This is a genomic window from Mesorhizobium sp. M1D.F.Ca.ET.231.01.1.1 (assembly GCF_003999155.2).
In the GTDB taxonomy this organism is placed as follows: domain Bacteria; phylum Pseudomonadota; class Alphaproteobacteria; order Rhizobiales; family Rhizobiaceae; genus Mesorhizobium.
Genome location: NZ_RZOZ02000011.1, coordinates 113,619 through 220,087, shown reverse-complemented (window position 1 = coordinate 220,087; position 106,469 = coordinate 113,619). Strand labels below are relative to the sequence as shown.

Below are 106,469 nucleotides of genomic sequence, written 5' to 3'. Positions count from 1 at the left end.
TTCAGGTTGATGGTTCACCGGTGGGAAGGGACCGGGCCATGCCACGGCCTGTCTGCAAGGACGACCAGGATCCACTCGGTCTCCTTCCCACTTCAAACCATACACGGGAATCAACACACAGGATCCTAGGGTCTCCGCGACGTCGCTCCGCGACTGCTACGCCCTAGGATGACGAAGTCCGTTTGTGCGACCCGATGATCGCAAACGCTGGAGATTGTCCGAGGCCGTCCTTCCGTCGTCATCCTGGGGCGGAGCAAGGAGCGAAGCGACGCGGCGCAGACCCTGGGATCCATGCCGTTACGTCTGCCGAAGAACGAAATGGTGCAGAAAAAGGGTTCGCAAACAAACACTTCCCGCCCGCGAACCTCAAACAGTCTTAATCCACTTCGCCAGGCGATGCGCCGCTTCCTCGAGCTGATCGAGGCGGCGGTGGAAGCATAGTCTGAGGAAGGCCTCGCCGCCGGGGCCGAAGGCCGTTCCGGGTGCCAGGCCGACATTGGCGTTGTCGACGATGTCGAAGACAGCGGTGCGGGAATCGGTGATGCCGTCGACGGTGAAGAACAGGTAGAACGCGCCCTGCGGCACGGTGAAGCGCGCCTTGCCGGTGGCGCCCAATATATCGCAGACGAGGTCGCGCGCCGCGTGTGCCCGTTCGACCTGCTCGACGATGAAGCCGTCGCCCTCGTCAAGCGCTGCGACCGCGCCGCGCTGCATGAACTGGGCGACGCCCGAGGTCGAATACTGGATCAGGTTCTCGAACACCTGCTGCAAGGCGGGATGGGTCTTGATCCAGCCGACGCGCCAGCCGGTCATCGCCCAGTTCTTGGAGAAGCTGTTGACGAAGAGGATCTGGTCTTCCGCCGTCGCGACGTCGAGAAAGGACGGCGCGCGGCCGCGGCCGTAGTGGAACAGCGAATAGATCTCGTCGGCGATGATCCAGAGATTGCGAGCACGGGCCAAATCGAGGATCGCTTGAAGCGTTTCCATGTCGGCGGTCCAGCCGGTCGGATTCGACGGCGTGTTGATGAACAGCGCCTTCGTCCGCGGCGTGATCGCCGACGCTATTCTGTCGACGTCGCAGGACCAGCCATTGCCGGACTGGTCGAGCGTGACCGCGACCGGAACGGCGCCGGCGACGCCGGCAGCGGCGGCGAAATTCGGCCAGGCCGGCGACAGATAGATAACCTCGTCGCCGCTGCCGGCGATCGCGTCGATGGCCAATTGGATGGCATGCATGCCGGAGGCCGTGACGATGAATTCCTCTTCGGCGAAATGCTTGCCGAAATGCCTGGCGTAGTAGCGCGCGAGGGCCTGCCTGAGCTCGGGAATGCCTTTCTGCCAGGTATAGAAGGTTTCGCCATTGGCGAGCCCGCGGGCGGCGGCGTCACTGATGAAGGCAGGCGTCGGCAGGTCGCCCTCACCGGCCCAGAGCGGGATCAAGCCTTCGCGCAAGCGGCCATGGTTGACGACGGCGACAATGCCGCTTTCAGGCGCGGCACGGGCCTCGGTGCGCAAGGTCTGGATCAGGGTCATGCAGGAATCCGTCCGGTTTTCCACGACTGCTAACGTCTTTTACGACAGCCGCAAACAGAAAACCCGGCCGCGAACGGCCGGGGTTTTGGTCCAGCGTGTCGGTCGGCGGATTACTTCTTGGCGAGCAGGTCGCGGATCTCGGTCAGAAGCGCGATGTCGGCCGGCGGCGGCGCCGCAGGTGCCGCGGGCTTTTCGCGCTCGAGCCGCTTGCGCATGCCATTCACGGCCTTGACCATCAGGAAGATGATGAAGGCAAGGATCAGGAAGTTCAGTACAGCGGTGATGAAGCTGCCGTACGCAAAAACGGCGCCCTCCTTCTTGGCGTCGGCCAGCGCGGGCGAATGGACGTTCGAGGACAGCCCGAAGAAATAGTTGTTGAAGTCCAGCCCGCCGAAGATCGCACCGACGATCGGCATGATGACGTCCTCGACCAGCGAAGTGACGATCTTGCCGAAGGCGGCGCCGATGATGACACCGACGGCCAAGTCCATGACATTGCCCTTGGAAATGAATTCCTGGAATTCTTTCAGCATTCGACCCTCCTTGCCGTGGCCACGCTGCCGTCCCCAGCTTCCACTCGGCGCCAGCCCGCGCTTAGCATAACAAAAACCCCCGGTTGCAAAACCGGAAATAGGGCGAAGCCACCGCTTTGTGTCACAGGTCGCGTCACCAGTTGAATATGCGCCGAAAGCCGCGGTGGACTTGGGCTTTAAGCTGTGGTTGCGTCTAAAGCGATCCAGCGTTTGATGGAAACGCCGGATCGTTCTAAGTATTTGTTCTTACGCAATTCCGCACGGAAAAAAGGCGACACACTTTTCGTGGAATTGCTTGAACGGACCGGATGGGAGACCGATCAGGGAGGAAGTTCGAACCGTGCAGGGCTGGTTCGTCGTCATCATCGCGATCGCCTATGTGACGCTGCTTTTTGCCATTGCCAGCGTCGGCGACCGGCGCTCGGTGGCTGCCGGGCTCGGCCGGGCGCGGCCCTTCATCTATGCGCTCAGCCTCGCCATCTACTGCACCTCCTGGACCTTCTTCGGCTCGGTCGGGCTTTCCTCCGAGCGGGGCCTCGAATTCCTCGGCATCTACACCGGCCCGGTGCTGGTCTTCGTGTTCGGCTTCCCGCTGCTCAACCGCATCGTGCGGCTGGCCAAAAGCGAGAAGATCACCTCGATCGCCGACTTCCTCGGCGCCCGCTACGGCAAGAGTTTTACCGTCGCGGCGATCGCGACGCTGATCGCCACCATCGGCGCCGTGCCCTATATCGCGCTGCAGCTGAAGGCGATCTCCGGCTCGGTCAGCCTGATGATCGAGCACTATACCGGCTCGCCGCCCTCCTTCGACCCGTTTGTCAGCGACATCTCGCTGGTGGTGGCGATGCTGCTGGCGCTGTTTGCCGTGCTGTTCGGCACCCGCCACGCCGACGCCACCGAGCACCAGGACGGGCTGGTGCTGGCGGTCGCGGTGGAGACGGTGGTCAAGCTCGCGGCTTTCCTCGCCATCGGCCTGATGGTGACCTTTTTGATTTTCGGCGGCCCGGCCGACATGTTCAGCAGGCTGGCCGACAGTGCGCAGGCGCGGCAGGCGATGGGCTACAGCACCTCTCTGGCCACCTGGCTGGTGCTGACCTGTCTTAGCGGCTTTGCCATCTTGATGCTGCCGCGCCAGTTCTATGTGACCGTTGTCGAGAACCGCAGCGAGGCGGAACTGCGCACCGCGACCTGGGTGTTCCCGCTCTATCTCATGGCGATCAACCTGTTCGTGCTGCCGATCGCCTTTGCCGGCCTGTCGCTTGTCGGCACACGCACCAGCAGCGATCTTTACGTGCTGTCGCTGCCGCTGTTCAGCGGCCACGACGTGCTGGCCATGGCCGCCTTCATCGGCGGACTGTCGGCGGCGACCGCCATGGTCATCGTCGAGAGCGTGGCGCTGTCGATCATGATCTCCAACGACCTCGTCATCCCGCTGTTCGTGCGCCGGCTGCTCAAGACCGCCTCTTCGCAGAATGAGGACTGGTCGACGCTGATCCTGAACGTCAGGCGGGCGTCGATCTTCATCATGCTGTTCATCGCCTTCCTCTATTACCGCGAGAGCACCAACAGCGCGCGGCTGTCCTCGATCGGCCTGATGTCGTTTGCCGCGATCGCTCAATTCGCGCCAGCGCTGATCGGCGGCCTGATCTGGCGCCGCGCCAATGGCCGGGGCGCAGCGCTCGGCATGGTCGCCGGCATCGCGGTCTGGGGTTATACGCTGCTGCTTCCCTCGCTCGTCGGTCCCGGCTCCGACTTTGTCGTCCACGGCCTGTTCGGCTTCGAGGCGCTGCGGCCGCAGGCGCTGTTCGGCACCGTCGGCGAGCCGCTGAACCACGGCGTGCTGTGGAGCCTGTCGGTCAACACGCTGTTCTTCGTGCTTGGATCGCTGTCCCGAGCGTCAGTGCCGCTGGAGCGCATCCAGGCGGCGATCTTCGTGCCGCGCGAGGCCGGCCCGATGCCAAGCCTGCGCCGCTTCCGCACCGCCGTCACCGTCAACGACCTCAAGGACACGATTTCCCGCTATCTCGGCGTCGAGCGCACCGAGCGTTCCTTCCAGTCCTTCGAGAAGAACGCGAATGTCTCCCTGCACGGCAAGGAACAGGCCAGCATGGACGTCATCCGCTTCTCGGAGCAATTGCTGGCGAGCGCCGTCGGCTCTTCGTCGGCCCGGCTGATCCTGTCGCTGCTCTTCCGCCGCAACGACCGCGATTCCAAGGATGCCTTCCGGCTGCTCGACGACGCCACCGAGGCGCTGCAGCACAATCGCGACCTGCTGCAGATCGCGCTCGACCAGATGGAACAGGGCATTACCGTCTTCGACCGCGATTTCCGGCTGATTTGCTGGAACCGGCAATACCGGGCGCTGTTCGATCTGCCGGACGATATGGGCCAGGTCGGCGTCTCGCTCGACCAGATTCTGCGCCACCTGGCCGAGCGCGGCGATATCCCAACCGACCAGCGGGTGACGATGCTCAACCGGCTGACCAGCTTCGCGGGTCCCTGGCAGATGGAGCTCAGGACCAGCGGCCGTATCCTGGAGCTGCGCTCCAACCCGATGCCGGACGGCGGCATCGTCGCCACCTACGCCGACATTTCCGGCCGCGTCGAGCAGGACCTGGCGCTGAAGCGGGCCAATGAATCGCTGGAGCAGCGGGTCCGGAGCCGCACCGCCGAGCTCACCCGCGTCAACGAGGAGCTGGCGCAGGCACAGATGCTGGCCGAGGAAGCCAACCTCAGCAAGACGCGCTTCCTCGCCGCCGCCGGCCATGACATCCTGCAGCCGCTCAACGCCGCACGGCTCTATTGCTCGTCGCTGATCGAAAAGGCCGGCAAGGGTCGAGCCGGCAAGGCCGCCGTCAACATCGAATCCTCGCTGGAGTCGGTCGAGACCATCCTCGGCGCAGTGCTCGACATCTCACGGCTCGACGCCGGCGCGCTGAAGCCCGAGGACACCACCTTCAGCCTCGGCGGGCTGCTTGGCCAGATCGGCAACGATTTTCGTCCGCTCGCCGCCGAAAAGAAGCTCGGCCTGAAAATCATGCCGTCGTCGCTCGGCGTCATGACCGACCGCAACCTGCTTCGCCGGCTGATCCAGAACCTCGTCTCCAACGCGATCAAATACACGCGCGAGGGCCGCATACTGGTGGGTGTCAGGCGGCGTGGCGAATTGGCCGAGATCCAGGTGATCGACACCGGCATCGGCATTGCCGGCGACAAATTGAACACGGTCTTCCACGAATTCACCCGGCTGGACGAAGGCGCGCGCGAAGCCGAAGGGCTTGGCCTCGGCCTCTCAATCGTCGACCGCATCGCCAGGGTTCTCAGGCTCGAGATCCGCATCTACTCCGATCCGGGCAAGGGAACGCGCTTTTCGGTCATCCTGCCGGTCGCGGCGGTCGCGCCGCAGCCGCGCGAAGTCGGCAAGGCGCCCGCGCGCGCGGCATCCTCACTTGCCGGACTCAACGTGCTGTGCATCGACAACGACGCGCGCATCCTGGACGGCATGCGGCTGCTGCTCGAAGGCTGGGGCTGTAGCGTCGAGACCGCCTCGGGATCGGGCGATTTGTTGCGGCCGGGCGCGGTGAGGCCGGATGTGGTGCTTGCCGACTACCATATCGACGGCAGCACCGGGCTCGACGCGATCCACAGGCTGCGCGCCGCTTACGGCCAGGACCTGCCATGCGTATTGGTCACCGCCGACCGTTCCAGCGAAGTACGAGCCGCGGCAAGCCAGCTCGACGTTCCAGTGGTCAACAAGCCGCTGAAGCCGGCCGTGCTGCGTTCGATGATGGCGCGCGTCAGGGCGCTGGCGCAGGCGGCGGAGTGATCCTCTTTCTGCCTACCCCTGGTGTCCCAGGCTTCCGAGATAGGCGCAAAACATGCCGGCGAGGGCGTCGGAATAGGTTTCGATCTCGGCCGACGTGCGCGGGTTTGTCGAAAAATCCGCTCCGACCGCGCTGAGCGTCTTCATGATCAGCTTTCCGGCGAGGGCGCGGACAGGATCGGAAGCTTCTGGCAGCGTCTCCCGCATGAAAACCTCGACGGTGCGGTTTGCCATGGCCCTTGCCTCCTGGGCCTCCGGCGCGTCCCGATAAAGAGGGGGCGTCGTCGTTCAGCGCGCCACGCACCGCCGCCTCCTCGCATTCGGAGCGGATGAAGGCATGCACCAGCGTGCGCAGCCGTTCGAGCGGCGGTTTTCCGACGTCCTCGAGAATGCCGCATAAGAGGTCGGTCGTCTGGCGCCATTCATCACTCTGCAGCCGGAACAGAAGCGCCGCCTTGTTCGGGAAATATTGATAGAGCGAGCCGACGCTGACACCCGCCTTCTCGGCGACGCGCGTTGTGGTGAAACGCCGCGCCCCTTCGCTCGCCAAAACCTGAGCAGCCGCCTGCAAAATCGCCGCCACGAGCTCCGTCGCGCGCGCCTGTTTGGGCTGTTTTCGGGTGGAAATTGAAGGGCTTGGGCGTTGGATCATGGCAGCGCTCGGGAATGCGAATTGGAAACCTGAAGGATTATTCGTATTTTTCGAGGCGACACAAGAAGACACCCTACCGGAGCCAATCATGACCACCCTGACCGGAACCCCGCTCGCGCCCCTGCTCACCCGCTTGTTCGAGGAAGCCGCCACGGCGACCAGCCCGGCGATAGCCCGGTACTCGGGCGAGGAACGGGCACGCCTGCTCGGCAGCAAGACCGAGTATCTCGATTTCTACGGCAACCTGAAGGATCTCTGGCTGGCAATCTCGCCCGAGACCGGCACGCTGCTCTACATGCTGGCGCGCAGCACGGGCGCGCGCATCATCGTCGAGTTCGGCACCTCGTTCGGCATCTCTACGCTCTATCTTGCCGCGGCGCTCAGGGACAATGGCGGCGGCCGCCTGATCACGACCGAGTTCGAGCCCTCCAAGGTGGTGCGCGCCAAGGCCAATCTCGCCGAAGGCGGCCTTCTCGACCTGGTCGATATCCGCGAGGGCGATGCGCTGGAGACGCTGGGCAAGGACCTGCCCGACCGCATAGACCTCCTGCTGCTCGACGGCGCCAAGGCGCTCTATCCGGAGATCCTCAGCCTGGTCGAGAGCCGGCTCAGGCCCGGCGCGCTGGTCATCGCCGACAATGCCGACTTCTCTCCGGAATATCTGGGGCGGGTGCGCTCGCCGGCATCAGGCTACATGTCGACGCCGTTCGGCGACGACGTGGAACTGTCGATGCGGCTCGGCTGAACCGCACAAAGCAAGCAGATCAACAACTCACGCCGCTCTTCGAACGGCCGTAGGCGTTCACGTCAGCCAACGCGCGATCCCGGCCCTTGGGCCCCGAGCCCCGGGCCTCTGACGCGTAGGTGACATCATGACCACAATTTCATCCTCCTGGCTCGGACTGCCGCGCCCGGCGCTGCTCGGCCTCTTCCTGTTCTTCTGCGCAGGCTTTGCCGACGGCGCGCTGGTGCCGTTCTTTCCGCTCTGGGCAAGCAGCGAAGCGGACATTCCCATCGGCGCGATCGGGCTGCTGTTCGGCTGCTATGCCGGCGGCGAACTGATCGCAGCGCCGCTGATCGGCGGCATTGCCGATCGGGTTGGCCGGCGGCCGGTGCTGATCCTGTCGTCGCTCGGTGTGGGGTGCGGCTTCCTCGCCCTGTTCTTCCTCCACGGCGTTGCGGCCACCGCGATCGTGCTCATTGTGACCGGCATGTGCGAGTCGGTGCTCCATCCGACCATCCTCACCGCGATCGCCGATGTGACCGAGCCGTCAGCGCATCCGCGCTGGTTCGGCATGGCGCGCGTCAGCTCGAGCGCGGGGCAGATCCTCGGACCGGCCTGCGGCGCGCTGCTTGCGCTGCTGTCGCTCAGCACCGTGTTTCTCGCCGCCGGCGGCATGCTGATTCTGGGCGGTGTCGTGATGCTGGCGGCGCTTGGCGAGACGATCGGCAGCGGACGCGCCGGCGACCGGCAGGAGGAGGAGGAAGAGGAGGAAGGCCTGTCGGCGCTGCTGCCGGCCTTGTGCGACGGCCGCCTGGCGAAGCTGCTCCTCTGGGTCGTGCTGTTCGAGATTTCCGGCAACTGGATCGAGGCCGTCATCCCACTCTACGCGCGGGACGCCGGCACGCTTTCCCCATCCGGCGTCGGCGCGCTGTTTGCCTATGCGGCTGCTTTGACCGTGGGCTTGCAGATGCTGGTGAGCCGTTTTGCCGAGGCGCGATCGGCGCTTTGGCTGACGGCCGGCGCAGGCCTCTCGACCATCGCCGCCTTTGTCCTGCTCATGGCCTCGCCGGCAACCCTCTCGCTGATTGCCGCGGTCAGCCTGTGCTCGATGGCGCAGATGCTGGTCGGCCGCTGGTGCCGACCGCCGCCAACGCACTCGCGCCCGCGGCGCGGCGCGCCTCCTATATGGCGGCTTCGTCGGTGGCGGTGGATCTCAAGGATTCGCTCGGACCTTCGATCGGCACCGCGCTCTATGCGCTCGCGCCCCGGCTGCCCTGGGCCGCCGGCATTCCGCTGGTGGCCATCGCGTCTGTCGGACTGGGCGTGGCGATCGGCAGGGCGCGTCAGGTTTCCGGCCCGGCCACAGCGGAGGCGTGCTTCGATGCAGAGGTCGCCAGGCCGGAGACACCCGCGGCCTGGTCGACAGGCCCGGCGATGGAGGAATACTCTTGAAACAGCAGGGCGGCGATCAGGCGACCGGCTGCAGCGGGTCGCCGCCGATCTTGGAAAGCTGGATGACCGCCTGCGTGCGGCTGTCAACGCCGAGCTTTTGCAATATGGCCGAGACATGCGCCTTGATGGTGGCCTCGGAGACGCCGAGCTCATAGGCGATCTGCTTGTTGAGCAACCCTTCGGCCAGCATGCCGAGCACCCGCGTCTGCTGCGGGGTCAGCGCCTGCAGCCGCTTGATCAGGTCCGAGATTTCCGGATCGCGCTCGACGCCGAGCTCGATGCCGGCAGGTGCTGCGATATCGCCGGCAAGCACGGCCTGCACGGCGGCGCGAATTTCCTCCATGCTTGCCGATTTGGAGATGAAGCCGGAAGCGCCGAGATCGAGCGCGCGGCGGATGGTGACGAGATCATCATGCGCCGACACCACCACCAGCGGCACCGATTGGTGGATGCCGCGCAGCGAGATCAGGCCCGACAGGCCACTGGCGCCGGGCATCGACAGGTCGAGCAGCACCATGTCGATATCCTCATTGGCCATGACCAGCGCCTTGGCGCCTTCGAAATCGCCGGCCTCATAGATGGCGGCGACGTCGCCGATGCCGGCAAGCGCCTCCTTCAGCGCACCGCGAAAAAGCGGATGGTCGTCGGCAATGACGAAGGTGTGGCCCGACGGCAAATATTCCTCCCCGATCCCATCGCTGATTTGTCTGCTTCTTGCGGGATCGGGACGATTATGCGGCGGCGCGGCGCGTTTTCAAGCGGCAAAGACCGCTCTTGCTCCCTGTTTTAACCAATTTCGGAGGGAAAACCGCTTCGCGCTTTGCTGCAATGCTCGTGGCTCACGTCTTTTGCGGGTCAGGCTTCACGCCGCCGCCGCCGTTTTCCTTGTCCATATCCTTGACGATGTCCATGAAGCTGCGGAAGAAGCGCTCCATGTAGCTCATCGTCTTGTTGAAATCCTCCTCGCTGGGCAGTTGGGATTCCAGCCGGGCGGAGAGCGAATCCTCAAGCTTGGCGACGCGCTCATCCAGCGCCTTCACCGAACCCTGCAGCCGGTCGATCTCGTCCTGGAAGGCCGCACGCTCGTCGGCCGCCATCTTGCAGACGAGCTGGCCGGAGCGCTCCTCGCAGATCGACATCGCGCCGGTCTGGGTGTCCATGCGCACATAGCCGTTGGCCGATTTTTCGAGCCGATAGCGATCGGTCTCCTCGGAATAGGCCGATGCGGCGACCAGCGAGCAGAGCGCCGCCGGGATCAGGATGTGCTGCAGACGCATGTTGTTTATCCTCCATGAGCCGTTGAGCCAAGAATATCACAGGTTTGCGCCTGAAATGGGGAAGAGTTCGCGGGCACCCTTTCCCCCATGGTTCGTTCAGACTATAGCGCGACAATGTCTCAGATTATCTACAAGATCGCGCCTGAAGCCATGTGGCGCGAAGCGGAGCGGAGCGGCCGTTTCACCGGAGCGCCGGTCGACATCGCCGACGGCTTCATCCACTTCTCCACCGCTGCGCAAGTGCGCGAGACGGCGGCCAGGCATTTCGCCGGGCAGACGGACCTCATTCTGATCGCGATCGACGAAGCAAAGCTGGGCGATGCGCTGAGATACGAAGTCTCGCGCGGCGGCGCCTTGTTCCCGCATCTCTACGCCGCGCTCGACCTCGATGCGGTCGTCTCTGTGTGGCCACTGCCGCTCGGCGCGGATGGCTCGCATCGATTTCCGAAACTGGAGGGCGAATGAGCGTGCTCGACCGGATCGGCCAGAAACTGCTTTTCTCCCTCGATCCGGAAACCGCGCACGGCCTTTCCATAGCGGCGCTGCGCTGCGGCCTGCCGGTCGCCTCGCCCGCCCCCCGCGACGCGCGGCTCAAGGTCAGCCTTTGCGGCCTCGATTTCCCGAACCCGCTCGGCATGGCGGCCGGTTACGACAAGAATGCCGAAGTGCCGGATGCGCTGCTCAAGCTCGGCTTCGGCTTCGCCGAGGTCGGCACGATCACGCCGCTGCCGCAGGCGGGCAATCCAAAACCGCGTATCTTTCGCTTGACCGCGGACAATGCGGTGATCAACCGCCTCGGTTTCAACAATGAAGGACACGCAGCCGCCGAAAGGCGCCTCGCCGCGCGCAAGGGACGTGACGGCATTGTCGGCGTCAACATCGGCGCCAACAAGGACAGCGCCGACCGCGTCGGCGACTATGAGCGCGGCGTCGCCCGCTTCGCGCCTCACGCCAGCTATCTCACCGTCAACATCTCATCGCCCAACACGCCGGGCCTGCGCAACATGCAGGCGCGCGAGCATCTCGCCGAGCTTCTGTCGCGCGTGATGGCGGCGCGCGCGAAGGCGTCGGCGCAACCGCCCGTCTTCCTCAAGATCGCGCCGGACCTCGTCGAGGCGGAACTGGAAGACATTGCCGCCGAAGTTGCCGAGAAGAAGATCGACGGGATCATCGTTTCCAACACCACGCTGTCGCGGGCCGGGTTGCGCAGCGCAAGCTTGGCGGGCGAAGCCGGCGGGCTGTCGGGCAAGCCGCTTTTCGAGCGCTCGACGGCGGTGCTCGCCCGCATGCGCAAGCTGCTCGGCCCCAAAATGGCGATCATCGGGGTCGGGGGAGTGGACTCGGCGGAAACCGCGCTGGAAAAGATCCGCGCCGGCGCCGATCTCGTCCAGCTCTACACCGGCATGATCTATACGGGACCGGCGCTGCCTGGACGCATCGTTGCCGGGATGGCGCGGTTCGCGGATCGGGAACGACTCAAATCCATCGGAGACCTGCGCGACACCACCTGCGCAGAATGGTACAAACGACTCTGACGGGCCCACACGAAACCAGCCCCACGAAACCGGGGAGACAGACAATGGCCGAGGTTCTGAACTCCGTCGTGGATTCGATCGGCGGAACTCCATTGGTCCGGCTCGACAGGCTGACGGCGCGGGCGGGCATCAAGGGCGAAATCCTCGCCAAGCTGGAGTATCTCAACCCGGGCTTTTCGAAGAAGGATCGCGCGGCGCTTGGAATAATCGAGGAAGCCGAAAGATCCGGAGCCATCAAACCGGGACAAACGGTGGTCGAGCTTACCTCCGGAAACATGGGCACGGGCCTCGCGATCGTCTGTGCGGTCAGGGGCTACCCATTCGTCGCGGTGATGTCGAAGGGCAACTCTGAAGAGCGCGCGCGAATGATGACGGCGCTCGGCGCGGAAGTGATTCTCGTGGACCAACTGCCGGGGTCGGTGCCGGGGCAGGTGTCGGGTGGCGATCTGGCGCTCGTCGAGCAGACCGCCAGGGCGGTGACGACGGAACGAGGCGCATTTCGCGGCGATCAGTTCCACCGCGACGGGAACTGGCTTGCGCATTATCACGGGACCGGACCGGAAATCTGGGACGCCAGCCATGGCACCGTCGACGCATTCGTCGACTTCGTCGGCTCGGGCGGAACCTATGCGGGGATAGCGAGGGCGCTCAAGGAACGCAATTTCCTGATCAAGTGCTTCATCGTCGAGCCCAGGGGCGCCGCCGCCATCGCGGGAGAACCCATCACCCAATCCGAACATCCCATTCAAGGCGGCGGCTATGCCATGCCGGATCTGGCGTTCCTGCGCAACGTGCCGGTCGATGGCTATCTTCAGGTTTCCGGCGGTGAGCACGTGAGGCCACGCGCCTGCTCGCGCGCAGCGAAGGCATCTTCGGCGGCTTCTCCTCCGGAGCGAATGTGGCCGCAGCATTGCGCCTTCTAGACGGCGATCAATCAGGCAAGACGATAGCCGTCGTCATTTGCGACTCCGGACTGAAGTACCTGTCGACCGACCTCTGGAACTGAGAGGCAACGCCGGCCCCCTGTCCGCGACGAAAGCGCTAAAAAGCCGTCCGCACCCGAGCCTCAGCACCGCGAGCAGGCTCAAACCCCGCACCAGCAGGAAGACGTGAAGTGCTGCCCACAGGCCGCTGTTGCCGAAGGCCGGCGCCAGCGTGATCAAAGCGGCGCTGAAGGCGAGGAACGACAGCAGCATCATGTTGCGCATATCGCGCGACCAAGTGGCGCCGATGAAGACGCCGTCCATCTGGAAGGCGAGCACGCCGCTCAGCGCCGTGAAGGCGGCCCAGGGCAGATAGGTGTCGGCGGCATGGCGCACATCCGCCGAGGTCGTCACCAGCGCCACCAGATTGGCGCCGGCCGTGAGCAGCACCAGGGTCGCAATGCCGGCAAGGCCGAAGCCCCAGATCAGCGTCAGCCGCACGGCCTGGCGGAAGGGGGTGGCCGCCTGCGCGCCAATCGCGCGGCCGGTGAGTTGCTCGGCGGCGGTGGCGAAGCCGTCGAGGAAATAGCCGGCGACGAGAAAGAAATTCATCAGCACGGCGTTGGCGGCGAGCGTCACCGTGCCGAACTGCGCGCCCTGCCTGGTGAACAGCGCGAAAGCGGCAAGCAGCGAGAAGGACCGGATCATGATGTCGCGGTTGAGCGACAGCATGTGCCGATAGGCCGGCAGGTCGAGGATACGCCGGCGCGACGGCCGCTCCAGCTTGCGGAAGCGGCTGAGCACGACGGCAAGGCCGAGCAGCATCGCCAGGAATTCGCCGGTGACGGTCGCCCAGGCGACGCCGGCCACGCCCCAGCCGAGCTCGAGGCCGAGCAGGAAACAGAGCAGAATGTTGATGCCGTTGAGGACGGCTTGCAGCATCAGCCCGAGCCCGCCCTCGCCGCGGCCCAGCACGTAGCCCAGAATGGCGTAGTTGATGAGCGAGAAGGGCGCCGCCAGCAGCCGGATGCGGATATAAGTGCCCATCGCCTCACTAACGCGCGGCTCGGCGCCCATGAACCATTGTCCGGCTAGGGCAACCAATGGCGCCAATGCCGCAAACACGACGCCGGCGACGAGCGCGATCAGCACGGCACGCCAGAGGACGGCCTGTTCCTCCAGCGGATCGCCGCGCCCGAAAGCCTGGGCGACGAGGCCGGTGGTGCCGGAGCGCAGGAAGTTGAAGGTGGTGAAGACGACGTCGAACACCAGCGCTCCGGCGGCCAGGCCGCCGAGCAGGGCAGCATCGCCGAACTGCCCGACCACCGCGGTGTCGACGATGCCGAGCAGCGGCGTCGTCAGATAGGCAAGCGTCATCGGCACGGCAATCGCCAGCACCGAGCGGTTGGTGACGATGAAGGACCTGGCGTTGATGTGGGTCGCACCCTTGTCCAAGGATTGCTGCCTTGTTCATTGCGGCTTGATCGAAGAGCCGATGTGCCCCAGTTTGCCGGTGCCGCGCAATCGCCAACCCGTGGCGGCCAACCGAATTCCAGCTCTGGCGCAGGCCGCCCCATCATGGCTTTGCAGATCGTCCACCACCCCGACTACGACGCCGGCTTCGCCGTCAACCACCGCTTTCCGATGAGCAAATATCCATTGCTTATGGAGGCCTTGCGCAGCCGTGGCCTGACCGTTTCGGAAGCGCTTTCGATGCCGGAACCGGCTCCGGCTGTGTGGCTCAAACTTGCGCATGCGGCCGACTATGTCGACCAGGTGCTGGCCTGCGAGGTGCCTGAAAAAATCGAGCGTGAGATCGGTTTCCCGGTCGGCCGGCGCGTGTCGCTGAGGGCCCAGCTTGCCACCGCGGGCTCGGTGCTGGCGGCGCGGCTGGCGCTGAGGCACGGCATTGCCTGCAACGCCGCCGGCGGCAGCCATCATGCCCGGCGCGCGCAAGGCGCCGGCTTCTGCACCTTCAACGACGTGGCCGTCGCCTCGCTGGCGCTGCTTGACGAGCGCGCAGTCGAAAACGTCCTGGTCGTCGATCTCGACGTGCACCAGGGCGACGGCACGGCGGACATACTGAAGGATGAGCCCCGCGCCTTCACCTTCTCCATGCATGGCGAGCGCAACTATCCGCTGCGCAAGATCGCTTCCGACCTCGACATCGCGCTGCCCGACGGCACCGGCGACGCCGCCTATCTCGATCGCCTCCGCGCCATTCTTCCGGAGCTTTGCGCAATACGGCGCTGGGACATCGTCTTCTACAATGCCGGCGTGGATGTCCACGCCGGCGACAGGCTTGGTCGGCTGGCGCTCTCCGACGACGGCCTGCGCAGCCGCGAGACGATGGTCATCAGCCATTTCCGCATGGCCGGCATTCCGCTGTGCGGCGTCATCGGCGGCGGCTATTCGACCGACGTGCCGGCATTGGCCGCACGCCACGCCATTCTGTTCGAGGTCGCAGCCGCCTATGCCTGACGCTCGCCAGGCTACTTCCTGTAGCTGGCGATCCTGAGCAGGATGAAGGCCGGCACGACGATCGCGGCACCAAGCAGGATATAGCCCAGGAAGCGGTCGATGGCATGGAAGCCGAGGTTCCACAGATCGACGAAGAACTGGCGGATGCCATAGAGCACATCCATCGGGCTCCAGCCGAAGGCGTGCATGACGAGGCCGACGAGGAAGGAAACCACCAGCAGCTTCACGAGCACCCTGAGTGGCGTATCGCCGAGGAAGCGTGTCAGTGCGGACAAGGCCGTTCTCCGGTTCAAGCTGCCCGATTCGGCAGCGCGACTTCAGAAATACGCACTCGATTGTTCAGCATCAAGCAGCGCGGCGCCGATGCAGCTTTGCCGATTGCTAGAGGCCCGGCCATCATGGTAACGAGGCTGCTGCGCGGGTATGATGTAATGGTAGCCTGTCAGCTTCCCAAGCTGAACGCGCGGGTTCGATTCCCGCTACCCGCTCCAAGCATTCGTCTGTTCCCGCGATCCCTCGCGCTCGGGCTTCTCGCGAAGGGCCTCGACTTCCTTCCAGGCGTTGCCCACATGGATCGCGGCATCCTTGCCGCGATAGAGGAACGAGACCTCGTGCCGCTGGAAATCACTGTTGCGATCGCGACGAGCAGACAGCCAGTTGAAGGAACCCTCGACGATCCAGCTTTCATCGACCGTCAAGGTCTTGTTGTGGGCGCCGTTCAGGGCCCACACATCGGCTCCGCTCGCGCGCAGGATGTCGATTGCCATGACGGTCCTGGGCAACAGACGGCGATCATCGCCGCAGTTGAGATAGTGATCATAGGCGACGACGATGCGGGGGCCGCCTCGACGCGATAGCAGCAGGGATGCCAGGTCGTCCGCCTCGATAGCCTTGTCCGACAGGTAGGGCGACACGACAAGGACGCGTTCGTTGGCTTCGCCGATGGCCCGGCGCAGCACATCGCGATGGGCTTCGAGGTCGTTGAGACGTTCCAGCTCCGAGCGCCCTTCCTTCTGCACGATCGGGCTGACGGGCTCGATATCGGTGATCTCGTTCTCCGGGGCGGCGAAGAGGTAGGCCCCAAGCAGGCCGGACGGCAGCGCCCGCTGTTCCGGCCGAAACAGCCTGATGTCGCCGAAGACCAGGAAGCTTTCTTTCGCGCGGGATACGGCGACGTTGAGCATCGAAACGCCGCGGTCGAAGAACATGCCGGCGGAATGGCCGGCGCTGTAGACCGGCGAGAACAGGATCACGTCTTTTTCCGCGCCTTGCAACGCGTGGACAGTGCCCACGGTGATGTTCTCGTCGCCAAGGCCTGCATTCTTCAGCTCTCGGCGTAACATCGCGATCTGGGCGCGGAAGGGCGTCACGATGGCGACTATGTCGCCCAGCTTCTTGGCTCGGTGATGGCTGAGGAGTTCTGCCCTCCGGTGGCCCAGCCAGTCGGCGATGACGCCCGCCTCGTCGGCGTTGGTCCAGCTCAGGCCTGCGCGCGCGGCGCTGCCGGGCACATGGGCGTAGCCCAGCGGAGGCAAGGGGTAGTCGCCGTCGGGACGCATCGGCTTGAGGGCGCCGCGATAGGCAAGCTCGTTGCAGTAGGCGATGACGGCGGCGCGACACCGCCAATGTTCCTCGAGGAAGAGTCCCCGGTGCGGCGGTGCGGCGAAGGCTGTTGCCGCTTGCGCCATCGCCATCACGGAACCTTCCGAGGCCAGCATGCCGCCGTGCTCCAGCAGGGGCTTCTCCTTGTCCAAGCCCCACTTGGCCAGATTGCCGAAATCGGTATCCGTATCGATGCTCCAGACGGGTTCGAGCTGCTGCGTGTCCCCCACTACCAACGCCCTGCGGGCAAAGGCGAACAACGCGCCGCCGACCTGCGGCGACACTTGCCCCGCCTCGTCGACGATCAGCAGGTCGATGAAGCCGATCAGCGGCTGGTTGGCGCCATCGAAGTAGTCTAACAGACGCGGCGCGGTGTAAGCGGTCGACACCAGGCAGGGCGTCAGCTTGGCGAACCGCCGCCAGCGCCGCTCGCACATGTCCCGGCTGCGGCCGGTGAAGGTCTTGTCGTTGCGGGCGAGCGCCTCCGCCGTTTCGATCAGCCAGCGGCCCTCCCAGTAGCGGGCGGCGAGATGGAACAGTTCGGGACGGACAATCGTATCGAGCCCGGCCTCGGCGCGCTCCGGCACCTCGGCGATCTCGTCGAGGGCGGTGGCCGGCAGAAGGGACTTCAACGAGGCCATCCATCCCTCCCAGCCGGCGACAATGTCCTCCCTGGCGGCGATGGCAGCTTCACGCGCCCTGGCCGCGTCATCCAGCCAACGGCGCAAGGCCGGTGCGTTCAGAACCGTCTCCCACTTCCAGGCCGGATCGGCCAATCCCTTGAAGTCCAGGAAGGAGTGCGCGCGCGCCCATAGCCGCCTCTTCACCGGCGGCAGCCAGGACAGGAGCGACTCGATGAGAGAACCCTGAATCAGCCGCAGGGCCTCATGGCTGTGACGCTTGAAATCCTGCAGCCCTTCCCGCTCCCTGGCGGCTTCTGCCTGCAGCCGCTCGATGTCGTGCCGGGTCGGCAGCGCGCCGCCGGACGAAAGGGCGAGAAGGTCGCGATGCCGGCCGCATGCGGCCCTCAGAGCTTCGACCTTGGCCGACAGGGCTGCTCGCAGGGTTTCGACCGCCTGCGCCATGTCGGCAGGCTGGCGCCCCGACCAGAGGGCGAACCGGGATTGCCAATAAGACATCGCGCGATTGACATAGGCTGCATTCTCCATGCGCCCCGGCAGCCCCTTCCAAGGCTGCCCATGCGTCTTGCACCACGCGAAGGCAAGCTCGTCCTTGATGCCTTTCTCGGCCTCCGAGATCGAGGGCAGGTAGAGTCCGTACTGGCCGAAGTCCGGCAACCAACGCTCGGCCAGCGGCAATCCGGCCAGCGGATGCGTCTTCGGCAGCGTCGCGCGCGCGAATGTGTCGAGAATGTTGGTGATGGCCCTGTTGTTGGTGGAGCTGGCCAGGATGACGGGCGGCTCGCCGTTGCGTTCCAGCGCGCGCTCCACCCACAAGGACGCGACGAGGCTCTGGATGAAGGTGGTCTTTCCGGTGCCGGGCGGACCGTTGACCGCCACGATCTCGCCGTCGACGGCCGCCAGCGCGGCGCCAAGCGACTGGCGCTGGCTGCGATTGAGGGGGAAGCAGCCGCCCATCTGTCCGAGATGCCGGCGCGCCGCCGCATCGTCGCCCCCGACGGTGGCGGTGACGTCGCGTGCTGGCTGCGGTGCCGCGAGGCGGGCAAGCAATGGCGGAGCGTCATCGTCCCTGCGGTTGATCAGAAACTCGTAAACGTTTCGGATTGGCCCGCTCGTATCGGGAGGCGCGGAACCATGGGCGACGAACGCGCCCAGGTCCACATGCCGCGCCGGCACCCAATTGCCGGGATCGCCGCCGAAAAGGCTGGAGAACATCTCGGCGACATAGGTCCAGAACTCCGGCCAGCCGGCATCTTTCGGCGGGAGAGGATTGCGGCTGCGGTATTCGTCTTCCGCCGCAACCGAGGAGAATGTCTGCGTTCCGGACGCCAGCGGCGCGAGCACGGCCCGGTCCGCGATGATCGGATCCGTCTGCTCGCCGGGAAGAGACAGCACGCCATCCCGGTCGACATTGACGCACAGCCACAATGGCACCCGAGTCCGCTTCGCGGCCATGAAGGCGGCCGAATGCTCGCGCTCCGGCTCAAGCACCAGCAAGGCCACGAGCACTTCGATGGAAGTCAGTTCCTCCCGTTCCCTGGTGGAAAGGCCGGCCTCCGCGTCCCGCCACACTGCCTCAAGCGTTTCCGGTCCAAGCCGACCTGCAGCCAGTTCGGCGCGCGGGCACGGATGGAGTGCCAGGGACTCGGGATCGACATGCCGGATGCCGTCAAGAAGAGCGGCGCGCCAGTATCGCAGCAGGGCACGCAAGGATATGGTGATGGTGAATCCCCCGGATGACTGGAAGCGAACAACTGGCGCTCATGATAGCCCGTGCCTGGCAGCAATGACGTGATGGGCCGAGCAAAAAGGGATAATGCCACACGACTTGTTGCCGGGCTATGCCGGCACAAGTCTACGCTGCAGTCCCGTCCTCTACCTCCAATCCTTCAACAACCAGAGGACAAAGGGCCTTGCATATCTGTGCAAGACCCAAATCCGGCATCCGCCCGGTGAGCGCAGGTTGTCGACGGATATCGCCTCAGAGCCAGAAGCCGATCCAGACGCGGCGGCGCCAGCAGCGGACATGACGCCGACCATAGCGCCAGTAGCGGCGGCAGACCCTTCTCCAAACCCGCCGGCGGCGGCGACGGCGGTAATAGCGATCGCGGTAGTAACGATCGCGGTAGTAACGACGGCGGCGATAATAGTACTGAACCGGCTGCAGCAGATCTTCCTGGTCATCCTCATCGTAGATGGCCGGATCCGGCTTGTCCAACTCATCGAGAATTCCGTTGCCCTTGGGGGCGCCGGCAACCGCCTTGCCCGGTCCGGCCAGGCTTGCAAGCGCCGCTGCCCCCGCAACGCCAAGCATCCCAGTCAGAAACAACCGACGTTCCATCGAGACCTCCCGAGCTATTTGAGCATCGGCGGCCGTTCCCTCACCCGCAACAGGCTCCGGCGAGCCGCCGATCCGGTTGAACGCACAGGTAGCATTCTCGTTCCATTACCCCACTTCGCGCAGTATGAAGTCGTGCAGCATCTTGGCGGCGGGCGAAAGCACGCGGTTCTTGACCGTGATCAGGCTGTAAGGCCTGACCTCGATGTCGAATTCGGTCTGCACCACGTCAATCGCTCCCGCCAGCCCGTCGGCGCTCTGGATGAACTTGGCGACCTGGACAGAAACGGGGGCGATGGCGTCGGATTGCGCCACCATCACCAGCGTCAAGAGCAGCGAAGAGGTGTTGAGGATACGGTCGGGAAGCGGGATGTCGCGGTTCAGGAAATTGCTTTCCATCGCCTGGCGCAGCGGCGAGCCCCCGGACTGGAAGACCCAGTCATAGGCCGCCGTCTCCTCCAAGCCGACCATCCTGCCGCTGGCAAGCGGATGGCCGCGGCGCACGATCAGGCAGGCCTTCTCGATGCCGATGACGCGCGATTCGAACAGCCGCGGATTGAGGTCGTCGGGAATGCGGGCGATGATGAAGTCGTGGCGGGAGGCTATCAGCTCGCGGGCGAGCACGTTCGAGGTCTCGACCTGCATGGTGATCTCGATGCGCGGGTAGATGCGGCGGATCTCGCGAATCGCCGGCACGGCTAGCTCGATCGCCGGCGCGGTCACGGCGCCGAGGAACACCGAGCCGCCCTTGCCCGCCTTGAGTTCGGAAATCTCGCGGTCGGCTTCGCGCATCTCGAGCAGGATCGAGCGGGCGCGCCTGGCGAGCGCCTGTCCGTAAGGGGTGAGCGTGATGCCGCGCGGCAGCCGCTCGCACAATTTCACGTCGAGCACCGCCTCCATCTCGGCGATCATGCGCGAGGCGGCCGGCTGGGAGATGTTCATGACCTGGGCGGCGGCGCTCACCCGTCCGTGATCGTCGAGGGCGGCGATCATGCGCATATGGCGCAAGCTCAAACCGCTGCGCAGGAGTGTTTCCCCGTCGCCGGGGAGTTTTTCGTAACTTACTGGAATCGCACCAGGATCGCGCAACGCCGCCATGATTTCCCAGCCTCTCCGCCAGTTCTCTGCCGCATGCTAAACCATACCAGTTTCGGTATAGCAACCAACAAAGATCGCATTTGACAGTTATGTCAAAGGAACCCACCCTTCGCGCGTTCCGAGGCGCAACGATCGGCAACGAGCAAGATCGTATCGATTGAAACTGCGTCGCGGAGCCGATTGGGAGGATACCGGAGATCGATAAAGCCGACAGAGGCGCGCTTGCGCTCCTGCTCGACTGCGCGGCCCGCGAAGCCCCGAGGTGTCGCGTCCATCAACCAGGGAGAGTAATGTGAAGATCATCAAGACGCTGGCCGCCATCGCGGCCCTTGGCATTGCCGCCACGACCTATTCGGCGCACGCAGCCGACAAGGGTCTCGTCGGCGTGCTGATGCCGACCAAGACCTCGCAGCGCTGGATCAATGACGGCGACGCCGTCAAGTCCCAGCTCGAGGCGCTCGGCTACACCGTCGACCTGCAGTACGCGCAGGACGACATCCCGAACCAGCTCAGCCAGTTGGAAAACGAAATCACCAAGGGCCCGAAGGCGCTGATCATCGCCTCGATCGACGGCACCACGATGGCCGACGCGCTGCAGAAGGCCAACGATGCCGGCGTCGTCACCGTCGCCTATGACCGTCTGATCAAGAAGACCCCGAATGTCGACTACTACACCACCTTCGACAATTTCGGCGTCGGCGTGATCCAGGCGAATTCCCTGGTCAAGGGCCTCAAGGAGCGCTTCCCGAACACCAAGCCGTGGAACGTCGAACTGTTCGGCGGCTCGCCCGACGACAACAACGCCTTCTTCTTCTACAACGGCGCGATGTCGGTCCTGCAGCCGCTGATCGACGACGGCTCGATCAAGATCAAGTCCGGCCAGACCGGCATGGACAAGGTCGGCACGCTGCGCTGGCTGGCCGCCACGGCGCAGGCTCGCATGGACAACCTGCTCTCGGCCAACTACTCGGACGGCAGCCGCGTCGATGGCGTTCTGTCGCCTTATGACGGCCTGTCGCGCGGCATCACCGCCTCGCTGCGCGCCGTCGGCTACGGCACCGATGCCCAGCCCTGGCCGATCGTGACCGGCCAGGATGCCGAGACCGCCTCGGTCAAGCTGATCATCTCGGGCGAGCAGTATTCGACGGTGTTCAAGGACACCCGCGAGCTGGCCAAGGCCACCGTGCAGCTGGTCGACAAGGTGCTCTCCGGCGGCAAGCCCGACGGGCTCGACGAGAAGACCTACAACAACGACGTCAAGGTCGTTCCCTCGATCCTTTTGACGCCGCATGAGGTCGACAAGTCGAACTACCAGGCGCAGGTCGTCGACTCCGGCTACATCAAGGCCGACGAGCTGAAGTAATCCGGCTTGGAAAACGAGGGGTCCTGCGCCACGCAGGGCCCCTTTTCGTTCAGATGCGACCCCGGTATTGTTTTTGCCGGCTTCTGCAGCGCCATGCGCCGTCACGCACATAGAAGCTGTAGTATGTTGATTTCGCGCATGACACTTTCCCGAAACGGAAAACATGCGCCCAGGGAGCGGAATTCCTGATGACCTCGACGATTTTGGAGATGCGCGACATCACCAAGACGTTCCCCGGCGTGAAGGCGCTGTCGAACGTCAACCTCAGCGTCGAGGAAGGCGAGATCCACGCCATCGTCGGCGAGAACGGCGCCGGCAAATCGACGCTCATGAAAGTGCTGTCGGGCGTCTATCCGTCCGGTACCTATGAAGGCCAGATCGTCTTTCGCGGCCAGGAATGCCATTTCAAGGGCATCCATGACAGCGAGCATATCGGCATCGTCATCATCCACCAGGAGCTTGCCCTGGTGCCGATGCTGTCGATCGCGGAAAACATCTTCCTCGGCAACGAGCACGCCACCTATGGCGTCATCGACTGGAACGCCAACGAGAAGCGCACCGGCGCCCTGCTCCAGAAAGTCGGCCTGAAGGAAGACCCCAAGACACTGATCACCAATATCGGCGTCGGCAAGCAGCAGCTGGTCGAGATCGCCAAGGCGCTGAGCAAGGAAGTCAAGCTCCTGATCCTCGACGAGCCGACCGCCTCGCTCAGCGAAAAGGACAGCCAGGCGCTGCTCGATCTGCTGCTCGAGTTCAAGCGCCAGGGCATGACCTCGATCCTGATCTCGCACAAGCTCAACGAGGTGAACCGCGTCGCCGACAAGGTGACGGTGATCCGCGACGGGCGCACCATCGAGACCCTGCCCAGGAAAGACATCAGCGAGGACCGCATCATCACCTCGATGGTCGGCCGCTCGCTGGACGACCGTTATCCGCCGCGCGAGCCGCAGATCGGCGAGGTCGTCTTCGAGGTCAAGGACTGGTCGGTCTACCACCCGATCCACGCCGAGCGGCAGGTGATCAAGAACGTCAACCTCAACGTGCGCAAGGGCGAGGTGGTCGGCATCGCGGGGCTGATGGGCGCCGGCCGCACCGAATTCGCGATGAGCCTGTTCGGCCGCTCCTACGGCCGGCACATCACCGGCGAGGTTTTGCTCGAAGGCAAGCCGATCGACCTTTCGTCGGTGAGCAAGGCGGTGCAAAACCGCATCGCCTATGTCACCGAGGACCGCAAGACCTACGGCCTCAACCTCATCGACCACATCAAGCACAATGTGACTTTAGCCAATTTGGGAGGCGTCTCCAGCCGCGGCGTCATCGACGACATGCGCGAGATGAGCGTCGCCAACGACTACCGCAAGAAGACCAACATCCGCGCCTCCAGCGTCTATCAGCTGACCGGCAATCTCTCGGGCGGCAACCAGCAGAAGGTGGTGCTGTCGAAATGGCTGTTCGCCGATCCCGAAGTGCTGATCCTGGACGAGCCGACGCGCGGTATTGACGTCGGCGCCAAGTACGAAATCTACACGATCATCGCCCGCCTCGCCGCCGAAGGCAAAGCGATCATCGTCATCTCGTCGGAAATGCCGGAACTGCTCGGCATCACCGACCGCATCTATGTCATGAACGAAGGGCGTATCGTCGGCGAAATGGCGGCAAGCGATGCCAGCCAGGAAAAAATCATGCGCGCCATCGTTCGGGGAGAAGGAAAAAAAGCATCATGAGCACAGAAAGCGCTCCCGCGCCGCAAAGCGGCGCCGCCGAGGACGTCAAGCATGGTCCGCGCATCGCCGTTTCGGCGCTGACGACAAATCTGCGCGAATACGGCCTGATCATCGCGCTGATCGTCATCATGCTGTTCTTCCAGTACACGACGTCGGGAACGCTGTTCAAACCGGTCAACCTCTCGAACCTGGTGCAGCAGAACTCGTTCATCATCGTGATGGCGCTCGGCATGCTTCTGGTGATCGTCGCCGGCTATATCGATCTCAGCGTGGGATCGGTCGCAGGCTTCATCGGCGCTCTTGCGGCGATGATGATGGTCATCTGGCCGCTTGGGATATTCAGCAATCCGCTCGTGGTCTCGATCGTGTGCCTGATCGTCGGCGCCCTTATCGGCGCCGCGCAAGGCTACTGGATCGCCTACCACCGGATACCGAGCTTCATCGTGACGCTGGCGGGCATGCTGATCTTCCGCGGCATCTGCCAGGCCCTGCTTGGCGGCGGCTCCTCGGTCGGCCCGCTTCCCGACAGCTTCAAGGCGCTGAGCTCCGGCTTCATCCCGGACGTCATCGGCCCGCTGACGCTGATCCCGCCGACGGTGAACGCCGCCGGCAAGACCATCGTCGGCAGCGGGCTGACGCTGCACATGACGACGATCGTGCTCGGCCTGGTCGCCGTGCTTGCCTATGCCTATTTCGGGCTAAGGGCCCGCCGCAAGCGCGAGCGGCATGGCTATGAGGCCGAGCCCTTCCCGCTTTTCGTCGTCAAGACGCTGGTGGGCAGCGCATTGGCGCTGTTCCTGGTGTTCCAGTTCGCCAGCTACCGGGGCCTGCCGGTGGTGCTTCTGGTGATGGGCGTGCTGATCTCGCTGTTCGTTTTCGTCACCAAGCGCATGACGATCGGCCGCCGCATCTATGCGATGGGCGGCAACGCCAAGGCGGCGCAGCTGTCCGGCATCAATACCGAAAGGCTGACGCTGCTCGTCTTCATCAACATGGGCGTGCTGTCGGCGCTCGGCGGCCTGATCATCGCGGCCCGCCTCGGCCAGGCGGTGCCGGCGGCCGGCCTCGGCAGCGAGCTCGACGTGATCGCCGCCGTCTTCATCGGCGGCGCCTCGGCGATGGGCGGCGTCGGACAGGTCATCGGCGCCGTGGTCGGCGGCTTCATCATGGGTGTCATGAACAACGGCATGTCGATCATGGGCGTCAATGTCGACTGGCAGCAGGTGGTCAAGGGCCTGGTGCTGCTCGGCGCGGTCATCTTCGACGTCTACAACAAGAACAAGGCTTAACGGCTGAAGACAAGGACTAAGGAGGCATACGGGTTCTAGATCGCGGAGCTGCCGGCAACCCGTCGGCGCGAAGAAGTCCCGAAAGGACCAGGCCCGCGAGCGCAATCCGGCGCAGGAGTTTCAACCGTGGCACGGATCGGTTCCGGGCCGCGCGGTCAGGGTTTGCCGCCGGCAGCCGGGCCAAGGCAAAAGAGAGAGGGTTTCATCATGCTGATTTCCCAGATCCTCGACGACGCCGAGACGATCCGGGTCGTTGCCCGCAGCGGCGGCAAGACCCGGATCATCAACGGCGCGCGCAGCGTCTATTCGCTGGCGATGGAGGCCGCCCGCACGGGTATCGGTCTCGAAGCCCTGATCGAGCGCAAGGGCTACGGCGAGACGGTCGATCTCGATGCCGCCTACAAGAAGGGGCGGCTGGTGTCGCCGATCAACCATCCGGACCCGGCGCATTTGCACCTCACCGGCACGGGCTTGACCCATCTCGGCTCGGCCGCGACGCGCGATTCCATGCACAAGAAGCTCAGCGACGGCGAAGAGCAGCTCACCGATTCCATGAAGATGTTTCGCATGGGGCTGGAAGGCGGCAAGCCACCAAAGGGCCAGATCGGCGTGCAACCGGAGTGGTTCTACAAGGGCAACGGCACCATGGCGGTGGCGCCGGGTGCTGCGCTGATGTCGCCCGCCTTCGCGCAGGACGCCGGCGAGGAGCCGGAGATCGCCGGCATCTATGTGATCGGCGACGACGGCGCGCCGTTCCGTGTCGGCTTCACGCTGTCCAACGAGTTTTCGGACCACGTGACCGAGCGGGTCAACTACCTGTTCCTCGCCCACTCCAAGCTGCGCAACGCGTCGTTCGGGCCGGAGATCCTGATCGGCGACCTGCCCGCCGACATCAGGGGCTCATCGCGCATCTGGCGCGACGGCAAGGTGCTTTGGGAAAAGCCGTTCCTGTCGGGCGAGGCGAACATGTCGCACACCATCGCCAATCTCGAGCATCACCACTTCAAATATTCGGCGTTCCGCCAGCCCGGCGACGTGCATGTGCACATGTTCGGCACCGCGACGCTCTCCTTCGCCGACGGCATCAAGACCGAGGCCGGCGACGTGTTCGAGATCGAGGCCAAGGATTTCGGCCTGCCGCTGCGCAATCCGCTGGAGATCGAAAAGCCGGTGAAAGTGGCCGTGAAGGCGCTTTGAGGTGAAAGCGTGATCTCCCCCCTCGTGGGGGAGATGGCCGGCAGGCCAGAGGGGGGCGCTGTCCCGCCAGCGTTCGCAATCCAGCCGGCTCTGCCTGCGGACTGTCTTCTTGGCTACAGTAGAGGTTGGCGATCCTTCGCGCCCCCCTCTGCCCTGCCGGGCATCTCCCCCACAAGGGGGGAGATTGGCAGCTTCAACCTCAATAAATATCGAAGTCGAAATATTTCGCCTGGATCTTCTTGTAGGTGCCGTCGGCAACGATGGCATCGATGGCCGCGTTCAGCTTGTCGCGCAGCGCGGTGTCCTCCAGGCGCACGGCGATGCCGGCCTCAGTCTCGGTGCCCTTGACGTCGCCGACCAGCTTGCAGCAGCCGTCGCTCGCCTTCTTCAGCCAGTCGACCAGCACGAACTTGTCCGAAATGACGGCGTCGAGCCGGCCGTTCTGGAGATCGGTGATCGCCTCTTCCTGGGTCGGATAAAGCTTCGCCTCGGCGCCGGCCTTGCCATATTTGTCCTGGGCATAGTCGGCCTGGGTGGTCGAGGCCTGGGCGCCGACGGTCTTGCCGGCGAGCGCCGCCGGCTCGGTGGAGGCGATGTCGCTGTCCTTGAGCGCCACCAGCGCAAGCGGCGTCGTATAGTATTTGTGGGTGAAGGCGACCTGCTTCTTGCGCTCCTCGGTGATGCTCATCGAGGCGATGATGGCGTCGAACTTCTTGGCCTGGAGGGCCGGAATGATGCCGTCCCAATCCTGGGTGACGATCTCGCACTCGACCTTCATCTGGGCGCAAAGCGCATTGGCGATGTCGATGTCGAAGCCCTCAACCTTGCCGTCCGGCGTTATGGTGTTGAAGGGCGGATAGGCGCCCTCGGTGCCGATCTTGATCTTTTCCGCCGCGATCGCGGAACCGGCGCCAAGCGCCAACATGGCGGCGACTGTCGCCGATACGATCCATCTGGTTATCTGCATTTTTTGTCTCCCTCAGTCAGGCGTCTAGATTGGTGAGGCGCAGCCAAGCATGGCGCGCCCAGCCGGGCAAGCGGTGTCTGACGTGAACTGTCAGCGCGCGGCGCGGAAATGCTTAGAGAGCTTAAGCCCCTGCGCCTGGTAGTTCGAGCCGAGGTCGCTGCCATAGAGCGCCTGCGGGCGCTTGAGCATATGCTCGTAGACAAGGCGTCCGACGATCTGGCCGTGGTCGAGGATGAAGGGCACCTCATGGCTGCGCACCTCGAGCACCGCCCGGCTGCCGCTGCCGCCAGCGGCGGAGTGGCCGAAACCGGGATCGAAGAAGCCGGCATAGTGGACGCGGAACTCGCCGACCAGCGGGTCGAACGGCGTCATCTCGGCGGCATAGAGCGGCGGCACATGCACGGCTTCGCGCGAGACCAGGATGTAGAACTCGTCCGGATCGAGCACCAATTCGCCGGCGCCGCTCTTGTAGAGAGGCTCCCAGAAGTCGACGACATCCTGCGCGGCGCGCTTGTCGACGTCGACGAGGCCGGTGTGGTGCTTGCCGCGATAGCCGACCAGGCCGTCCTTGTCGCCGTCGAGATCGATCGACAGTGCTATCCCGCCGCCGGAGATGTTGGGTGGCTCGGTGGCGACCAGCATCTCGGCATGGTGGAGATCGCGCAATTCGCGCTCCGACAAAAGCGCATTGCCGGTGCGGAAGCGTATCTGCGACAGGCGCGAGCCGGCGCGCACGACGATCGGGAAGGTGCGCGGGCTGACTTCGAGATAGAGCGGACCATGATAGCCGGCCGCGATCTTGTCGAACTCGTGGCCGCGGTCGGTCATGACGCGCGTGAAAATGTCCAGCCGTCCGGTCGAGCTCTTCGGATTGGCCGAAGCCGACACGTTTGAAGGCAGCGCCAGGCTTTCCAGCAGCGGCACGATATAGACGCAGCCCGTCTCCAACACCGCGCCCTCGGCGAGATTGATCTCGTGCAACTTCAGCCGGTCGAGCTTGTCGGCCACCAGGTGATCGGGACCGGGCAGGAAGGAGGCGCGCACGCGGAAAGCCTTGTCGCCCAGCCTCAGATCGAGGCTGGCCGGCTGAATCTGATTGGTATCGAGCACGCGCGGCGACTTCAGCGCGCCCGCCTCAAACAGCGCCGCGATGTCCTGATCCGGAAGAATGCCTGTCTGCCGCAAAGGCTGGCTCCGTTCCAACTGGTACAAACCTCTTAATCAAGCCGGCAATTGACGCAAGCGCGGTGCGGGTCTAAAGGGTCGTTATCCCGTGGTGATTTGGCCGGTCGGCTTGCAGCCACGTTAAACAAGTCGCTAAAGGACCGCTGGCCGCAAGGCCGTATGGACCGGTTGCGACATCGCGGCCGGTTTTTTTGTGTTTGGATGTTCTTTGCGAGTGGAATTAGGGCGATGACGAAGACGCGCAACTGGAAACCTCAGACGGCACTCGTGCATGGCGGGACGCTGCGTTCCGGCTTCGGCGAGACCGCCGAGGCAATGTACCTCACCCAGGGCTATGTCTATGAGACGGCGCAAGCCGCGGAAGCCCGTTTCAAGGGCGAGGAGCCGGGCTTCATCTATTCGCGCTACGCCAATCCGACCGTGGACATGTTCGAAAAGCGCATGTGCGCGCTGGAAGGCGCCGAAGATGCCCGCGCCACCGCTTCCGGCATGGCGGCGGTCAGCGCAGCGCTTCTGTGCAGCGTCAAGGCCGGCGACCATATCGTTGCCGCGCGGGCGCTGTTCGGCTCCTGCCGTTGGGTGGTCGAGACGCTGGCGCCGCGCTACGGCATCCAGGCGACGCTGATCGACGGCACCGACATCGCCAATTGGGAAAAGGCGGTCAGACCGAACACCAAGCTGTTCTTCCTGGAGAGCCCGACCAACCCGACGCTGGAAGTGGTCGACATCGCCGCCGTCGCCGCTTTAGCCAACTCGATCGGCGCGCGCGTGATCGTCGACAATGTCTTCGCCACGCCGCTGCAGCAGAAGCCCTTGCAGCTCGGCGCCCATATCGTTGTCTATTCGGCGACCAAGCATATCGACGGACAGGGCCGCTGCCTCGGCGGCGTCATCCTGTCGGACAAGAAATGGATCGACGAGAACCTGCACGACTATTTCCGCCACACCGGCCCGAGCCTGTCGCCCTTCAACGCCTGGACGCTGCTCAAGGGCCTGGAGACGCTGCCGCTGCGGGTGCGCCAGCAGACGGAAAGCGCCGGCAAGATCGCCGACTTCCTGGCCGACAGGCCGGAGATCGCCCGCGTCATCTATCCGGGCCGCGCCGACCATCCGCAGGCGGATGTCGTCAGGAAGCAGATGTCTGGCGGCTCGACGCTGATCTGCCTCGACGTCAAGGGCGGCAAGCAGGCGGCGTTCGCCTTCCAGAACGCGCTCGACATCGTGCTGATCTCCAACAATCTCGGCGACGCCAAGAGCCTGATCACCCATCCGGCGACCACGACGCACAAGAACCTGAGCGACGAGGCGCGCGCCGAACTCGGCATCGGGCCTGGCACGCTGCGTCTGTCCGTGGGGCTTGAGGACACCGACGATCTGCTGGCCGACATCGAAGAGGCGCTAAAGGCGGCGAAGTAGCGGCAGCAAAGAGCGGCCTTGAGCCGCAGCCGGCTCAGGCAATCTCTTCGAGTTCGGTCATCTCCCCGGTGCGGATCGTCATGGCGTTGCCGCGCCATTCGACGACACCGCCCAGCCAGCCGCGCGCCCAGATGGTGGGGAGCATCGCATCGCGAACGATCATTGCGGTCACGCTGCGCGGCGACAGGTACCAGCCCTTGGACCAGGCAAGCAGGCATTCCGGCACATAAGCGATCGCCAGCACGCAAAGCGCGGTCGTAGGCAGGCTGGCGCCGGCACCTGCCGCCGCGATCAGCGCGAAATTGAGCGGCACGACCATCCCGGTCAGGATCTCGGGCGCGAAGAACAATGGGAAGGTGACGCGGCGCAGCCGAGCCCAGCGCGCCTGGCGCGACCAGATCTCGGCGAGCGTGCGCTGGCCGAGCGGCTGCTCGAAGGGCGAGGCCACGAGATTGACCCGTAGGCCCAGGCCGTTGACCAGCTTGGTCGCCGCCGCATCCTCGGCGATCTCGGCGGCCAAAGCCTGGATGCCGCCATGGGCATCGAGCATCGGCTTGTTCCACAGCATGCTCTTGCCCTGGGCGAAGCCAAGGCCGAGCGCCTCGCCGGCATATTGCCAGCGCGCCTGCAGCGTGTTGAGGAAGGCGCATTCGACTTCGGCCCAAAAACCGTCCGGCCGCGAGCCGACCGGTGTCGAGCAGACGAGACCGGTGTCCGGCCGCCAGGCCGCCATCAGATGCTGGACATAGTCCTTGGGCATCAACACGTTGGAATCGGCAAGGATCACCCAATCGTGCCGGGCCGCCTGCCAGCCCTTGACGCAGTTGTTGAGCTTGGGATTGGCGCTGATCCTGTCATCGCCGACGAGCAGCCTCGCCGGAACCTTGGGGAAGCGCGCGATCGCGGCATTGATCAGTCCGACCACGGGATCGTTGGCATGGGCGACGCAGAAGATCAGCTCATAGCGGGGCCAGTCGAGCGAGAAGGCGCGGTCGAGCGTCTCCCCGGTGAACGGCTCGACGCCCCGCGACGGAACGACGATGGAGACCGGCGGCTGGTTGCCGGAGGACGCAGGTATGACGCGACGCGCCTTCAGCCGCGAGGAAGCGAACAGAATGCTGGCGAAGTTGGAAAGAACAAGGGCTGACGAGGCAAAGGCGGCTGCGAGAGTCAGTTCCATCGAGATCTGGTCACTCCGGAAAGGCCGCCCGCGGCGTTTCATCAGTCGACGGAGCGCCCGAGTCGCCCACACGGTTTGTGCACACCAACATTGTCATGTGTCACTTAAATGACATTGTTTGTCGGCACGTGCGGTGGAAAGCCGGCAGGATGGACGGCGCTAGCGTAACAACCGCGAAGCGCGACAAATGCTCCCAGCGGCGGCAACCGGAGTGGCACATGTATCGCGCCGTCACGCGCAACATCGAAGTGCAGGTCAGGCCGTTCTACCTGGAGGACCGTTCGGACCCGTCCGAGAACCGCTATGTTTGGGGCTACCAGGTGACGATCGACAACCGTTCGGACGAGTTCGTGCAGCTTCTGTCGCGCTACTGGCACATCACCGACGGACGCGGACGCGTCGAGGAAGTGCGCGGCGCGGGCGTCGTCGGCGACCAGCCGGAGCTCAATCCCGGCGACAGCTACCAGTACACGTCGGGATGCCCGCTCTCGACGCCGTCCGGCATCATGGTCGGCCACTACACGATGCGCAATGGGCGCGGCGAGACGTTCGACGTCGCCATCCCCGCCTTCTCCCTCGACATGCCGGGGACGAGGCGCACGGTGAACTAAGGGCGAAATCCTACGCGGCAGCCTCTTTCTCCCCGTTTACGGACCGTTTACGGGGAGAAATGCCCGGCAGGGCAATGAGGGGCGGCGCCAGGTTTGAGATTTTCTTTCGCACAAAGCGAGGGCGCTTGCATGGCCAACGCCGGCGCTGCCCCTCATCCGCCCTTCGGGCACCTTCTCCCCGTGGAACGGGGAGAAGGAAGGGCATTTCACTCGCCCGCGAACTCCGCCGGGTCGAAGTCGTACTGCGTCGAGCAGAATTCGCAGGCGACATGGATGCCGCCGTCCTCGGTCGAGTCCTTGATCTCCTCGGCCGAGAAGCCTTCGAGGAGGCCGCGGATCTTCTCGCGCGAACAGGAGCACTGGTCGTCCACCGGCACGCTGCGGAAAACGCGCACGCCATGCTCGTGGAACAGCCGGTAAAGCAGCCGCTCGGCGCCCACCGTCGGGTCGATCAGTTCCGTCGGCTCGATGGTGCCGAGCAGCGCCAGCAACTCCTGCCAGGAATTATCGGCCGGATGGTCGGTCACCTCGCGGTCGTCGCCGTCGCCGCCCGAAATGTCGGGAATACGCATACGCTCGGGCGCCTGCGGCAGAAACTGCGCCAGGATGCCGCCGGCGCGCCACTGCTCGCGCGCGCCGGCCGGGCCGGGCGTCACCAGCTTGGCGACCGACATCTTGATCTCGGTTGGAATCTGCTCCGACTGGCGGAAATAGGTGCGCGCGGCATCCTCCAGCGTGGTGCCATCGAGCTGGACGATGCCCTGATAGCGCTGCGTATGCGCGCCCTGGTCGATGGTCAAAGCCAGGACGCCGTTGCCGAGCAACGCCTGCTGCGAGGTTTCGCCGGCGGCGATCAGCGCCTGCAGCCGGTCGGCGTCGAAGCGCGCATAGGCGCGCAGCGCATGCGGCGTGGTGAAATCGGCCACCAGCATATCGACCGGACCGTCGGTGCGGGTCTGCAGGATGAACTTGCCCTCGAACTTCAGCGACGTGCCGAGCAGCACGGTGAGCACGCAGGCTTCCGCCAGCAGCCGTGCGACCGGTTCGGGATAATCGTGGCGGCTGAGAATAGCGTCGAGCATTGGCCCGAGCTGCACGGTGCGGCCGCGCACGTCGAGCGGCGCCACTTCGTAAGGCACGACATGATCGTCGCCGGCGAAGCCGAATTCACCGAGTTTGGGTTGATGTTCAGCCAATGGACGGGTTTCCAGCATGACAAAGCTCCAGGGCGCGTCCATGCCGCTTTCCGGGCGGCATGCGTCGAAGCGCGTTCGATTTACGTGATGGCCCGCAAATAGGCATCGCGTAATCCTGGATCAAGACAACCTGGTTCAAGCCGGGCCCGATCAAGCGCCCAGGCACCAGGCCAGCACCGCCTTCTGGGCGTGCAGCCGGTTCTCGGCCTCGTCGAACACCACCGAATGCGGCCCGTCGATGACCTCGTCGGTGACCTCCTCGCCGCGATGCGCCGGCAGGCAGTGCATGAACAGCGCATCGGACTTCGCCCTGGCCATCAGCGCGGCATTGACCTGGTAGGGCAGGAAGACGTTGTGGCCGCGGGCGCGATGTTCCTGGCCCATCGACACCCAGCTGTCGGTCACGACGCAATCCGCCTGGTCGACGGCCTCCTCGGCCGTGCGGGCAAACCTGACCTTGCCGCCATTGGCCTTCGACCAGTCGACATATTTCTCGAAAGGCTCGCTGCCTTCGGGCACCGCGACATTGAGATTGAAGCGGAACCGCGCCGAAGCTTCCAGGAGCGAATGCAGCACATTGTTGCCGTCGCCGGTCCAGGCGAAGGTCTTGCCGGCCACCGGGCCGCGGTGCTCCTCGTAGGTCATGATATCCGCCATCAACTGGCAGGGATGGGTATCGTCGGTCAGCCCGTTGATCACCGGCACGGTGGCATTCTGGGTCAACTCCAGCAGCCGGTCATGCGAAGTGGTGCGGATCATGATGGCATCGACATAGCGCGACAGCACCTTCGCCGTGTCGGCGATGGTTTCGGAACGGCCGAGCTGCATCTCGGTGCCCGTCAGCATGATGGTCTCGCCGCCGAGCTGGCGCATGCCGACGTCGAAGGAAACGCGCGTGCGCGTCGACGGCTTGTCGAAGATCATCGCCAGGACCTTGCCTTCGAGCGGCTTCGAACGCTCGCCGGCCTTGAGCCTGGTCTTTCGCGCCACCGCATCGTCCAGCATGATGCGCAGGTCGCCCGCGGAAACGGCGGACAGGTCGGTGAAGTGGCGAACGCTCATCGGCAAATTCCAGAATTACTTCGCGGCTTCGGCCGCAATCGCATCGGTCAGGCCCTTGGCGCCGGCGCGGATGCGCTTCAGGGCCTCGCCGATCTCCTCGTCGGTAACGGTGAGCGGCGGCAAGAGGCGGATGACGTTGTCGCCGGCCGGCACGGCAAGCAGGTGCTGGTCGCGCAGCGCCATGTTCACCTTGGTGTTGGGCATGGCGCATTTCAGGCCAAGCATCAGGCCGGTGCCCCGTATGCCGTCGATGATCTCGGGATATTCGTCGACGACCGCGACCAGGCCCTGCTTGAGCAGCAGCGCCTTGCGCTGCACGTCCTCGAGGAAACCCTCGGCCAGCACCACGTCGAGCACGGCATTGCCGACGGCCATCGCCAGCGGATTGCCGCCGAAAGTGGTGCCGTGCACGCCGGCCGTCATGCCGGTCGCGGCCTCGTCGGTGGCCAGGCAGGCGCCCATCGGGAAGCCGCCGCCTATGCCCTTGGCGATCGCCATCAGGTCGGGCGCGACGCCCGCCCACTCATGCGCGAACAGCTTGCCGGTGCGGCCGATGCCGCACTGGACCTCGTCGAAGATCAGAAGCAGGCCGTGCTGGTCGCAGAGCTGCCGCAGGCGCTTCAACGACTGCGTCGGCACCGGGCGAATGCCGCCCTCGCCCTGCACTGGCTCGATCAGTATGGCCGCGGTTTCCGGCGTGATCGCCTTCTCGGCGGCGTCGATGTCGTCGAACGCGACCTGGTCGAAGCCCTCGACCTTCGGACCGAAACCCTCGAGATATTTGTACTGGCCGCCGGCGGCGATCGTCGCCAGCGTGCGGCCATGGAAGGCGCCTTCGAAGGTGATGATGCGGAAACGCTCCGGATGGCCCTTGACGAACTGGTAGCGCCGCGCCGTCTTGATCGCGCATTCCAGCGCCTCGGCGCCCGAATTGGTGAAGAACACCTTGTCGGCGAAGGTCGCTTCGACCAGCCGCTCGCCCAGCCGGCGCTGCTCGGGGATCTCGTAGAGATTGGAGACGTGCCAGAGCTTGGCGGCCTGCCCGGTGAGAGCGGCGACCAGATGCGGATGGCTGTGGCCAAGCGAATTCACGGCGATGCCGCCGGCGAAATCGAGATATCGCTCGCCCTTGTTGGTGACCAGCCAAGTCCCCTCCCCGCGGTCGAAGGCCAGGGGTGCGCGAGCAAAGGTCTCGTAAAGCGCCGAACCGCTCATTATATGCGTCTCCGGAACCGGAAATCAAAAAAGCCGCCAATGCGGCGGCCTTTGCGGCTTATCATGTTTTTCGGCCATGAAGTCAACGAAAACGTCGCGCAGTAGCGCACGGCAAGGCTCCAGCGGCACGCCGGCTCATGAGCGGTCAGGCAAGTTGGGGAAAACCGAAAAAACCGAATCGTGTTGCCCTGGGGACTCTTGTCACCGAGTCAGCGCATAAGGTAATTGTAGTCGAGAAATAACTAGATTTCGTGCGGCGGATCTAATCACCCGGTACATGTGGTGTTGTTTGCCCGGCGGGAGCCGGGGCGGGAAAGGATTCTGGCTGCCGTACGCCTCAGCAGGAGCGCGGTCTCATGAACTGGACTGACGAGCGGGTCGAACTTCTCAGGAAATTGTGGTCGGAGGGCCTCAGCGCCAGCCAGATCGCCGCGCAGCTCGGCGGCGTGAGCCGCAACGCCGTCATCGGCAAGGTGCATCGCCTGAAACTGTCGGGCCGCGGCCGCGCGACCACGGCACCCGCGCGGCAGAAGAAGGCGACGCAAGGGGCCTCGATGCAGAAATCGGTCGCCCGCGCCGCAAGTGCTGCGCGTCATGTGACGGCTACCATCGGCGCGACCGCGCTGCAGGTGCAGTTCGACGCGGAGCCGGTGGCGCGCCATTATATCCGCCCGGTCGAGAACGTCGTGGTGCCGATTTCGCGCAACCTGCAGCTCGTCGAGCTGACCGAGCGCACCTGCAAGTGGCCGAACGGCGATCCGCTGTCGGAAGACTTCAGCTTCTGCGGCAACGACGCGGGCGAGACCGGGCCGTACTGCAAATATCACTCTCGTGTCGCGTTCCAGCCGGCGGCGGAGCGGCGCAGAAGCCGCTGAGCGAATAGCGAATAGCGAATAGCGAATAGCGAATAGCGAATAGCGAATAGCGAATAGCGAATAGCGAATAGAAGGGTGCTGGCATCCCGAGTGGGGCGCAAGCTTCTCTTGTCCCTATTGGCTACTCCCTATTCGCTATTCACTTTTCACAACCAACCATTCTTCCGGAACCGCCAGTACAAGAACGAGCAGATCAGCGCGATCGCAACCAGCACGGTCGGGTAGCCATACTCCATATGCAGTTCCGGCATGTCGTTGAAATTCATGCCGTAAATGCCGGCGAAGGCTGTCGGCACCGCCAGGATGGCGGCCCAGGAGGCGAGTTTTTTCGAGATCGCCGTTTCCTGGCTCTGTCCGACCAGAAGGCTGGCCTCGAAGGCGAAGGCCAGGACCTCGCGCAGGCTGTCGATCTTTTCCTGCACGGTGCGGATGTGGTCGGTCACGTCGCGGAACAGCGGATGCATGGCGGCATGGATCTGCGGCAGCTCGGCGCTGGTCAGGCGGCGGCAGACCTCGACCAAAGGCAGCGCCGCGTTGCGCAGCCTGAGCAGATCACGGCGCAGCATATAGAGCCGTTCGATGTCGGCGCCGGTCATCGGCTTCAGCAGCACCTTGTCCTCGATCTGCTCGACCTCGTCCTCGATCTGCTCGAGCACGGGCATGTAGTTGTCGACGATGAAGTCGAGAATGGCATAGAGGACGAAATCCTCGCCCTTGGCGAGCGAGGACGGGCAGCTTTCCCAGTGTTGGCGCACCGCGGCGTAGGAAGTCGAGGGGCCATGCCTGACGCTGACGATATAGCCGCTGCCGACGAAGAGATGCGTCTCGCCGAACGTGACGCGGCCATCGATCAGTTGCGCCGTGCGGGCGACGATGAACAAGGCATCGCCATATTGTTCGATCTTCGGCCGCTGATGCGGATGCTCGGCGTCCTCGATCGCCAGGTCATGCAGGTGAAATTGCGACTGCACCCTGAGCAGCAGGTTGCGGTCCGGCTCGAGCAGCCCGATCCAGACGACATGGCCGGGCTTTGTCGCCCACACACCTGCCTCTTCGATCGCAATGTCGGCCACGCGCTTGCCGGCGGAATAGACGCTGGACGCAATGATGCCGGATGTCGGCTGCGGGGCCGGGGTCAGGTTTCGAACTTGTTCCATCGCAAACCTCCCGAGACAGCGACTGACAAAATCGCTGCACCTGGAGGAGCTTAGCCTAAATTAGAAAGCCGTTCGAGGGGGCCCCCGTTCACTTAGCCGATATCGGGCCGATATCGGGTCATTTGGCCGATACGGGGCCAGGAAACACCACCTGGTCGGTCTTGTCGCCCTTCGGCCGGTCGGCCGGCATCTGGTCGCCGGTGACGATGTAATAGATGGTTTCGGCGATGTTGGTGGCGTGGTCGCCGATCCGCTCGATGTTCTTGGCGCAGAAGAGAAGATGGGTGCAGGGCGTGATGTTGCGCGGATCTTCCATCATATAGGTCAGGAGCTCGCGAAACAGCGAGGTATACATGGCGTCGATCTGGTCGTCGCGGTCGCGCACGAAGCCGATCTTCTCGACCGAGCGCGAGGCGTAGACGTCGAGCACTTCCTTGAGCTGCGTCAGCGCCAGATTGGCCAGCGCCTCGAGGCCGCGGAACAGGCTGCTCGGCTGGCGGCCGTCGATGACCGCCGCGACGCGCTTGGCGACGTTCTTGCCGAGATCGCCGACGCGCTCGATATCGGCCGAGATGCGGATGGCGCCGACGATCTCGCGCAGATCCGTCGCCATCGGCTGGCGCCTGGCGATGATGACGATCGCCTTGTCGTCGATCTCGCGCTGGCCCTCGTCGAGGACAAGATCGTCCTGGATGACCTTCTGCGCCAGGCCCGGATCGGCGTTCACGAGGGCCGCCACCGCCTGCTCGACCATGCGCTCGGCGTGCCCGCCCATGGCGGCGATGCGCTTCGACAGGAATTTCAGTTCTTCGTCATAGGCACTCATAGTATGGACGGACTGCATGGTTATGCCTTCCCGGTTTTTGCCGGCTGGTGCGTTCCCTCAATCTGTCGCTGATACGCGAACCGGATGACAGAAAGAAGAAATTGCCGGTTGGCAACCAATACAGGAGTCAGCTAGTCGGCAAATGAACCGTGAACGCCGCGCCCTTGCCGACTTCCGACTTGATCGACAGCCTTGCATTATGACGAGTCAATATATGCTTGACGATGGAAAGGCCAAGGCCGGTGCCTTTCTGGGTCCGGCTGTTTTCGACATCGACGCGGTAGAAGCGCTCCGTGATGCGGGGAATGTGCTCCTCGGCTATGCCGGGGCCATAGTCTCTTATGGTGACGTCGATGCCCGCTTCCTGGCCGTCTTCGCTGCCTGCGATGGACACGGTGACGCGCCCGCCTGACTGGCCGTATTTGCAGGCATTCTCCAGGAGATTCTCGAAAACCTGGAAGAGCTCGTCGCGGTCGCCGGGCACGGAAAGCGGGCCATCGATGAAATCCCGTTCGATGACGACGCCGTTCTCGCTGGCCAGCGGCCCGAGGGAATCGATGACGCTGTCGATGGTCTGGTGAAGATCGACCTCGGTTCCCGGCCGCAGATAGGGCTTCATCTCCAGCCGCGACAGCGACAACAGATCGTCGATCAGGCGCGCCATGCGGCCCGTCTGGTTCTGCATGATCTGCAGAAACTGGTCGCGTGCCGCCGGATCGCCGCGCGCCGGGCCGCGCAAGGTCTCGATGAAGCCGGCGATGGAGGCGAGCGGGGTGCGCAACTCGTGGCTGGCATTGGCGATGAAGTCGGCGCGCATGCGGTCGATGCGGCGTGCCTCGCTCTGATCCTTGAATACCAGCACATAGAGACCGGTGGCATGGCCGACCGATGACGCGCTCACCCGGTATGTGCGCTCGACCGGCAGCTTTTCCGTATACTCGACGACATCGGACGCCACGGCCCCCGAGACGATGCCGTCGAGCAAGGCCTGCATTTCCGGAGCGCGGAACTTGAGCGACAGCGACATGCCGGGCGCCAGTCCGCCGAAGGCGGCAAAAGCGGCCGCGTTGGCATGGACGATGGCTGCCGTCCGGTCGAAGATGATCAGCGGATCGGCAACGGCGGCGGCCAGATACTCGCCAGACAGCCGCTGCAGGCCGCCGGCCTCGATCGCCGCCGCATCGTCGGCGGACTGTCGCTCGACGTCGGCGGGCAGCATCGCGGCGGCGGCCAGCAACGCCAGGGCCAGCAGCGGCACATAGATCGACAGGCCGCCGAAAGCGTAGACAGCGAGGACCGCGACGACAGCCGCGGCCAGCAACCAAGGGCTGCGCCGCAGCCCGGCTACGGTCGCTTGCGTTGCGCCTTCCTGGTCCTCGCCCTTATCGACCACGCGCTGCCCCGTATCTCCGCGGTGAAATTCACCCGACCGGACCGGCGCATGACACCCCACAAAAATCAGAATCGATTTTCCGGAATGTTCATGCGCAAAATCAACATGCTACGACGCCCTCGCGTCCAGACGGACGCGACGCCTTACAGGCTCCCATAGCACGAGTCCGCAAGCTGGAAAGGTTCGCCTCGATGAAAAATGCCAAGGAAAAAGCCGAAGCGGCGCCTGCCGCGGGACCGATCAAGATCAGGATCGGCGGCAAGGAACGCGAGTTCGACATCGACAACCCGGTGCTTCCGGACTGGATCGAGGACAACAAGCTGGCCGCCGGCGGATATCCTTACGACAAGAAGATGAAGAGCGAGGACTACGACAGGGAGCTCGAGGAACTGCAGATCGAGCTGGTCAAGGCGCAGGCCTGGCTGCAGGCGACCGGCAAGCGGGTGATGGCGCTCTTCGAAGGACGCGACGCGGCCGGCAAGGGCGGCACGATCTTCGTGCTGCGGCAATATATGAACCCGCGCACAGCGCGCAACGTGGCGCTGACCAAGCCGACGCCGACGGAAACCGGGCAATGGTATTATCAGCGCTATGTCGACCATTTCCCGACCTCTGGCGAGCTCGTCACCTTCGACCGCTCCTGGTACAACCGCGCCGGCGTCGAGCCGGTCATGGGTTTCTGCACGCCGGAGCAGCATGAGAAATTCCTCGACGAGACGCCGCATTTCGAGCGCATGATCTGCAACGAGGGAATCCATTTCTTCAAATTCTGGTTGAACATCGGCCGCGAGACGCAGCTCGAACGGTTCCACGACCGGCGCTGGTCGCCGCTGAAGAACTGGAAGTTCTCGCCGATCGACATCGCCGGCATCAACAAGTGGGACGACTACACCAAGGCGCGCGACGTGATGGTCGAGCGCACTCACAAGGAATTCGCGCCCTGGATCATCGTGCGCGCCAACGACAAGCGCCGCGCGCGGCTTGCCGTCATGCAGCGGATCCTGTTGTCGCTGCCTTACGACGGGCGCGATCTCGACGCCATCGGCAAACATGACAAGAAGATCATCGGCGAAGGGCCGTCGTTCCTGGAGAAGTGACTTTCCCCGACGCCCCGCCGATCGGGCGCCCGACATTACAGCGCCGCGCACTGTCGGTGCGCGGCGCTGAGGTTTTATGCAGGAATCAGGCGGCCAGGCGGGCGATCCGCTGCAGCCGCTTCAGCGTGGCGTCGTCTTGAAGCGCCTGCTGGAACAGCGATATCTCATGGTCGATGCGGTCGCACAGAACGTCCGTATCGCCCTTGAGCAGGCCGCGCGTCTGAAGCAGCGCGGCAACCGGCTTCTTGGCGAGCTGCCTCGCCCGCGCCAAAGCCATTTCCTCGGCGCTGCCTTCCACGATCTCGCCGACCAGGCCGAGCGCCTTGGCGTCGTCGACGCCCAGCGTGTCGCCGAGGCAGAAGAAGCGGAAGGCGCCGGCATAGCCGAGCTTCTGCGGCGCCAGGATGCTGGTCGCGGCGTCCGGCACGAGACCGAAATCGACGAACGGCACCCTGAAGGTGCTCCCCCTGGAAGCGATCACCATGTCGCAGTGGAACAGAATGGTGCAGCCGACGCCGACGGCATCCCCGTCCACGCAGGCAAGGACCGGCTTGGGGAAGGTCGCAAGCATGCGGAACATGTCGGTGACGGCGGCGATCAGCTGCTGGTGCTTGGTGGCGTCGAGGAACTCCGAGAAGTCGCCGCCGAGGCAGAAGCAGCCGGCGAGGCCGCGCAGCACGATCACGCGGACGTCGTCATTGACGGCGGCCTCGTGGAAGGTCCTGGCGAGGCTCGCATAGGCGTGCCTGTCCAGCACAGGCCTGCCGTCGTGCGAGGAGACCGTGACGACCAGCGTGTGGCCGCGCAGTTCCGGTTCGGGATGGAAGCTCATGACCGCCTCCATCACGAAGCCTGCCTGAGGCCGAGCTGGCCGGGATAGCCCCGGTTGAGCACCGGCAGGAAATGGTTGCGGCGCTGACGCACCACATCGAGCGTATGCTCGGTGAAGGTGAGCAGCGTCGCCACGACCTGCTGGTTGCCATAGGTGCGCTGGTAACCGAGCGGCTTGGCCAGGAAGTGCAGCTGCAACGCCCGCAGCACCCACATCGGTTCGAACTCGATGATGACCTGGTTGACGTTGCGCTTGAGGCCCCATTCGACGAAACCGGCGATGAGCTCGGTGCCGACCGTCGAAACGCCGCGCTTGCCGTCACGAAAGCCCGGCGCCACCGCATAGCGGGTCAGCTCCCAGACATTTGGCCCTGAGGGGGAATTCCCCTCGCATAGATCCGACAGCACGTCGGTCAGAAGGTGTGGCCGGGTCGTCGGCAACATGCGCTGGTAGCCGGCAAGCTCGCCGTTGCGGATCACCAGGTGGTGTTCGGCCTCGTCATGGTCGAACTGGTCGATCTCGAGGCCGTCCGGGCGGTCGAGATCGGCCCACCCCATCTCCTCGACGAAGATCCGGTGACGCAGGCGGTGGACGGCCTCCCAAAGGTCTGGACGTTCCATCAATTCCTGGGTTGTGAGGGAAAAAAGCATTAGCCGTCTCCTGGGCTTAAGAGGAAGATACGGCCGGGCCCTCCCGAAAATATTACGCGATCGCGTAGGCAAGAATTCTAGGCCAGCACGGCCGACCTCGCTAATATAGCCACGCCTAATCGCCTCTGCGACTGCCTGCACACGGTGGCGAGGCTCAGTTTGCTTTTGGCGTTAAGAAAGCATTAGCCGTCTCGCACCCTCAAGACGAAGATACGGCCGGATTTCCCGGAAATGCGGCGATCCACGGGCAGAATTTCCAGGCCGGAACGCCCGACCTAGCTGATATAACCGCGCCTGATCGCCTCGGCGACCGCCTGCACACGGTTGGCGGCGCCCAGCTTGCTCTTGGCGTTGAGCAGATGTTTCTCGGAAGTGTGCTCCGAGATGCCGAGTATCTGCGAAATCTCCCACTCGGACTTGCCAACAGCCGCCCATTGCAGGCATTCGCGCTCGCGCGGCGTCAATTCAATGTGATCGATGACCTTGCCAGCCATCGTGTGAAGCTGCATGGCGCGGCCGACGGCGTAGGTGGACGCCAGCGAGACCATCCCGAACTCGGCCTCCGAGAGCTCCACGGCCTCGCCGCCCAGCGAGACCATGACGATCTGGCCGTCGAGCGTGACCAGCGGGAAGGCGAGCCCATCGCGCAGCTTGAACTCGCGGGCATCGCCCATGACCTCGTCGCTGCTTTTGTCGATGACAATGGCCTGCGAGGCCTCGCGCCACTGGAACGGGGCCTGCAACTGCTTCATGTGGCTGACGACCGGGTCATGGTCGACATAGTTGCGCGCCACGTAGCGCTCCAGCCATTCGACCGGCCAGTCGCAGAGCAGGACATGGTCCTTCTGCTGGCCTCGCGGCGTGCCGGGTTGCGGGACGGTCCCGGCCATCAGCGCCGTCAGCCCGAAATTCGAGGTGACGCCGAGCAACCGCTCGCACACCGCCGCCGCCGTATTGGCATGCTGCAGTTGGTCTATGTATTCCAGAGTTCTATCGAACATGCTCATCGCAACATCTACCCCATGTTGCTTCTGCTTCGTTTGCCAATGGTAGATGCCCGAACCACCCTTCGCCATCAACCCCGGATTGCAAGCTGCTTCGTGACGCCGGTTATCTCCCCCGAGCCCTGCGCGCGCTGCCACTTGCAAACATGCTAAACCATACGCCTAATTCGTCCGTTTGAAATCAAAAACAATTGTGCCCGCTTCATTTTCATACGAAAAGCCAAGAACATGACTGGGCGGAACCTTATCGTGACTTTCCGGTGGATATTCATGGCCCTGATGCCGGCGCTGATCGAGGCGCTGCCATTTGCAGGCGCGACTCAGGCCGCGGAGCCGCAGGTTCCGGTGCTGTGGGATGCCAAGGAGCGGCTGCCGAAGCCCGATCTTTCCGCGCTGCCGAGGCTGAGATTCCTCACCACCACCGATTTTCCGCCCTTCAACTTCCTCGACGGCTCGGGCCGGCTGTCGGGTTTCCATATCGACCTGGCGCGGGCGATCTGCGCCGAACTCGGCATCGTCGAGAAATGCCAGATCCAGGCGCTGCCATGGAACGAGCTCGACGACGCGCTGCAGAAAGGCGAAGGCGAGGCGATCATCGCCGGCATCGCGACGACGCCGGAAAGCCGCGAGAAATACGCCTTCTCGCGTTCCTATCTGCAGTTCCCGGCGCGCTTCATCATGCTGAAGGCCAAGTCCTTCACCGAGCCGATCCTCGACAAGCTGCGCAGCAAAAGGGTGGGCGTCATCGCCGGCTCGGCGCATGAGAAGATGCTGCGCGACTATTTCAGCACGGTGCAGGTCGTGCCATTCGACAAGACGGAAGACCTCTACGCCGATCTCAAGGCCGGCAAGATCGATGCCGCCTTCGGCGACGGCATGCGCTTTGCCTTCTGGCTCGGCGGTTCGAATGCGGCCGGCTGCTGCCGCTTTGCCGGCGGCCCGTACCTGGCGCCGGAATATCTGGGCTCGGGCATGGCGATCGCGACCAGGGCGGGCGATCGGGCGCTGGCGGCGGCCTTCGACTATGCGCTGCAGGAGATCTCGATCAAGGGAACCTTTGCCGAGTTCTACCTGCGCTACTTCCCGGTGAGTTTTTTCTGAGGGCTGTCGAGAATCACGTCAGCGTGCGCAGGCGCGCCTTGGCCGCACGCGCGATCGCGGCAACGGTCAACGTATCCAGATCGAGCTTGAGGCGGATGAGTTGCAGTACCCGCACCTCCTCCATGCGCATTTCGAGATCGACGGCCGCAACCTCGAAGGCTGCCGCGTAGGCCGTGTCGCGCAACCGCTCCGGCAGCGCCGCCGCGACATGCGCGAGGACGCCTTCCAGTCCGTCCCTGTCATGCAGCGCCTTCTGGCATTCCTGCGACACCGCCACCAGCCTGTCCTGGTTGAAATCGACGAACACCGGCCAGGAGCGGACGACGTCGCCGATACGCGCCAGCTCGACATCGGTCATGTCGCGGTCGGAAGCCGAGGTGATGACCATCAGGTAGATCAGGGCTTCATGCGGCGTCAGCGAAGGCATTCAAAACTCCTTGATGCATCGAGCTCCAACGTAGGAGCGCCATTGTCGCGCCGCAAGGAAAACCGCCGCAAATCGTTGACGCTCCGGCCAGTCGCGCCTAGAGACCGGTTGAAAAATCTTATCGCGGCGAAAGCCGGCACATGACTGGAACTTTGACATGACGGGATCAAACATTATCGATCTCAATCCCGAGATGCTTGCGGCGGCCGCCGAAAGCAAGGCATGGCCGTTCGAGGAAGCCAAGAAGATCATTGCCCGCTATAAGAACAAGGATTTTCCCGAGACCGTCCTGTTCGAGACCGGCTACGGCCCGTCCGGCCTGCCGCATATCGGCACCTTCGGCGAGGTGGCGCGCACCACCATGGTGCGCCACGCGTTCCGGGTGCTGACCGGGGACAAGGTCAAGACCAAGCTGTTGTGTTTTTCCGACGACATGGACGGCATGCGCAAGATCCCCGACAACGTGCCGGATCGCGCGGCGCTCGAACCCTACCTGCACAAGCCGCTCACGGCGGTGCCCAATCCCTTCGGCGGCGACTATGCGAGCTTTGCCGACCACAACAACGCGATGCTGTGCCGCTTCCTTGACACGTTCGGCTTCGACTACGAGTTCGCCAGCGCGACCCAGTACTACAAGTCCGGCCGCTTCGACGAAGTGCTGCTGCGCGCCGCCGAGCGCTATGACGAGATCATGGCGGTGATGCTGCCGACGCTGGGCGAAGAGCGCCAGGCGACCTACAGTCCGTTCCTGCCGATCTCGCCGAAGAGCGGCCGCGTGCTCTACGTGCCGATGAAGCATGTCGACGCCAAGGCCGGCACCATCACCTTCGACGACGAAGGCACCGAGACCACGCTGCCCGTCACCGGCGGCAAGGTGAAGCTGCAGTGGAAGCCGGATTTCGGCATGCGCTGGGCAGCGCTCGGCGTCGATTTCGAGATGTTCGGCAAGGACCACCAGACCAACGCGGCGATCTACGACCGCATCTGCAACATCCTCGGTGGCCGCGCGCCGGAGCATTTCGTCTACGAACTGTTCCTCGACGAGAACGGCCAGAAGATCTCGAAGTCGAAGGGCAACGGCCTCACCATCGACGAGTGGCTGACCTATGCGCCGACCGAGAGCCTCGGCCTCTACATGTACCAGCGGCCGCGGCAGGCCAAGAAGCTCTATTTCGACGTCATCCCGAAGGCGGTCGACGAATACTATGCTTTCCTCTCCGCCTATCCCCGGCAGGACTGGAAGGAGCGGCTCGGCAACCCGGTCTGGCACATGCATGACGGCAATCCGCCGGCCATCGACCTGCCGGTGCCGTTCGCGTTGCTGCTCAATCTGGTGAGCGCTTCCAACGCGCATGATAAGGCGGTGCTGTGGGGCTTCATCTCGCGTCATGCGCCCGGCGTGACGCCGCAGACGCATCCCGAGCTCGACCGTCTGACCGGCTACGCGATCCGCTATTTCGACGATTTCGTGAAGCCCACCAAGGTCTATCGCGCCGCCGACGAGGTGGAGCGCGAGGCGCTGGCGAAGCTCTCGCAAGCGCTCGGTGCCCTGCCGCAAGGCGCCGACGGCGAGGCGATCCAGAACGCGGCGCTCAACGTCGCGCGGCGGATCGAGCGCTATCAGGACCATTCCAAGCAGAGTCCGGAAGGCGGCCCCGGCGTGTCGGTCGCCTTCTTCCAGATGATTTACCAGGTGCTGATCGGACAGGAGCGCGGACCGCGTTTCGGCTCCTTCGCGGCGCTTTACGGCATCGCCGAGACGCGCGCGCTCATTGGGCGGGCGCTGGCTGGTCAGTTGGCGGCGTAACGGCGCTGTCTTCCGAAGGCAGGATCGAAGCCGGCGCGGCGGGCGCAGGGCCGGCAGCGGACGGCAATGCGGGCAAGCCGCCAAGGTTCGGCGCCGCGCCGAAGATGCCCTTCCGGGCCGCACGCGCCTTGTCGCTCGCCTCGACATAGGGGCCGCCTTGCGCGGCGCGCGCCCAGCCATTCTCGACCAGCCACTCGCCGACATCCTTGTTGCCGACCCAGCACTCGGTGGAATTGATGCCCCGCTCACCTTGCGGAGGCAGCGCGCAGGCAACCGTCCGGCCGCGCAGGAAGGCTCGAAATGCGGTCCGGGCCCGGGCGCCGCAGGCCCAGGATTTGCCTTCATCGCTGCAGGTCTCGTCGTCCTTCACCACCTCGATACCCGAAACGGTGACAGAATAGCCTTTCGCCTCAATGACGCCGGCGGCGGAAGCGACGGGTTGGAACAGCTTGGTGCCGTCCCGGCCGTCCGGCATCTTCGATTTGCGCGGCTTGGGCGGGCCGGCCAGTGCCAGATCGCTGAGCGGCGCGCGCGGCTCGACCCGCTCCAACTGCTCCTCGGAAAGCTCGGGCGGCGCCACGATCTCCGGATCGATCGCCCGCGAATGGGCCACCGGTTTCGGCGGCTCGGGAGCAGCCGGCTGCGGGATGGCGGAGGTCGCAGGCTCCTCGGGCGCCGCATCGGTGCCTTGCCTGGGAAGCGCATCGGCCGGATCGATCCGATCGACCGCGACGACGCTTTCGCTGCCCTTCAGCGAACGGCCTCCGGCGACGACCAGCGCCGCCATCGCCGGAACCGCGAGAAGCGCAAGGCCAAGATGGAGAATCCGCACCAGGCCGGACCTACTGGCTTGCCCAGACGATCCGCGCCACCCATTCGACCTCGCGCATCGGGATGTCGCGGTCCGGGTGAGCGGGATTGAGCGAGACCAGCACGATCGACTTCGCGGTCTGGCGATCGAGCACCTTGGCCATAACCTCGCCGGCAACAGTCTTGACGACGACGCGGTCGCCCTTGCGCGTCGGCGCGCCGGGCTCGACGATCAGCACGTCGCCGTTGCGGTAGAGCGGCAGCATGGAATCGCCCTGGATTTTCAGCGCATAGGAGGTTTCCGCCGCCCGCGTCGGAAGCTCGACCAGATCCCAGCCCTGCCCCGAGGGATAGCCGGCATCGTCGAAGAAGCCGCCGGCGCCGGCCTGGGCAAAGCCAAGCAGCGGAACGGCCATGCGCGGCTGCGCCGCCGCGGTGCCGCCGTGGCCTTCGACCAGCACGGTGAATTCCTGCAGCGAGGCGCCGGTGGCCTCCATGATCTTGGCCAGCGATTCGGTCGAGGGCCAGCGCGGCCGGCCGTCGGAGGACAGGCGCTTGGACTTGTTGAAGGCGGTCGAATCGAGGCCCGCGCGCCTGGCGAGACCGGAAGCAGACAGCGAATAGCGCTCGGCAAGAGCGTCGATTGCGGCCCAGACGCGATCGTGTGAGAGCAAGTCCGCTCTCCTTCGAAACAGGAAAAAATGCCTCAGCGTTGTCTAGCGCGCGACCGTCCGATTGTCCATCGGCGCGAACAGCGGATTGAAGAGAAAGTCGACGAGAGCCTCGATACCCGCCCTACGCAAGCGCAGGCCGCCTGCGAGCCGGCCAATGGCGCTTTCCGTGTCAGTCGGCGTTGGTGTCGAGCGTGCCGACCTCGGCCAGGCTGGTGTCGCGCGCCAACCCGCCGATCGAGCCGCGCAGCACTTTCAGCCGCTGGCCCGCCATCCGCGCCCATTCCAGCAGCGGCCACAACGTCAGCCGCACAACGTCGTTGGACGGTATCCCGTCCGCTCCCATGGCGACAGCGCACGGCCCCGGCACACGATAGGTGCCGAATATCCAGTCGAAGAACGGGAACACGTTGGCGAGGTTTTTGCCGTATGCGGCCGGCTCGTTGGCATGGTGCCAGCGATGGAAGCGCGGCGAGGCGATGAGCATCCGCAGCGGGCCATGGCCCCAGTCGACGTCGACATGGACATAGACGTTGTGAAGCACGAGGATCACCGCGCCGATGCCCATGGCGTCGGCGGGCAATCCAAGCCAGGTCAGCAGGATCGTGTAGGAACCCCACATGACCAGCATCTCGAGCGCGTGGACGCGGTACATCGTCAACCCGTTGACCACTGGATCGGAATGGTGGATCGCGTGCACCGGCCAGAGCCATTTCATGTGCATGACGCGATGGTTCCAGTAGTTGGCGAAGTCATGCGCCAGTATGGCGAGGAGGCCGAGCATCCAGACCGGCAGACCAGCCCAGATCGTGCTCGGCACACTCGGGATGCCGAGCAGGCCGTAAAATGCCTTGATCTGTTCCGACAACAGCCAGACTGCGGGGACAAGCACGATGTTGATGTGGAAAATAGCCAGCGTCGCCGCGCCGCTTTCGACGGCGCGGCGCGACCAGGAGAGCCGCCAGCCGTTGCGGGCGATGTCGAGGGCCAGAAGCAGGAGCAGAAATGCAAAAACGCACTGCTTGCCGGGGTCATTCACCTGGCCGCGCCAGGCGTCGAAAACAGCATTGATGTAATGGACTATGTCGCCCACGCCCCTGTCTCCGCTCCGTGCCGGAGAGCGGGCGCGACCCGTTTGCGCGAGCCCGGTCCGGCAGTCAGAGCGGTTCAGCTTTTCACAAAATCGCTGATCCGCTCCAAGCATTTGTTTTTGCGCAATTCCGGACGGAAGACCGCTACGCGGTTTTCCTGGAATTGCCCTAGCCTTAGCCGGATTTGCTTAAGGTCGGCTGAAGAGGGGTTGCGCATTGAATCTTCTCTTCCCGCCGACGACCGCCGGAGCATTCCAGGAAAATCCGCAGCGGTTTTCAGCACGCGACGCGTTCTAGGGCGGGCCCTTGGCCAAGCGTCGCAGTGTCTGGTGAGACGCCATGAACATCCGCTCCGCCTCGGTGGGTGGGCGCGGCGCGGCGGAACGGCCAAGCGCGGCGGCGACCTCGTCGATCTCGAGAAAGCGGCGGCCACGACGGTCATAGACGCCGCCGGTGGTCTTGATCAGCGCCGCCGTTTCGCCATTGTCCAGGACGAAACGGTGCCTGCCGATGACCGATGTGCCTTCCCAGGTCTCGATCGACGACATAACCTCGAAGCGGCGCCACAGCCTGATCTCGCGTGCATAAGCCACCTGGAGTCCGCCGATCATCGGCGCCCAGCCGTTCCTGCGCGCCAAAGCGACGAGGCCGATGCGCAGAAAGACGTCGATGCGGCCGAGGTCGGCCAGCATCATGTAGCGCGCGTTGTTGAGATGGCCGTTGAAGTCGATGTCGGTCGGCAGGCAGCGGAAGGCCAGCCGGCTTTGCTCGCCGACCACGTAAGGGCCACGGCTTCGCGCCGTGGCCGTCATGCGCGCGAGGCGCCCCCAGACATACACGACCGGGCCTCAGGCGGCCTTCCTGACCTCGCCCTTCTGGTAGGGGTCGAAGCGCTGGTAGAAGGTCTCGCCTTTCTCGGCCATGTCGAGCAGAAGCTTGGGCGCCTTGAATTCGGCGCCGTATTTCTTCTGCAGGCCCTTGGCGATCTTGGCGAAACGCTTGGCGCCGATGCCGTCGATGTAGGACAGCGCGCCGCCGGTGAAGGGAGCGAAGCCGAAGGCCAGGATCGAGCCGACATCGGCCTCGCGCGGATCGGTGACGATCCCCTCTTCCATCACGCGGACCGCCTCAAGCGCGATGGTGACCAGCAGGCGCTCCTTCAGTTCCTCATAGTCGACCTTCTCCGGCCGGAGCTGCGGATAGAGGTCCTTGAGGCCCGGCCACAGCTTCTTCTTCGCCGGCTTGGCGGGGTAGTCATAGAAGCCCTTGCCATTCTTGCGGCCGAAGCGGCCATGCGTGTCGACCATGGTGTTGATCAGCGCCATCTGCTTCGGATCGACGGCCTTCTCGCCGAGATCCCTGATGGTCTGCTTCATGATCTTCTGGGCAAGATCGATCGCCGTCTCGTCGGTCAGCGCCAGCGGGCCGACCGGCATGCCGGCGGCCTTGGCGGCGTTCTCGATCATCGCCGCCGGCACGCCTTCGATCAGCATCTTGTAGGCTTCCGACATATAGCGCAGCACGCAGCGGTTGACGTAGAAGCCGCGCGTGTCGTTGACGACGATCGGCGTCTTCTTGATGGCGCGCACGAAATCGATGGCGACCGCGAGCGCCTTGTCGCCTGTCTTCTTGCCCAGGATGATCTCGACCAGCATCATCTTGTCGACCGGCGAGAAGAAGTGGATGCCGACGAAATTCTTCGGCCGCGTCGAGTTCTTGGCCAGCGAGGTGATCGGTATGGTCGAGGTGTTCGAGGCGAAGATCGCCGACGACTTCAGCACCGCCTCCGCCTTCTCGGTGGCGAGCTTCTTGACGGCCGAATCCTCAAAGACCGCCTCGACGACGAGGTCGCATCCGGCGAGGTCGGCATAGTCGGCCGTCGGCGTGATCAGCGACAGGAGACTGTCCTTCTCCTCGGGCTTGGCGCGACCCTTCTTGACCTGATCCGCCATCAGGCTGTCGGAATGCGCCTTGCCCTTCTCGGCCGACTCCATGTCGCGGTCGAGCAGCACGACCGGAATGCCGGCCTTGGCCGTGACATAGGCAATGCCGGCGCCCATGAAGCCGGCGCCGAGGATGCCGATCTTCTTGAACTTGGTGTCCGGCACGCCGGCCGGACGGCGCGCGCCCTTGTTCAGTTCCTGCAGCGACACGAATAACGAGCGGATCATCGCCGCCGCTTGCTTGGTCTGCATGATCTCGGTGAAGTAGCGCTGCTCGATCCTGAGCGCCGTGTCGAAGGGCACCAGCAGGCCTTCATAGACGCATTTCAGGATCGCGGCCGCGGCCGGGTAATTGCCGTAGGTCTCGCGGCGCAGGATGGCGATGGCCGGCGGCCAGAGATTGGCGCCGGCCGCCGAATAGATCGGACCGCCGGGCAGCTTGAAGCCTTTCTCGTCCCAGGGCGCCACCGGCCTCAGGCCGTTTTTGATCATCGCCTTGGCGGTCTCGACAAGCTTCTTCGGCTCGGCGATCTCGTGGATCAGGCCCATCGACTTCGCTTTCTGCGGCGTGAGATTCTGGCCGGTGGTCAGCATCTGCAGCGCCTGCTGCTGGTCGGTCAGCCGCGGCACGCGCTGGGTGCCGCCGGCGCCCGGGAAGATGCCAATCTTCACCTCGGGAAGCGCCATCTTCACCTTGTCGGAATCGGCCGCGACGCGGCCATGGCAGGCGAGCGACATCTCGAAGGCGCCGCCCATGCAGGTGCCGTTGATCGCCGATACCCACGGCTTGCCGGACGTCTCGATCTTGCGGAACAGGCCGGTCATGTAGCCGGCATTGTCGAACAGCGCCTTGGTCGCCTTGTCGAGGTCCTTCTCCTTGTCGACGGCGAAGGTGGCGAGCATCTTCTGCAGCATGGTGATGTCGGCGCCGCCGGAGAAGCTGTCCTTGCCGGAGGTGATGACCGCGCCCTTGACGGCGGCGTCGCCGGCGACCTTGTCGACGATGGCATTGAGCTCGCGCATCGCCTCCTCGGTGAAGACGTTCATCGAGCGTCCCGGCATGTCCCAGGTGATCAGCGCGATGCCGTCGGCGTCGATGTCGAGGGTGAAGTTGGTGTAGCTCATCTTTTTCTCTCCCCTTCAGACGCGTTCGATGATGGTGGCGGTGCCCATGCCGGCGCCGATGCAGAGCGTGACCAGCGCGGTGTTGAGGTCGCGGCGCTCCAACTCGTCGAGCACCGTGCCGAGGATCATCGCGCCGGTCGCGCCGAGCGGGTGTCCCATGGCGATGGCGCCGCCGTTGACGTTGATCTTGTCGTGCGGGATGTCGAACGCCTGCATGTAGCGCAGCACGACGGACGCGAAGGCCTCGTTGAGCTCGAACAGGTCGATATCCGACAGCTTCATCTTGGCGCGCTTCAACAGCTTCTCGGTGACGTCGACCGGGCCGGTCAGCATCAGCACCGGCTCGGAGCCGATATTGGCGAAGGCGCGGATGCGCGCGCGGGGTTTGATGCCGATGGTTTTCCCGGCCTTCTTCGAGCCGAGCAGCACGGCGGCGGCGCCGTCGACGATGCCGGAGGAGTTGCCGGCATGGTGGACGTGATTGACCTCCTCGACTTCCGGATGCTTTTGCACGGCGACGGCGTCGAAGCCGCCCATTTCGCCAGGCATGACGAAGGACGGATTGAGCGAGGCCAGCGACTGCATGTCGGTCGAAGGCCGCATGTGCTCGTCATGGTCGAGGATGGTGAGGCCGTTCTGGTCCTTGATCGGGATCACCGAATTCTTGAAGCGCCCCTCGGCCCAGGATTTTGCCGCGCGCTTCTGGCTTTCCACAGCATAGGCGTCGACGTCGTCGCGGCTGAAGCCGTATTTGGTGGCGATCAGGTCGGCCGAGATGCCCTGCGGCACGAACCAGCCGGGAAGGCCGACGGACGGATCCATGAACCAGGCGCCGCCGGACATGCCCATGCCGACGCGCGACATGGATTCGACGCCGCCGGCAATGACGATCTCGTCCGCCCCTTGCGCGATCTTGGCGGCGCCGAAATTGATGGCGTCGAGGCCCGAGGCGCAGAAGCGCGAGATCTGCATGCCGGGCGCCTTAGTGTCGTAGCCGGCCTCGAAGGCGGCGGCGCGCGGAATGACCGAGCCCGCCTCGCCGACCGGATCGACGCAGCCGAAGATGATGTCGTCGACGTTGCCGGTGTCGAACCCGTTGCGGTCGCGCAGCGCCTCAAGCGTCCTTGCCGCGAGCCGCACCGCCGGCACCTCATGCAGCGAGCCATCCTTCTTGCCCCTGCCGCGCGGCGTGCGCACGGCGTCGTAGACGTAAGCTTCGGCCATTTTTCTGCTCCTTGGGTTTGCCGGTCGCGGCGCTCAGAGAGAGCGCCCGATCAGCAATTTCATGATCTCGTTGGTGCCGCCGTAGATGCGCTGGACGCGGGCGTCGCGGTACATGCGGGCGATCGGATACTCATTCATGTAGCCATAGCCGCCATGCAGTTGAAGGCATTCGTCGACGACTTTGCCCTGCAGATCGGACAGCCAGTACTTGGCCATCGAGGCCGTCACCGGATCGAGGCCGCCATCGATGTGGCGGGCGACGCAATCGTTATAGAAGACGCGGCCGATCGTTGCTTCGGTCTTCAGCTCCGCCAGCTTGAACTGGGTGTTCTGAAAATCGATGATCGCCTTGCCGAAGGCCTTGCGCTCCTTGACGTAGTCGATGGTGAGCGCCAGCGCCCGCTCGACCATGGCGATCGCGCCGGTGCCGATCTGCAGCCGCTCCTGCGGCAACTGCTGCATAAGCTGGACGAAGCCCTTGCCTTCCTCATGGCCCAGCAGGTTCGAGGTCGGCACGCGCACGTCGTTGAAGAACAGCTCGGACGTGTCGTTGGCCTTCAGCCCGATCTTGTCGAGGTTGCGGCCGCGCTGAAACCCTTCGACCTCGTCGGTCTCGACAACGATCAGCGAGGTGCCCTTGGCGCCCTTTTCCGGATCGGTCTTGGTGACGACGATGATCAGGTTGGCGAGCTGGCCGTTGGTGATGAAGGTCTTGGAGCCGCTGATCTTGTAGTGGTTGCCGTCCTTCTCGGCGCGGGTCTTGACGCCCTGCAGGTCGGAGCCCGCGCCAGGCTCGGTCATGGCGATGGCTCCGATCAGCTCGCCGGTCGCCAGCTTCGGCAGCCACTTCTGTTTCTGCTCTTCGGAGCCGTAATGCAGGATATAAGGGGCGACGATCGAATTGTGCAGGCCGATGCCGAAACCGTCGACGCCGACATGGCCGATCGCCTCGATGATGGCGCTCTCATGCGCGAAGGTGCCGCCCGAGCCGCCATATTTTTCCGGCATCGAGGCGCAGAGCAGGCCGGCGGCGCCCGCCTTCAGCCAGCTCTCGCGGTCGAACATCTCGTTCTTCTCGAACTCGTCGTAACGCGGCGCGATCTCCTCCGACATGAAGCGCTGCGCCATGTCGTAGAGCATGCCGACCTCGTCCGCCGCCCAGGCGGGCTTCGGCAAGCCAAGAATTTCGGCTGGATTTGTCGCCACGATTTCCTCCGCGTTCCAACAATTGTGGGCCGGCTTCGCCGGCCCGCCAAACCTAGAACGCTTCCGCCGGCAGCGCCATTAGCGTGTCCGCGCCACTGGAAATGCGGGCAAGCCGTGTCGCCGTCTCCGGCATGATCCGCTCCATGAAGAAGCGCGCCGTCACCAGCTTGTTGTCGTAGAACGAGGCGGCGCCATTGGCGCCTTCGGCGAGCTTCGTTTGGGCGGCCTTGGCCATCTGGCCCCACATATAGCCAAGCGCCACCAGGCCGAAAAGATGCATGTAGTCGGTCGAGGCAGCACCGGCATTGTCGGGCTTGGCCATGCCGTTCTGCAGCAGCCACATGGTGGCGGCCTGCAAATCGTTGAGGCCCTTCTTCAGCGCCTTGGTGAAGGGCGCCATCTTCTCATCGGCCCGGTTCTCCTCGCAGAACTCGCCGACTTCCTTGAAGAAGGCCTGCACGGCGCGGCCGCCGTTCTGCGCCAGCTTGCGGCCGACGAGGTCGAGCGCCTGGATGCCGTTGGCGCCCTCGTAGATCATGGCGATGCGGGCATCGCGCACGAACTGGCTCATGCCATGCTCTTCGATGTAGCCGTGCCCGCCGAACACCTGCTGCGCCATCACAGCGTGGTCGAAGCCCTTGTCGGTGAGCACGCCCTTGACCACCGGCGTCATCAGGCCGGTGTAGTCGTCGGCCGCCTGGCGATCCTTGTCGTCGCCGGCGCGGTGCGCGACGTCGGACTTGATCGCCGTCCACAGCGCCAGCGCGCGGCCGCCCTCGTTGAACGCCCGCATGGTCATCAGCGAGCGGCGGATGTCGGGATGAACGATGATCGGGTCGGCCTTCTTGTCCGGCGCCTTGATGCCCGACAGCGACCGGCCCTGGAGGCGATCCTTGGCGTAGGAGACGGCGTTCTGATAGGCGATCTCCGACACCGACAGTCCCTGCAGGCCGACCCCAAGGCGGGCCTCGTTCATCATAGTGAACATGGCTTTCAGGCCGCCGTTCAACTCGCCGAGCAGCGTGCCCTCGGCCTCGTCATAGTTCATGACGCAGGTCGAGTTGCCGTGGATGCCCATCTTCTCCTCGATCGAGCCGCAGGAGAGCGAGTTGCGCTGGCCGGGATTGCCCGAGGCGTCGAGCTTGAACTTCGGCACGATGAACAGCGAGATGCCCTTGACGCCCTCCGGCGCGCCCTCGACGCGGGCCAGCACCAGATGGACAATGTTGTCCGCCATGTCGTGCTCGCCGGCGGAGATGAATATCTTCTGGCCGGAAATCCTGTAGGAGCCGTCGCCGTTCGGCACCGCCTTGGTGCGCAGCAGGCCGAGGTCGGTGCCGCAATGCGGCTCGGTGAGGTTCATGGTGCCGGTCCAAGTGCCTTCGATCAGCCCGGGCAGCCAGGTGGCCTTCTGCTCGTCGCTGCCGTGGGTGACGATCGCCGCGATCGCGCCTTGCGTCAGGCCGGGATACATCATCAGCGCCATGTTGGCGGAGACCATGTATTCGGAGACTGCGGTGTGGACGGTGTAGGGCAGGCCCTGGCCGCCGAACTCGGCGGGCGCGGCCAGCCCCATCCAGCCGCCTTCGCGATACTGGTCGAAGGCATCCTTGAAGCCCTTGGGCGTGGTCACCGATCCGTCGTCATGACGCAAACAGCCTTCCATGTCGCCGACACGGTTCAGCGGATGCATGACGTTTTCGGCAAGCTTGGCGCCTTCGGCGAGGATCGCCTCCAGGACGTCGGGCGTGGCGTCCGAGAAGCCTGGAAGATTGGAATAGCGCTGATAGCCGAGCACGTCGTTGAGCACGAACAGCGTGTCCTGGACGGGCGCCCTGTAGATCGTCATGCCTTCCTCCACCCTTGCGGTCCTGGCCAGCCAGCAAGTTCCCGAATCCAGGTTCGGATAGCGGGCCGAGCCAATGTCGATGTCCCGATAGCAAATATTGACGTTTGCGTAAACGTCAACTTCGTCGCAGCCAGAAAATTTTTGGTTGCTCGGGATGGAAGACGACAAAAAAAAGCCGCGCGGCCATGGCCACGCGGCTTTTTTGCTTGTTTTCGAGGGGCGGGAACGATCAGCCGGCAGCGCTTGCCTGCAGAGCGGCCCGCTCGGTCAGCATCCGGCGGACGACCGTCATCGAATTGCTCAGCTCGTTGATAGCGTCCTCGATCAGCGCCCGCTGCTTCTGCAGGCGGGCAAGCTGCTTCTCCGACTTGTCGAGCGCCAGCCGCAACTGCTTGGTGTTGGAGCCGGTCGGATCATAGAGATCCATCATCTGCTTGACGTCGCGCAGCGAGAACCCGACCTTGCGGCCGAGCAGGATCAGCTTCAGCCGGGCCTTGTCGCGGCGCGTGTAGAGACGAGTCGAGCCGTCGCGCTTGGGATTGAGGAGACCCTTGTCCTCATAGAAACGCAACGTGCGCAAGGTCACGCCATATTTCTTGGCCATCTCGCCGATGCGGGCGAGTTCCTCGCCGGCCTCGGCCGGTATGTCATTGCTATTGGCCGCGGCTTCGCCGGGCGAAACGAGTTTCATGGTCACTGGCTTTCCCCTGGTGGCGTCGCGGTCTCGGACCAAGCGTCGCCTGAGTGGAAGCGGGGGCGTGCTTCCAATCGTGGTTTCGACAAATCAATCGCAAGAGGCACGGCTTCGCACCTTTTACGTTTACGTCAATTCTATAGCGACAGCCGGCACTTGACGCAAGGGCGTTGTCGGAGCGGAACTTTATGACGCACCCGAGCTCTCGGGGAGATCAAAGCGGTGGCGCTGGCGAGCCGAGCGCCGCCTTATGCGACGGCAATGCCGGGCTGAACCATCCGGCCATCCTTGCGGGCGAGCCGGTCCTTCCAGCGCAGGAACGGCTTCTCGATTGCCAGATGAAGGACACTAGCAGCGGCGGCGCTTGCGAAGAAGTAAGCCGCCCAGAAAGACACCGATCCATGCGGGAGGGCAAGGGCCAGGACCAAGGGGAGCAACGGGTAGTGGACCAGATAAAGGCTATAGCTCAGCCGAGATAGAAGGTGGAAAAACGGCGTGAACGGCAAAGGCGTGCCGACAAGCTGCACCGCGCCGGCTACCAAGACGCCGGCAAGGACGGCGATCAGCGCCGGCTCAAGGCTGGCATCGAAAAAGTCAATCGACGACATGAAATCGCCGCTTGCGAACCAGACGCAGAAAACAACGGCGCCTCCACCCAACAGGCAGATTCCGCTTCGGCGAGACGGGACGATGAGACCGCGTTGCTGCGCCAGCGCGATGCCGACGCCATTCACCAGGCCCTCCAGGGTCATATGAAACGGGCTCCGGAAGATCGGCCAGAACTGGAGATAGTCCAGCGTCTCGTGAAGATTGAGATAGGTCACCGTCCGAAACGCGACGGGGAACGCAAAACACAGCAGCAAGAGGACCGCCTGGAGCCAGCCGGCCCTGCAGCGCAGCAGGAGAAAGATCAGCAGCGGAGCCAGGAGATAGAACTTCTCCTCGACGCCCAACGACCAGAAGACGACGTCGATGTCGGACGGCAGATAGTCCTGCAGGAAGACCAAGTGGTAGACGACGCGCAAGGCAAGCCGCTCGGGCGCCACGCCGAAGAGGGGAAAGGCTCCGGCCACGACCAGCGCAAGCACGGCGAAATAGGCGGGCACGATGCGCAGCGCGCGCATTGCCAGATAGCGTCCAATCCGGAAATCGGGGGAGCCCACCCCGGCGCGCAGCAGGTGGCGGGCGATCAGATAACCCGAAAGCACGAAGAACAGGTCGACCCCGACCCAGCCGTTCAGGAAGATGGTTTGCAAGGCGCCAAGATCGGCATCACCGGCGGCGAGATGGAGCGCTCGCTCGCCATGGCGCAGCATGACGAGCAAAATCGCGGCGGATCGAACCAGGTCGAGCCAGGGATTGTTCCGGCCGAAAGCGACGGCGGCCATGGGCGCTACGCCTGCAATCCAAGCGTCCTGCGGATCGGCTCCCTGCGCACCTTCCAGATTCGAGAATCGACGACGTAGTGATGGAAGTTCACGATCTGGTAGAGGACGATTGTCGTGGGCAGCCCGGCGAAGAAAAATGCCTCTAGCGTTCCCAGGATTGCCCAGTAGATGACGCCCGTGATCAGGATGCATGTCGCAAGATAGAGCCAGAGGCGTTGCGGCTGGCTGATATAGGAAAGAAAACGTGCATCGGGGTCGATGCCGTCCTTGAACCTGCGCGAATTGAACATCCAGACGAAGAGCACGTACTGGGCGTTGTGCCACATGTTGATCACCAGCCAGCCTACGGTGATGTCCCGAATGACCAGATAAGCGACGGCAAAGATCAAGAAGTGGGTCAGCATGTACATCGTATGGACAAGCGCCAGGCGGCCTTGACGCGCGGCCTGGAAGCGACGCCAAACCCAGATCGCCAGCAATATCGCTGTCGCGATGGCAGCGACACCAAGCATGGCGGCCGGCACCGGCACGACACGCAACTCCATTCCGATAAACAGGCCCGTATCCTGGTACGACCTGAACAGGATTCCGAGAACCGGCACGGCATAGAAAATAGCCTGGTCGAGCCAGCCGTCCTCATAGAGGGCGTTTCTTTCCTTGCCCCGGTAGGCCCGGGAAATTCCCCAGCTCTGCCTGGTGTAGTGGAACCACTGCCAGTAGAAATAGACCGATACGACGGTCCAGAGACCGACGAAATAGACGATCGCCAGCGTGCCGACGGCGACCGCCGGAAGCAGCACAACAAGCAGCGGCCAGTGCTCCGAGAAGCTCTTTCGATCGAAGCAAAGGCGCGTGTAGGTCGCGATGACGTGGTGATAGCCAAGAAACCAGAGGTCGAAGAGCAGGATCGGCGTGAAGAGTTGCGGCTGCCAGAGAATGACCGCGCCCGTCAGGAAGGCGACGGCGGGAATGCCCAGGATAAACGAAAGATCGAACCGGGCTCCGCGAAGCCAAGCCCGGTTGGACTGCCTCAAAGGCATGGCAATGTCGGACATTTGCCCGTTCCCCGCCGCCGTGGAATCACACCCAGGCCGAAATTACGGCATGGTGCCAGGATCGTCCACATCCGGAAAAAATGACGCTTAAGCCATCCTAAACGCGCAATCTGACGGCGGCCCGGCACGGGTGAGATCGTGACCGGCCGGCCTTGTGGCGCAAGCATCCGTCCATCGACAAAGTTTCAACTTCTTAAGCTTGGTTAACGCGTTGTTTACCACGTTGGGCGAAATGTGCGCATGTCGGTCACCCGTGTTTATCCTGTAGCGAATTTTTCACGGTTTTTCGAAGCGTGGGTGAAAAACCCGGGAAGCCCGTCTTCCTCCGCAGCAAAACCGAGCGGACGCCTTCGTTCCCGGCAGGACTTTGGGAAACCGGCCACGGCCGGGCATTCTGAACACGGGCGCATCGATGAACAGCAAGCGGTCCTATCTCGATACACTCAACACCGGCAGGCAACGCCGACCGCACACCTCGCTGGAGGAGCTGAACCGCTCGCTCGAAACGCTGGAGCAGCGGCTGGAGCGGACCCGCGCCGACACGCCCGAGCGCCCCGATCCGCGGGGACCGGCCGCCGAGCCACGCTATGGCGCCGCGCAACCTTACGGATCGCCCCGCTGGTACGAAGACCCCTACACCACGCAGAGGGAGCAGAACCGGGGGCCGCAAAATCCGGCGCCCGCCGCTTCCGACCTCGGCCCCAACTACCAGGCCATCGCCCGCGACATCGACCGGGTGCGCGGACAGGAGGACGGCGTCGCGATGGTGGGCAAGATCGCCGTCGAATTGCGCGGACTGCGCGAGGAGTTGCGCCATCAGATGACCGCCGGCCTGCAGCGCGAATTCGACGCGCTGCGCCACGATATCGATCGCGCCATGCAGGCGGCTAGCCGGCATGGCGCCCCCGCCGACAAGAGCAGCGCCGAGCTCGGCCTCGAGTTCGAACGCCTTTCCGGCGCCATCCACACGCTTGCCGAGAAGAGCGACGACCGCAGCGTCAACCTGCTGCGGCTGGAGCTGGAACAGGTCAAGGCGGCGCTCGACACGCTGGCACGCGAGGAAAGCGTGCAGGCCGTCGACCAAAGCGTGCGGGCCGTCGATCGCCGCTGGGACGATTTCGACCGCCGCTGGAGCGCCTTCGAGGATCGCGTCGACGCCGACCAGCGCCAGCGCGCCGAAGGTCCCAGCCTTTCGATGCTCACCGACCGGCTCGAACAGATCAGCAGCGCGGTCAACAACCTGCCGCAGTCGCTGTCGCTCGCCTCGCTGGAGGAAAAAGTGCGCACCCTGGCCGGCGCGGTCGACCGTTTCGCCAGCCAGCAGACGATGCGCGGCGGCGAGACGCTTGCCATGATCGACGAGCGGCTGGACGAGATCTCGCGCGCCATCGTCGCCTCGACCGTGGCCGCCCAGGCCAATGCCTTCGATCCGGAAACGTTCGGCCGCATCGAGAATCGGATCGCCTCGCTGGCGCAGCAGATCGAGGAGGTCGCGCAGTCGCGCCCCGGCGCCGAGGTCATCGAACGCCTCAACCTTCTGTCCACCCGGGTGGACGAACTCGCGGGACGCACCAACTTGCCGGAGCAGGCGATGGAGCGTCTGGGCAATCAGATCGCCCTGATCACCGACAGAATAGACCGCGCGCCGGCAATGCCCGACGCCGACCATATCTTCCAGGGCCTGGAGCAACGCTTCGACGCGCTGTCCAGCCTGCTCGAGCGCCGCCAGGGCGATGCGATCGAGCAGGGCAACATGCTGTTCCGCGACCTCGAGCGGCGGCTGGACGAAGTCGCCGACAGGCTCGACCAGCGCATGCGACAGGACGACGGCGCCGGCATTATGGAGGCGATCGACGCTCGCTTCACCGCCCTCGCCAAGCGCATCGAGACGCGCGTGCCCGATCCCGCCAACGAGATGGCGATCCGCGGCCTGGAAAGCCGGCTCGAGGATATTTCCAGCCGGCTGGAATCGTCCGCGGCGCAGGTTGCCGGCATCGATCCGGCGCTGATCCGCAGCCTGGAGTCGCAGGTGACCGCCCTTTCGGCGCACCTGTCGAAGCCGAGCATGCCGCTGCCCGATTTCGAGGACATCAGCCCGCGCCTCAACGAGATCGAGAAGTCGCTGGTCGGCACGCGCGATTCCATCCTCAGCGTCGCGCGCGAAGCGGCGGAGAACGCCGTGCGGTCGCTGGCCGAGTCGAGCTCCGGCACGGCCGCTTCCAACGCGGCCGCAGTCGGCGGCCTCGCGCAGGACCTGAAGACGCTCGAAGCGCTCACCCGCCGTTCCGACGAGCGCAATTCGCGAACCTTCGAGGCGATCCACGACACGCTGCTCAAGATCGTCGACCGGCTTGGCTCCCTTGAGGCCGACGAGCCCAGCGAAGCGGTCAGCGAACTGGTCGACCCGCAGCCGGGCGCCAGACGAGCCGCCCGCGCCGGCAAGATCGCGGTGCAGGATGCGCCGTCGATGGATATCGACCAACCGCTGCCGCTGACCGGAGCCATGGCCGATCTCGACGCGCAGGCCGCTTCCATCCTGCGCAACGAGCCGGCTGCACGGGGCGAACCTGTCGCGCGTGGCGAAGCTGTCACGCATGGCGAACCTGCCTCCCGCACGCCCGCCGAGGCCGCGGCGGCGGCCGCCATGGCCGCGCTCGGATCGGACGCGATTGGCGAGAAGGCCGAGAAGACCGGCCGCAAGAAGTCGATGTTCAGCGGGCTGGCGCGCGCCTTCAAGGGCAAGAAGAACGAGGACACGCCGCCGCTCGCAGGCTCGGCGCCGGCCGGCGACGTTCCGACCGTCGATATCGACGAACCGCTCGACCCCAGAGCGGCCAACCGGCCGCTGGAGCCGGGCTCCGGCGCGCCGGACCTCAACGCCATCATGAAGCGGGTGCGCGACGAACGCGGCGCCCAGCCGGCCAAGCGCAGCGAGACGGACGCCGCCAAATCCGATTTCATCGCGGCCGCCCGCCGCGCGGCCCAGGCCGCAGCGGCGGAAGCCGATGCGCTGAAGCGGCAGTCGACCATGACCGGTCCGGTGAAGGCGCTCAGAATCGGCGACCTGCTCAAGGCGCGGCGCAAGCCCATCCTGATGGCGGCCGCCGCGATCATGATGGCGCTGGCCGGCCTGCAGCTCGGCAAGGCCTTCTTCTCCGATCCGGCGCCGGTCGCCAGCAACGACGTGGCGCCAATCGTCTCCACGCCGACGGTCGACACGGCATCGCTCGACACCGCCGGCGCTCCCAAGGCCGACGCGGACATCGCGAAGCCCGAGAGCGCGCCGGAGCGGGTCGTCAGGCAGGCCGAACCGTTGAAGGACGATCCGGCGCCACAGGCCGCCGCTCAGCCCGCCGGTCCCGAGGCGCCGGTCGCCGCGGCGCCGGCCGAACCGGCGCCTGCTCCGATGGCGCTCGCCGCGCCGTCCCAGCCTGCGCCGGCGCCACAAGCCTCGCTCACACCATCCGAACCGGCCGCTGCGGCCGCGAACGCACCGGCGATGGACACGGATGCGGATGCGCAGCCCATGACCAGCGCACCAGCGGCCAGCACTCCGGCCGCCGGCGCTTCTTCGGCCAGCACGCCGGCTGCCACGTCCGCCGACACCACGGGCACCGTCCCGCCGGCAGGTGGCCAGCCCGCGAATTCGGTCGCCAAGATCGATATCCCGACCGACATCGGCCCGGTGGCGCTGCGCGACGCAGCCGCCGGCGGCGATGCCAAGGCGCTGTTCGAGATCGGCTCGCGCTACGCGGAATCGCGCGGCGTCAAGGAAGACATGGCGGCGGCGGCCAAATGGTACGAGAAGTCCGCCGAACTGGGCTTCGCGCCGGCCGAATACCGCATAGGCAATTTTTACGAGAAGGGCATTGGCGTCGCGCGTGACATCAAGAAGGCCAAGACCTACTACCAACTCGCGGCGGAACAGGGCAACGCCAGCGCCATGCACAATCTGGCGGTGCTGTTCGCCATGGCGGCGGACGGCGTGACCGACAATGAATCGGCGGCGCACTGGTTCCAGGAGGCGGCCGACCTCGGCGTCAAGGACAGCCAGTTCAATCTCGGCATCCTTTCGGCCAAGGGCGTCGGCATGAAGCAGAACCTGGAGGACTCCTACAAATGGTTCGCCCTTGTCGCCAAGACCGGCGACAAGGACGCCGCGGCCAAGCGCGACGAGATCGCCAATGCGCTGAGGCCCGAGCAGCTCGAGCGCGCCCGCGCCGCCACGGAACTGTGGAAGCCAAAGCCGCTCCACGCGACCGCCAACTCTGCCGATGTCCCGGAATCCTGGCAGGACAGCACGCCGCAGACCACCGCCAGCATCGACATGAAGAAGGCGGTGAAGAACATCCAGCTGATCCTCAACAAGAACGGCTATGACGCCGGCGGCGCCGATGGCGTGATGGGCGACAAGACCAAGACCGCCATCATGGCCTTCCAGACCGACAACAAGATGAAGCCGACCGGCGAGATCGACGCGCCGCTCGTCAAGGCGCTGCTGGCGCACAAATAACGGCAGGCGCGTCGCTTCCGCGACGGCTTGCCACAGATTTGCCTGTTAACTGATTGAGATGATTTTTGTTTCGGCGCGGCGGCGGGGGTTGACCCTCGCCGCCGCGCTGGCGCAAGAAAAAATTGGCTTTTCGGTGTGAAACTGCTTTTTCAGTGCGAAACTGCTGGGGACGGCGGCGTTCGCCGATAGGCAAACTGATCGAGACAGACGGGTGGGCATCTATCTCCCGATCGCGGAAATTTCCGTCAACGTCTTCGTGCTGCTGGCGATGGGCGCGGCGGTGGGTTTCCTGTCGGGCATGTTCGGGGTCGGCGGCGGCTTCCTGATCACGCCGCTGTTGATCTTCTACAACATCCCGCCGGCAATCGCGGTGGCCACCGGGGCCAACCAGGTCATCGCCTCCTCCTTCTCCGGCGCGCTGTCGCACTTCAAGCGCGGCACGCTCGACTTCAAGCTTGGCGGCGTGCTTCTGGCCGGCGGCATCGTCGGCTCGAGCGCCGGCATCTATGTCTTCGCGCTGCTGCGCCGGCTCGGCCAGCTGGACCTCTTCATCTCGCTGCTCTACGTCGCGCTGCTCGGCACCGTCGGCGGGCTGATGCTGGTCGAGAGCGTGAACGCGCTGCGCGCCAGCCGCAGCGGCGCGGCACCGGTGCTGAAGAAATCCGGCCAGCACAACTGGATCCACCGGCTGCCGTTCAAGATGCGCTTCCGCGCCTCGAAACTGTTCGTCAGCGTCATCCCGGTGCTTGGGCTGGGCGCTGCCATCGGCTTCCTGTCCTCGATCATGGGCGTCGGCGGCGGCTTCATCATGGTGCCGGCGCTGATCTACCTGCTCAAGGTGCCGACCAATGTCGTTATCGGCACCTCGCTGTTCCAGATCATCTTCACCTCGGCCTACACCACCCTGGTGCATGCAACGACCAACCAGACCGTCGACGTGATCCTCGCCTTCCTGTTGATGGCGGGCGGCGTCGCCGGCGCGCAATACGGCGCCAAGGCCGGCCAGAGGCTGCGCGGCGAGCAGTTGCGGGCCCTGCTTGCGCTGCTGGTGCTCGCCGTCGCCATCCGCCTCGCCATCGACCTTTTTGTCACCCCGCCCAATCGCTATTCGCTCGCGGGCCTGACCTGATGGCGGGATTGAGAGCGTTCGCAGCCGCCTCCTTCCTGTTGCTTGCTTCCGCGGCACTGCCGGCGGCGGCACAGACGCCGGCAGCCGAAAGCATCCAGATCGGCCTGTCCACCGACGCCATTTCGATCACTGCCGGATTTTCCGGCGCCGACCTCACCATTTTCGGCTCGCTGGAAAATCCCGATCCGCTGATCGCGCGCCAGGGACGCTACGATGTCATCGTCGTGCTCGAGGGTCCCGCCCGCCCCGTCGTCGTGCGCCGCAAGGACAGGGTGCTCGGCGTCTGGGTCAATCTGGAATCGGAAACGTTCGAGAACGTGCCGGTGTCCTATTCGGTCGCGACCACCCGCCCGCTGCAGGACATCACCGAGCCGAACAGCTACAAGCAACTGTCGCTCGGCGCTTCAAACCTCTACATGCAGCCGGCCGAGCCCAGCGACAGCCCGGCGACGATAGAGGAATTCACCTCGGCGCTTCGCTCGCGCAAGGCGGCGACCGGCCTGTACAGCGAAAATGTCGGCGGCGTGCAGTTCCTGTCGCAGAACCTTTTTCGCGCCACCGTCCGGCTCGCGCCCAACATCCCGGTCGGCACCCACAAGGCGCGCGCCTTCCTGTTCAAGAGCGGCATGTTCGTCAAGGAAAGCTCTGCCCAGCTCGAAATCCGCAAGTCCGGTTTCGAGCAGTCGATCTTCCGCGTCGCGCACGACTATTCCTTCCTCTACGGCGTGTTCGCCGTGTCGCTCGCCATGCTCACCGGCTGGCTCGGACGCATCGTCTTCCGCAAGGATTGAGGTTTCACGGGAAAATGGGAAGACCCATTTTCCCGTGAAAGAGGGTTCCCCTCTTCGCAATCTTGCGCTAGACCGCCGCCTCCCGCCCGACGGGCAACCAACGCACATTCAATTTCGGCAGAGCGGTCCGGCCATCCGGACGACGGCGCGTTTTTCCGACGCCGGCAATCCGGTGCCGCGGCGCAATGACAGGAGGCTGCGATGCAATCGGCATTCGGCGGCATCGATTTCGGCACGTCCAATTCCACGGTGGGCGTGATCCGCGACGGGCGCGCTCGACTGGTGGCGCTTGAGGGCGAGCAGCCCACTTTGCCGAGCGCCGTCTTCTTCAACTTCGAGGACGGCCATACCTATTTCGGCCGGCGCGCGATCGCCGACTACACCGACAGCGTCGAGGGCCGGCTGATGCGCTCGCTGAAGAGCGTGCTCGGCAGCTCGCTCGCCAGCGAGAAGACGCGCATCAAGGCACGCCTGATCGGCTTTACCGACATCATCGGGTTCTTCATCGGTCATTTGAAGAAGCGGCTGGAGGAGGATGCCGGCGGCCCGGTCGAGCGCGTCGTGCTCGGCCGCCCGGTGCAGTTCGTCGACGACGATGCCGAAGCCGACGCGAAGGCGCAGGGCGAGCTCGAAACGGCGGCGCACGCGCAGGGCTTCAAGCATATCGCCTTCCAGTTCGAGCCGATCGCGGCAGCGCTCGACTACGAACAGAACGTCGCGCAGGAAGAGCTTGCGCTGATCGTCGACATGGGCGGCGGCACTTCCGACTTTTCGGTCGTGCGCGTGTCCCCGGAGCGCGCCCGCTCGGACGACCGCAAGGGCGACATCCTCGCCAATCGCGGCATCCATATCGGCGGCACGGATTTCGACCGGCTGCTGAGCATCGCCCATGTCATGCCCGAGCTCGGCTATCTGACGCCGACCAAGGACGGCAAGCGCAATCTGCCGGCAAGCTATTTCGTCGACCTGGCGACCTGGCAGCGCATCAACCTCGTCTACACCGCCAAGGCGATGTCGGACCTCAAGCAGATCCGCTTCGAGGCCGAGCGCGCCGACCTCGTCGACCGCTTCATCCACATCGTCGAGCATCGTTACGGGCATGCGATGGCCGGCCTGGTCGAGCGGGCCAAGATCGCGCTCACCGACCAGTCTTCGGCCGACGTCAAGGTGTCGCTGCCCGGCGCACGCTTCGCGGCCGGGATCACGCGCGCGGGCCTCGAGGAAACGATCGGCGCGGACATCGAACGGGTGACCGCGACGGTCAGGCGGACGATCGCCGACGCCGGTGTTGCCGCCTGCGCCATCACCGCCGTGTTCCTCACCGGCGGCTCGACGGCGATCCCGCTGGCAAAGCGGCGGATCCTCTCACTGGTGCCGCAGGCCTCGGTCATCGAAGGCGACATGTTCGGCTCGGTGGGGCTTGGGCTCGCGCTGCATGCGCGGCGTAAGTTTGCGTGACCGACGGAGATTGGCGAAGACGCCAGTCACTTCGTCATCCACGGGCGGAGCAAGGAGCGAAGCGACGCGGCGCAGACCCGAGGATCCATTCCGTGACTTTGAAGCGTTGCTACGATGCAGAATTCTGCTCCGCTGCGCCCCCCCGGCCGGGGTAACGGCATGGATCCTCGGGTCTGCGCTCCGCTTCACGTCGCTCCGCCTGTGGATGACGAAGTTCGCCGGCTTCGGCCAATCGCGGGCGTTCGCGATGATCTGCAACAACGCAATCCGGCTGCGCCCTGAGATCAGCCGACCTTTCCACCCAGATGCGCCTTGAGCGCCATCTGCGCGAGGCTCGCCTGCCGGTCGCGGTGCGTGATCATGGCGAAATCGCGCTTCGGCAATTCGACGGGCACGGACCTGAGGCTGCCCTCGGCCAGCGAGCGTGCGACGACCAGCTCCGAAATGATGGTCGCGCCGGCGCCGGCCTCCACCGCCTGACGCACCGCCTCGTTGCTGGGCAGGACCAGGAAAATCTGCAGCTCCGCCGGCGAGACGCCTTCGCTGCGCGCGAAATCCTCCAGCGCCTCGCGCGTGCCCGACCCGCCTTCCCTGATGATCCAGCGCAATGCCCGGATATCGAGGTTTCCAGCCGGCGTCGTCGGAATTTCGGGATGCGAGCGCGCCACCACAAGCATCAGGTGGTCCTCGTCGACCGTGGCGCGCCGCAGGATGTCGGACTCGGTGCGGCCTTCGACCAGTCCGAAATCGGCCCGGCCGTCCAGCACATTGGCCTCGACCTGCCTGGTGTTGCCGATGGTGGCGCTCAAGCGCACCGCCGGATAGGCTTCATGGAACGAAGCCAGGCGCCGCGGCAGCCAATAGCTGGCGATCGTCTGGCTGGCCGATATCGACAGGCTGCCGGTGACGGTCTGCGAGACATGCTCCAACACGTTGTGGGCGGCGGCGGCCCGCTCCAGCACCGCCTTGGCTTCGGGCAGGAAACGGTGGCCGGTCTGCGCCAGCTCGATGTTGCGGCCGACGCGGTTGAAGAGACGCACGCCATGCTGGCTTTCGAGCGCGCGGATGGCAGCCGAAGCCGCCGACTGCGAGATGCCGAGCAGCTCGGCCGCCTTGGTCATATGGCCGTGCTCGGCGACCGCGACGAATATGCGCAACTGATCGAGGGTCATGGCCAACTAAGAAGCAAAATCGATCGGAATTACAAGAGCTTCTTGTTAGACGGATCAATTGCTTTGTTCTAACTTTCTGCCTGGGCTTGGAAAAATTTGGCTGTTCCGCCGCCAAGGTTGGAAATGATCGGGCGCTTCAATTCCTTTTCGCGCATTGGGGCCGCCGACTGAGGCGGCAGTTGGCCGGCGAGCGTTATCATCCCGAGCTCCACTATATGCGCGGCCCAGGGCCAAAGACGAAGGCCAAGATAGTGAGCGGCAAGAGCGTTAGCGGATCATGAGCTCAGCTGCGCCGCGCGGCGCCAATTCAGCCCCATCCCAGCGGCCGCTGGCCGACAGCCAGGCGCCCGACGAGGGCGACGGCGTCGACACCTCGCCGAGCGTCTCGGACCGGATCGCCAAGACCACCTGCTATATGTGCGCCTGCCGCTGCGGCATCGACGTCCACATCAAGGACGGCCAGGTGCGCTACATCAACGGCAACAAGGATCATCCGGTCAACCGCGGCGTCATCTGTGGCAAGGGCAGTGCCGGCATCATGCAGCATTACAGCCCGGCGCGGCTGAGGAAACCCCTGCTGCGCAGCGGGCCGCGCGGCTCCGGCGAATTCCGCGAGATCGAGTGGGACGAAGCGCTCACCATAGCCACCGAGCGGCTGTCGGCGATCCGCCGGACCGATCCGAAGAAACTCGCCTTCTTCACCGGGCGCGACCAGTCGCAATCGCTGACCGGCTGGTGGGCGAGGCAGTTCGGCACGCCGAACTTTGCTGCCCATGGCGGCTTCTGCTCGGTCAACATGGCGGCCGGCGGCCTCTACACCATCGGCGGCTCGTTCTGGGAGTTCGGCGAGCCCGACTGGGACAACACCAAATACTTCATGTTGTTCGGCGTCGCCGAGGACCATGATTCCAACCCGATCAAGATCGGCCTCGGCAAGCTCAAGGCGCGCGGCGCCAAGGTGGTGTCGATCAACCCGTGCCGCACCGGCTACAACGCGATCGCCGACGATTGGATCGGCATCCGGCCGGGCACGGACGGATTGTTCGTGCTGGCGCTCGTCCATGAACTGCTGAAGGCCGGCCGCGTCGATCTCGACTACCTGCTGCGCTACACCAACGCGCCGGTACTGGTCGTACAGGCGCCCGGGTCCGCCGATGACGGACTGTTCGCGCGCGACGATGCCGGCAACCTGCTCGCTTGGGACAGGGTGGCAAAAGCCGTTGTCAACGCAGCCGATCCCGAAGCAAAGCCGGCGCCGACCGGCAGCCACATGGTCAATGGCCGGCGCTGCGTGCCGGTATTCCAGCTCATCGCCGACCGCTACCTCGATGCGGGCTATTCACCGGACGCCGTGGCGGAGCGCTGCGGCGTCAGCGCCGATACGATCCGCCGCATCGCGGCGGAGCTGGCGCATGTCGCCTTCGAGCGGACGATCGAACTGCCGGTCGCCTGGATCGACTGGGCGGGCCGCCGGCACGAGACGATCAAGGGGCGGCCGATTTCGATGCATGCCATGCGCGGCATCTCGGCCCATACCAACGGTTTTCAAACCTGCCGCGCCATCCACCTGCTGCAGGTCCTGCTTGGCACCGTGGACGTGCCCGGCGGCTTCCGCTTCAAGCCGCCCTACCCCCGCTGCGCGCCGCCGGGGCCGAAGCCAGCGGGCAAGAACGTGCAGCCGATGACGCCGCTGGACGGCATGCCGCTCGGATTCGTCTCAGGGCCCGACGATCTGCTCGTCGACGAGGCCGGAACTTCGATCCGCATCGACAAGGCCTATTCCTGGGAAGCGCCTTTGGCTGCGCACGGGCTGATGCACTCGGTCATCCGCAACGCCTGGGCCGGCGATCCTTATCCGATCGACACGCTGATGATGTACATGTCGAACATGGCGTGGAATTCCTCGATGAACACCGTCGAGACCATTGCCATGCTGACCGACCGGGACGGGGCCGGGAATTACAAAATCCCCTTCATCATCTATTCCGACGCCTATTATTCCGAGACGGTGGCGTTTGCCGACCTGGTGCTGCCCGACACCACCTATCTCGAGCGGCACGACTGCATCAGCCTGCTCGACCGGCCGATCAGCCACGCCGACGGTCCGGGCGACGCCATACGCCATCCGGTCGTGCAGCCGGACCGCGACGTGCGGCCGTTCCAGTCGGTGCTGATCGAGCTTGGGGCGCGGCTCGGCCTGCCGGCCTTCGTCACCGAGGACGGCTCGGCGAAATACCGCGACTATGCCGACTACATCGTCAATCATGAGCGCACGCCGGGCATCGGTCCGCTCGCCGGCTGGCGCGGCAGGAACGGCGAGGCGATCGGCAAGGGCGAGGTCAATCCCGACCAGTTGCAGCGCTACATCGACAATGGCGGCTTCTGGCACCACGATTTTTCCGCCGACCAGCGCTACTACAAGATGGGCAACCGCGCCTATCTCGACTTCGCGGTCGAGATGGGCTTCATCGGCAAGGCCGAGCCGATCGTGTTCCAACTTTACTCGGAGCCGATGCAGCGCTTTCGCCTCGCAGCGCGGGGCCATGGCAAGGCCCAACCGCCGGAGGCCGAGCGCGGTCGCATCGAGGCCTATATGGACCCGCTGCCATTCTGGTACGCGCCCTTCGAGGACGATGCCGTCGAGCTCGAAAAATATCCGCTGCATGCGCTGACGCAGCGGCCGATGCATATGTACCATTCCTGGGGCTCGCAGAATGCCTGGCTGAGGCAGATCACCAGCCAGAACCGACTGTTCGTGCACCGGAAGACGGCAGGCAAGCTCGGCCTTGCCGATGACGACTGGGTGTGGATCGAAAGCGTCAACGGCAGGGTGAAGGGACAGATCAAGCTGATCGACGGCGTGAACCTGGACACGGTCTGGACCTGGAACGCCATCGGCAAGCGACGTGGCAGCTGGGGCCTGAAGGACGATGCGGCCGAGAGCAATCGCGGCTTCCTGCTCAACCACGTCATCGGCGACCAGACCGCGGCCGACGCCAGCGGCAAGCGCTATTCGAATTCCGATCCCGTCACCGGCCAGGCGGCGTGGTTCGATGTTCGGGTGCGCATCGTCAAATGCGCAGCAGAGGAGGCCGGCTTCACCGAGCCGCAATTCGAACGCTTCCGGCAGCCACCACAGTACGAGCCCGCTGTGGATGTGCTTCGTTTCGGTGCCGAATTCCGCATCAAGAGGGAGGCCGCCGAATGACCTGCCTTCCCGGCCAGACCGAGAAAAAGCTTGGCCTCGTCATCGACCTCGACACCTGCGTCGGCTGCCAGGCCTGCGTGACCGCCTGCAAGGAATGGAACACCGGCGGCCACATGGCGCCGCTGACCGACACCGATCCCTATGGCGGGCATGTCGACGGCGTCTGGTTCAACCGCGTGCACGCTTACGAGCACATGACGGAGATGGGCGGCCGCACGGTCAACTTTCCGCGCTCCTGCCTGCATTGCGAGCAGCCGGCCTGCGTCACCGTCTGCCCGACCGGCGCCTCCTACAAGCGCGCCTCGGACGGCATCGTGCTGGTCGACGAGGACAAATGCATCGGCTGCAAGCTGTGCAGCTGGGCCTGCCCCTATGGCGCGCGCGAGTTCGACACTGACGTCGGCGTGATGAAGAAATGCACGCTCTGCGTCGACCGCATCTACAACGACAATCTGGCCGAAGAAGACCGCGTGCCGGCTTGCGTCGCCGCCTGCCCGACCAGCGCCCGGCATTTCGGCGACCTCGGCGATCCAGCTTCCGCCATTTCGCGGCTTGTGGCGGAGCGGGGTGGCGTCGACCTTATGCCGGAGCTCGGCTACAAGCCGACCAACAAGTACCTGCCGCCGCGCGCCCATACCGGGCGCTCGGCAAAGGTGGACGCGCCGGCGCTGGAGCCTATCAAGGCCGAAGGCGGCTTCCTCGGCTGGATCGACCGCATGCTTTCGACCTAGCCCGAGCCATCATGCACCCCGCCTTCTCGGTCGTCTTCTTCACCACCGCCACCGGCGCCGGCTACGGCCTGCTGGCGCTGCTCGGCCTGCTTGGCGGGTTGGGTTTCGTCCCGGCCGATTTCCGGGTTGGCGTTGTCGGCATGACGCTGGCGCTCGGGCTGATCATCGCGGGCCTATTGTCCTCGACCGGCCATCTCGGCCGGCCTGAGCGCGCCCGGCGCGCCTTCTCGCAATGGCGCAGCTCCTGGCTGTCGCGCGAGGGCGTGGCCTCGGTCGCGACCTTCATTCCGGCCGGGCTGTTCGGCATCGGCTGGGCGGTGCTTGGCCGCGGCGGCGGCTGGGTGGCCGCCGCCGGGCTGCTGGCTGCGGCCGGTGCGGTGGCGACGGTCTGCGCGACAGGCATGATCTACGCCTCGCTGAAGCCGATCGCGCAGTGGCACAGCCGCTATACTTTGCCGGCTTATCTTATCTTTGCCAGCATGACGGGTGGCGTGTTGCTCAACGCTCTGCTGCAAGGGTTTGGCGACGGATCGACGGCGGTGCTTGCCGGCGCATTGCTAGCCACGCTCGCCGGCTGGGGCTGGAAACTCGCGACCTGGCGCTACAACGACCGGCTGGAAATCCCGACCACCGCCAACACGGCGACGGGCCTGGCCGGCGGCACGGTGCGGTCGATCGAATGGCCGCATACGGAAGAAAACTACCTGCTCAAGGAGATGGGTTTTCGCATCGCGCGCAAGCACGGCGCGAAGCTGAGACGGATCAGCCAGGTTCTGGCCTTCGCATCACCTGCCCTTCTCCTTGCGGTCGTGTTCCTCCTGCCATGGCCTTTGGGCGCCGTCGCGTCCGTCCTGGCAGCACTACTGCAATTCGCCGGCATGCTGGTCGAGCGTTGGCTGTTCTTCGCCGAAGCGAAGCACACGGTCACGCTCTATTACGGACGATAAGCACCTGAAATTAACTTCTGCTAAGCTTCTAGACGGCCGTAAGATCCATTATTACGGTGCGTGGTGAACTCAATGCCCCATCATGTTCCGGCTCGCTACTGGTCGATCAAGGCGATGAACCTCACTGCTAAGTACCTTCCGACTGACCTCACGCGAGGGATTTTCGTTGTCTGTGTATTTGTCTTCGCACCTCAGAGTTTAATGGCGGGCGCGTTCGAAGCCGAAGCCGCCTTTAAAGCGAAGAACTATACAGAAGCCTACAAAGAGTGGACGGCCCTCGCCCAAACGGGCGATGCTATTGCCCAATTTAACGTCGGATTTCTGTATTCCAGGGGACTTGGCGTTCCACTGGATTATTTCAAGGCTGCCGAATGGTGGAGCAAGGCGGGGGATCAGGACCTGGCGGTAGCCGAGTTGAATCTCGGACTTTTGTATTCCTGGGGTAAGGGCGTTCCGCTCGACGATGCCAAAGCGGCGAAGCTATGGCGCAGGGCCGCGATCCAAGGTTTGTCCGAAGCTCAGCAATATCTTGGATATGTGTACCTCGTCGGAAAAGGAGTACCCAAAAGTGGTTCCGATGCGGTCCTTTGGTTTACCAAAGCAGCGGAGAAAGGTAACGTTGACGCACAGATCAATCTGGCTGCTGCTTATCTGACCGGTGAGGTTGTAGATAAAAACCCGAAGTTAGCCTTCTATTGGTACGAAAAGGCTGCGCAACTGAACAATGGCAAGGCCCAATTCAACTTGGGCCTGATGTATCTCAAAGGCGTTGGCGTTGACGTGAATGCTGAGCTTGCCGTCCAATGGCTAAAGCGCTCGGCAGGCCAGGGATACCATGGCGCAGAAGAGGTGCTTGATCGCATCGGAGCTGCGCTTAAGAAGACTTGAGTTCCATCCCAGATATAGTGACGATCTCAGCCCGGCCGCAGCATCGAGCCGGAAATGGCGAAAATCCGCTCGGCGCCCAGCATATAGGCCATCAGCGTTTCCAGGCGGAACAGACCGGCATAGGCGCGGTCGAGCACGTTGAGCGAGCCGGTATAGGCGCCGAAGGCCGGCATGATCATGCGGCCGCCGTCGCCGGCGAAGCAGCGTCGCCGGACCGAGCGGCCGCGCTGGACGATGCGTGCGCAGGGATGAAGATGACCTGCGATCTCGCCTTCGATCCGCAGCTTCGACGGCTCGTGACGGAACACCAGCGAGCCGATGGCGAGTTCCTTCACCGTTTCGCCCGGCAGGTCGGCGGGCGCCTCCGGATCGTGGTTGCCGGCGACCCAGAACCAGTCGCGGCCGGCCATCATCGCCTCCAGCCGCTCGCGGAAGCTCAGATGCATGCGCTCGGCGCCGCCGCCATCGTGGAAGGAATCGCCAAGGCTGACGACGATCCGCGGCTGATAGTCGGCGATCACTGCCTGCAGCCGCAGCAAGGTGGCGCCGGTGTCGTAGGGCGGGATCAGCGCGCCGCGTTTGGCGAAGGACGAGCCCTTTTCGAGATGCAGGTCGGAGACGGCGAGCAGCCGCAGATCGGGGAAGTAGAGCACGCCGCGCCGGTCGCAAACCGCGCGTTCATCGGCGATGCCGATCAAATCGGCCTCGGCGATCAGCGTTGCGCGCGACAGCGAAAAATTCATCCCCTCTCCGTTCCCATGTCTTTTACGCAATTCCGGACGGAAAACCGCCACGCACTTTTCCGGAATTGCTTCTACCTTCGGCCCATCGCCTCTTCGACCAGATCGGCGGCTTCCATCAAGAGCGTGTCGTTGGCGCCGCCATTGACCGATTCCTTGCCGATCTCCAGCATCACCGGCACCGCCAGCGGCGAGATCTGGTCGAGATGCTTATGCATGATTCGACCGCGCACGCGCGAGAGCATCTCGCCAAGTCTGCTGACATCGAGCAATCCGGCAGAGGCGTCGGTGCGCGTCGCCTGCAGCAGGATATGGTCCGGCTCATGGCTGCGCAGCACGTCGTAGATCAGGTCGGCCGAGACGGTCACCTGGCGCCCGCTCTTCTCCTGGCCGGGGTAGCGTTTCTCGATCAGCCCGGCGATGACGGCGCAGGTGCGAAAGGTGCGCTTCAGCATCCAGCTGTCGTTCAGCCAGGCTTCGAGATCGTCGCCCAGCATGTCCTCGTCGAAGAGTGCGGCCAGCGACGGCTTCCTCGCCTTGAACAGTGCCGCCATGTCGTCCAGCGCCCAGACGGCGAGCGAATAGTCGGTGGCGACGAAACCGAGCGGCCTGGCATGCGCGCGCTCCAGCCGGCGCGTCAAAAGCATGCCGAGCGTCTGGTGCGCCAGCCGGCCCTCGAAGGGATAGGCGACCATGTAATGACGGTTGCCACGCGGAAATGTCTCGACCAGCAAGTCGCCGCGCTTCGGCAGAACCGACTTCTCCTTCTGCAGCCGCAGCCAGTCGGCGACCTGTTCGGGCAAGATCTTCCAGCGGTCGCTGTCGGCCAGCATGCCGCGCACCTGCTCGGCGAGATAGGTCGAAAGCGGGAACTTGCCGCCGGCATAGGACGGCACGATGATGTTGGCGCCGGCGCCGTTGGAGACGACGCATTCGTTCTCGCGGATGCCTTCGAAGCGCAGCACCTTGCCGGCGAAGAGGAAATTGTCGCCGGGACGCAGCGTCTCGGCGAAATATTCCTCGATCTTGCCGAGCACAGGCCCGCCGCGTCCGGCCATGCCGCGGCTTTGCCGGACATAGCGGATGTTGAGCTCCGGCATCTCGACGATGGTGCCGACATTCAGCCGGTATTGCTGCGCGACTCTCGGATGCGAGACGCGCCACAGCCCGTCCTTATTGCGGCGGATGCGGGCATAGCGCTCGTAGTTCTTCAGTGCGTAGCCGCCGGTGGCGACGAAGTCGATGACGCGGTCGAAGGTCTCGCGCTCCAGCGCTGCATAGGGGGCGGCGCCGCGCACCTCCTCGAACAGAAGGTCGGCGTCGAACGGTCCGCCGCAAGCGACGCCCAACACATGCTGCGACAGCACGTCGAGCGCCCCCTTGACCAGCGGCGGCGTGTCCTGCGCGCCGAGATAGTTGGCGTCGAGCGCGGCGCGGCATTCCAGCACCTCGAAACGGTTGGCCGGGATCAGGATCGCCTTCGACGGCTCGTCCATGCGGTGGTTGGCGCGGCCGATGCGCTGCGCCAACCGGCTGGCGCCCTTCGGGGCGCCGACATGCACGACCAGGTCGACGTCGCCCCAGTCGATACCGAGATCGAGGGTGGAAGTGGCCACGATGGCGCGCAACGCATTGTCGGCCATCGCCTTCTCGACGCGGCGGCGCTGGCCGACATCGAGCGAGCCGTGATGCAGCGCGATCGGCAAAGAGTCCTCGTTGGCCCGCCAGAGCTCCTGGAACAATAGCTCGGCCTGGCTGCGGGTGTTGACGAAGAGCAGCGTCGTGCGGTGCTCCTTGATCGCTTCATAGATCTCGGGGATGGCGTAGCGGGCCGAATGGCCCGACCACGGCACACGCTCGCGCGAGTCGAGGATCGAGATGTCGGGCTTGGCGCCGCCGGCAACCGTGATCAGCCCGGCCATGTCGGGATTCTTTGAATTTTTGGGTGGATTCTGCGCGACCAGCCAGCGGCGCAATTCGTCCGGCTCGGCGACGGTTGCCGACAGGCCGATGGTCTGCAATTCGGGAACGAAGGCGCGCAGCCGCGCCAGGCCGAGCGCCAGAAGATGCCCGCGCTTGGAGGTGACAAGCGAATGCAACTCGTCGAGCACGACATAGCGCAGGTCCTCGAAGAAGCGCCTCGCGTCGTTCGAGGCGATCAGCAGCGCGAGTTGCTCGGGCGTGGTGAGCAGGATGTCGGGCGGCACCAGCTTCTGCCGCTGACGCTTGTGCGAAGGCGTGTCGCCGGTGCGGGTCTCGATGGTGACCGGCAATCCGATCTCCGCCACCGGCTTGCCGAGATTGCGCTCGATGTCGACGGCCAAAGCCTTGAGCGGCGAGATGTAGAGAGTGTGGATGCCGCGATGCGCTTCGCCGGGCTTGCGGCGCGAACGTTTCGCGAGCTCGGTGAGCGACGGCAGGAAGCCGGCAAGGGTCTTGCCGGCGCCGGTCGGCGCGATCAGCAGCACCGATTGTCCGGCCTCAGCCTTCGCCAGCAGCTCGAGCTGATGGACACGCGGTGACCAGCCTTTTGCGGCAAACCATTTGACGAATGGCTCGGGCAGGAGGACGGCGGCATTCTGTTCGGCAAGGCGCGGCTGCTCTGTCACGCGCCAGAGGTAGCGCGACGACGCGCGCTCGCCAAGGAGAATCGGAACAAAAGGGGATCGTTCTTCCCTTCTCCCCTTGCGGGAGAAGGTGGATCGGCGCGATAGCGCCGAGACGGATGAGGGTGTTCCAGCGGAGTGAGACGCTGCAAAAATGGAAAAATTCTACGCACTTACGTGTCGAGGCCGCGATCCGTCCAACACCCCTCATCCGGCCGAGCTTCGCTCGACCACCTCCTCCACAAGGGGAGAAGGGGAGTCTGCGCTACGGCCTCCGGAACCCTGTCGGGCCACCGTAGAGATAGGCGATGCGCTCGACCGCCTCCTTCATCCCTTCGCGCGAGACCAGCATGGTGTGGCCGTTGGCGTGGATCATGTCCTTCGCATCGGTCATGATGGCGACATGGCCCTTCCAGAAGACGAGGTCGCCGCGCTGAAGTCCGGAGAAATCGGGGCCCGGCTCGATCGGCGTGCCGATCGACGCCGCCTGCATATCGGTGTCGCGCAGCACGTCCCTGCCAGTCATGCGCATTGCCAGCTGCACGAGGCCGGAGCAGTCGATGCCGAAGCCGGAGACGCCGCCCCACAGATAGGGCGTGCCGAGGAAGCTTTCGGCGACTGTGACGTAGTCGTCGGCCAACTCCGCGATCGGTCTGAGATGGCGGGCGATGACCGCCTGGCCGGAAGGCAGCAGCGCATAATGCGTGCCGCGCGTTTCGGCCGAGCCCGTCACCGTCACCGTCGAGCCCATCGACAATTGCCCGCCTATCGGAAAGCGCAGGTCGGGCCCCGGATAGAGGAAGGTGCGCGGCACGCAGACGATGTGGGTGGGCGCCTGCTCACGTGGGCCAAGCACATTGTCGGCGACATAGCCGACATAGCCGTCGCGCTCGGCCTGCACCCAGGCCCAGCCTTCCGCGTCCTCGAAGACCAGCACGTCGTCGCCGAAGAGCGCCTGGGTGTTGACCCCGGCATCGGGGCGCGGCGCCTTGCGCAGGTCGGCGACGGCGGCGGTGATCCTCGCCCGGCGGCCAGCGACGAAGCGGTCGGCGGCGACCTCTCCTTTCAGCCTGGCATCGGCAAGGTCGGAACGGAAGGCGTGAAGGCGGGCATCCCTGGCGGTCAAATCGGCAATCCAGTCAAATCGAATATCTAATTCTTTGTTGGAGCATGATCTTATCCGAAAACCGGTTCCCACTTTTCGGGATCATGCTCAGATGGGCAGTTCGTGCGCCCGGTCGACGATACCATCGCCGAAGCGCTCGACAAAGAGCGCGCCTTCGACCGTGCGCCGGATCAGCACGTTGCGCTTGTCGAGCTCGTCGCGGTGGCGCGACACGAGCTTCAGCGCGCCCATCGTGTCGAGCGCCCGGGTGATGACCGGCTTGGTGACGTTGAGCCTGGCGGCCAGCCCCCGCACCGTATGCGGCGGCGGGTCGAGGTAGATGGTGAGCAGGATCGCCGTCTGGCGCATGGTGAGGTCGGGCGCGCCCTCGCGCACCTGCGACAGCAACACCTGCTGCCACAGTCGCAAGGCCTGGCTCGGGCGCATCGAGATCGACATCCGCCCAGTATGGCGGCAATTCGTTTCGCTTCCGTTTCAGTGCCCGGCATTTGCCGGCTTTTCCCCGCCTATTTGTTTTAGGCAATTCCGGACGAAATTGCTTTATCCGAACCGGCTCGAAATGATCCGTTCCAGGGCGCGAATGCCTTGCGCTTCGCCGCCGGTCAGACCGTGCGGGCGATCGTTGGGATTCCAGGCAAAAATGTCGAAATGCGCCCAGCTGGGCGTCTTCTCGACGAAGCGCTTGAGGAACAGAGCCGCGGTAATCGATCCGGCAAAGCCGTCCGTGGTGACGTTGTTGACGTCGGCGACCCTGGACGAGAGCTTTGCATCATAGGGACGCCACAAGGGCATGCGCCACAACGGATCCTCGACAGCGAGCGAAGCCGCAGCCAGGTCGGCCGCCAGCGCCTCATCGCCGGTGTAGAATGGCGGCAGATCGGGGCCGAGCGCGACGCGGGCGGCTCCGGTCAGCGTCGCCATGTCGATGAGCAGCGCCGGCCTTTCCTCGTCGGCGAGCGCCAGGGCGTCGGCGAGGACCAGCCTGCCCTCGGCGTCGGTGTTGCCGATCTCGACCGTGATGCCCTTGCGGCTTCTCAGCACATCGCCCGGCCGGAAGGCGTTGCCGGCGATGGAATTCTCGACCGCGGGGATCAGCACCCGCAACCGCACATTCAGTTTCGCCGCCATGATGATCGAGGCCAGACCCAGCACGTTGGCAGCGCCGCCCATGTCCTTCTTCATCAACAGCATGCCCGACGACGGCTTGATGTCGAGACCGCCGGTGTCGAAGCAGACACCCTTGCCGACCAGCGTCACCTTCGGCGCGTCGCTCGGGCCCCATGTCATGTCGATCAGCCGCGGCGCGCCGGTGGAGGCGCGGCCGACGGCATGGATCATCGGGAAATTCCGCGCCAGGAGGTCGTCGCCCTTGACGACGGTGATTTCGGCGCCGTGGCCGGCGGCCAGCACCTCTACGGCCTCCTCCAGCTCACCCGGCCCCATGTCGCTGGTCGGCGTGTTGACGAGGTCGCGCGTCAGGAAGATGCCTTCGGCGATGCGGCCCACACGCGCACTGTCGGCGCCCGGCGGCAGCGCGAAGCGCAACACCTTGCCGGGCTTCTTGCCGTAGCGGGTGAAGACGTAGCCACCGAGGACGAGGGCCAGCGCCGCAAGATCAGGCGCTGGCAAATCCTGGGCGAAATGCCATTCGCCCTCGGGCAGCGATCTCGCCAGGGCGCCGACGGCAAGCTGGCTGTCGCCGTCGCCGGTGCCGAACAGCGCGCCGGCGAGAGCGCCACCCTCGCCCGGCAGAACGAGCGTGCGGCCCGCCTCGCCGGAAAAGCCATTGGCCCGTGCCCAGGCAATGACCGAGGGCGGAAGGAACGAGGCGTCGAGGCCGTCCTTTCCCACCAGATAAACTGGCAAGGCGGTTTCCGGTTTGTGGTCAACGAGTTCGACAGGCATTCGATGGTCTCCGGCAGGCACGGCGAGTCGGGCTTTTTAACGATCCGTTAGGGTTAACAGAATATTTCTGGGAGAGGGAAGACGGCCAGCCTAATGGCCGCGCAGGAATGGAGAGACGGCGCGATGCCGATCAAAGCATTGACCTTCACGAGCAAGCGTCTGATCACCACGGCATTCATGGCCGCGCTGGCGGCCAGCGTAGCGGGCTGCGGCAGCACCAGCAAGTTCACGACGGGCTCCATTTCCCGCTCCGACAACCGGCCGCTGGAAACGATGTCGGCCGGAGAACTGCACAGCGCCACGACCAGGCTCGGCGAATCCTACGCCAGGAACCCGAACGACAAACGCATCGCCACCAATTACGCCGCGGCGCTGCAGATGGATGGCGACGCAGACCAGTCGCTGGCGGTGATGCGCAAGCTCGCCATCGCCTATGCCAAGGACCGCGACGTGCTCGCCGCCTACGGCAAGGCGCTAGCCGCGAACGGGCAGTTCGAGCAAGCGCTCGATGCGGTGCGCCGCGCGCAGACGCCGGAATATCCGGACTGGCGCCTGGTATCGGCGGAAGCTGCCATCCTCGACCAGATGGGACAGCGGGACGAGGCGCGTCAGGACTACCGAAAGGCGCTCGAGCTCAAGCCGAACGAACCTTCCATCCTTTCCAATCTCGGCATGTCCTATGTGCTGGAGGGGGATCTGCGGACCGCCGAGACCTATATGCGCTCGGCCGCGCAGCAGCCGAACGCCGACAGCCGCGTGCGGCAGAACCTGGCGCTGGTCGTCGGTCTGCAGGGCCGCTTCGACGAGGCCGAAAAGATCGCCTCGCAGGAGCTTTCGCCGGAGCAGGCGCAGGCCAACGTCGCCTATCTGCGCCAGATGCTTGCCCAGCAGAATGCCTGGAGCCAGCTCAAGGATCAGGACAAGGACAAGGCGAAGGTCGCGACGAACTGATCGGGCATTGCGCCGGGATCGCGCAGATCGAAGACAAGAGGCCGCGCGGCATCGACCGCGCGGCCTTTCCACATTCGTTCGGGATTTCTACTGGCTGCTGGAGTTGTGCTGGTCGCCGAAGATGCCGCGCTGGCTGACCTGGATGCCGGCCGGTCCCAGAATGATGGCGAACAGGACCGGCAGGAAGAAAAGGATCATCGGCACGGTGAGCTTAGGCGGCAGCGCCGCGGCCTTCTTCTCGGCCGCGTTCATGCGCATGTCACGGCTTTCCGACGCGAGCACGCGCAGCGCATGCGCCACCGGCGTGCCGTAGCGTTCCGCCTGTACCAGGGCCTGGGACACCGACTTCACCGATTCCAGGCCGGTGCGGCTTGCCAGGTTCTCATAGGCGACCTTGCGGTCCTGCAGATAGGACAGCTCGGCATTGGTAAGCACGAATTCCTCGGCGAGCGCGACGGACTGGGCGCCGATCTCGTCGGCGACCTTGCGAAGCGCTGCTTCCACCGACATGCCGGATTCCACGCAGATCAGCATCAGGTCGAGCGCGTCCGGCCATGCCAGCTGGATCGACTGCTTGCGCTTGGTCGCGCGGTTGTTGACGTAGAGGATCGGCGCGTAGAAGCCGCCATAGGCGACAACAATGCAGACGAACAGCTTGATGAAGGCCGGCTGCTGCGCCAGGCCGCCCAGAACGAACAGGTAGACCGCCGCGAGCGCGAAACCGATGAAGGGCAGGATCAGGCGGAAGAACAGGAAGCGCGTCAGCGGATTCTGGCCGCGGAAGCCCGCCACCTTGAGCTTCTGCAGCGTGCCTTCATCGGCAAGCGCGCGCTTGAGGTCCAGCCGCTCGACGATGTTGCGCATGCCGATCGACTGCTCCTCGCGCAGACCCTTGCGGCGGCGGTCGGCTTCGTTGGCGAGCCGCTGACGCTGCCTGGCGCGCAGTTCGTCACGCTCGAGCGCCACGGTTTTCATGCGCGACTTGAGCTGATTGCCGCCAAGCGCCGGCAGGAGCGTGAAGACAGTGGCAAAAACCGCGATGCCGACCAGCAGCGCGATAAGAAAGGAAGGATCGGTTAGCGTCTTGACGACCTGGTCAGTCATTGGGTCCGCGTCCCTACACTTCGAAATTCATCATCTTGCGCATCACCACGATGCCGATCGACATCCAGACGCCGGAGCAGCCGAGGATCAGATTGCCGACGCTGGTCGTGAACAGCGGCATGATGTAGTTCGGGCTTGTAAGATAGACGAGAAAGGCGACGACGAACGGCAAGGCGCCGATGATGACGGCGGATGCCTTCGCTTCCATCGACAGGGCCTGCACCTTGGCCTTCATCTTCTTGCGGTCGCGCAGCACGCGCGAAAGATTGCCCAGCGCCTCGGAGAGATTGCCGCCGGCCTGCGACTGGATCTGGATGACGATGCCGAAGAAGCCGGCCTCGGTGCACGGCATGGTCTCGGACATGCGCAGCGTCGCGTCGGGGATCGACATGCCCATCTGCTGGGAATCGACGATGCGGCGGAACTCGGAGCGGACCGGCTCGGGAGATTCGTTGGCGATCAGTCGGATCGCATCGTTCAGCGGCAGGCCGGACTTGACCGCGCGCACGATGATGTCGAGGGCATTCGGGAACTCCTCCAGGAAAGCCTTCACCCGACGCGTGCGGCGAAACGATACGAACCAGCGCGGCAGGCCGAGGGCCCCGGCCAGGAGAGCGCCGGGCAGGACCAGCAACGGCGCGCCGGCAAAATAGGCGAGGAAGGTCAGAACGATGCCGCAGATCACCGAGTAGATGTAGAAGCGCTCGATGGAAACCGTCATGCCGGCCTGGCGGAGCTGAGCCTTCAGCGGCGGCTTCTTGACGTTGCGGTCGTTGGTCTTCTGCTTCTCGTCGAGCTGCTTGAGCGAATCCTGAAGCGTCTTGCGCCGCCTGACCGCTTCCGCGGCGCGGTCGCGCGTGGCCTTCACCACCGACCGGTCGGTCTCGGCCGTCTTGATCGTTTCAAGCCGCTTGCCGGCCTGCTTTTCGTTGTCGATGCGCTTGAACAGGAAAGCATAGGCTATCGCGCCGGCGCTTAAGCCCGCAAGCACGACGAAAGCCAGAACCGTGGTGTCAATTCCGAACATCGACCGGGGCCCCTACACCTCCAGATGCATCAGTCAGCGCGTTTCTCCATGGCTTCGAGCGCGTTGGCGAGGCGCTGCTCCTCGCCATAGTAGCGGGCGCGATCCCAGAAATGCGGCCGGCCGATGCCGGTGGAAACATGCTCGCCGATCAGACGGCCGCTCGCGTCTTCGCCCTTGATGTTATAGAGGACGAGATCCTGGGTGATGATGACGTCGCCTTCCATGCCGATCACCTCGGTGATGTGGGTGATGCGGCGCGAGCCGTCGCGCAGACGAGCCGCCTGGATGATCACGTCGACCGAGCCGACGACGATCTCGCGCACCGTCCTCTGCGGCAGCGAATAGCCGCCCATGGCGATCATCGATTCAATACGGTTCAGACATTCGCGCGGGCTGTTGGAGTGGATCGTTCCCATCGAGCCGTCATGGCCGGTGTTCATCGCCTGCAGAAGGTCGAACACTTCCGGTCCGCGCACCTCGCCGACGATGATCCGTTCGGGCCGCATGCGCAGGCAGTTCTTGACGAGGTCGCGCATGGTCACCTCACCCTCGCCTTCGAGATTGGGCGGCCTGGTTTCGAGACGGACCACGTGCGGCTGCTGCAGCTGCAACTCGGCCGAGTCCTCGCAGGTGATGACCCGCTCCTCGCGATCGATATAGTTGGTCAGGCAATTGAGCAGCGTCGTCTTGCCCGAGCCCGTGCCGCCCGAGATGACGACATTGCAGCGGACGCGGCCGATGATCTTCAGGATTTCCGCGCCTTGCGGCGAGATGGCGCCGAACTTGACCAGCTGGTCGAGCGTCAGCTTGTCCTTCTTGAACTTGCGGATGGTGAGCGCGGTGCCATCGAGCGAGAGCGGCGGCGCGATCACGTTGACGCGCGAGCCGTCGGGAAGACGCGCGTCGCAGATCGGGCTCGATTCATCGACGCGGCGGCCGACCTGGCTGACGATGCGCTGGCAGATGTTGAGCAGCTGCTGGTTGTCGCGGAAGCGGATGCTGGTCGTTTCGACCTTGCCGTTGACCTCGATGTAGACGTTCTTGGAACCGTTGACCATGATGTCGGCGATGTCGTCGCGCGCGAGCAGCGGCTCCAGCGGCCCGTAGCCGAGCACGTCGTTGCAGATGTCCTCGAGCAGCTCTTCCTGCTCGGAGATCGACATCACGAAATTTTTGATCGCGATGATGTCGTTGACGATGTCGCGGATTTCCTCGCGCGCGCTTTCCGGATCGAGCTTGGCGAGTTGCGACAGATCGATCGTGTCGATCAGCGCCGAAAACACCTGGCTCTTGGTGTCGTAGTAGGTTTCGCTCCGCTCGCGCTGGGCCCTTCTCGGCGGCTCGGGCGCCATCGGCGGCGCCTCGACCGGACGCCGAACGGGCGGCGCGGCGGGCGTGCTCGGCGCGGGCGCGGCCTGCCGGTCGAGCGCCATCGTCCCGGCCGGAGCGGGCGCGGCCGGAGGAGGTGCCGGCGGGCGGAATTCGGGAGCTGCCCGGCTGCCGTCGTCTGTGCCTCTTTTACCAAACATGATCGACTACCCGATGCCGCTCCGCGAGCGTCACTTCCTGTTGCGCGAAAGCTTGCCGAGGATGGAGCCCAGGCCTGCCTTCTTCTTCGTCTTGATTTCGCTGCGCCCGGTCAGCACATGCGCGATTTCGTTGATCGTGCCGACGACCGGGCTCTTGGCGTCCATCTCGCCAAGCATGCGGCCGTTGTTGGCCGCGTTGCCGAACAGCAGCGGCTCGAAATTGATCACCGCCATGGGCGTGATGCCGAGCGGTTCGGAAAAATCCGATGCCGCGATCTCCGGCCGTTTCGGAACGCCGGCCTGGTTGATGATCAGCTTCGGCGGCGGGTCGTTCGGACGCAGCCGCTTCAGCATGTCCACCATATTCTTGGTGTTGCGCAGATTGGCGAGTTCGGGCGTGGCCGTGATGACGATCTCGTCGGCCTTGATCAGCGTGCTCTTGGTCCAACCGCTCCAGACGTGGGGAATGTCGAGCACGAGCAGGGGCGCGCTGCGCTGGGCCGTTTCGATGACCTGGGAGAAGGCGTCCGGATCGAAATCATAGACGCGCTCGAGCGTGGAAGGCGCCGCCAGCAGCGACAGATGCTCGGCGCACTGCGCGAGCAGCCGGTCGAGATAGACCTCGTCGACGCGCTCGGGCGAAAACACCGCCTCGGCGATGCCCTGCGCGGGGTCCTGGTCGAAGTTGATGTTGGCGGTGCCGAAAGCGAGATCGAGATCGGCAACGACGACTTCGGACTTGAACAAGGACGACATCGCCCAGGCGACGTTGTGTGCGATCGTCGAGGACCCGACACCGCCCTTGGCGCCGATGAAAGCGATGGAGCGGCCTATCGGATCGGACTCGGGATCGACGAAGATCGACGACACGACACTGACGATATCGGTCATCGAGACCGGCGCGATGACATATTCGGAAATGCCCGAACGGATGAGCTCGCGGTAGAGGCCGACATCGTTGTAGTGGCCGATGACCACGACCTTCGAGGTCGGGTCACAATATTCCGCGAGCTGACCGAGCTGCTCCAGCAGCTGTTTAGGCTCGCTGCGCGATTCCAGCAGGATCAGGTTGGGTGTCGGCGCCGACCGGTAGAATTCGATCGCGGTGGCGATGCCGCCCATATGGACCTTGAGATGGGCCTTGGCCATGCGGCGGTCCTCGCCGGCGCGCTCGATGGGGTTGGCGACGCCCTCGGTCTCGCAGAAAGCCTGGATCGAGATGCGCGGCACCGGGCGCAGCGCCTGCATGGCGGCAACGTCCTGTTGCGAGAGATCGCCGGTATCCGTGGGCGTGTCGTAGGCGAGATTGCTCATCGTCATGTTCTTTCCGTCATCCGGCGCGGCTCAGTAAGTCACTTCCGAATTGCCGAGGAACTCGTCCGAAACGCCTCGGGCGCGATAGATATCGATCACGTTGCCGCGGTTTTCGGCGTCGATATCGGACTGCTTGCGCGGCCCGAGCAGATCGTTGGGATTGGCCATCTGGGCAGCAAGGTTGTTCTGATAGGAGCATCCGAAATCGGCGTAGTGCCTGTTTTCTGATGTCTGCAGCAGGTCTTCCGGCCAGCGCCCGCATTTGTCGGTCTGGGCCTTCACGGCGACGAAGGCGACGCGGACCGGGGCCGAAGCTTCAGGCACGGCCGACTGGTAAGACGTCATGACGATCCGGTTGCGCTTGACGCCGGCCGCGATGGCAAGCCTGGCGAAATCGCGGCTGGCGGCCTGGGCGGCCGCCTGGTTCGCGGAGCCGACCGGGGCCGCGATCGTCAGCGCCGGAGCGGCGCTCCTGTCGTAGCCGTCGAGGAAGCCGAGCAGAGTGTCGCGCTGCGAGGCGGTCATGCCGCGATCGCCGGCGCCGACCGGAAGGTCTATCTTCTGGTTCTTCTCGGCGATGACGATCGGATGATTGGTGCGGTAGTCGTCCGGAATGGCGCCCACCGTCACGCTGTCGCGATGGAAGTTGGCGCATCCGGCGAGCGACGCCGCAAGAGCGATTGCCAGGACCGCAGACGACCCGCGGAAACGTCCTCCGCCGGATTTTGCCGCCGCGATCGTCATGGCCCTTGATGCTGACTTGGACATGTCCGCTTTCCCGCTCACTTGTAGATGAAGCCGACCACGCCGTGGTAACGGCCAGGTGGCCTGTCGGTCTGCATGGTACCGTAGACGCGATTGACGCGACCGAGGAACATGCCGGCGCCATCGCTCGGCGCGTTGAAATTGTCGTCAGGCTTGGCCAATTCGTTGCGCGCCACGGGCCGCGCCAGATAGGGCGTGATGATGATGACAAGCTCGCTCTCGTTGCGCACGAAGTCGCGGCTGCGGAAGAGCGCGCCGAGCACAGGGATCTTGGTCAGCCCGGGCAGTCCGTTGACGGCCTGCCTGACGTCGTCGCGCACGAGGCCCGCGATCATCATCGAGCCGCCGGAAGGCAGTTCCACCGTCGTATCGGCCAGGCGCTTGCGCAGCGACAAGGCGTTCATGCCGGGACTTCTCCCGCCATCGGAAAGCGAAACCGATCCCTCGGTTGTCGGCTCGGAAACGGCGGTCCGCACCTTCAGGCTGATGCGGCCCGGCGACAGCACCACCGGCTGGAATTCCAGTCCGATGCCGTATTCGATCTTCTCGATCGAATAGGTCTTCAGACCTGTCTGGTTGTCATTGGAGACATTGGCGGAAACGCTGTTCACCATGTTGTATTCGCCGCCGACCTTGAAGGTCGCCTTCTCGCCGGACACAGCGGTGAGCGTCGGTTCTGCCAGCGTCTTCATGACGCCGGCCGATTCCATGGCATTGATGTAGGCCTGGATCGAGGACGTCCCGACATTGAAGCCCGAGTTGGACAGTTGCTTGCCGAGGCCGGTGAAATTGTCGCTGAGCGCGCCCCAGGAAATGCCGTTGCTGCCGCCGTTGCCGACCATGTTGACGCCGAGCTGCTTCATCACCGAACGGCTGACTTCGGCCACCGTCACCTTCAGCGTCACCTGATCGTCACCGATGATCTGCAGCAGATTGACGATCTTGGAGACCCTGCGTTCGGCGTCGGGATTGTTGATGTCGACGCCGCCATTGGCCGAGCCGCCGGCCGCTGTCTGCGAATATTGGCCGGTTGTCGCTTCGCCGCCGGAGACGAAGATGGTGGCCAGGTCGACGGCGCGCTTGGCGTCGAGCGGCGTGTCCACATCGCCGGTGAGAATCACGTTGTCGTTGAGCAGCTCGACCTTGATCTGCGACGACGGCAGGAAGCGCTTGAGGTAGTCCTCCAGCCCGGCGACATCGCGTTCAACCGCCAGGTCGAGACTGGCGATCTGCTCGCCGTTGGGGCCGAAGACGAAGATGTTGGTTTCGCCGACCGCCTTGCCGAACAGATAGATGCGGCGCGCCGTGCGCGTCACCGCGTCGGCGACCGCCGGATTGGCGACGAGGATGTCGTAGGCGTCGCTCGGCAGGTCGATGACTACCGACTTGTTGAGGCCGAGCTTGACGCGCTGCGAGGCAACCGAGGCGGTCACGCCGGCCGCCCTGTTCGCCGCCTTGGCCTCGACGAGGCCGGGCGCATCGGTGCCGATCAGGAACAGGCCGATTGCCACCGCCGCGACGACGGGCAGTTTACCGCTTAGCCTCATTTCCTTGCTCCCACTTCGGAAACTTCGCCCGACTTGATCAACCGCACCGTGCCGCGCCGGCCGTTGCCGTTCACCAGATAGTCGGCCTCGCCCAGGTTCTTCTCATTGGTGTCGGTGATCGGACGCAGCGCCAGGGTCAGGCGGTCCGCCATCTGCTGCGCCACCGTGATGATCTCCGCCTGCTGCGGCGTCAGTTCCAGCGTCGCGGTCTGGCCGACCCTGGTCTTCTTGCCTTCCTCGTCCTCCTGGATGGTCTGGTCGATGGCCAGGACGCGGATGTTCTTGAGGATGGTCTCGGTGTTGAAGCCGCTGCCGCCGTTGCTGGCGTCGGCGCGCCGGGTCATGATGACGTCGACGAAGTCATTGGGCAGGATGAAGCCACCCGCCGATGTGTCGGCCGATATGGCGGTGGCGACGGCGCGCATGCCGGACGGCAGGATCGACGACATGAAGCTCTGCCCCTCGCCGACCAGCTTGGAGCGCCGCAGCGGCTCACCGGTATACATGGCCACACGCGCCACCGAGCCCTTGAGCTTTTCGACCGCGTCCGGTTCGACCGCACGGGTGATGAAATTGGCGTTGACGCCGCTGGCCGGCCACTGCTCCCAGCTGATCTTGTCGCCGAGCTGGCTGCCCATGGCGACATCGCCGGAAAGTACCAGCACGTCCTGCAGCGCGATCGCCGGCTCTTTGGGAGCGTCGACGACGACCTGAGCAGGCGGCGCCGCCACCATGTTCTTAGCGACATAACCCGCGCCACCCGCCGCGGCCACAGCCACGCCCAGAATAATCAGTCGGGATGCTGGCATTCGTCCGAACCCTTCGCCTCAAGGCAAACCACCTTAGCCAGGGCGGACTTTGCAGCCGCAATCGTCAAAACAAGGTTAATGCAATGCTTACGATCGTGATTAATTTAAGGTTTACTCAAATTAGACGGAACCGCTTGCCGTTAAAGTGCGTCGCGCTGAAACGGCGTCGGGCGACAGGCCTTAAGTCGTTGTTTTGATGCATGTCGTTGTCCCAAAACCGCTGCGCACTCTTGGGCGACATGCATTAACGAAAAAGGCGGCCAGGCGCCGCGAGAAACCCTCTTGTCAAAGAAAACGAATGATTCCGAAAGGGAACCGGTTTCGGGATAGGGGCGTAAAGCCACCCCCAAGCGCACAGACCGATCTGAAAATGGCGATGTTGCCTAAAGCGCGTCGCGACGAAGCGGATTCAGGCGACATGCTTTAAGTCTTTGTTTGACGCATGCCGTTTCCCTCAAAACCGCCGCGCACTCTTGGGCGACATGCGTTTAGGCGGTGAGCCTGTCCAGCGCCCAGATCATCAGCGGAGAATCCGGAAAGGTGATGAGGCCGCCGAGACCAAGCGCGACGCCGTAAGGAATGCCTCCGTTCTCGTCGGCGAAATGGCGCAGAAAACGATTGTGGCCGGTGTAGACCGCAAATGGCGATTTCCGGTAGGCCAGAATGGCAATCGTCAACAGACCGCCGATCAACGTCGAGGTTACCAGGTAGCCGACGAGATTGATGTTGAGCCCCATCCATACCGCGGTTGCCGCCAGGAGCTTGGCATCGCCGCCGCCCATGCCGCCGAGCGCGAACAGGCCGAAGGTCGCCGCCAGCACCAGGGCACCGGCCGCGAAATGCCCGCCATAGGTTGCCCAGTCCATCCCGGTCAACGGAGCCACCAGGGCGAACGTCGCGACCAGCAGCACCGGCACGCGGTTGGCGATCGTCATCGACAGCGTGTCCGAGATCGCCGCGAACAGCATGCAGAAAGGAAAGACGACGAAGATCGCGGCTTCAAGCATGGCGCGGTGCCTATGGCGCAATTGACCAGCTGCAGTCTAGGCATGCTGGAATTAACGATTGATGAGGCCGGATCGTCGAAATCACCCGACCGCATGAAAGAAGGGCCGCCCATGGGCGACCCTTCCACTTCAAAGCAACAGCTGGCTTGCGCAGCCTATCACGGGGCCTTGCCGGTCTTGACGGCGCTGGCGATCGCCACGAACTTGCTGTTCAGGGCGGTGCCGAGCTGGCTGGCGCCGACCATGATGGCGAGCGCGATGAGAGCGGCGATCAGACCGTATTCGATGGCGGTCGCGCCGGATTCGTCCTTCACGAAACGTGCGATGAGGTTAGACATTCGAGAGCTCCTACTCCACGTGTTACAGCACTTCCGTCAACTTCTCTTGGCGGTTGATCGGATGCTGCAAATCTAGGGAGAAGCCCTTTCAATCGGCTTAATAAATACCCTTACCGATTCCTTTCCGGTTGCGAACCCGTTGCTTGGTTAACCGTGGCCTAAACGCCCAATGACGGTTCGGCGGGCAGGAAAAGCGCGGAGATCCGGCCAACCCGCGATTTTGCTAAAACAGCGCATGCTTCAGGTTCTTAACCCTCGAGGCGGCCATGCTTGCCGTGGCAGCGCGGCATTTAACCGTCGGTTCACCAATTTCGTTCATGTTCCGTTGAACAGTCTGCCGCTCCGGAGCGCTTCCATGACCTTGTCGAGATCGCCTTTTCCAGTCGTCGCGCTGCTGGCCGTTGCCGCCTTCGCCATGCCCGCCAGCGCCGGTGCCGGCATCGAGGTCACCATGAACCAGGCAAAGATCGTCAAGTTGTCGCGCGCCGCCGACACGATCGTCATCGGCAATCCGGCAATCGCCGACGCCGCCGTCCAGGATGCCTCGACGGTCGTTCTCACCGGCAAGGGTTTCGGCGTTACCAATCTGGTCGTGCTCGATTCCGATGGCAGCCCGATCGTCGATGAGCAGGTGACGGTGGTCCGGCAAGCTGCGTCTTCGGTGCGCATCTACCGGCGCGCCGACGTCCAGACCATGTCGTGCACGCCCTATTGCGAAAGCTCGTACAAGAGCGAAGCGGAGAGAACCTCCGAAACCGAAATGAACGCAAGCCGCTGAAGCTGGCGTCGGCAAGCGCCCGCGACGTTAATGGCGGGTTAAAAGTCGTCCGGCGAATTTAACGCTCATCCAAACCCGACCTCAATGGGTTTTCGCTATGTTGCCGCCCGACTTTGCAAGGGATCGGCAGGAACGGACATGAGCATGGATCCGGCATCCGAGGGTGGCATGGACGGCAAGGCGCGGGCAAAGCCCCGTCATGGCTTCTTCAGCGACAGGCGCGGCAGCACTGCGCTGGAATTCGCGATGCTGGCCATACCGTTCGCCCTGCTCGTTTTCGCCATCCTGGAAAGCTGCATATCGTTCGCCGGCCAGGAAGTGATGGCTAATGCCACCGACGATATCGCGCGCCAGCTCAGGACCGGTCAACTGAAGAAGGCCGACGTCACCGACGCCTCGATCAAGAAGCTGATCTGCGACAGGCTGGCGATCATGGTCGCCACGAATTGCCCCGGGTCCGGGTCAAACGCCACCCTGCTGGTGGACCTGCGCGAATATCCGACCTTCGCCGACGCCGCGGCGGCGGGCTTCAAAATCCAAAGCGGCGAAATCGTGCTGACAGGCACGAGCTCGACGGCGTTCACGGTGTCGCCGGGCCTGGCGGAATCGAAGAACATGCTGCGGGTTTTCTACAAATGGCCGGTAATCACCGATTTCCTGGCCAAACAAATGGCCAATCTGAATGGCGGCAAGACGCTGCACTTCGCATCGGTGACCTGGCAGAACGAACCATTCGACGACTAAAGCAGGTCGCGTGATGCGACCTGCTTTAGCTTTTTGATTTAAGCATGTCTTTATCCCAAACCGGATCCACTTTCGGGAGACATGCTTCAAGGTTGCGGCCGGCCAAGACTACGGCGGCGTGGGGGAAGGATATGTACCGTGCGGGGGCACACCCGGGAATTTCGGCCATTCTGGCCAAGGCGGCGCGGTTTTGCCGCGATCGCCGCGGCGTCGCGGCAATCGAGTTCGCGTTCATCGTGCCGGTGCTGCTCATCATGTACTTCATCACGATGGAAGCCTCGCAGGCGATCGAGACCAGCAAGAAGGTCAGCCGCATCGGCAGCATGGTGGCGGATCTCGTCACGCAGCAGCCGAGCGTCAAGACAGCCGATCTCGATGCGATCATGAAGATCGGCACCTCGACGCTACAGCCCTACAACCGCTCCACGCCGACGATCATCATCACCGGCATCCAGATCACCGACGAGGCATCGCCCAAGGTGAAGGTGGCATGGTCGCGCAAGCTTGTTGGCACCACCTATAGCGCCGACGCGCTGAAGGACAGCATCACCACCGTTCCGGCGACCCTGAATATCCGCAACACCTTCCTTGTTCGCGTGGAAAGCGACCTCGGCTATGAGGCGATGATCGCCTGGTCGGCCAGCGGTTCGAAGGCGCTTGGACTGACCTCGGCCTTCAACAAAATACCGATGGGCGAAACATATTATCTGAGGCCGCGGCGCGGTCCCTCGGTCCCCTGCAGCGACTGCTGAGGGAGCAAGGCGCGTCGCGACCTTTCAGCTTTGCTCCACGCGCTTGGACTGTTGGTTCTACGCATGTCTTTATCCCGAAACCGGTTCCCACTTTCGGGAGACATGCTTCAATCCCGCCCGCCCGCTTCCCGCCGCACGATGGCCAGCGCCGTTGCGTAGTCCTTTGCTACGGCCAGTTCGAAGCCGCCGGCATGGGTCGATTCCAGAAGATCGTAGACGTCCGGGGTCAGCGACTTGAGATTGGTCAGGAAGACGGCCAGCCGGCGCTTCGCCTCGAGATCGAGATCGCTGCGCACGGCATGAGGCCCGTATCGCAGCGGAGCCGAGGTCCATAACACCCGAAGCGACGTCTTCGGAACGCCGCCGGCCTCGAGCCGCACGATCGTGCCGCCCGTATCGGTGGGCTGGCCATCGGCGCCGACGGGTTCCCAGCCGAACAGGCCGTCGGCTTGGCCTTCGCCGAGCATCGTCTCGGCCGCAGTTGCCGACGGCGCGCGTGTCAGGAAGGGTGAATCCTCGGCGATCTTCACGCGTTCGCCGCCCAAGGCGGTCAGCGGCAGCAGAGAACCGGCGACATTGTCCGGCGGCGCGATCGCAATCCGATGCGAGGTGATCGCTGCGAGGTCCGGCACCTTGTCGTCGCGGGTCACCAGCACGGAACGGATACCGATGGCCCCGTCCGCATCGACCGGCGCCACCAGCGGCTCGACACAACCGCAGCGCTCGGACGCCGCGGCATAAGCAAGCGCCGAATAGATCGCATACTGGACGCGGCCGCTCGCCTGCGCCTCGATCAACGCCGCATAATCGCGGGCAACCACGATCTCGACCTTCATGCCGAGAGCATTCGTGTAGGCATCCGTCAGGCGGGCCAGACCGGGCACCGAGTTGCCGCCTCCAGGCTCGGCGACGATGCCGATGCGAAAGGTGCCGATGTCGTCACGCCAGTCGGCGCGCGCCGGCGATGCCGAGGAGAGCAGCGCGAGAGCCGCCGCGCACATCCCCAAAGCCTGGCCTGCCGCGAATCCCGCGCCCTTGCCCATCTCTTGCCGCGCTCCCGCCGACACTGCGCCCGATCGCACCACTATGGCGCCGTGCCGTTTCGGTTCGGTTTCCGATTTGCCAATGCCGTCATGGAACCTTATGTCTGGCTGCCTGGACTGGCAACGACGGCATCTATGGCTCGGGCTTTCTTATTCGTTCTCGATTCTTTCGGCATAGGCGGAGCGGCCGATGCCGAGCGCTACGGCGACGCCGGCGCCGACACGTTCGGGCATATCGCGCAGGCTAGCGCCGAGGGCCGCGCGGACCGTGAAGGCTTGCGCAGCGGCCCGCTCGCTGTGCCGAACATGACCGCGCTCGGGCTTGGCCGTGCGGCAAAAACCGCGACGGACTTCCATTTCGACGTCGACACGCCGCTCTTTGCCGCTTCTTTTTATGGCGCTGCCCAGGAGGTCTCGAGCGGCAAGGACACACCGTCGGGCCACTGGGAGATTGCCGGCCTGCCCGTGCGCTTCGACTGGGGCTACTTTCCCGACACCGTGCCGGCCTTCCCGGCCGAGCTGACCGGCGCGATCATCCGCGAAGGCAAGGTGCCGGGCATCCTTGGAGATTGCCATGCGCCCGGAACTGAGATCATCGAGCGTTTCGGCGAGGAGCACATCCGCACCGGCAAGCCGATCTGCTACACCTCGGTGGACTCCGTACTGCAGATCGCCGCGCACGAGACGCATTTCGGCCTCGAAAGACTGTATGAGCTTTGCCTGACGGTGCGCCGGCTGGTCGATCCGCTCAAGATCGGACGGGTGATCGCGCGGCCCTTCGTCGGCGAGACGAAAGCCACCTTCCAGCGCACCCACAACCGCCGCGACTACGCCGTGCCGCCGCCGGAACCGACCTTGCTCGACCGGCTGACGGAACGCGGCAGCAAGGTCATCGCCGTCGGCAAGATCGGCGACATCTTCGCCCATCGCGGCATCTCGGAGGTGCGCAAGGCGGGCGGCAACATGGCGATGTTCGACAAGGCGCTGGGCGCCATGGAAGACGCCGGCGAAGGCGACCTGGTCTTTGCCAATTTCGTCGATTTCGACACCGAGTTCGGCCACCGGCGCGATGTCGCCGGCTATGCCGGAGCGCTCGAGTCCTTTGACCGCCGGCTGCCCGAAGCGCTGTCGCGCATCAGGCCGGGCGACCTGCTCATCCTCACCGCCGATCACGGCAACGACCCGACCTGGCGCGGCACGGACCATACGCGGGAACGCGTTCCGGTGATCGGCATCGGGCCGGGACTGAAGGGCGGCGACATCGGGCTCAGGCCGACCTTCGCCGATATCGGCGAAACCGTCGCGGACCACCTCGGCCTTGCGCCCGGCCGCCACGGGACGTCCTTCCTTGCAACGATAGGCGGCCATGCCAGAACTGCCTGAAGTCGAAACGGTGCGGCGCGGGCTGCAGCCGGTCCTGGAAGGGGCGCGGCTCGTCAACGTCGAGGCGCGCAGGCCCGACCTTCGCTTCCCCTTTCCCGAACGCTTTTCGGAGCGGCTTACCGGCAAGACCGTGACGGCGCTTGGCCGACGCGCCAAATATCTGACGATGCACATCGAAGACGGTCCGGTGCTGATCTGCCATCTCGGCATGTCGGGATCGTTCCGCGTCGAAGCCGCCGGGAGCAGCGACATCCCCGGCACCTTCCATCACGAGCGCTCGAAGAGCGCGGCGCACGACCACGTCGTGTTCGACGTCGCCTCGCCGAAGGGCGAGCGCTCCCGCGTCATTTTCAACGACCCGCGCCGCTTCGGCTTCATGCTGTTTGCCGAAGGAGCGCCGGACACGCACCCGATGCTGGCGGGGCTAGGCATCGAGCCGACCGGCAACGCGCTCGACGGCCCCCTGCTCGCCGCGCTGCTCAAAGGCCGCAGGTCGCCGCTGAAGGCGGCGCTGCTCGATCAGCGGCTGATCGCCGGGCTCGGCAATATATATGTGTCGGAGGCGCTGTGGCGCGCCGGCCTGTCGCCGCTGCGCCAAGCCGGCACCATCGCCGGCTCCGGCAAGAAAGCGAAACAGCAATGCGAACGCCTGGCCGAGGCGATCCGCTCGGTCATCGCCGATGCGATCGCCGCCGGCGGATCCTCGCTGCGCGACTATGTCCAGGCGGACGGATCGCTCGGCTACTTCCAGCATTCCTTCGCCGTCTACGACCGCGAAGGCGAGCCGTGTCCGAAACCGGGCTGCAGCGGCCACATCGAGCGAACCGTGCAGAGCGGCCGCTCGACCTTCTATTGCCGGACCTGTCAGCGGTGAGCTAGACCGGTCTCCTCAAACCGAAGCGAGGAGACGATGCCATGACCTATGAAACCATTCTCGCGGAAACACGCGGCAAGGTCGGGCTGATCACGCTGAACCGGCCGAAGGCGCTCAATGCGCTGAATTCGCAAGTGCTGAGGGACGTGGTGGCGGCGGTGGACGCGTTCGGCGCCGATGCCGGCATCGGCGCCATTGTCCTTACAGGCTCGGAAAAGGCCTTCGCGGCCGGCGCCGACATCAAGGAAATGCAGGATATCTCCTTCGTCGACGCCTATACCCAGGACTTCTTCGTCGGCTGGGAGGAATTGACGCGCGAGCGCAAGCCGATCATCGCGGCGGTCGCCGGCTATGCGCTTGGCGGCGGCTGCGAGCTGGCCATGATGTGCGATTTCATCATCGCCGCCGACGACGCGAAATTCGGCCAGCCGGAAATCACGCTCGGCGTCATGCCGGGCATGGGCGGATCGCAGCGATTGACCCGTTTCGTCGGCAAGTCGAAGGCGATGGACATGTGCCTGACCGGGCGGATGATGGACGCCGCCGAAGCCGAGCGCTGCGGACTGGTGTCGCGCTTGGTGCCGGCCGGCGAACTGGTCGAGGAGGCGCTGCAGGCGGCGGCGAAGATCGCCGAGTTTTCCATGCCGTCGGTGATGATGGCCAAGGAAGCCGTCAACCGGGCCTATGAGACGACGCTTGCCGAAGGACTGCGCTTCGAGCGCCGGCTGTTCCATTCGCTGTTTGCGCTCGACGACCAGAAGGAAGGCATGGCCGCCTTCGTCGAGAAGCGGAAGCCGAATTTCACCAACCGCTAGGGCGCGGCTTCAAGTCCCAAAAAGACCGCGAAGCAGCGTTGACGCGCCGGAAAAGCTGAACTATAAGCCGCACCAACCGAGGCGGCCCCGTGGCTGCCCGTTTGTTTTTTGCGCCCTGCGGCACCCCGCTGGCGTCCACCAGATCAGAAGAGAGGCATCATGGCCAATACGTCTTCGGCCAAAAAGGCAACGCGCAAGATCGCCCGCCGCGCGGCGATCAACAAGAACCGCCGGTCGCGCGTCCGCACCTATGTCCGCCAGGTCGAAGAGGCGCTCGCCGCCGGCGACAAGGCCGCGGCGCTGGAAGCGTTCAAGGCCGCGGAGCCGGAATTGATGCGCGCCGCAACCAAGGGTGTCATTCACAAGAACACGGCTTCCCGCAAGGTTTCGCGGCTGGCCCAGCGGGTCAAGGTGCTGTCGGCCTGATCCGACTTGCCTTTAGGACCGTTATCCTTGAACCCGGCCGCACAGGCCGGGTTTTTTCGTTTGCCGGCAAGTACTTAAAAAGAACGCTCGCATAACGACGCTCGGGCCGAATTTCAAAGTTGCGAATGTTTTGCCGGCATATACATAATCACTGATGTCGGTGACCGGCGGATGCGGGCATGGCCATAGATTAGCCTGTCACAAATTCCTTATATTTTTCAAAAACTTACAGACGGTCATCCACAGCTTGTTCAACTCGCGGAGGAGCGGCGGGGGACAAGTAGCTGTCAAGAGAATTATTTCAGAAAATTTCCTGTCGGCCGGCCTTTTTCATATTCGCCGGAAAAGGGTTTGAATCACAATGGCTTTGTCAAAACATGCCCTGACGGCACCTCATCCGAACACGTCTCCGGTAACCAGATTCGTTAAAAATCGGTTAGACGTGGCCTTGCCCTATCCACAGCGATTTCGGTAATGTCCATACATCGAAGGGACGGGCTTTAGCCCCTGACCCAGCCTGAATCGGCCAGCAAAAAATGGCGGAATTCATGACGCGGAGCAATTCCGCGTGCGGCTTGGTTTGTCTCTTCGGTGCGGGTAGGGGACTGGCGTAATTGTACATTGCAGGTTGACGTTGTGCCGGCGTTTTCGCCGGACGATGTTGTATTGCCCTGGCATGTTCAGGCCGGCTCGCAAGAGCCGGTATCGGTCCCTTGCGCAACGTTGCGACGATATCGCCGGCGGCGGCGACGGCGCAGCGAAACTCGCCGGGTCCAGGGTGCAGGAGGCGCACCCCCGGCGGAAAAAGGGTACGAGCGACAAGGAACTTGATCATGCAGAGCGGCATCGAACGGGAGATAGCGGGCGAACTCCCATTCCCAGCAACTATCGTCGGAGGGGACGGCATGGCGGCATCCAGCGACGCTGAACAGAAGTTCGAGCGGGTCAAGGCTCAGTTGAAGGCGCGCCTGGGAGCCGAGGTCTATTCGAGCTGGTTTGGCCGCATGAAGGTTGCCGAGGCGTCGCGCGGCATTGTCCGCATCTCCGTGCCGACGGCGTTCCTGCGCTCGTGGATCAACGGCCACTATCTCGATCTTATCGCCGAGCTGTGGAGGCATGAGGATCCCGACCTTCTCAAGATCGAGATCGTCGTGCGGACCGCCACGCGACAGGGCCGCAACAACGTCGAGCCGGAGATCGCGCCGGCGCGCAAGATGACCAAGCAGGCGCAGACCGCGCTTGCCGCCGGAACCGCAAGCGCAGGCCGGGTGGAACGGGCGCCGGCGCCCCGCCAGGGCGTGCCGGCGGAGACCGAGTTCCGCCACAATGTGCTGGGGTCGCCGCTCGACCCGCGCTACACCTTCACTTCATTCATCGAAGGGCCCTCGAACCGGGTGGCCTTCGCCGCGGCCAAGGCGGTGGCGGAATCGCAGTCGAGCGCGGTGCGCTTCAACCCGCTCTTCCTTCATGCGACCGTCGGATTGGGCAAGACGCACCTTTTGCAGGCGATCGCCGCCGAATCGCTGCGGCACAACCCGAAATCGCGCGTGGTCTATCTGACGGCGGAATATTTCATGTGGCGTTTCGCCACCGCGATCCGCGACAACAACGCGCTCACCCTCAAGGAGCAGTTGCGCGACATCGATCTTCTGATCATCGACGACATGCAGTTCCTGCAGGGCAAGTCGATCCAGCACGAGTTCTGCCATCTCATCAACATGCTGCTCGACAGCGCCAAGCAGGTGGTGGTCGCCGCCGACCGGCCGCCGTCGGAACTGGAATCGCTGGAGCCGCGCGTGCGTTCGCGCCTCAATGGCGGCGTGGCGCTCGAAATGTCGGCGCCGGATTTCGCCATGCGCCTCGGCATGCTGAAGCTGCGCCTCGCCACGGCCAAGGTCGACGATGCCTCGCTCGATATCTCGGACGAGATCCTCGACCACGTCGCCCGCACGGTGACGGGCAGCGGGCGCGAGCTCGAAGGCGCCTTCAACCAGCTTTTGTTCCGCCAGTCCTTCGAGCCGCAGATCACCATCGACCGCATCGACGAGATCCTCGGCCACATCTACCGCTCGGGCGAGCCGAAGCGAGTGCGCATCGAGGACATCCAGCGCATCGTGGCGCGACACTACAACGTGTCGAAGACGGAGCTGCTCTCCAACCGGCGCACGCGCACGATCGTCAAGCCGCGGCAGGTGGCGATGTATCTGTCGAAAGTGATGACGCCGCGCTCGCTGCCGGAGATCGGGCGGCGTTTCGGCGGCCGCGACCACACGACGGTGCTGCATGCCGTGCGCAAGATCGAGGACCTTTCCGGTGCCGACAACACGCTGGCGCAGGAACTCGAACTGCTCAGAAGGCTGATCAACGAGCAGGCCTGAGCGGTCCGAAAACGCTAAAGCGCGTCGCGTCGAAACGGCTCCGAGCGACGCGCTTTAAGTTCTTGTTTTCATGCATGTCGTTTTCCCAAAACCGCCGCGCACTTTTTGGCGACATGCATAAGGCGGCGCGCTTCGCCGGCTTTATCCCCAGAAAGCCCGCGCAACCGGCCGGAACCGGTGTCGCGGGCTTGCGTTTGCAGGGTTTTTACTGTCAGCTTACATAGATTCTGAGCTTTTCGGAGCTTTCGCGGGACGCCGCCCCCTGGTGACCCGCCCATTCATTGAAGCGAGCCTGTTTGGTCATGCGTGTTATCCTGGAACGGTCCAATCTCCTGAAGTCCCTCAACCACGTCCATCGCGTGGTGGAGCGGCGCAACACCATACCGATCCTGTCGAATGTGCTGCTCAGCGCCGATGGCGCGAGCCTGGAAATGAAAGCGACCGACCTCGACCTCGAAGTGACGGAGGCGACGCCCGCCAAGGTCGAGCGCGGCGGCGCGACGACGGTTCCGGCGCATCTGCTTTACGACATCGTGCGCAAGCTCGCCGACGGCGCCGAGGTGATGCTGAAGACCGACGAGGACGGCAATGCGATGACCGTCACGTCCGGCCGCTCCAGCTTCCGCCTGCAGTGCCTGCCGCAGTCGGATTTCCCGGAGCTTTCGGCCGGCTCCTTCTCGCACATCTTCCGGCTCGATTCGGTGGCGCTCAAAGGGCTGATCGAGAAGACGCAGTTCGCCATCTCGACCGAGGAGACGCGCTACTATCTCAACGGCATCTTCCTGCACACGCATGAGGCGGGCGGCAAGCTGAAGCTGCGTTCGGTCGCGACCGACGGGCACCGCCTGGCGCGCGCCGAGATCGACGCGCCGGCAGGCTCGGAAGGCATGCCCGGCATCATCATCCCGCGCAAGACGGTGAGCGAGCTGCAGAAGCTGGTCGACGACCCGGATGTGGCGGTGACGACGGAGCTGTCGGACACCAAGATCCGCTTCACCATCGGCAGCGTCATCCTGACCTCGAAGCTGATCGACGGCACATTCCCGGACTATCAGCGGGTCATTCCGACCGGCAACGACAAGAAGCTGATCATCGACCGCCAGAGCTTCGCCGCCGCCGTCGACCGCGTCTCGACCATTTCGTCCGAGCGCGGCCGGGCCGTGAAGCTGTCGATCAATGACGGCCAGCTCACGCTCGCCGTCAACAATCCGGACTCGGGCAGCGCCACCGAGGAACTGGCGGCCGATTACTCGTCCGATCCGATCGAGATCGGCTTCAACGCCAAATATCTGCTCGATGTCGCGGCCCAGCTCACCGGCTCGGAGGCGAAGTTCATGCTGGCGGATGCCGGATCCCCGACGCTGATCCACGACATGGCCGACGAGACCGCGCTCTACGTGCTGATGCCGATGCGGGTGTAGGCTTTTTGAACGAGCCCACATGTTACCGTGACCGAGGATAACAAGCAGCTCCGGCAGCAAAGCTACATAAGTAAGTTAACGCTTACCAATTTCCGCAACTATGCGGGGCTTTCGCTCGAGCTTGGCCCCGGCGCCTTGGTGCTGTCGGGCGACAACGGCGCCGGCAAGACCAATTTGCTCGAAGCCATCTCGCTGCTGACGCCGGGACGCGGGCTGCGCCGCGCGCCCTATGCCGACGTGGCGCGCGAGGGCGGCGACGGCGGCTTTGCCTTGCACGCCCGCATCGAAGGCCCGGAAGGCCAGGTCGAGATCGGCACCGGCATTTCCGGCGGCGACGGGGAAGGCGGCAGGCGCGTTCGCATCAACGGTGCGCCGGCGAAGTCGGCCGAGGACATGCTGGAATGGCTGCGGGTCGTGTGGCTGACGCCGGCGATGGACGGGCTGTTTCAGGGACCGGCCGCCGATCGGCGTCGCTTCGTCGACCGGCTCGTGCTGGCGATCGATCCCAGCCATGGCCAGCGGGCGCTGGACTATGAAAAGGCGATGCGCGGACGTAACCGTTTGCTTACGGAAGGTTCTCGCGACAGCGGCTGGTTCGACGCGATCGAGACGCAGATGGCCGAAACCGGGGTGGCGATCGCGGCGGCGCGGGCGGAACTGGTGCGGCTGCTTGCGGCCATGATCGACAAGCTGCCCGGCAGCGGCCCGTTTCCGCAGGCCGACATAAGCCTTTCCGGCGAATTGGAGGGCGAGATCGCCGTCGCGCCGGCCGTCGACGTCGAGGAACGGTTCCGCGCCGCGCTCGCCAACGGCCGCGAGCGTGACCGCGCCGCAGGCCGCACGCTCGACGGTCCGCACCGGTCGGACCTTGTGGTTCGTCACCGGCCGAAGTCGATGCCGGCGGAGTTGTGCTCGACCGGCGAGCAGAAAGCGCTGCTGGTCGGCATCGTGCTGTCGCATGCGAGGCTGACCGGCGAGATGTCGGGCCTGACGCCGATCCTCCTGCTCGACGAGATCGCCGCGCATCTCGACAGCGGCCGGCGCGCGGCACTGTTTTCCATCCTCGAAGAGCTGAACTGCCAGGCCTTCATGACCGGCACGGATGCGGCGCTGTTTTCCAGCCTTGCCGGGCGGGCGCAATTCCTGACGGTCGACCACGGCAGTGTTGGAACGACAGGCTGATCTCGTGAGGAAACCAACGGGCGTCGCCCTTCGGGACAAGGCTACGCCTTGCCCGTACCCCGCGGGACAAGGCTTCGCCTTGCCCGTGCCCCGCGAGACAAGGCTTCGCCTTGCCCGTACCCTTCGGGACAAGGCTTCGCCTTGCCCGTGCCCCGCGGGACAAGGCTACACCTTGCCCGTACCCTGCGGGACAAGGCTTCGCCTTGCCCGTACATGACGAAGCTGTGCCTTGCATGTGACAAGGCTTTGCACCAGCTATAAGGTCCCGCCATGACCAATACCGCGCTGACCGACGAAGAGCTCGAACGCTATGCCCGCCACATCGTGCTGCCGGAAATCGGCGGCCCCGGCCAGCAGAAGCTGAAGCGGGCGCGGGTGCTGGTGATCGGCGCGGGCGGACTGGGGGCGCCGGTGCTCGAGTATCTTGCCGCGGCCGGCGTCGGCACGCTCGGCATCGTCGACGACGATGATGTCTCGCTGTCCAACCTGCAGCGGCAGGTGATCCATGGGACAGACACGATCGGCATGGCGAAGACCGACAGCGCCTCGGCCGCGATCATGCGCATCAACCCCAATGTCAGGGTGGAACTGCATCGCCTCAGGCTGACGGCGGAAAACGCCCCTGCCCTCGTCGCCGGCTACGATGTCGTCGTCGACGGCTCCGACAATTTCGAGACACGCTATGCGCTGGCCGATGCCTGCGCCCAGGAACAAAAGCCTCTGGTCACCGCCGCCGTCGGCCGCTTCGACGGCTCTGTGACGGTGCTGAAGCCGTTCGAAACGGGCGCCGACGGCAAGCGCAATCCAGGCTACCGCGACCTTTTCCCGGAAGCGCCGCCCGAAGGGCTGGTGCCCTCCTGCGCCGTGGCAGGCGTCGTCGGCGCGCTGACGGGCGTCGTCGGCACCCTTGAGGCGATGGAGGCGATCAAACTGATTGCCGGCATCGGCGAGCCGCTGGTCGGCCGGCTGCTGCTCTACGACGGGCTCACCGCCCGCTTCGACACCGTCCGCTACAAGGCAGTCTGATCGAGGGCAGTCTAAGCGCATGGACCAGCCGGCCACTCCTCTTGTCACCGAGCTCCCGCCGGACTTCGCACGGTGGGAGGAAGTGCATGCGCTGATCCGGCGCGCCTTCGCCTATATGGACGGCGTCATCGACCCGCCGTCCTCGGCGCATCTGCTGACGCCGGAAGGCCTCCGGGATAAGGCGGCGCTGGAGAAGGCCTTCCTGGCCGTGGAGAACGGCCGAATCGTCGGTTGCGTGTTCGCGCTGGAAAGGGCGGAGGATCTCTATGTCGGCAAGCTTGCCGTCGAGCCCGGCCTTCAGGGGCGAGGCATAGGCGCACGGCTGATGCGGGCCGTGGAGGACTTTGCCCGCCGGCGCGGCAGGCATGCCGTCGAGCTGCAGACGCGCATCGAGCTCGCCGCAAACCACGCGACGTTCGCCCGGCTCGGCTTTCGCGAGACCGGGCGCACGGCGCACGAAGGCTATAACCGGCCGACCTCGATCACCATGCGCAAGGTGCTGTCTTGAGCCTCGTGCTCAAACCCCAGGAACAGGCAATCGCCGCCGGCGAGGACGGCGCCGGGATGGCGATGCGCATCGTCGCCGAAAGCGCGCGCCTGCTCGGGGCGCCGCAGCTGATCGGAATCGCTTCGGCGCATATCGACGGCGCGCTTTACCACGGCGATTCCGGCACGCTGTTCGCCGAACGGCTGGTCGAGGGCGGCGCCAAGGTGGCGGTCCGCTCGACGCTCAATGTCGGGGCGCTCGACCTGACGGGCTGCTCGCGCATTCGCCTGCAAGAGCCGCAGCGCGGCATGGCGCGGCGGATGATGGAGGCTTATCGCAAGCTCGGCTGCGAGCAGAGCTGGACCTGCGCGCCCTATCAGGCCGGGCACAGGCCGGCCCAAGGCAGCGATGTCGCCTGGGGCGAATCCAATGCCGTGGTGTTCTGCAGTTCGGTGCTGGGCGCACGCACCAACCGTTATGGCGACTTCCTCGACATTGCCTGCGCCATCACCGGACGCGCGCCGGACTATGGCCTGCATCGGCCCGAGAACCGCCGGGCGCGGCTGGTGTTCGACGTCTCGGCTCTGTCTCCATCCTTCCTCGCCTCAGAGATCGCCTGGCCGGTGCTGGGTAGCCTCTATGGCCGTGAGGTCGGCCATGCGATCGGCGTCGTCACCGGCATCGCCAATCACCCCGGCGAGGACGCGCTGAAGGCTTTCGGCGCCGCGGCCGCTTCATCCGGCGCGGTCGGCCTGTTCCATATCGCCGGAGTGACGCCCGAGGCGCCTGATGTCGAAACCGTTCTGGCCGGGTCGGAACCTGAGGCGGTTATCCGCGTCACACCTGAGATGGCGGCGAAGGCCCGCGCCGGCCTGTCGACGGTGTCAACGCCAGAGGCCATCGACGCCGTGGCCATCGGCAGCCCGCATCTCTCCGATGCCGAGTTCGACATGCTGGAGCGGCTGATCGCCGGAAGACGGCTTGGCGTGCCGGTCTATGCCTGCACTGGCCGGCACGTGCTTTCCTCACTGGAACGCGACGGCCGGCGGAAGCGGCTCGAAGCAAGCGGCGTTGTCATCGTCGCAGACACCTGCGTGGTGGTCACGCCGATCATGCCGGAGCTGGCAGGCGGCGTGCTGATGACCAATTCGGGCAAGTTCGCGCATTACGCGCCCGGCAACACCGGCTACGCGGTGCTCTACGCTTCGCTCGCCGACTGCGTCGAAAGCGCCGCAACCGGCAAGCCGACATTCACGGATATCGCCGCATGAGCGCCGCCGAGATCCTGGTGCCGGGCAAGGCCGGCGAAGGCGACGCGCTGGTGCTGACGGCGCCGATCAGCTTCTGGGGCGGCGTCGACCCGGAGACCGGGCGCATCGCCGATGTGCGCCATCCTCAGCATGGCGAGATCATTTCCGGCCGGGTGCTGTTCCTGCCGGGCACGATCGGTTCGTCGTCGGCTTCCGCCGTGCTGATGGAGCTAGTCCACAACGGCCGCGCGCCGGCCGCCCTGGTGCTGCGCGAACCGGACGCCATTCTTTTGCTCGGCCTGATCGTCGCCCGGGAAATGGGCTGGGAAACGCCGGTGGCGGTAAGGCTCGCCCATGGCGCGTTCGACGCCTACCGCGGCAGTATCGTCAAAGTTGCCGCCGACGGCGCCGTCGGCGTCGCCGCCTGAACAATCGCTGTGTTTCAGGTCCTGAGCGGCAGCACGCGGTCCGGCGGCCGATGGCCGTCGAAGAAGGCGCGGATGTTGATGATCACCTTCTCGCCCATGTCGATGCGGCCTTCGAGCGTCGCCGAGCCCATATGCGGCAGAAGCACGACCTTGCCTTTGTGGGCAAGCTTCAACAGCTTGCTGTTCAGCGCCGGCTCATGCTCGTAGACGTCGAGCCCGGCGCCGGCGATCTTGCCGTCCTGGATAAGCTTGATCATCGATTCCTCGTCGATGATGTCGCCGCGCGCGGTATTGACGATGTAGGCCGCCGGCTGCATCAGCGCCAGGCGCCGGGCGGACAGGAGATGGAAGGTCGCCGGCGTCGACGGACAATTGACCGAAATGATGTCCATGCGGGCAAGCATCTGGTCGAGGCTCTCCCAATAGGTCGCTTCCAATTCGTCCTCGACCGCCGGCAGCACGCGGTGGCGGTTGTGGTAGTGGATGGACAGGCCGAATGCCTTGGCGCGCCTGGCGACCGCCGTGCCGATACGGCCCATGCCGACGATGCCAAGCCGCTTGCCCCAGATGCGGCGGCCGAGCATCCAGGTGGGCGACCAGCCGGCCCATTTCTTCTCGCCGGTGAGCACGTTGGC

90 protein-coding genes, 1 tRNA gene, 2 pseudogenes and 1 riboswitch (1 of these 94 only partly in view) are annotated in these 106,469 nt (G+C 64.5%); of the genes and pseudogenes, 41 read left to right on the top strand and 52 right to left on the bottom strand.

From position 1 onward, the window contains the following. Positions 1-366: 366 nt before the first annotated feature. Both EN874_RS25715 and mscL read right to left on the bottom strand, forming a co-directional pair. Complete coding sequence (locus EN874_RS25715) at positions 367-1,533, bottom strand: pyridoxal phosphate-dependent aminotransferase (RefSeq protein WP_127427726.1); 1,167 nt, start codon at positions 1,531-1,533, stop codon at positions 367-369. Positions 1,534-1,643: 110 nt separating this feature from the next. Beyond that, entirely contained in the window at positions 1,644-2,066 is a 423-nt protein-coding gene (mscL, locus tag EN874_RS25710) for a large conductance mechanosensitive channel protein MscL (protein ID WP_127427725.1), read from the bottom strand. A gap of 340 nt (positions 2,067-2,406) precedes the next feature. Here mscL and EN874_RS25705 point away from each other — a divergent pair, with 340 nt between their 5' ends. Beyond that, positions 2,407-5,892 carry a PAS domain-containing hybrid sensor histidine kinase/response regulator gene (locus EN874_RS25705; protein ID WP_168247602.1) on the top strand — a complete coding sequence of 1,162 codons (3,486 nt, stop codon included), beginning with the start codon at positions 2,407-2,409 and terminating at the stop codon, positions 5,890-5,892. A 12-nt stretch (positions 5,893-5,904) separates the two neighbouring features. Here EN874_RS25705 and EN874_RS25700 read toward each other — a convergent pair. Beyond that, positions 5,905-6,541: pseudogene (locus EN874_RS25700) on the bottom strand (TetR family transcriptional regulator). A gap of 88 nt (positions 6,542-6,629) precedes the next feature. Between EN874_RS25700 and EN874_RS25695 the strand changes: the two are divergent. Both EN874_RS25695 and EN874_RS25690 read left to right on the top strand, forming a co-directional pair. After that, complete coding sequence (locus EN874_RS25695) at positions 6,630-7,286, top strand: O-methyltransferase (RefSeq protein ID WP_127427723.1); 657 nt, start codon at positions 6,630-6,632, stop codon at positions 7,284-7,286. Between the two features lie 127 nt (positions 7,287-7,413). After that, positions 7,414-8,328 (top strand): annotated as a pseudogene (locus EN874_RS25690) (MFS transporter); the annotation flags it as partial. 405 nt (positions 8,329-8,733) lie between these two features. On the opposite strand, the gene EN874_RS25685 reads toward EN874_RS25690, so the two are convergent. Both EN874_RS25685 and EN874_RS25680 read right to left on the bottom strand, forming a co-directional pair. Continuing rightward, positions 8,734-9,393, bottom strand: coding sequence for a response regulator transcription factor (locus EN874_RS25685; RefSeq protein WP_126085930.1), 660 nt, complete (start codon positions 9,391-9,393; stop codon positions 8,734-8,736). Between the two features lie 163 nt (positions 9,394-9,556). Beyond that, positions 9,557-9,994, bottom strand: a complete 438-nt coding sequence (locus tag EN874_RS25680) for a hypothetical protein (RefSeq protein WP_127427722.1) — start codon at positions 9,992-9,994, stop codon at positions 9,557-9,559. Positions 9,995-10,108: 114 nt separating this feature from the next. Between EN874_RS25680 and EN874_RS25675 the strand changes: the two genes are divergently transcribed. Genes EN874_RS25675 through EN874_RS25665 form a run of 3 tightly spaced genes read left to right on the top strand, consistent with a single transcriptional unit; the run spans position 10,109 to position 12,452 of the window. Then, the gene (locus EN874_RS25675) at positions 10,109-10,459 is read left to right on the top strand and encodes a DUF952 domain-containing protein (RefSeq protein WP_127427721.1); all 351 of its coding nucleotides are present in this window, start codon (positions 10,109-10,111) and stop codon (positions 10,457-10,459) included. Next, the gene (locus tag EN874_RS25670) at positions 10,456-11,529 is read left to right on the top strand and encodes a quinone-dependent dihydroorotate dehydrogenase (RefSeq protein ID WP_127427720.1); all 1,074 of its coding nucleotides are present in this window, start codon (positions 10,456-10,458) and stop codon (positions 11,527-11,529) included. Before EN874_RS25675 ends, EN874_RS25670 begins: the two co-directional genes overlap by 4 nt. Before the next feature lie 44 nt (positions 11,530-11,573). After that, positions 11,574-12,452 (top strand): cysteine synthase family protein, encoded by an 879-nt coding sequence (locus EN874_RS25665; protein WP_210236006.1) that lies wholly within the window; start codon positions 11,574-11,576, stop codon positions 12,450-12,452. A gap of 33 nt (positions 12,453-12,485) precedes the next feature. Here the strand turns inward: EN874_RS25665 and EN874_RS25660 are convergent, their stop codons facing one another. After that, positions 12,486-13,907, bottom strand: a complete 1,422-nt coding sequence (locus EN874_RS25660) for an MATE family efflux transporter (RefSeq protein ID WP_168247601.1) — start codon at positions 13,905-13,907, stop codon at positions 12,486-12,488. 123 nt (positions 13,908-14,030) lie between these two features. Here EN874_RS25660 and EN874_RS25655 point away from each other — a divergent pair, with 123 nt between their 5' ends. Further along, positions 14,031-14,933 (top strand): histone deacetylase, encoded by a 903-nt coding sequence (locus EN874_RS25655; RefSeq protein ID WP_127427719.1) that lies wholly within the window; start codon positions 14,031-14,033, stop codon positions 14,931-14,933. A gap of 11 nt (positions 14,934-14,944) precedes the next feature. Here EN874_RS25655 and EN874_RS25650 read toward each other — a convergent pair whose 3' ends face one another. Next, positions 14,945-15,208, bottom strand: coding sequence for a DUF6460 domain-containing protein (locus EN874_RS25650; RefSeq protein ID WP_127427718.1), 264 nt, complete (start codon positions 15,206-15,208; stop codon positions 14,945-14,947). Between the two features lie 142 nt (positions 15,209-15,350). Between EN874_RS25650 and EN874_RS25645 the strand changes: the two genes are divergently transcribed. After that, positions 15,351-15,424, top strand: a tRNA-Gly gene (locus EN874_RS25645). Here EN874_RS25645 and EN874_RS25640 read toward each other — a convergent pair. From EN874_RS25640 to EN874_RS25630, 3 genes are all read right to left on the bottom strand, one after another. After that, a complete protein-coding gene (locus EN874_RS25640) occupies positions 15,413-18,748 on the bottom strand; it encodes an AAA domain-containing protein (protein ID WP_127427717.1) in 3,336 nt (1,111 codons plus the stop codon). The genes EN874_RS25645 and EN874_RS25640 overlap by 12 nt on opposite strands. A gap of 409 nt (positions 18,749-19,157) precedes the next feature. Next, positions 19,158-19,517 (bottom strand): protamine-2 (modular protein), encoded by a 360-nt coding sequence (locus EN874_RS25635; RefSeq protein WP_127427716.1) that lies wholly within the window; start codon positions 19,515-19,517, stop codon positions 19,158-19,160. Between the two features lie 105 nt (positions 19,518-19,622). After that, positions 19,623-20,612 carry a LysR substrate-binding domain-containing protein gene (locus EN874_RS25630; RefSeq protein WP_127427715.1) on the bottom strand — a complete coding sequence of 330 codons (990 nt, stop codon included), beginning with the start codon at positions 20,610-20,612 and terminating at the stop codon, positions 19,623-19,625. Positions 20,613-20,904: 292 nt separating this feature from the next. Between EN874_RS25630 and chvE the strand changes: the two genes are divergently transcribed. The 4 genes from chvE to araD1 all read left to right on the top strand — a co-directional run bounded on the left by chvE (position 20,905) and on the right by araD1 (position 26,185). Next, entirely contained in the window at positions 20,905-21,975 is a 1,071-nt protein-coding gene (gene chvE, locus EN874_RS25625) for a multiple monosaccharide ABC transporter substrate-binding protein (RefSeq protein ID WP_127427714.1), read from the top strand. A 188-nt stretch (positions 21,976-22,163) separates the two neighbouring features. After that, positions 22,164-23,699 (top strand): multiple monosaccharide ABC transporter ATP-binding protein, encoded by a 1,536-nt coding sequence (gene mmsA / locus EN874_RS25620; protein ID WP_127427713.1) that lies wholly within the window; start codon positions 22,164-22,166, stop codon positions 23,697-23,699. Then, entirely contained in the window at positions 23,696-24,988 is a 1,293-nt protein-coding gene (gene mmsB, locus EN874_RS25615; RefSeq protein WP_127427712.1) for a multiple monosaccharide ABC transporter permease, read from the top strand. The genes mmsA and mmsB overlap by 4 nt, the downstream gene beginning before the upstream one ends. 207 nt (positions 24,989-25,195) lie before the next feature. Continuing rightward, positions 25,196-26,185, top strand: coding sequence for an AraD1 family protein (gene araD1, locus EN874_RS25610; RefSeq protein ID WP_127427711.1), 990 nt, complete (start codon positions 25,196-25,198; stop codon positions 26,183-26,185). A gap of 199 nt (positions 26,186-26,384) precedes the next feature. Here araD1 and EN874_RS25605 read toward each other — a convergent pair whose 3' ends face one another. Next, on the bottom strand, positions 26,385-27,152 hold the full coding sequence (locus tag EN874_RS25605) for an ABC transporter substrate-binding protein (protein ID WP_127427710.1): 768 nt from the start codon (positions 27,150-27,152) through the stop codon (positions 26,385-26,387). A gap of 90 nt (positions 27,153-27,242) precedes the next feature. Next, positions 27,243-28,337: a 2'-deoxycytidine 5'-triphosphate deaminase gene (locus EN874_RS25600; RefSeq protein ID WP_127427709.1), complete on the bottom strand. Its 1,095-nt coding sequence runs from the start codon at positions 28,335-28,337 to the stop codon at positions 27,243-27,245. Positions 28,338-28,415: 78 nt separating this feature from the next. Continuing rightward, positions 28,416-28,493, top strand: a riboswitch (SAM riboswitch). 72 nt (positions 28,494-28,565) lie between these two features. Between EN874_RS25600 and EN874_RS25595 the strand changes: the two genes are divergently transcribed. After that, positions 28,566-29,753 (top strand): O-succinylhomoserine sulfhydrylase, encoded by a 1,188-nt coding sequence (locus EN874_RS25595; RefSeq protein ID WP_127427708.1) that lies wholly within the window; start codon positions 28,566-28,568, stop codon positions 29,751-29,753. A 34-nt stretch (positions 29,754-29,787) separates the two neighbouring features. Here the strand turns inward: EN874_RS25595 and EN874_RS25590 are convergent, their stop codons facing one another. After that, on the bottom strand, positions 29,788-30,933 hold the full coding sequence (locus EN874_RS25590) for a ceramide glucosyltransferase (RefSeq protein ID WP_127427707.1): 1,146 nt from the start codon (positions 30,931-30,933) through the stop codon (positions 29,788-29,790). A gap of 218 nt (positions 30,934-31,151) precedes the next feature. On the opposite strand from EN874_RS25590, the gene apaG reads away from it, so the two are divergent. Then, entirely contained in the window at positions 31,152-31,544 is a 393-nt protein-coding gene (gene apaG, locus EN874_RS25585; protein WP_124996092.1) for a Co2+/Mg2+ efflux protein ApaG, read from the top strand. Between the two features lie 206 nt (positions 31,545-31,750). On the opposite strand, the gene EN874_RS25580 is transcribed toward apaG, so the two are convergent. From EN874_RS25580 to EN874_RS25570, 3 genes are all read right to left on the bottom strand, one after another. Continuing rightward, positions 31,751-32,782 carry an Hsp33 family molecular chaperone gene (locus EN874_RS25580; RefSeq protein WP_127427706.1) on the bottom strand — a complete coding sequence of 344 codons (1,032 nt, stop codon included), beginning with the start codon at positions 32,780-32,782 and terminating at the stop codon, positions 31,751-31,753. Between the two features lie 108 nt (positions 32,783-32,890). Then, the gene (argF, locus tag EN874_RS25575; RefSeq protein WP_127427705.1) at positions 32,891-33,802 is read right to left on the bottom strand and encodes an ornithine carbamoyltransferase; all 912 of its coding nucleotides are present in this window, start codon (positions 33,800-33,802) and stop codon (positions 32,891-32,893) included. 15 nt (positions 33,803-33,817) lie between these two features. After that, positions 33,818-35,017, bottom strand: coding sequence for an aspartate aminotransferase family protein (locus tag EN874_RS25570; protein ID WP_127427704.1), 1,200 nt, complete (start codon positions 35,015-35,017; stop codon positions 33,818-33,820). Between the two features lie 356 nt (positions 35,018-35,373). Between EN874_RS25570 and EN874_RS25565 the strand changes: the two genes are divergently transcribed. Next, positions 35,374-35,892: a GcrA family cell cycle regulator gene (locus EN874_RS25565; protein WP_127427703.1), complete on the top strand. Its 519-nt coding sequence runs from the start codon at positions 35,374-35,376 to the stop codon at positions 35,890-35,892. A 146-nt stretch (positions 35,893-36,038) separates the two neighbouring features. On the opposite strand, the gene EN874_RS25560 is transcribed toward EN874_RS25565, so the two are convergent. From EN874_RS25560 to EN874_RS25550, 3 genes are all read right to left on the bottom strand, one after another. Next, positions 36,039-37,049: a magnesium and cobalt transport protein CorA gene (locus tag EN874_RS25560; RefSeq protein ID WP_127427702.1), complete on the bottom strand. Its 1,011-nt coding sequence runs from the start codon at positions 37,047-37,049 to the stop codon at positions 36,039-36,041. 118 nt (positions 37,050-37,167) lie between these two features. Continuing rightward, positions 37,168-37,893, bottom strand: a complete 726-nt coding sequence (gene phoU / locus EN874_RS25555; protein ID WP_126085953.1) for a phosphate signaling complex protein PhoU — start codon at positions 37,891-37,893, stop codon at positions 37,168-37,170. Positions 37,894-38,002: 109 nt separating this feature from the next. Continuing rightward, positions 38,003-39,214, bottom strand: coding sequence for an ATP-binding protein (locus EN874_RS25550; protein ID WP_245513672.1), 1,212 nt, complete (start codon positions 39,212-39,214; stop codon positions 38,003-38,005). A 245-nt stretch (positions 39,215-39,459) separates the two neighbouring features. Here EN874_RS25550 and ppk2 point away from each other — a divergent pair, with 245 nt between their 5' ends. After that, positions 39,460-40,365, top strand: coding sequence for a polyphosphate kinase 2 (gene ppk2, locus EN874_RS25545; RefSeq protein WP_127427700.1), 906 nt, complete (start codon positions 39,460-39,462; stop codon positions 40,363-40,365). A gap of 85 nt (positions 40,366-40,450) precedes the next feature. On the opposite strand, the gene EN874_RS25540 is transcribed toward ppk2, so the two are convergent. The 3 genes from EN874_RS25540 to EN874_RS25530 form a co-directional block, all read right to left on the bottom strand. Continuing rightward, on the bottom strand, positions 40,451-41,197 hold the full coding sequence (locus EN874_RS25540) for an enoyl-CoA hydratase-related protein (RefSeq protein ID WP_126085956.1): 747 nt from the start codon (positions 41,195-41,197) through the stop codon (positions 40,451-40,453). Between the two features lie 11 nt (positions 41,198-41,208). Further along, entirely contained in the window at positions 41,209-41,847 is a 639-nt protein-coding gene (locus EN874_RS25535) for an acyl-homoserine-lactone synthase (protein WP_127427699.1), read from the bottom strand. Between the two features lie 275 nt (positions 41,848-42,122). Continuing rightward, positions 42,123-42,854 carry a LuxR family transcriptional regulator gene (locus EN874_RS25530; RefSeq protein WP_126085958.1) on the bottom strand — a complete coding sequence of 244 codons (732 nt, stop codon included), beginning with the start codon at positions 42,852-42,854 and terminating at the stop codon, positions 42,123-42,125. A 267-nt stretch (positions 42,855-43,121) separates the two neighbouring features. Between EN874_RS25530 and EN874_RS25525 the strand changes: the two genes are divergently transcribed. Next, a complete protein-coding gene (locus EN874_RS25525; protein ID WP_127427698.1) occupies positions 43,122-43,952 on the top strand; it encodes a transporter substrate-binding domain-containing protein in 831 nt (276 codons plus the stop codon). A 13-nt stretch (positions 43,953-43,965) separates the two neighbouring features. Here EN874_RS25525 and EN874_RS25520 read toward each other — a convergent pair whose 3' ends face one another. Further along, positions 43,966-44,379 (bottom strand): tellurite resistance TerB family protein, encoded by a 414-nt coding sequence (locus EN874_RS25520; RefSeq protein ID WP_127427697.1) that lies wholly within the window; start codon positions 44,377-44,379, stop codon positions 43,966-43,968. Positions 44,380-44,536: 157 nt separating this feature from the next. Here EN874_RS25520 and EN874_RS25515 point away from each other — a divergent pair, with 157 nt between their 5' ends. Next, on the top strand, positions 44,537-46,186 hold the full coding sequence (locus EN874_RS25515; RefSeq protein ID WP_127427696.1) for a lysine--tRNA ligase: 1,650 nt from the start codon (positions 44,537-44,539) through the stop codon (positions 46,184-46,186). On the opposite strand, the gene EN874_RS25510 is transcribed toward EN874_RS25515, so the two are convergent. From EN874_RS25510 to EN874_RS34490, 11 genes are all read right to left on the bottom strand, one after another. Further along, entirely contained in the window at positions 46,149-47,018 is an 870-nt protein-coding gene (locus EN874_RS25510; RefSeq protein ID WP_245513667.1) for a thermonuclease family protein, read from the bottom strand. The genes EN874_RS25515 and EN874_RS25510 overlap by 38 nt on opposite strands. A 10-nt stretch (positions 47,019-47,028) precedes the next feature. Further along, positions 47,029-47,670: a helix-turn-helix transcriptional regulator gene (locus EN874_RS25505; protein WP_127427695.1), complete on the bottom strand. Its 642-nt coding sequence runs from the start codon at positions 47,668-47,670 to the stop codon at positions 47,029-47,031. 169 nt (positions 47,671-47,839) lie between these two features. Further along, positions 47,840-48,760 (bottom strand): sterol desaturase family protein, encoded by a 921-nt coding sequence (locus tag EN874_RS25500; protein WP_168247600.1) that lies wholly within the window; start codon positions 48,758-48,760, stop codon positions 47,840-47,842. 291 nt (positions 48,761-49,051) lie between these two features. Next, positions 49,052-49,597, bottom strand: coding sequence for a thioesterase family protein (locus EN874_RS25495; protein ID WP_127427693.1), 546 nt, complete (start codon positions 49,595-49,597; stop codon positions 49,052-49,054). A 9-nt stretch (positions 49,598-49,606) separates the two neighbouring features. Continuing rightward, positions 49,607-51,826 carry a 3-hydroxyacyl-CoA dehydrogenase NAD-binding domain-containing protein gene (locus EN874_RS25490; RefSeq protein ID WP_127427692.1) on the bottom strand — a complete coding sequence of 740 codons (2,220 nt, stop codon included), beginning with the start codon at positions 51,824-51,826 and terminating at the stop codon, positions 49,607-49,609. A 15-nt stretch (positions 51,827-51,841) separates the two neighbouring features. Next, positions 51,842-53,050 (bottom strand): acetyl-CoA C-acetyltransferase, encoded by a 1,209-nt coding sequence (locus EN874_RS25485; RefSeq protein ID WP_127427691.1) that lies wholly within the window; start codon positions 53,048-53,050, stop codon positions 51,842-51,844. Positions 53,051-53,083: 33 nt separating this feature from the next. Continuing rightward, positions 53,084-54,256 (bottom strand): acyl-CoA dehydrogenase family protein, encoded by a 1,173-nt coding sequence (locus EN874_RS25480; RefSeq protein ID WP_127427690.1) that lies wholly within the window; start codon positions 54,254-54,256, stop codon positions 53,084-53,086. Positions 54,257-54,308: 52 nt separating this feature from the next. Continuing rightward, on the bottom strand, positions 54,309-56,105 hold the full coding sequence (locus tag EN874_RS25475; protein ID WP_127427689.1) for an acyl-CoA dehydrogenase: 1,797 nt from the start codon (positions 56,103-56,105) through the stop codon (positions 54,309-54,311). Between the two features lie 229 nt (positions 56,106-56,334). Further along, the gene (locus EN874_RS25470) at positions 56,335-56,796 is read right to left on the bottom strand and encodes a MerR family DNA-binding transcriptional regulator (protein WP_127427735.1); all 462 of its coding nucleotides are present in this window, start codon (positions 56,794-56,796) and stop codon (positions 56,335-56,337) included. A gap of 251 nt (positions 56,797-57,047) precedes the next feature. After that, positions 57,048-58,187 carry an acyltransferase gene (locus EN874_RS25465; protein WP_281061454.1) on the bottom strand — a complete coding sequence of 380 codons (1,140 nt, stop codon included), beginning with the start codon at positions 58,185-58,187 and terminating at the stop codon, positions 57,048-57,050. Between the two features lie 5 nt (positions 58,188-58,192). Then, the gene (locus EN874_RS34490) at positions 58,193-59,242 is read right to left on the bottom strand and encodes a hypothetical protein (RefSeq protein WP_245513666.1); all 1,050 of its coding nucleotides are present in this window, start codon (positions 59,240-59,242) and stop codon (positions 58,193-58,195) included. A 412-nt stretch (positions 59,243-59,654) separates the two neighbouring features. On the opposite strand from EN874_RS34490, the gene EN874_RS25460 reads away from it, so the two are divergent. From EN874_RS25460 to EN874_RS25445, 4 genes are all read left to right on the top strand, one after another. After that, positions 59,655-63,755, top strand: coding sequence for a peptidoglycan-binding protein (locus EN874_RS25460; RefSeq protein ID WP_127427687.1), 4,101 nt, complete (start codon positions 59,655-59,657; stop codon positions 63,753-63,755). 211 nt (positions 63,756-63,966) lie between these two features. Further along, positions 63,967-64,884, top strand: coding sequence for a sulfite exporter TauE/SafE family protein (locus EN874_RS25455; protein WP_126085972.1), 918 nt, complete (start codon positions 63,967-63,969; stop codon positions 64,882-64,884). Continuing rightward, positions 64,884-65,675, top strand: a complete 792-nt coding sequence (locus tag EN874_RS25450) for a TIGR02186 family protein (RefSeq protein WP_126085973.1) — start codon at positions 64,884-64,886, stop codon at positions 65,673-65,675. The genes EN874_RS25455 and EN874_RS25450 overlap by 1 nt, the downstream gene beginning before the upstream one ends. Before the next feature lie 201 nt (positions 65,676-65,876). Further along, positions 65,877-67,133, top strand: a complete 1,257-nt coding sequence (locus EN874_RS25445) for an Hsp70 family protein (RefSeq protein WP_127427686.1) — start codon at positions 65,877-65,879, stop codon at positions 67,131-67,133. A 284-nt stretch (positions 67,134-67,417) separates the two neighbouring features. Here the strand turns inward: EN874_RS25445 and EN874_RS25440 are convergent, their stop codons facing one another. Together EN874_RS25440 and EN874_RS34865 are read right to left on the bottom strand one after the other, a co-directional pair. Next, the gene (locus EN874_RS25440; RefSeq protein ID WP_127427734.1) at positions 67,418-68,305 is read right to left on the bottom strand and encodes a LysR family transcriptional regulator; all 888 of its coding nucleotides are present in this window, start codon (positions 68,303-68,305) and stop codon (positions 67,418-67,420) included. A gap of 68 nt (positions 68,306-68,373) precedes the next feature. Continuing rightward, positions 68,374-68,505 (bottom strand): hypothetical protein, encoded by a 132-nt coding sequence (locus tag EN874_RS34865; protein WP_281061452.1) that lies wholly within the window; start codon positions 68,503-68,505, stop codon positions 68,374-68,376. A 77-nt stretch (positions 68,506-68,582) separates the two neighbouring features. Here EN874_RS34865 and EN874_RS25435 point away from each other — a divergent pair, with 77 nt between their 5' ends. From EN874_RS25435 to EN874_RS25420, 4 genes are all read left to right on the top strand, one after another. Next, on the top strand, positions 68,583-71,513 hold the full coding sequence (locus EN874_RS25435) for a molybdopterin oxidoreductase family protein (protein WP_127427685.1): 2,931 nt from the start codon (positions 68,583-68,585) through the stop codon (positions 71,511-71,513). After that, entirely contained in the window at positions 71,510-72,244 is a 735-nt protein-coding gene (locus EN874_RS25430; RefSeq protein WP_127427684.1) for a 4Fe-4S dicluster domain-containing protein, read from the top strand. The genes EN874_RS25435 and EN874_RS25430 overlap by 4 nt, the downstream gene beginning before the upstream one ends. Before the next feature lie 11 nt (positions 72,245-72,255). Further along, complete coding sequence (locus tag EN874_RS25425) at positions 72,256-73,191, top strand: DmsC/YnfH family molybdoenzyme membrane anchor subunit (RefSeq protein WP_127427683.1); 936 nt, start codon at positions 72,256-72,258, stop codon at positions 73,189-73,191. 72 nt (positions 73,192-73,263) lie between these two features. After that, entirely contained in the window at positions 73,264-74,079 is an 816-nt protein-coding gene (locus EN874_RS25420; protein WP_127427682.1) for a tetratricopeptide repeat protein, read from the top strand. A gap of 26 nt (positions 74,080-74,105) precedes the next feature. Here the strand turns inward: EN874_RS25420 and pdeM are convergent, their stop codons facing one another. The 5 genes from pdeM to EN874_RS25395 form a co-directional block, all read right to left on the bottom strand. Then, a complete protein-coding gene (gene pdeM, locus EN874_RS25415; protein WP_127427681.1) occupies positions 74,106-74,822 on the bottom strand; it encodes a ligase-associated DNA damage response endonuclease PdeM in 717 nt (238 codons plus the stop codon). 71 nt (positions 74,823-74,893) lie between these two features. Beyond that, complete coding sequence (locus tag EN874_RS25410) at positions 74,894-77,428, bottom strand: ligase-associated DNA damage response DEXH box helicase (protein WP_127427680.1); 2,535 nt, start codon at positions 77,426-77,428, stop codon at positions 74,894-74,896. A gap of 262 nt (positions 77,429-77,690) precedes the next feature. Next, a complete protein-coding gene (locus EN874_RS25405) occupies positions 77,691-78,551 on the bottom strand; it encodes an NlpC/P60 family protein (protein WP_127427679.1) in 861 nt (286 codons plus the stop codon). An 87-nt stretch (positions 78,552-78,638) separates the two neighbouring features. After that, positions 78,639-78,989, bottom strand: a complete 351-nt coding sequence (locus EN874_RS25400; RefSeq protein WP_127427678.1) for a MarR family winged helix-turn-helix transcriptional regulator — start codon at positions 78,987-78,989, stop codon at positions 78,639-78,641. Positions 78,990-79,091: 102 nt separating this feature from the next. Next, complete coding sequence (locus tag EN874_RS25395) at positions 79,092-80,456, bottom strand: leucyl aminopeptidase family protein (RefSeq protein WP_127427677.1); 1,365 nt, start codon at positions 80,454-80,456, stop codon at positions 79,092-79,094. A 123-nt stretch (positions 80,457-80,579) separates the two neighbouring features. On the opposite strand from EN874_RS25395, the gene EN874_RS25390 reads away from it, so the two are divergent. After that, positions 80,580-81,407, top strand: a complete 828-nt coding sequence (locus tag EN874_RS25390; RefSeq protein ID WP_126085986.1) for a tetratricopeptide repeat protein — start codon at positions 80,580-80,582, stop codon at positions 81,405-81,407. 87 nt (positions 81,408-81,494) lie between these two features. Here the strand turns inward: EN874_RS25390 and EN874_RS25385 are convergent, their stop codons facing one another. The 9 genes from EN874_RS25385 to EN874_RS25345 form a co-directional block, all read right to left on the bottom strand. Continuing rightward, on the bottom strand, positions 81,495-82,511 hold the full coding sequence (locus EN874_RS25385) for a type II secretion system F family protein (protein WP_127427676.1): 1,017 nt from the start codon (positions 82,509-82,511) through the stop codon (positions 81,495-81,497). A gap of 13 nt (positions 82,512-82,524) precedes the next feature. Further along, entirely contained in the window at positions 82,525-83,538 is a 1,014-nt protein-coding gene (locus EN874_RS25380) for a type II secretion system F family protein (RefSeq protein ID WP_127427675.1), read from the bottom strand. A gap of 29 nt (positions 83,539-83,567) precedes the next feature. After that, positions 83,568-85,067 carry a CpaF family protein gene (locus EN874_RS25375; protein WP_127427674.1) on the bottom strand — a complete coding sequence of 500 codons (1,500 nt, stop codon included), beginning with the start codon at positions 85,065-85,067 and terminating at the stop codon, positions 83,568-83,570. Between the two features lie 30 nt (positions 85,068-85,097). Beyond that, positions 85,098-86,381, bottom strand: a complete 1,284-nt coding sequence (locus EN874_RS25370; protein WP_189394134.1) for a CpaE family protein — start codon at positions 86,379-86,381, stop codon at positions 85,098-85,100. A gap of 30 nt (positions 86,382-86,411) precedes the next feature. Beyond that, a complete protein-coding gene (locus EN874_RS25365; RefSeq protein ID WP_127427673.1) occupies positions 86,412-87,149 on the bottom strand; it encodes a CpaD family pilus assembly protein in 738 nt (245 codons plus the stop codon). Between the two features lie 14 nt (positions 87,150-87,163). Continuing rightward, positions 87,164-88,693, bottom strand: a complete 1,530-nt coding sequence (locus EN874_RS25360) for a type II and III secretion system protein family protein (protein WP_127427672.1) — start codon at positions 88,691-88,693, stop codon at positions 87,164-87,166. Next, positions 88,690-89,502 carry a Flp pilus assembly protein CpaB gene (cpaB, locus tag EN874_RS25355; RefSeq protein WP_127427671.1) on the bottom strand — a complete coding sequence of 271 codons (813 nt, stop codon included), beginning with the start codon at positions 89,500-89,502 and terminating at the stop codon, positions 88,690-88,692. The genes EN874_RS25360 and cpaB overlap by 4 nt, the downstream gene beginning before the upstream one ends. Positions 89,503-89,990: 488 nt before the next feature. Next, a complete protein-coding gene (locus EN874_RS25350; RefSeq protein WP_127427670.1) occupies positions 89,991-90,509 on the bottom strand; it encodes a prepilin peptidase in 519 nt (172 codons plus the stop codon). A 158-nt stretch (positions 90,510-90,667) separates the two neighbouring features. Next, on the bottom strand, positions 90,668-90,847 hold the full coding sequence (locus EN874_RS25345; protein WP_126085995.1) for a Flp family type IVb pilin: 180 nt from the start codon (positions 90,845-90,847) through the stop codon (positions 90,668-90,670). A gap of 355 nt (positions 90,848-91,202) precedes the next feature. Between EN874_RS25345 and EN874_RS25340 the strand changes: the two genes are divergently transcribed. From EN874_RS25340 to EN874_RS25330, 3 genes are all read left to right on the top strand, one after another. Beyond that, a complete protein-coding gene (locus tag EN874_RS25340) occupies positions 91,203-91,625 on the top strand; it encodes a pilus assembly protein N-terminal domain-containing protein (RefSeq protein ID WP_126085996.1) in 423 nt (140 codons plus the stop codon). A 168-nt stretch (positions 91,626-91,793) separates the two neighbouring features. Beyond that, complete coding sequence (locus EN874_RS25335) at positions 91,794-92,369, top strand: TadE/TadG family type IV pilus assembly protein (RefSeq protein ID WP_127427733.1); 576 nt, start codon at positions 91,794-91,796, stop codon at positions 92,367-92,369. Between the two features lie 131 nt (positions 92,370-92,500). Then, positions 92,501-93,121 (top strand): TadE/TadG family type IV pilus assembly protein, encoded by a 621-nt coding sequence (locus tag EN874_RS25330; RefSeq protein WP_127427669.1) that lies wholly within the window; start codon positions 92,501-92,503, stop codon positions 93,119-93,121. A 107-nt stretch (positions 93,122-93,228) separates the two neighbouring features. Here EN874_RS25330 and EN874_RS25325 read toward each other — a convergent pair whose 3' ends face one another. Continuing rightward, a complete protein-coding gene (locus tag EN874_RS25325; protein ID WP_168247605.1) occupies positions 93,229-94,122 on the bottom strand; it encodes a PhnD/SsuA/transferrin family substrate-binding protein in 894 nt (297 codons plus the stop codon). A 177-nt stretch (positions 94,123-94,299) separates the two neighbouring features. Between EN874_RS25325 and EN874_RS25320 the strand changes: the two genes are divergently transcribed. The 11 genes from EN874_RS25320 to EN874_RS25270 all read left to right on the top strand — a co-directional run bounded on the left by EN874_RS25320 (position 94,300) and on the right by EN874_RS25270 (position 105,834). Then, a complete protein-coding gene (locus tag EN874_RS25320) occupies positions 94,300-95,547 on the top strand; it encodes a phosphopentomutase (RefSeq protein ID WP_127427667.1) in 1,248 nt (415 codons plus the stop codon). Next, positions 95,531-96,421, top strand: a complete 891-nt coding sequence (mutM, locus tag EN874_RS25315; RefSeq protein WP_127427666.1) for a bifunctional DNA-formamidopyrimidine glycosylase/DNA-(apurinic or apyrimidinic site) lyase — start codon at positions 95,531-95,533, stop codon at positions 96,419-96,421. Before EN874_RS25320 ends, mutM begins: the two co-directional genes overlap by 17 nt. A 41-nt stretch (positions 96,422-96,462) precedes the next feature. Continuing rightward, a complete protein-coding gene (locus tag EN874_RS25310) occupies positions 96,463-97,236 on the top strand; it encodes an enoyl-CoA hydratase (RefSeq protein ID WP_127427665.1) in 774 nt (257 codons plus the stop codon). A 159-nt stretch (positions 97,237-97,395) separates the two neighbouring features. Beyond that, entirely contained in the window at positions 97,396-97,662 is a 267-nt protein-coding gene (rpsT, locus tag EN874_RS25305) for a 30S ribosomal protein S20 (RefSeq protein ID WP_124996039.1), read from the top strand. Positions 97,663-98,567: 905 nt separating this feature from the next. After that, positions 98,568-100,040, top strand: a complete 1,473-nt coding sequence (dnaA, locus tag EN874_RS25300; protein ID WP_245468253.1) for a chromosomal replication initiator protein DnaA — start codon at positions 98,568-98,570, stop codon at positions 100,038-100,040. Between the two features lie 302 nt (positions 100,041-100,342). Then, positions 100,343-101,461, top strand: a complete 1,119-nt coding sequence (gene dnaN, locus EN874_RS25295) for a DNA polymerase III subunit beta (protein WP_126086002.1) — start codon at positions 100,343-100,345, stop codon at positions 101,459-101,461. Positions 101,462-101,488: 27 nt separating this feature from the next. Beyond that, positions 101,489-102,643: a DNA replication/repair protein RecF gene (recF, locus tag EN874_RS25290; protein WP_127427664.1), complete on the top strand. Its 1,155-nt coding sequence runs from the start codon at positions 101,489-101,491 to the stop codon at positions 102,641-102,643. A 270-nt stretch (positions 102,644-102,913) separates the two neighbouring features. After that, positions 102,914-103,669: a molybdopterin-synthase adenylyltransferase MoeB gene (locus tag EN874_RS25285; RefSeq protein WP_127427663.1), complete on the top strand. Its 756-nt coding sequence runs from the start codon at positions 102,914-102,916 to the stop codon at positions 103,667-103,669. Between the two features lie 19 nt (positions 103,670-103,688). Then, positions 103,689-104,177: a GNAT family N-acetyltransferase gene (locus EN874_RS25280; protein ID WP_127427662.1), complete on the top strand. Its 489-nt coding sequence runs from the start codon at positions 103,689-103,691 to the stop codon at positions 104,175-104,177. 5 nt (positions 104,178-104,182) lie between these two features. Continuing rightward, entirely contained in the window at positions 104,183-105,427 is a 1,245-nt protein-coding gene (locus EN874_RS25275) for an aconitase X catalytic domain-containing protein (RefSeq protein WP_281061453.1), read from the top strand. Further along, entirely contained in the window at positions 105,424-105,834 is a 411-nt protein-coding gene (locus EN874_RS25270) for a DUF126 domain-containing protein (RefSeq protein ID WP_127427660.1), read from the top strand. The genes EN874_RS25275 and EN874_RS25270 overlap by 4 nt, the downstream gene beginning before the upstream one ends. Before the next feature lie 14 nt (positions 105,835-105,848). On the opposite strand, the gene EN874_RS25265 is transcribed toward EN874_RS25270, so the two are convergent. Beyond that, on the bottom strand, positions 105,849-106,469 hold the 3' portion of the coding sequence (locus EN874_RS25265) for a D-glycerate dehydrogenase (protein WP_126086008.1). Its footprint extends 381 nt past the window's final position; 621 of the gene's 1,002 nt are visible here — the last part of the coding sequence; the start codon falls outside the window, past its right edge; the stop codon is at positions 105,849-105,851.

Coding starts and splice junctions, on each gene's coding strand:
- EN874_RS25715 (WP_127427726.1), bottom strand. CDS start 1,533: ATGACCCTGATCCAGACCTTGCGCACCGAGGCCCGTGCCGCGCCTGAA.
- mscL (WP_127427725.1), bottom strand. CDS start 2,066: ATGCTGAAAGAATTCCAGGAATTCATTTCCAAGGGCAATGTCATGGAC.
- EN874_RS25695 (WP_127427723.1), top strand. CDS start 6,630: ATGACCACCCTGACCGGAACCCCGCTCGCGCCCCTGCTCACCCGCTTG.
- EN874_RS25680 (WP_127427722.1), bottom strand. CDS start 9,994: ATGCGTCTGCAGCACATCCTGATCCCGGCGGCGCTCTGCTCGCTGGTC.
- EN874_RS25675 (WP_127427721.1), top strand. CDS start 10,109: ATGTCTCAGATTATCTACAAGATCGCGCCTGAAGCCATGTGGCGCGAA.
- EN874_RS25670 (WP_127427720.1), top strand. CDS start 10,456: ATGAGCGTGCTCGACCGGATCGGCCAGAAACTGCTTTTCTCCCTCGAT.
- EN874_RS25665 (WP_210236006.1), top strand. CDS start 11,574: ATGGCCGAGGTTCTGAACTCCGTCGTGGATTCGATCGGCGGAACTCCA.
- EN874_RS25655 (WP_127427719.1), top strand. CDS start 14,031: ATGGCTTTGCAGATCGTCCACCACCCCGACTACGACGCCGGCTTCGCC.
- EN874_RS25635 (WP_127427716.1), bottom strand. CDS start 19,517: ATGGAACGTCGGTTGTTTCTGACTGGGATGCTTGGCGTTGCGGGGGCA.
- EN874_RS25630 (WP_127427715.1), bottom strand. CDS start 20,612: ATGGCGGCGTTGCGCGATCCTGGTGCGATTCCAGTAAGTTACGAAAAA.
- mmsA (WP_127427713.1), top strand. CDS start 22,164: ATGACCTCGACGATTTTGGAGATGCGCGACATCACCAAGACGTTCCCC.
- mmsB (WP_127427712.1), top strand. CDS start 23,696: ATGAGCACAGAAAGCGCTCCCGCGCCGCAAAGCGGCGCCGCCGAGGAC.
- araD1 (WP_127427711.1), top strand. CDS start 25,196: ATGCTGATTTCCCAGATCCTCGACGACGCCGAGACGATCCGGGTCGTT.
- EN874_RS25605 (WP_127427710.1), bottom strand. CDS start 27,152: ATGCAGATAACCAGATGGATCGTATCGGCGACAGTCGCCGCCATGTTG.
- EN874_RS25595 (WP_127427708.1), top strand. CDS start 28,566: ATGACGAAGACGCGCAACTGGAAACCTCAGACGGCACTCGTGCATGGC.
- EN874_RS25590 (WP_127427707.1), bottom strand. CDS start 30,933: ATGGAACTGACTCTCGCAGCCGCCTTTGCCTCGTCAGCCCTTGTTCTT.
- apaG (WP_124996092.1), top strand. CDS start 31,152: ATGTATCGCGCCGTCACGCGCAACATCGAAGTGCAGGTCAGGCCGTTC.
- EN874_RS25580 (WP_127427706.1), bottom strand. CDS start 32,782: ATGGACGCGCCCTGGAGCTTTGTCATGCTGGAAACCCGTCCATTGGCT.
- argF (WP_127427705.1), bottom strand. CDS start 33,802: ATGAGCGTTCGCCACTTCACCGACCTGTCCGCCGTTTCCGCGGGCGAC.
- EN874_RS25570 (WP_127427704.1), bottom strand. CDS start 35,017: ATGAGCGGTTCGGCGCTTTACGAGACCTTTGCTCGCGCACCCCTGGCC.
- EN874_RS25565 (WP_127427703.1), top strand. CDS start 35,374: ATGAACTGGACTGACGAGCGGGTCGAACTTCTCAGGAAATTGTGGTCG.
- EN874_RS25560 (WP_127427702.1), bottom strand. CDS start 37,049: ATGGAACAAGTTCGAAACCTGACCCCGGCCCCGCAGCCGACATCCGGC.
- phoU (WP_126085953.1), bottom strand. CDS start 37,893: ATGCAGTCCGTCCATACTATGAGTGCCTATGACGAAGAACTGAAATTC.
- ppk2 (WP_127427700.1), top strand. CDS start 39,460: ATGAAAAATGCCAAGGAAAAAGCCGAAGCGGCGCCTGCCGCGGGACCG.
- EN874_RS25540 (WP_126085956.1), bottom strand. CDS start 41,197: ATGAGCTTCCATCCCGAACCGGAACTGCGCGGCCACACGCTGGTCGTC.
- EN874_RS25535 (WP_127427699.1), bottom strand. CDS start 41,847: ATGCTTTTTTCCCTCACAACCCAGGAATTGATGGAACGTCCAGACCTT.
- EN874_RS25530 (WP_126085958.1), bottom strand. CDS start 42,854: ATGAGCATGTTCGATAGAACTCTGGAATACATAGACCAACTGCAGCAT.
- EN874_RS25525 (WP_127427698.1), top strand. CDS start 43,122: ATGGCCCTGATGCCGGCGCTGATCGAGGCGCTGCCATTTGCAGGCGCG.
- EN874_RS25520 (WP_127427697.1), bottom strand. CDS start 44,379: ATGCCTTCGCTGACGCCGCATGAAGCCCTGATCTACCTGATGGTCATC.
- EN874_RS25515 (WP_127427696.1), top strand. CDS start 44,537: ATGACGGGATCAAACATTATCGATCTCAATCCCGAGATGCTTGCGGCG.
- EN874_RS25490 (WP_127427692.1), bottom strand. CDS start 51,826: ATGAGCTACACCAACTTCACCCTCGACATCGACGCCGACGGCATCGCG.
- EN874_RS25485 (WP_127427691.1), bottom strand. CDS start 53,050: ATGGCCGAAGCTTACGTCTACGACGCCGTGCGCACGCCGCGCGGCAGG.
- EN874_RS25475 (WP_127427689.1), bottom strand. CDS start 56,105: ATGACGATCTACAGGGCGCCCGTCCAGGACACGCTGTTCGTGCTCAAC.
- EN874_RS25470 (WP_127427735.1), bottom strand. CDS start 56,796: ATGAAACTCGTTTCGCCCGGCGAAGCCGCGGCCAATAGCAATGACATA.
- EN874_RS25465 (WP_281061454.1), bottom strand. CDS start 58,187: ATGGCCGCCGTCGCTTTCGGCCGGAACAATCCCTGGCTCGACCTGGTT.
- EN874_RS34490 (WP_245513666.1), bottom strand. CDS start 59,242: ATGTCCGACATTGCCATGCCTTTGAGGCAGTCCAACCGGGCTTGGCTT.
- EN874_RS25460 (WP_127427687.1), top strand. CDS start 59,655: ATGAACAGCAAGCGGTCCTATCTCGATACACTCAACACCGGCAGGCAA.
- EN874_RS25450 (WP_126085973.1), top strand. CDS start 64,884: ATGGCGGGATTGAGAGCGTTCGCAGCCGCCTCCTTCCTGTTGCTTGCT.
- EN874_RS25445 (WP_127427686.1), top strand. CDS start 65,877: ATGCAATCGGCATTCGGCGGCATCGATTTCGGCACGTCCAATTCCACG.
- EN874_RS25440 (WP_127427734.1), bottom strand. CDS start 68,305: ATGACCCTCGATCAGTTGCGCATATTCGTCGCGGTCGCCGAGCACGGC.
- EN874_RS34865 (WP_281061452.1), bottom strand. CDS start 68,505: ATGATAACGCTCGCCGGCCAACTGCCGCCTCAGTCGGCGGCCCCAATG.
- EN874_RS25435 (WP_127427685.1), top strand. CDS start 68,583: ATGAGCTCAGCTGCGCCGCGCGGCGCCAATTCAGCCCCATCCCAGCGG.
- EN874_RS25430 (WP_127427684.1), top strand. CDS start 71,510: ATGACCTGCCTTCCCGGCCAGACCGAGAAAAAGCTTGGCCTCGTCATC.
- EN874_RS25425 (WP_127427683.1), top strand. CDS start 72,256: ATGCACCCCGCCTTCTCGGTCGTCTTCTTCACCACCGCCACCGGCGCC.
- EN874_RS25420 (WP_127427682.1), top strand. CDS start 73,264: ATGCCCCATCATGTTCCGGCTCGCTACTGGTCGATCAAGGCGATGAAC.
- pdeM (WP_127427681.1), bottom strand. CDS start 74,822: ATGAATTTTTCGCTGTCGCGCGCAACGCTGATCGCCGAGGCCGATTTG.
- EN874_RS25400 (WP_127427678.1), bottom strand. CDS start 78,989: ATGTCGATCTCGATGCGCCCGAGCCAGGCCTTGCGACTGTGGCAGCAG.
- EN874_RS25395 (WP_127427677.1), bottom strand. CDS start 80,456: ATGCCTGTCGAACTCGTTGACCACAAACCGGAAACCGCCTTGCCAGTT.
- EN874_RS25390 (WP_126085986.1), top strand. CDS start 80,580: ATGCCGATCAAAGCATTGACCTTCACGAGCAAGCGTCTGATCACCACG.
- EN874_RS25385 (WP_127427676.1), bottom strand. CDS start 82,511: ATGACTGACCAGGTCGTCAAGACGCTAACCGATCCTTCCTTTCTTATC.
- EN874_RS25380 (WP_127427675.1), bottom strand. CDS start 83,538: ATGTTCGGAATTGACACCACGGTTCTGGCTTTCGTCGTGCTTGCGGGC.
- EN874_RS25375 (WP_127427674.1), bottom strand. CDS start 85,067: ATGTTTGGTAAAAGAGGCACAGACGACGGCAGCCGGGCAGCTCCCGAA.
- EN874_RS25370 (WP_189394134.1), bottom strand. CDS start 86,381: ATGAGCAATCTCGCCTACGACACGCCCACGGATACCGGCGATCTCTCG.
- EN874_RS25365 (WP_127427673.1), bottom strand. CDS start 87,149: ATGTCCAAGTCAGCATCAAGGGCCATGACGATCGCGGCGGCAAAATCC.
- EN874_RS25360 (WP_127427672.1), bottom strand. CDS start 88,693: ATGAGGCTAAGCGGTAAACTGCCCGTCGTCGCGGCGGTGGCAATCGGC.
- cpaB (WP_127427671.1), bottom strand. CDS start 89,502: ATGCCAGCATCCCGACTGATTATTCTGGGCGTGGCTGTGGCCGCGGCG.
- EN874_RS25350 (WP_127427670.1), bottom strand. CDS start 90,509: ATGCTTGAAGCCGCGATCTTCGTCGTCTTTCCTTTCTGCATGCTGTTC.
- EN874_RS25345 (WP_126085995.1), bottom strand. CDS start 90,847: ATGTCTAACCTCATCGCACGTTTCGTGAAGGACGAATCCGGCGCGACC.
- EN874_RS25340 (WP_126085996.1), top strand. CDS start 91,203: ATGACCTTGTCGAGATCGCCTTTTCCAGTCGTCGCGCTGCTGGCCGTT.
- EN874_RS25335 (WP_127427733.1), top strand. CDS start 91,794: ATGGACGGCAAGGCGCGGGCAAAGCCCCGTCATGGCTTCTTCAGCGAC.
- EN874_RS25330 (WP_127427669.1), top strand. CDS start 92,501: ATGTACCGTGCGGGGGCACACCCGGGAATTTCGGCCATTCTGGCCAAG.
- EN874_RS25325 (WP_168247605.1), bottom strand. CDS start 94,122: ATGTGCGCGGCGGCTCTCGCGCTGCTCTCCTCGGCATCGCCGGCGCGC.
- EN874_RS25320 (WP_127427667.1), top strand. CDS start 94,300: ATGGCTCGGGCTTTCTTATTCGTTCTCGATTCTTTCGGCATAGGCGGA.
- mutM (WP_127427666.1), top strand. CDS start 95,531: ATGCCAGAACTGCCTGAAGTCGAAACGGTGCGGCGCGGGCTGCAGCCG.
- EN874_RS25310 (WP_127427665.1), top strand. CDS start 96,463: ATGACCTATGAAACCATTCTCGCGGAAACACGCGGCAAGGTCGGGCTG.
- rpsT (WP_124996039.1), top strand. CDS start 97,396: ATGGCCAATACGTCTTCGGCCAAAAAGGCAACGCGCAAGATCGCCCGC.
- dnaA (WP_245468253.1), top strand. CDS start 98,568: ATGGCGGCATCCAGCGACGCTGAACAGAAGTTCGAGCGGGTCAAGGCT.
- dnaN (WP_126086002.1), top strand. CDS start 100,343: ATGCGTGTTATCCTGGAACGGTCCAATCTCCTGAAGTCCCTCAACCAC.
- EN874_RS25285 (WP_127427663.1), top strand. CDS start 102,914: ATGACCAATACCGCGCTGACCGACGAAGAGCTCGAACGCTATGCCCGC.
- EN874_RS25280 (WP_127427662.1), top strand. CDS start 103,689: ATGGACCAGCCGGCCACTCCTCTTGTCACCGAGCTCCCGCCGGACTTC.
- EN874_RS25270 (WP_127427660.1), top strand. CDS start 105,424: ATGAGCGCCGCCGAGATCCTGGTGCCGGGCAAGGCCGGCGAAGGCGAC.